This window comes from Zobellia alginiliquefaciens, assembly GCF_029323795.1.
In the GTDB taxonomy this organism is placed as follows: domain Bacteria; phylum Bacteroidota; class Bacteroidia; order Flavobacteriales; family Flavobacteriaceae; genus Zobellia; species Zobellia alginiliquefaciens.
The window spans coordinates 1-115,343 of the sequence record NZ_CP119758.1 but is presented as its reverse complement, the minus strand read 5'-3'; the positions used below and the strand labels follow the sequence as shown (position 1 = coordinate 115,343).

Below are 115,343 nucleotides of genomic sequence, written 5' to 3'. Positions count from 1 at the left end.
TCTACTTCAATAGGCACGATTTGATTTTGAAAACGGTCTTCAGCTTGTGCTTTTAAAGCTTTCATATGAGAATTATATGCAAACTCATCTTGGTCTTCTCTAGAGACTTTGTATTCATTTGCTACCGCTTCGGCAGTGTTTCCCATACCCCAATAGTAATCTTCGTGACCTTCGCTTACCAAATCATAATTCAATTCGGTTTTATATCCTGTCATAGGTACAGAGCTCATACTTTCTGCACCACCGGCAATGATACAGTCAGCCATTCCCGATTGTATTTTTGCCGTGGCAATACCAATGGTTTCAATACCTGAGGAGCAAAAACGGTTCACCGTAACGCCAGGTACATCAACGATATCCAATCCCATTAAAGAAATCAATCGTGCCATATTCAGGCCTTGCGATCCTTCTGGCATGGCGTTGCCTACGATGACATCATCAATCCGTTTTTTGTCAAAATCGGGTAATTCTTTCATCATGTACTCAATGGTTTCTGCGGCGAGTTCATCTGTTCGCTTAAACCTGAAAACACCTTTCGGAGCTTTTCCGACAGCTGTTCTGTATGCTTTAACTATATATGCAGTTTTCATTATAAAATTGTATTGAGTATTGAGTTAATTGTATTGAGATTCATAATGCTTTTTGAAACGAATAGTTCATTTTTTGAATTTCAACACAAACCTCAATTACGGGTTTTACTTTTTCTTTTTTTACTAAGTTTAATTCTATTAAAAGTATGAGTTGCGTGTGTAGTTCATATGCAGAACCATTAGCGATACTCAGAAAATATTTAAACTCTTTTTGAGAGTTTCTGCCAGCTCCCTTCGGCTATATTGGAGGGAATTGAAACAGAACATCTTTTAATTTGAGAAATTAGTCCGTATTTTTCTTCAGAAGGTAATTCAGCTGCCAGTAGATAAATGGACTTGGCTAACTCAATAGCCTTATTCCATATTTTTAAATTTTCTACTTTGTGCATTTCTCTAACTACTCAATACTAATATCTCAATACTAAACCCTAGTTTCTTAAAGGTTTACCTGTCTTTAACATATGTTGGATACGCTCTAGCGTCTTTCTCTCCGTACAAAGAGATAAAAAGGCCTCTCTTTCCAAATCCAATAGATATTGCTCATTTACCATGGTCGGTTCGGATAAATCTCCACCAGCCATAACGTAAGCCAATTTATTGGCGATTTTCTTATCGTGCTCGCTGATGTAGTGACTTGCTTCCATAGAATCCGTACCTACCAAGAACATACCTAACGCTTGTTTTCCGAGTACTTTTATATCACTTCGCTTTACAGGTTGTGTATATCCGGCCTCGGCCATTAATTTAGCGTGTGCCTTTGCGGTTGCAATCTGCCGATCTTTATTTACGACTGCGATATCTTTTCCGTGTTGAAGAATACCTAAATCATAAGCTTCGTAAGCAGATGTGGATACTTTGGCCATACCAATGGTCAAGAAATATTCTTGAAGTACGTTTAATTCAACATCGTTCTTTTTAAAGGTGTCCTGAGCTCGAACGGCAAACTCTTTAGAACCACCACCACCAGGGATAACCCCAACCCCGAATTCAACAAGACCGATGTAAGTTTCTGCAGCAGCAACCACTTTATCCGCATGTAGGGATAGCTCACAACCACCACCAAGGGTCATGCCGTGGGGTGCGGAAACGGTAGGAATAGCCGAGTAGCGCATACGCATCATCGTATCCTGAAACATTTTAATAGCCATATTAAGCTCATCATATTCCTGCTCAACGGCCATCATGAAAATCATACCAATATTGGCACCTACAGAGAAGTTTGCTGCTTGGTTACCAACCACCAAACCTTGAAAGTCTTTTTCAGCTAAATCAATAGCTTTGTTAAGGCCGGCAAGAACATCACCGCCAATAGTGTTCATCTTGGATTGGAACTCCACATTTAAAATGCCATCGCCCAAATCCTCAACTACAACACCACTATTTTTAAATACTTCTTTTGATTTTCTGATATTGTCCAAAATGATAAAAGCATCCTGACCTGGTATTTTTTCCATGGACTTCTTTGGAATGTCATAGAAATAGGTAGCCCCATCTTTTATAGAGTAGAAAGATTCATTTCCCGAAGTCTTCATGTCTGTTACCCAAGGGGCAGCTTCCAATCCTTCGGCTTTAATAAACTCCAATCCTTTGTCCAACCCAACGGCATCCCAAATTTGGAATGGTCCATGTTCCCAGCCAAAACCGGCTTTCATGGCGTCATCAATCTTATATAGTTCATCCGTTATTTCAGGAATCCTGTGTGATACGTAAGCGAATAGTTGTCCAAAACTTTTTCTGTAGAACTCTCCGGCTTTATCTTTTCCTCCAACCAGAACAGCAAAACGGTCTACTACCTTATCTATGGTTTTGGTAAGCTCCAGTGTGGCGAATTTGGCACTTTTCTTGGAACGATAGTCCATGGTGTCCAAATCCAACGTGAGTATTTCCGTTTTCCCTTCTTTGTTTTTTGTCTTCTTATAAAAACCTTGCCCAGTCTTGCTTCCCAGCCATTTGTTTTCCATCATGGTATTGATGAAATCAGGAAGCTCAAAAAGTGCTAATCGTTCATCATCCTTGCAATTTTCGTGGATACCATTAGCCACATGAACCAAAGTATCCAGGCCTACAACATCAACCGTTCTAAAAGTGGCGGATTTAGGTCTGCCAATTACAGGTCCGGTAAGCTTATCAACCTCTTCAACGGTCATGCCCATATCTTTTACGGTGTGAAAGAGGCTTTGAATACTGAAGATTCCGATTCGGTTTCCTATAAAAGCAGGAGTGTCTTTGGCTACAACGGAAGTCTTTCCTAAAAACTGTTCTCCGTAGCCATTTAAAAAGTCAAGTACTTCTTGCGATGTTTCCGGACCAGGAATAATTTCGAACAATTTTAAGTAACGCGCTGGGTTAAAGAAATGTGTTCCACAGAAATGCTTCTGAAAATCGTCACTTCTACCTTCTGACATAAACTTAATAGGAATACCAGAAGTGTTAGACGTGATTAAAGTACCTGGAGTACGGTGTTTTTCAAGATTTTCAAAAACCTTTTTCTTGATATCAAGACGTTCTACAACCACTTCAATAATCCAATCTACCTTGCTCACTTTTGCAATATCATCCTCAAGATTTCCAGTGGAGATACGCGAAGCGAATTTTTGATGATAGATAGGAGAAGGTTTAGATTTTAAGGCCGTAGTTAATGAGTCGTTTACCAACCGATTGCGCACCGCCTTGTCTTCTAGAGTTAATCCTTTTGCTTTTTCTTTATCGTTCAATTCTCTTGGAACGATATCTAGCAACAACACTTCTACTCCGATATTTGCGAAATGGCAAGCAATGCCGCTACCCATAATTCCGGATCCGATGACTGCTACTTTTTTAATATGCTTGTTCACGATGTAGTTATTGGGTTATTAATTAATCTGTTTCAGAATCAAGGGTATCTTGACCGTTAATCAGGTTATCATTAGTATATATGTTCTTTTCTGCTATGAGTTCATTTATAGTATCCATGACCTCAAAAAAGCTTTTTATTTTTTCTTCGGAAACATGGCTTCTTACGGAATCGTTGAACCTTAATACAACATTCTTTGAATCATTTCTCTTTTCGAGTCCAAATTCCGTCAAATAAATCAAAACGCCTCTTCCGTCTTTAGGGTTGGGTTTTCTCTCTATTAAACCCTGTTCTTCCATTCTTTTTAGAATACGGGACAGGCTTGTGGCTTCCATTCCCATTTTGGGCCCAAGGGCCGTAGAAGGGGTTCCGGTCTTAGGATCTACACTTAAAAGTGTAAAACCCACGGCCATGGTAGAGTCAAATTTTTTAGCCTCTTCGTTGTACATACGAGCTACGGCTTGCCATGTGGCTCGCAATGCGTAGTCTATAGTAATATCTTTCATACATAAGGTGGGTTGACGGTCACCAAATATACAAAAAATATATTATGCATGCATAATATATTTTTGAAATTTAAATCAGAAAAGCAATGCTATTATAAAGAAATAGCTTTATTCGTAGGTTGTGAGGACTTTTTTTAGGAAAATAATATTTTACGTTGAAATGTACGACAAATGTAAGCGGCATTATTAGCGCCCATAAATGTCGTTATAAAGATGCATATATTTTTCTTTTACAATCTTACGACGCAATTTAAGGGTAGGGGTAAGGTGTCCTTCACTTATACTCCAAACATCCGGAGTTAGACGGAACTGTTTTACCTTTTCCCATTTGGCAAATTTTTCATTGGCTTCATCAACTTCTTGTTGGTAGCGAGCCATTACCTGTTCGTTTTGAATAATATCAGAATTCTCGGGTACGGTAATGTTGTTCTTTGTTGCCCATTGGTGCAAGAAATCAAAATCTGGTTGAATTAAAGCGGCCGGCATCTTTTCACCTTCACCAACTACCATAATTTGCTCAATAAAGCGAGATTGCTTAAACCTGTTTTCCAATAACTGAGGCGCTACATATTTACCTCCAGAGGTTTTGAACATTTCTTTTTTGCGGTCCGTAATTTTTAGAAATCCGTCTGCATCTATTTCACCAATATCACCGGTAAGGAAATAGCCATCTTGCATAACTTCGCTGGTTTTGTCGGGGTCCTTATAATACCCCATCATGACCTGTGGGCCTTTTATACAGATTTCTCCGTCACTGGCAATTTTTACTTCGGTTCTATCAATAGGTTTGCCCACAGTGCCAATACGGAACCCTTCATCGCGCATGTCGTTAACTGATATTACCGGTGAGGTCTCTGAGAGACCATAACCTTCCATAAGACCGAATTCAGCGGCATTAAATATGCGTGAAAGTCGGGGTTGCAAGGCTGCACTACCAGAAGCAATAAGACTAAGGTTGCCACCTAGACCTTCTTTCCATTTGCTGAAAATAAGTTTTCTGGCTATGGATAATTGTGTTTCGTACCACCAACCGTTTTGTCCATAGGGCTCAAATTTAAGTCCAAGGTTTACGGCCCAAAAGAAAAGTTTTTTCTTTATACCGGAAAGCTCGGTGCCCTTGGCATATATTTTATCATAGACTTTTTCTAAAAGCCTTGGTACGGCTGTCATAACATGCGGACTGGTTTCTTTTAGGTTGTCACTAATTTTATCCAATGACTCGGCATAGTAAATGGTTACACCTCTGTATTGGTATAGATAAATTAACATACGCTCATATACATGGCACAAGGGTAGAAAACTAAGGGCTTTAGTATTGCCGTCTTCAATAGGGAAACGTTTGGAGCTTTCCAAAGCATTGCTAACCAAATTATTGTGAGATAACATTACACCTTTTGGTCTTCCCGTTGTTCCAGAAGTATATATTAAGGTAGCAAGGTCATCAGCCTTGACCGCATCTTTTAGTTTTTCAACTTCGTCTTGATTAGATTTATCAGCTCCTAATTCCAGTACCTTTTCCCAATTATCACAACTAGAAATATCATCAAAAGAATAAATGTGCTGCAAACTTGGTATCTGGTCTTCAACGGATTTTACTTTTTCATATACTTCAATACATGAAACAAAACAGAATTTTGCTTCAGAATGATTTAATACATACGCATAATCTTCTTCTGATATGGTAGGGTATACGGGAACGTTTTGTGCGCCTAATTGAAGAATACCAATATCCATAATGTTCCATTCCGTACGGTTGGTCAATGAAATAACGGCAATTTTATCGTTAGGCTGTACACCCAATCGTAAGAGACCTCTGCTTATAGTATTTGCTTTGTCAATATACTCTTTAGTAGAAGTGCTAACCCACTGGCCCTCATATTTTGAGACAAGAGATTTCTGTAGGTTATGTTTTTCCAGTTGATAATAGGGAAAATCAAATAGTCTGGTAACGTTCTGCATATGCGTTTATAAATGTCGTTGCAAAATAGTGAAAGAACACGGGATTTTAAAATTACATTAATAAATAATGTGTAGTCTGATCACAAATTTCATAACGAAATTTACCGAGATGTAGTATATCGATTTTAACCATTCATCTACAATAAATTGTAAACGAACAGGTTATGATAACATTCTAAATTAATGTAGGAAAATTCCTTTACCATTAGATGTTTAGCCCAAATCGAATAAATATGATGAAAAAATACACTATTAGTTCAACCACTAAGCTTTTTGTGGTCTCAATGTTACTTTTACTATGTAATGTAGGGGCAAAAGCCCAATCCACACCTTTTGAGTGTGATTACAACGCCTACTTGTTTCAGTATAATGATATTTATGCACTTGATCTTGCTTCGGGTAGTTCGTATTTAGTTGCCGAAAATATTACCCCTGGCAATGTGAATGCTGCAGCCTACAATTCGTCAGATGGGTATATTTGGGGTTATTTGTCAACTCCGTCCAGCTCCATTGTGCGTATTGGCAAGAATTTTGAAGTTGACCAATATGAAATTCCTGGATTACCTTCTGGGAACAAATATGTTGGCGATATTTCAATTGATGGTATATACTACTTCAAGGCCGGAGGAGCCTCTTTTTACAAAATTGATCTTAACCCGGAGTCTAATACCTACTTAGATTATTTAGGTGTTTTTTCTTTAAGTCAGAGCTTAAATATACATGATTGGGCGTTTAATGCTCAGGATGAAAAACTCTACTCTGTAGAAAAGAACACTAATATATTGTATAGGATTACTCCAGAGACCGGTATAGTAGAGGCATTAGGTGTAGTGCCTATTTTACAGGGGTTAAATTATACATTTGGTGCAGTATATTTTGATGTTGATGGAAATTTTTATGTATCGGCAAACCAGACCGGTTCTGTATATAAAATAGAAAGAGCTCAAGATATTTCACTAGGCATTATTAAATCTAATATTTTTGCATTTGGTCCTGCGGCGTCAAGTAACGATGGTGCGCGATGTCCTACTGCTCCTGTGCCTCAAGAAGATTGTATCAATGGTTTAGATGATGATGGAGATGGTCTTGTAGATTGTGATGACCCATCTTGTTCAGGTGTGGCAGCATGTCCTACAATAAACTTAACTTCAGGTGCCAATGATGGTGGTTTAGAAAGTAATGACCGTTTATCCTCTCTCATTGGGGAAAGAAACTATAACCGTGCGAAAACCAATTATAAATTCAACAAGCATACCGCCAAAAGGCTTATGAAGGGTGCTAGTTACGCTAAAGCGGGAAAGTCTACCCCTGATCAAATTCCTTTAACTCAGTTGGTGCCTTTAGATGTTGTAGGTGAGTCCAGTACCATAGAATCTTCTCCGGCAGATTTGTTGGACCTAACCAATGCTTCGGATATCTATTCTGTAGATTACTTAAAGAAGGATGATAATATTGGTGCGCTTATGGTAATTAAGACGGATAACAAAGTTTATGAGCACAGTAAATTTATTTGTGATAGATTCCTAGGCGCACAACTACTATCTGTATCTAACATACAATTACGAGAGAAGGATTTTATTAAATCGATTATCAAACAGCCAGATGGAAGTACGGAATTTGCATTGACTTTTTCAGCCAGGTTAAATGCCAGTAATGAATTTGTTGTGGAATCACACTGGAATATTGATGCTTACGCAGAAGATACGGCATTTTACAACTTTCAAATCTGGTCCAATACGGTAGATGACCTACTATTGCTTGCCGATGAAATTTTAAACCTGTTAGAGGTGCATAGCCCAATTGCTGAATATAAGGGTTCTACACCACCGCCAGTATTTGTAAAATCGGCTAAATATGTAAAAGGCGAAGTTATTCTGAACTTGGTGAATAGTAATAAAACCGAGCAAATTCAGTTAGAAGGCGGACTTAAAAAGACAGAGACAAGTTCAACGGAAACTATGAAATTGTCAGCACCAATAGACGGGTATTTAGATTCTGTAGCGTTAAGTACCGGAAATATTTTTGACTTCGGATTTAGGGTGAGTCATGCCAATGGTACTCCAGATGACCTTTTCGTAGCAGATGCCCCATGGGGTCTTGATAGTTCTGCAGAAGGAACTACGGTAGAAAATTACGAGGTAAAATCAGTGCAAGCACCTTATACGGGTGATGGGTACCCGGTAGAGCGAAATATTGAGCTTAGCGGAAAGACATCAAGTTATGTTGGAGTATATCGTGCAATGAGCCCCAGGTTTACAGCGGTTGATTTATCCGATTACGGAAAACTCTCTTTTGAAGCTAGCGGAACAGGAACTTTAGAAGTGAAGTTGCTTGATGGGAATGGGGTAACGTTTTCGCAAAATGTAAACCTATCGGCCGAAACCAAATCATTTAATTTGTTGGCTGGGAATTTTAAGAGTTCTACGAATTCTACTACCGACTTTTCAAGTTTAAAAGTGATTAATTTTAATTTGTTGGCCGAAGGTGGAACCTTGGAAGAAAAGCAAATGAGCCTTTCCAATGTGTCTTTTAACAATATTGAAGAAAAACGGGTTTTTATATCTGATGATACTTCAGAGTCTATAGTGTATCCTAACCCTATGCAAGCGGAGTCTAGCCTTTATTTTTACGAAGAGAATTCTGGTACATTTACTTTTGAATTGTTTAATATGGCGGGTAAAAAAATCGCATCACATGATATGAGCGGAGACTCCAAAGCAGGTCAGAATATGATTGTAGTGAAACGAAATAATTTAACTCCTGGACTATATTTCTATAAAATAACCAGTAGTAATGATAAAACTTGGAGTAGTAAATTAATGGTGAAATAAGTTTTTGAGTGAAGTCAGAGGTGTAATTTCATCCCTTCATGACTAGCTTTAAAACCTAAATTTTCATAAAATTTATAAGCTTCCGGACGTTTTTTGTCCGTGGTGAGCTGTACAACGTGTGCGCCTTTTTGCTTTGCACGTTGTATGGCCCATTTAAACAGTTGCTTACCAATGCCTTTACTTCTGTAATTTTCATGAACACGCACGGCTTCTATCTGGGCACGGATTCCACCTTGGTAAGTTAAATAGGGAATAAAGGTTAACTGAAGCGTTCCAATAACTTCCTGAGTATTGTCTTCAATAACTACCAACTCTTGGTTATGGTCTTGACTTATAGCATCAAAAGCTTCATAATATTTTTCGGGTAGCGGTTCTGCATAAGCTTCCCGCAGTTTGCCCAATTTATCATTGCTCAATAGTTGCACGATTCCAGGAATATCCTTTCGGTTTGCTCTTCGGATTTTCATGTTCAACTAAACTACAAAAAAAACGGCGTGTACTTTTGGGTACACGCCGTTTTAATTTACTATGTAGTTGGTTTAGTTTGTCTCCAAAATCCATTTTTTAGCATTCACAAAAGCCTCTAGCCATGGAGAAACCGCATCATTGGCTCCTTCTGGGTAATACGCCCAGTTCCAAGGGAAAATAGAGCGTTCAATATGTGGCATGGTTACCAAATGGCGACCAGTTACATCGCACAACATAGCGGTATTAAAGTGGCTTCCGTTGGGGTTGGCAGGGTAGCCTTCGTAACCGTATTTGGCAACGATTCCATATTCACTTTCGTCATGTGGTAGGCTAAATTTACCTTCTCCGTGAGAAATCCAAACACCTAGGGTACTTCCTGCTAAGCTTGAAAGCATTACAGAACTGTTCTCTTGAATCTTTACCGATGTAAAATTACTCTCATGTTTGTTGGAGTCATTATAGGTTAGCCTTCCGTGTGTTTCGTGCTCAGGGTTTATGAGGTCTAATTCCATAAATAATTGGCAACCGTTACAAATTCCGATAGATAGGGTATCAGGTCTAGCAAAGAAATTCTTAAGGGCGGCATTTGCTTTTTCGTTGTACTTAAAAGCACCGGCCCAACCTTTGGCACTGCCCAGAACGTCCGAGTTTGAAAACCCGCCTACGGCACCAATAAACTGAATGTCTTCAAGCGTTTCACGACCAGAAATCAAATCGGTCATATGCACGTCTTTTACATCAAAACCGGCCAAGTACATAGCGTTTGCCATTTCCCGTTCAGAATTACTACCTTTTTCACGTAGAATGGCAGCTTTGGGTCTGTTTCCGGTGTTTGATGGAATACTACTCAAATCAACGTTTTCAGGGAATTTGTACTGAAGCGGTTGATTTTTATAGTTGTCAAAACGGTCTTTGGCCAAATTATTGGCTGTTTGTTTACTATCCAGTAAATAAGAAGTCTTGAACCAAGTATCTCTTAAAGAATTAATGTTCAGACCCATTTCCATTCCACCGTTTTTGATTTTTAAAACGGTACCTGAAACCACATTTCCTATTTTCTTACAATCAATGTTGAGGTCCGCTAATTTTTGCTCAACAGATTCATCTTTTGATTGAAAAACGATTCCCGAATTTTCAGAGAAAAGTAATTTTATAGTATCTGCTTCACCAAGGTTCGATACATCCAATTCAGCGGACAGATTGGTATCGGCAAAACACATTTCCAATAAAGTCGTAATCAATCCACCGGAAGCCACATCGTGTCCAGCAACAATGTCATCCTCCTTTATCAAGTTTTGAATGGCGTTGAAAACATTTTTAAAATAGGCTGTATCTTTTATGCTTGGCGTTTCGCTACCAATAGTATTATGGATCTGGGCAAAGGAAGAACCACCTAATTTATAGCTATCTTTTGATAGGTTGATGTAGTAAACCGAACCGCCATTTTTGTTGAATACCGGTTCAACTACTTTAGTAATATCATCACAATTTCCTGCTGCGGAAATAACCACTGTACCGGGAGCGATAACATCTCCATCTTTATATTTTTGTTTCATGGAAAGGGAATCCTTTCCGGTAGGTACGTTGATACCTAATGCAATAGAAAAGTTGGAAACTGCTTCTACCGCTTCGTACAAACGGGCATCCTCCCCTTCGTTTTTACAAGGCCACATCCAGTTGGCAGAAAGCGAAACGGACTTCAAATTGTCTTTAAGCGGAGCCCAAATGATGTTGGTCAAAGATTCGGCAATACTGTTCAAACTACCTGCAGCTGGGTCAATAAGCCCGGAAATAGGAGAGTGGCCAATACTAGTAGCTATCCCTTCTTTTCCTTTAAAATCCAATGCCATAACACCACAATTGTTCAAAGGAAGCTGCAAAGGCCCAGCACATTGTTGTTTGGCAACACGGCCTCCCACACAACGGTCTACTTTGTTTGTTAACCAATCTTTAGAACCAACTGCTTCCAGTTGAAGTAGCTGTTCCAAGTAATCATGGAAAAACTCCAATGAATATTCGGGGTTTGTATAATTTCTTTGAACCGTAGCATCGGTCATTATGGTTTTAGGGGAACTTCCGAACATATCCTCTAAATTCAAATCCATTGGTTTTTCACCGGTTGTAGCGGATTCAAAAGTAAATTTAAGGTCACCCGTTACATCACCCACTTCATACATAGGAGAACGCTCACGATCGGCAATACGGTGTAACAGATCAACATCTTCTTTACCGATAACCAAGCCCATACGTTCTTGGGATTCGTTACCGATGATTTCCTTGGCCGATAGGGTAGGGTCTCCCACAGGAAGTTTATCCAAGTCTATTTTCCCACCGGTATCTTCTACCAATTCAGAAAGACAGTTAAGATGGCCACCCGCACCATGATCATGGATCGAAACAATAGGGTTTACATCATTTTCTACCATACCACGAATGGCATTGGACGCTCTTTTCTGCATTTCCGGATTGGAACGTTGTATGGCGTTCAGTTCTATGGCAGAACTAAATGCACCTGTATCCGCACTGGAAACGGCGGCACCACCCATACCAATACGGTAGTTGTCACCACCTAAGATTACAATTTTATCACCATCTTTAGGTGTGTCTTTTAAAGCTTGCTCTGCTTTTCCGTAACCGATACCACCGGCTTGCATGATTACTTTATCAAAACCTAATTTTCTGGTATTTGTATTATCACTGTCTTTAGATTCGTCATGCTCAAAAGTCAATACGGAACCTGCAATAAGAGGTTGTCCAAATTTATTTCCAAAATCCGATGCACCATTAGATGCTTTTATAAGGATGTCCATTGGCGTTTGGTACAACCATTCTCTTTCTGGAAAAGCTTTTTCCCAAGGTCTGTCTTCTTCCAAACGGGAGTATGCCGTCATGTAAACAGCGGTTCCTGCCAATGGTAATGAACCTTTTCCACCGGCTAAACGGTCACGAATTTCACCACCGGAACCTGTTGCAGCGCCATTAAAAGGTTCTACCGTTGTTGGAAAATTGTGTGTTTCCGCTTTTAAGGAAATTACCGAATTAAACTCCGTTTCTTGATAAAAATCGGGTTTATCGGCACTTTTTGGGGCAAATTGGGTCACTTTTGGCCCTTTTACGAAAGCTACGTTATCCTTATATGCAGATACAATATCGTTAGGAAACTCTTGTGACGTCTTCTTGATCAGTTTGAAAAGCGAAGACGGTTTTTCAACGCCATCGATTACAAAAGTACCGTTGAATATTTTATGGCGGCAATGTTCTGAATTCACTTGGCTAAAACCGAAAACCTCGGAATCGGTCAGTTTTCTACCCAATTTTGTAGCAAGGTTTTCTAAGTAAGTTACCTCTTCGTCGCTTAAGGCTAAACCTTCTTGTTTGTTGTACTCGCCTATATTTTCTATGCCTTGAACAGCGACAGGCTTTACATCAATTTTAAAGATGGATTGAGATAAACCATTGAATTTTTCAGAAAGCATAGGGTCAAAATCGGTAAAGTCTTCGCTTGATGCTTTGAACTCTTCTATTCTGATGATGCCCTCAATACCCATGTTTTGGGTGATTTCTGTGGCGTTGGTACTCCATGGCGTAATCATTGCCGCCCTAGGGCCAACAAAAAAGGCGTCTATAGACGCCGTATTTATTTTTGGTAGGTTGCCGAACAACCACGTTAATTTATTTATGTTTTCCTGTGAAAGTTCTTCAACCGTTTGAACGGCATAAACTTTATTGGCTGCATCCCCGAAGAAGTGAATCATCTAGCTTGTAAATTGATAGGTTTGAGAAAGCGCAAATTTAGCCTTTAAAAGGCTCTTTTTAAAGGAGTATTACAAATTTTTCAAACTAAAAGTTAACAGCCTGTTGATTACTCGATAATCGAGATTAAATTCTTCTCGGTTTAGTACTAAATGAAAGTGAATTCATTCAATACTATCAATGGAACAAAGTTTAAAAACCTATGTTATGCAAATTGAAAAACTAGCTTTTCTTTTCTAACAATGCCATATAAAACCCGTCAAAACCACTTTTTGAAGCGAAAATCTTCTTCTCTTTTACCAAACTGAAGTCCTTTCCTTCTTCAGATGCGAGAAATGAGGTCACTTGGTCATTGTTTTCCTGCGGAAGAATTGAGCAAGTCGCATAAACCATCTTTCCGCCTGGCTTTACTATTTTGCTATAACTGCGAATGATATCATGCTGCGTTTTCGTAATTTTTTCAAGAAACTCAGGTTGCATTTTCCATTTACTGTCCGGGTTTCTACGTAACACTCCAATACCTGTACAAGGAGCATCTATCAAAACACGGTCCGCACTACCGTATAACTTTTTGAATACTTTGGTAGAATCTATTTCACGGGTTTCAATATTATGGGCATTATTCCGTCTAGCACGTCTTTTTAACTCTTTTAACTTACTACTGTAGATGTCCATGGAAATAAGCTGACCCTTATTTTCCATAAGCGCAGCCAAGTGAAGTGATTTTCCGCCGGCTCCGGCACAGGTATCTACTACACGTTGTCCTGGTTTTACATCTAAATATTCCGCTACAAGCTGAGACGAGGCATCTTGAACTTCAAAATAACCCTTCTTAAATGATTCGGTAACAAAAACATTGGCACGTTCTGGTAACCTAAGTGCACTGGCGTACCCTTTGATCGGTTCAACAACTATACCCTCATCAAGCAAAGCTTTACGAAGGGCTTCTTTGTTTGTATTTAAGGTGTTGGTTCGTAGAATTACTTCTGCTTGCTCGTTAAGTGCAGCACTTTCTTCGTTCCACAGTTTTTCGCCCAAAGCCTCCAAACAAATCTCATCAATCCAATCCGGAAGTGATTCGCGGAATTTTCTAATATTGGAAAGTTCATCAAATCGTCCTTTAATACGGCGTTCCGGGGTAGGTTCTATCTGTTTCCAATCCGGAAGTTTTATTCCTTTTAAAACGGCCCATACCGCCCACATTCTAAAAAGGTCCGGTCTGCTGAAAGGCGCCTTTACTTCGGCAATTTCAGAATACAAACGCTTGTAACGCACCATTTCATAAGTAGTTTCGGCAATAAAACCACGGTCGCGAGAACCCCAGCGTTTATCGAATTTTAGTACTTTCTGTACTACCTTATCGGCATATTCTCCTTCGTTAAAAATCAAGTTCAAGGCATCGATTACTGCGAAAACCAAGTTTCTATGTAGCTTCATTACAAAAAATTAAGGCTGCAAAGGTATTGTTTTGCTGTTGGATTACCTTTATTTTTGAGAAACTTTGTACGTATGCGATTTCTATTCCCTCTTTTGACTGCCATTCTTTTTATTTCTTGTGCTGAAAAGCAAAAAAATCAACCATTTACTTCCGTTGAAATTGAAACTATTTATGAAGATTCCGTAAGTATCCGTGCGATAGAGATTATGGGAAACAGTTTAGGGTATGCCGGCAGTAACGGTATATTTGGAAGTGTGGATCTAGCTACGGGTAAGGTTAGGGAAAGTATACAAAAATATGATTCTATTACTCCGGAGTTTCGAGCTATTGCCCATACTTCCACGGATTTTTTTATGATATCTATTGCAAATCCGGCATTGTTATATAAAACAGGTGAAAACGGAAGCATGGAATTGGTGTACACGGAGGAAGATGACAGTGTTTTCTATGATGCTATGACTTTTTGGAACGATTCTGAGGGTATTGTGGTTGGAGATGCAATGAACGGTTGCTTAAGTATTCTGATAACCAGGGACGGGGGAAATACATGGAGTAAATTGCCCTGCGAACAACTTCCGAGGAGTGTAAGGGGAGAAGGGGCTTTTGCGGCTAGCAATACGAATATTAAAGTGCTGGGTGACAAAACTTGGATAGGGACAACTAAAAGTCGAGTTTATTTTTCGGGTGATAAAGGAAAAACATGGGAAGTTCAAAACACTCCGGTGAGCAGTGATGTAGAGACCCAGGGCATTTTTTCAATCGATTTTTATGATGAAAATATAGGATTTGCCATAGGAGGTGATTTTACCAAGCCCGAAGTCAATACGGCCAATAAGGCCGTAACTATTGATGGAGGAAATACTTGGCAACTGATAGCGGATGGTCAAAATCCGCAATACAAAAGTTGTGTTCAATTTGTTCCCGGCTCCGATGGCAAAGGTCTTCTAGCCATTGGGTTTACAGGCATATCGTACTCAAGCGATAGAGGAACTACCTGGAAACAACTGTCCGATGAGTCCTTTTATACAATTCGTTTTCAAGCTGAAAATGTGGCTTATGCCGCCGGGAAAAATAGAATAGCAAAACTGATTTTTAAATAGGTCCTTTATGCTTTAGGGCATGTTCCTGCCGCCTTCGTCCCGCTTTTGATGATATTTTCTAATGAGCTGGCGTTTAAATTCTTCCTCTGAACGCAATAGTAACAGCGTTTTCTTGGCCGTAATAACTCCTGCCGCTTTTTTAATGAAGTCCTTTCTAATATCTTCCTCTTCCTGTTCAATTTTAAGGAATAGTTCAATAATTGAATTCGCCTCTTTTTCCGACAGCTTTTCAGATTCCTTTACCTTGCTGCGTATCTGATTGTACTCTTTCTCTTTAAGCGCACCACGTTTATCTTCGTATTCGTTGTAGATAGGCCAGAAAGCCTGTGCTTCTTTGCTACTTAAGTTTAAGCGCTCTGTTAGATAAGCGATTTTTAGGGTCTTTATTTTGTCGTAATCATGGGATTTCTGCGCATAAAACTGCACAGAGGCTAATAAAAGCACCATGGTTACAACTATTTTCTTTAATCTATTCATTGTATACAAGATTTAATTCGTCAAAATAATCTATGTTCTCATCAAGATAATCTAGCACGTTTTCGTCACTAAAATTACTTTCGAACATATCCGTCATTTCAAGCTCACTAATAGGCATTACTTCCGCTAATTCATAGCTTGTAAGGTCCAATTCATTTTGGTCAAAATAGTTCTCTATATCTGATTGTGCCAAATCATCAAAACCAATTTCATTTGTTTTGTTCAAATTCAAGTTTAATGTCAAGGCAACTATCAATACTGCAGCCACGGCCGCTACTGCGTAGTAATATTTTTTAAAGGGTTTTAATGGAATGACCTTGCTTTCTTGTTCTTCTTTTAATTTATTTAGAAGTCTGTCATTAAAAGAATTAAAGTAACCGTCAGGAAGTTCAAAACCTTCCTTTTTAGGTATGGCTGCACCTTCGCTAGCGAGCTTTTCAAAAAGGTTTTTATTAAACTTTTCAAAATACCCTTCAGGGGCTTTAAACGGATTTTTTTTATCGAATGGCTTCATACGCTATACTGCTAAAGATATTCTTTCTGTTCTTTTAAATGTGCTTCAATCTTCTTGGTTGCCAGATGATAAGAGGCTTTTAAACCCCCGACCGATGTTTCAAGAATCTCTGAAATTTCTTCGTATTTAAGCTCTTGGAAGTATTTCATGTTGAAGACTAGTTTTTGCTTTTCTGGCAGGGTTGCTATGGCCTGCTGTAGCTTTAATTGTATTTCTTCACCTTCAAAATATACGTCCGCTTTAAGATTTTCGACTAAACGGTCTTGTAATTCTCCATCACTGACTCCCATCATCCTGGATTTGCTTTTCAAAAATGAAAGCGCCTCGTTGGTAGCTATCCTATAGATCCAAGAATAGAGTTTACTATCTCCCTTAAAATTTGAAATGTTTTTGTAAACCTTTATAAAAGTATTCTGTAGCACATCATCTGCATCATCATGGTTTAACACAATTCTACGAATATGCCAGTATAGACGCTCTTTATAAGTGTCTACCAATACCTCAAAAGCGCTGGCCTGCGTTTTTGTCTCTTGTAACTGATTTACTAAGGTTTCCTCTGCAATCAAATGGATTGGGCTTAAATTCTTATAGTTAAGACTATAAATTTAGCAAAAGGTTTAATTGCTTAGCCCAAAGATTGCATTTGCACTAGTTTTTTATAAGCGCCATCTTTAGCGATGAGTTCATCGTGAGAGCCTTGTTCCACTATTTCTCCTTTTTGAAGTACCACAATGGTATTGGCATTCTGGATGGTGGAAAGTCTATGGGCGATAACTATGGAAGTTCTATTGCGCATCATTTTCTCCAAAGCATCTTGTACCAGGCGTTCGCTCTCCGTATCTAGGGCAGAAGTGGCCTCGTCCAATATCATGATGGGAGGATTTTTTAATACCGCTCTTGCAATGGATAAACGTTGCTTTTGACCACCACTGAGTTTGTTGCCGCTGTCGCCAATATTGGTGTCATAGCCTTTAGGTAGGTCTACTATAAAATCGTGCGCATTGGCAATTTTTGCCGCTTCTATGATTTCTTCTCTACTTGCGTTTTCTTTGCCCAAGGAAATATTGCTAGTTACGGTGTCATTAAATAAGATGCTATCTTGTGTAACAAGGCCAAGAAGACCTCTTAAAGACTTTTTGGATATGTCTTTTATGTTGTGACCGTCTATGGTAATCTTACCTTCATTAACGTCATAAAAACGGGTCACCAGGTTCGCAATCGTACTTTTTCCACTACCAGATTGCCCAACAAGCGCTACGGTTTCTCCTTTAGGAACTTTTAAATTGAAGTTTTTTAATACATATTCATCTTCATATTTAAAAGATATATTTTGAATTTCTAACCCTTTATCAAAAGTTTCCTTGACCAAAGCATCTGGCTTGTCTACGATAGGGTTTTTGGTTTCAAGGATTTCTATGACCCTTTCTGCGGCGGCGTTTCCTTTTTTTACACTGTATGAAGCTTTGCTAATTGCTTTTGCAGGCGTTAAAATCTGATACGAAAGCGTCATGTAGGTAATGAATAGCCCAGGCTCCAATGTCTGTTCTACAAGCACCATTTGCCCACCGTACCACAGGATAACACCAATTGCGGCAATACCAAAGAACTCACTTGTAGGTGAAGCTAAGTTTTGTCTGTTGAGTAGGCTATTGGAGAAATTAAAAAATCTTTTGGTGGAGGCTTGAAATGTTTTTGAAAATCTAGATTCCGCATTAAAAGCTTTTATAACCCGTAAACCACCTAAGGTCTCCTCTAAAATAGATAAGAAAAAGCCTTGTTCTTTTTGAACCTTGGCGGATTTTCTTTTCAGTGATTTTCCTATTAATGAAATTAAAAAACCAGAAAGCGGAAGGAACAAAAATACAAATAGTGTTAGTTTTGGACTTATGGACAGCATGGCTATAATCGTAAAGATTATAGTCAATGGTTCCCTTACAATCAGTTCTAAAATAGATAGAAATGAATGTTGAATTTCTAAAACATCAGAAGTTATGCGGGCTATGGTGTCACCTTTTCTCTTTTCCGAATAGTATGAAATGGGCAATTCTACTGTTTTGTCATACAGTTCATTCCGTAAATCTTTAAGTACCCCGTTACGCAAAAAAGTAATAAAGTACATGGCGAGGTAATTAAATACGTTCTTCATGAAGAACATACTAATTATTAGAATTACCATTAGCATGAGGACATCGCCGGCATCGCCTTGCTGACTTCTTTCGGTAACGAAAAAATTTAGGTATTCCGTAATATAGTCCTTGGCACTAGACAGTCCTTTCCATTCCGGCTTTACGTAAAGCGGTTCAGTTTTATTGAAAAGGACCGTTAACATAGGGAACAACGAAATCATTGCCAGTGTTGAGAACAAGGCATAGAGAATGTTCGATATAATATTTAAAAATGCAAATAATTTATACGGCTTTGCAAACCGTAGGATTTTTTTGAAATACTCCATTAACCAAGATTAAGCTCCGTAAGAATATCCTGGATTTTATCATCCAGTTCTTTAGAGACTTTTTTGAAATCTTCTGCTTTATCCAGCTTTGTGTTCGTACTGATATAAAACTTAACTTTTGGTTCCGTTCCACTTGGCCTTGCCGCTATGCGGGTACCATCTTCAGTTTCGTATATTAAAACGTTGGATTTTGGAATATCGATAGCTTTTTCTTCACCGGTCAATACATTTTTGGCGATAGAGGTGTTGTAATCTTCAATCCATTTTACTTTAGAACCTGCTACGGAAGAAACAGGATTCTCTTTAAAGTCTTTTAGCATTTGCTTGATTTCTTCGGCACCGCTCATTCCTTTTTTGGTGATGGAAATCAGCTTCTCTTTATAGAAACCATAGTCAACATAACAGTCGATCAACTTTTTGTAAAAAGAACTACCATCCGCTTTAGCTTGAGCAGCAATTTCGCAAGCCAATAGGGTAGAGGTAACGGCATCTTTATCACGAACAAAATCGCCCACCATATAACCGAAACTTTCTTCGCCACCACCGATAAAGTTCGATTCAGGGAAGTCCTTTATCATCTTGCCAATCCATTTAAAACCGGTAAGTGCGGTCTTGAACTCAACACCGTATGATTTGGCCATAGCTTCCATCATGGGAGTGGAAACAATGGTAGTTGCTATAAATTCATTTCCTTTAAAACCTTTTGCTTTTTGCTTGTCCAGCAAAAATTTGGTCATTAGGACCATAGCCTGGTTTCCGTTCACAATTTCCATTTCCCCATCTAGGTTGCGAACGGCAATTCCCAAACGATCACTATCCGGGTCTGTTCCTACGACCATATCAGCTCCTATTTCCTCGGCTTTTGCAACTGCCATTGAAAGAGCTTCAGGCTCTTCAGGGTTTGGAGATTTCACCGTAGGGAAGTCACCATCAGGTTTGGCCTGCTCTTCAATAATGGTTACATTTCTGTAATCGGCTCTTTTTAATACTTCTGGAATAGCAGTTATGGATGTACCGTGAAGCGATGTAAAAACTATTTGAAAATCATCTTTACCTGCAGCGTTAAAGTTTCCATTAGCTACCGATTCAGTTATGAAAGCTTCATCAACTTCTTTGTCAATAGTTTCAATTAGACTATCATTGGCCTCGAACTTAATGTCCTCAAAAGAAAGCGAATTGATTTCTGATATAATCTCGCCATCCTGTGGAGGAACAATTTGTCCGCCGTCGGTCCAATATACTTTATAGCCATTATACTCTGGCGGGTTGTGAGAGGCTGTAAGGACTATACCAGCGTGGCAACCTAAATGTCTAACGGCAAAAGATAATTCTGGAGTGGTGCGTAATTCAGAAAAAAGAAAAACTTTGATTCCGTTTGCAGAAAGTACTTCAGCTACGGTTCTTGCCAAGGTGTCGCTATTGTGACGACAATCAAAAGCGATAACTACTTTTACATCCTTTGATCCGTATGTTTTTATAAGATAATTGCTTAGGCCTTGCGTACTTTTACCTAAAGTATATTTATTTATTCTATTGGTGCCAACACCCATTACACCTCGCATGCCACCGGTTCCAAATTCCATATTCTTGTAGAATCTGTCCTTTAACTCTTCAGTGTCGTTATCAATTAGATGTTGAACTTCTTTTTTTACTTCTGGGTCAAAAAAATCGGTCAACCAAGATTTGGCGGTATTTAGAATGGCATCCATAGTAGTGTCTGTATTATGTGTATTATTTAGCGCTTAAACTTACGAAGAATATTCCTTTGCTTTTGACTCTGGACCTATTTCTTCGGAAATGGTATAACGTGTTTCATTTTTTCGTGATCTTATCAAAATTTCACCTAAAAACCCTGCTAAAAATAACTGAGTACCAATAATCATTGCTGTAAGTGCAATGAAAAATTGCGGGCGATCGGTTATTAATCTTCCGTAAGGGTTTATAAAAAGCTTGTCCACACCCAAATAGATGGCAAAACCAAAGCCTATAATGAACATGAGAACGCCCAAAGCCCCAAATAAATGCATGGGCTGGCGACCAAATTTAGATACAAACCAAATGGTCAATAAATCTAGAAAACCGTTTATAAAACGTTCCATGCCAAATTTGGTGTGTCCGTATTTTCGTGCTTGGTGCTTTACAACCTTTTCTCCAATATTGCCATAACCGGCATTTTTGGCCAAAACGGGAATATATCTATGCATTTCGCCCGAAACCTCAATAGTTTTGATTACTTTTTTATCGAAAGCTTTGAGGCCACAATTAAAATCATGCAGTTTTACCCCCGAGGTTTTACGTGCCGCCCAATTGAACAATTTTGAAGGCATGTTTTTTGAAAGTACGGAATCGAATCTTTTTTTCTTCCAACCTGAAACCAAATCGTATTTGTCCTCTTTTATCAATCGGTACAGTTCTGGTATTTCTTCCGGGTCATCTTGTAGGTCCGCATCCATAGTAATAACTACATTGCCTTTTGCAGCTTTAAAGCCGGCATGTAGCGCTTGGGATTTACCAAAATTCTTTTTGAACCGTAGCCCTTCTACATTCGGGTTGGATTGCGCAAGTTCCGTGATTGTTTTCCAAGAATCATCAGTACTGCCATCATCTATAAAAATAATTTCATACTGGAAATTATTGGCACGCATGACCTTTAAAATCCAATCATGAAGTTCTTTTAAAGATTCTTCTTCGTTAAGTAAGGGTATAATTATGGACAGATCCATGCAAAGTTTCTATATATCTGACCAAAAATACAATTTTGATATTGAAGTTATTTAAACTTTTATCCTATAACACTTCTTTCTTTTAGTTTGATTTTTAGAAAATGCAATGTTCGTCGGTCATAAAGTATTGATAGTTAAAAAAATACAAAATCCTAAGCTAAAAAAGTCAAGTGAATATAGATAGGTAAATCTAATATGCAGGTTTATCTTTTTTAAGAATTAGACCTGTAATGACACCTACAACAAGACCAATAAGGATGTTCATGACTAAAATTATGGGGTAAGTCATCCAAGAGAACGACTTTTGCATTTCAATACCTTGATCAATTTGTTCTTCCGTAAGTTTAGGGTTATCTATTAAAGCCTGTTGTTTTCCTATTTCATACATATTATCCATGAAATCCGGTTCTATAAAGTTAGAGAAAATATAAAAATAGAGTATACCTAAAAGGCCTGCAATAAGAGCAACTCCTGCGCCAACTTTTAAAGCTTCCGAAATTGTTAAAAAGTTTGAATTGGCTTTTTTAAATTGATAAATACCCAATACAATACCGGCAACCAAAATTAAGGTTTGAGTTGCTTGTACGGCAAAACCCCGTTCATATTGCATATCCATTACGTATAACATAATACCAAAGGCTATGCCAACAGCACCAACTATTAGGCCGTAATTAAGCGAAAATTTTCCCGTTTGAGCTTGAGTATCTTCCATCTTTCTATAATGTTTTTGGTTGTTTTCAAAGTTAGTGCTTGTTTTTGTTACTTTGTTACAAGTAAAAATATCTTTTTTCTTTCTTTTTTTGTATTTAGATTGTGAATTCAGGAAAATTAACTAAATTTGCAGCCTTAAAATGAGTGCCTGTCGGAATGGGTGCGTTAAATTTTATTTATAATGAAGAAAGATATACATCCAGAGAATTATAGATTAGTTGCTTTTAAAGACATGTCTAATGACGAGGTTTTTTTAACTAAATCTACAGCAGTTACCAAAGAAACTATTGAAGTTGATGGTGTTGAATACCCAGTGGTAAAATTAGAAATTTCAAGAACATCTCACCCGTTCTATACTGGTAAGGCTAAACTTCTGGATACTGCCGGACGTATTGATAAGTTCAAAAGCAAATACGACAAGTTCAAGAAGAAACCTGCAGCAGCTAAAGCTGATAAAGAAGAAAAATAAATTCTTGTTTAAGATATTTAGAAAGCCTCCACAATTGTCGGAGGCTTTTTTAGTTTATAATCTTACCTATATTTCTATGGGTGAACGAATGGATTAAAAAAAGAGAATACCTACTTTAGCATAAAATTGCCAACCATGAACTATATTCTTTTTGACGGTACGGTACGGGATAACCTGCTGCCTTTCACTTTTACACGGCCTGTTGCGGATATCCGTGTGGGTATATTAACGATACGTGAAAAGTGGGAAAAGTATCTCGGAAACACTACTACGACGATAACGGAGGAGTATCTGTCCGAAAAATTTCCTATGGTTGAAATGGAAGAAAATGTATTGATCAATGCGTCTTTTTTGCCAAATCAAACATTAGTTGACCTTGTTCAGGACTTAAAAGAAAACGAGGCTATTTTTCAAGGTGATGAAGTCATTGCTTTTTTTACTCATGAGAGTCAAGAAGAGGTTGATTTTTCAACGTACGATCACATTGAATTTGATGAGGATATAATTAGAATTGAGCATACATGGGATATTTTTTCCAAAAATGGAGAAGCTATTCAGGCAGATTTTGATTTCATTACGGAAGGTAGAAAAAGTGCGCCCATACCTAAAACCAATACATTAATTCACCCTGAGCGAATTTTCATGGAAGAAGGCGCGCAAGTGGAACATAGTATTTTGAATGCTACGGATGGTCCTATTTATCTAGGTAAGGATTCTCAGGTTTGGGAAGGAAACCTTATACGTGGGGCTTTTGCTTTGTGTAATAACGCCGTAGTGAAAATGGGAGCCAAGATATACGGAGCCACAACTATAGGACCTTACGGAAAGGTGTGCGGTGAAATCAGTAATTCAGTAATTTTCGGTTATTCAAGTAAAGGTCATGAAGGGTATTTGGGTAATGCTGTTTTAGGGGAGTGGTGTAACATTGGTGCGGATTCTAATAACTCCAACCTTAAGAACAATTACGCAAAAGTACGTTTATGGAATTACGCTACGGAAAAATTTGAGCAAACGGGTTTACAGTTTTGTGGACTCATGATGGGAGACCATAGTAAGACGGCAATTAATACCATGTTCAATACAGGTACCGTAATTGGTGTGAACTGTAATATTTATGTTCCTGGTTTTCCACGTAATTTTGTGCCAAGTTTTAGTTGGGGCGGTGCTTCGGGTTTTTCTACGTACAGTACATCAAAGGCTTTTGATGCAGCCAAGGTAATGATGGCTAGGAGAAATGTGGAGTTTGATGATCAAGAAGCTCGGATTTTGGAACATGTTTTTGAGCTAACTAAAAAGTGGAGGAATTACTAAACATGTATTAGGAGGTTATAGGTACCTAACTTTTTGCATGTAATTCTGAAAAAATAAAACTTTTTTAAGTAGATAGGCGGCCTTTGTGAGTTGGTTTGGTTGTTAGAACCTGTAACATTCATAAATTCAAACACTTCTTGTTTGTAATGGGCTGGTAACAAGTTCGTATATTTGCATCCTCTAAAAATTATAGCATCAATTGAATACGAAAGCAAAGCGTAAGAATATGAAAAAGAAAGTTGCCTTCTATACATTGGGTTGTAAACTCAATTTTTCCGAAACATCCACCATTGCCAGAGGTTTTCAGGAGGATGGTTTTGACCGCGTAGATTTCTCTGAACATGCAGATATGTATGTAATTAATACGTGTTCTGTAACCGAGAATGCCGATAAAAGGTTTAAGACCATTGTGAAGCAAGCACAGAAAGTTAATCCAGAGGCTTTTGTGGCTGCCATTGGTTGTTACGCACAGTTGAAGCCTGAGGAACTGGCAGCTGTGGATGGTGTCGATTTGGTTTTGGGTGCTACGGAGAAATTCAAGATAACGGATTATATAAATGACCTGACTAAAAATGATTTTGGTGAAGTCCATTCATGTGAAATAGAGGATGCGGATTTTTATGTAGGCAGTTATGCAATTGGCGATCGTACACGGGCTTTTTTAAAGGTGCAGGATGGATGCGATTATAAATGTACGTATTGTACCATTCCGTTGGCTAGGGGCATTTCACGAAGTGATACGTTGCAGAATATGCTAAAGAACGCAGCCGAAATTTCTGAAAAGGGTATTAAGGAAATTGTTCTAACCGGAGTTAATATAGGTGATTACGGAAAAGGTGAGTTTGGTAATAAGAAGCATGAACACACATTTTTAGATTTGGTGAAAGCTCTGGATAAGGTAGAGGGCATTCATCGTCTTCGTATTTCTTCCATAGAACCTAATCTGTTAAAGAACGAAACGATAGATTTTGTTTCTCAAAGCAACTCGTTCGTGCCACATTTTCATATTCCTTTGCAAAGTGGTAGCGATGCTATTTTAAAGTTGATGCGCCGCCGGTACATGAGCAATTTGTATGTAGATAGGGTAAAAAGAATTAGGGAAACCATGCCTCATGCCTGTATTGGTGTAGATGTCATAGTTGGGTTTCCGGGAGAGACCGATGAACACTTTTTAGAGACGTATCATTTTTTAAATGAATTGGATATATCATATCTGCATGTTTTTACGTATTCGGAGCGCGATAATACCGCCGCGGCAGAAATGGAAGGTGTAGTGCCAAAACAGGTTAGAAATAAACGCAGCAAGATGTTACGTGGACTTTCCGTTAAAAAAAGAAGGGCTTTCTATGAAAGTCAATTAGGTAAAACGTATCAGGTGCTTTTTGAGGGGGAAAACAAAGAAGGCTATATTCATGGGTTTACGAGCAATTATGTGAAGGTAAAAGCACCTTGGAACCCGGAGTTGGTAAATACGCTGCATCATGTAGAATTAAAGGAAATAGATGAAGATGGGTTAGTTCGTTTTAATTTCCAGAAAGAGGTCGTAAAAGCATAGGACAAAAAAAATCCCGCTAGTTGCGGGATTCATCTTCAAAAAAACTCTGAAATTTCGTTAGATTCTAATGCCTACGGGCAACATCTCTTTGTACTGTCTGTTTTTGCGTAAAAAACCGGCAATTTGTGGACTCGTAGGGACTACTCTAAGATTCTGCTCCTGAATGTGGTTAAGAACGGACTTGATAAAATCTTCTTTGAAACCTTCTTTGGTGATTTCTTCAGGCACTACTAATTTTGTTAGAAATACTTTGCGTTCTTGCGAAGAATACTCGATCTTGGCTAAAATACCTTCAACCTTTGTTTCGAATTGACGCAAGAAACTGTTGTCAATAATTTCTACTTCATTCATATAGTTTGATTTTAGATGACGGCAAGAGGTAAGAAAATCACGGTGTTCTCAAATCGTAATTTTGTATACTTTTGCTCAGATTTGTATAAACAATGGAATTCCCCCAAAGTCGACAGCAAAAGTAGTGAAAATAATGTTAATTTCCTAACAATTCCTGTGTGTAGTAATTATGAGTGATTCTAGAATTCATATCTATTTTATGCCGGGAATGGCAGCTAACCCATCTATCTTTAGACATATTGCTCTACCTGAGGAAAAATTTGCACAACATCTTTTGGAGTGGTTCGTGCCGCGGAAGAATATGTCACTAGAGGAATATGCCAAAAAGATGAACGAAAATATTCATCATGAGAATGCGGTTTTAGTAGGGGTTTCCTTTGGAGGTATGCTAGTTCAGGAAATGGCTAGGTTTAAATCTTTTAGAAAAGTTATAGTAGTCTCCAGTGTTAAAGATGCTTCTGAGCTGCCTAAGCGTATGGTCTTTGCTAAGTATACCCGTATACATAAAATTTTGCCTACGGGTCTTGTTAATAATGTAGAGCTTCTGGCAAAGTATGCTTTTGGAGAGACCGTAAATAAACGCCTTGCACTTTATGAGGAATATTTGTCCATAAGGGATAAATACTATATAGATTGGTCCATTAACCAAATTGTTAATTGGAAACGAGTTGAAACAATCCCAGGATTGGTTCATATACATGGAGAGAAAGATGTTGTTTTTCCTATCGGTAATATTAAGGACTGTATTACTGTTAAAAACGGAACACATACCATGATAATCCATCGTGCTAGATGGTTTAACGAGCATTTGCCCACAATTATTTTGCAATAATTGAGTTGTAGTAAAGGGCTCGTTTATTCCTTTTACATGAATTGTGTGTTCAGTATCTATTTTTAATGCGGATATTTTTTTGTTAAGTTTTACTTATTTAAGTTAAAGCGACATTTGAGTGCATTTAGTGTAGAAAAATTAGGAAAGAGTTTACTAACTTTGAATAAACCGTACAATACCAAAAAATGAAGATTTTAAAGAATGTATTGATGCTTTTGGGCGTCTTTTTTGTTGTGAGCACTTTGATATTTGCCGTACAGAGTAATGTGGAACCTGCTAAGGGCGATGCTGATGTTACCGAAAACGAAAAGAGGGAAATAGATAAAAACGTTGCGGAAGGGTATCGCATTTCTGCAATAGAGATACCAGAGGATTTAAGTTTTGCCGGAGAGGCTGTGCCACAAGATGATCCAGAGGTTATGGAGCGTATTGATCGTGAGTTTTTAGTTAACACTTATTGGCAGTCAAATGCTGTATTGTTAATTAAAAGAGCAAATATGTATTTTCCTATTATAGAGCCAATTTTAGCAAAAAATGGTATCCCGGATGATTTTAAATATTTGGCCGTTGCTGAAAGCGGACTTCAAAATGTGGTTTCCCATGCCGGTGCCGCTGGGTTTTGGCAGATAATGAAAGCTACTGGGCAAGAGCATGGCTTAGAGGTAAACAGAAATGTAGATGAACGTTACAACTTGGAAAAAGCCACAGAAGTTGCTTGTGAGTATTTAAATAGAAATTATAAAAGATATGGAAGTTGGACGTTGACCGCTGCTTCGTATAACGCAGGAGCAGGCGCTATCAATAAATATTTAGGCATTCAGCAGGTAAGTGATTATTATGACCTTTTGCTAGGGCAGGAGACCGGAAGATATGTTTTCCGTATCATGGCTATAAAAGAAATTTTAAGTCACCCGGAAAAATATGGTTTTGATATCGATAAAAAAGATATGTACCAAGCTGTCCCTACTTTTAAAGTTGAGATTGATGAACCTGTATTGAGTTTTGCAGATTTTGCCCAACAGTATGAAATCAATTACAAAATATTAAAGAGACACAACCCTTGGCTTAGAGAAGCGCATTTAAACAACAGCTCTCGTAAAAAATATACAGTAGAGATCCCTAATAAGGGATATTACAGAATAGGCAAGTAAAAAATAACAATAGAGTAAAAGGATTCGGCCTCAATGCAGTTATGTAAAAACTGTATTGAGGTCATTTTTTTTCGCCTTATTTCTCATCTTTTGGTACCAACTTGAGATAGACTATCTTTAGGTCTGCTCAACAACCACAAAGATGGATACAGCAGTACATTTTTTCAATGACAACCTATGGTTAATTCTTTTATCCATTAACTATATACTGGTTGTTATACTCTCCTTTTTTATTCTTTTAAAAAATAAGAATCCGGTAAAGACACTTTCTTTTCTTTTTGCTCTTGCCATATTGCCATTTTTTGGTTTGGTGGTATATTATTTATTTGGACAGGATTACCGAAAATCTAAAATTTTCGAAAAAAAATATTTTCTGGACAATCAGACCATACAAGAATGGCGCTCTAATTTTAAATTAGACCATAGTGAAACTGAGGATTTTGAAGAAAAGTATGGTGAAGATATCTTTAAGATTTATAAGTTGTTGAAAAACAACGAGAAAGCCGTTCTTACTTTTGAAAATAACGTAGAAATACTAATAAACGGCGAAGAAAAATTTAAACGCTTGTTTGAAGATCTAAGCGGAGCAGAAAAGTATATTCACATGGAATATTTTGTTCTATTTGATGATGAGCTTGGTAGTAAGTTGATTAATATACTAAGGGAAAAGGCTGAAGCAGGTGTTAAGGTAAGATTGGTATATGATGATGTGGGTAGTAAGATTTCAAACTCGGTTAAACGCAAAATGACCAAATCCGGAATAGAACACTATGCTTTTATGCCCGTTCTTTTTTCAAACTCCACGGGTAAGCTGAATTATAGGGATCACAGAAAGATTGTTGTTGTTGATGGAGTAACCGGGTATGTGGGCGGAATAAACCTGGCACAACGCTATGACAATAGCTATAAAAACCCTCGTTATTGGCGTGACACGCATTTAAGAATTCAGGGTGGGGCAGTAGGATCTTTGCAGTCTTCGTTTTTATTGAACTGGAATTTTGCTTCTAATGATGAGATTAAAATAGAAGAATCGTTTTTTCCGGAGAACAAACCGGAAACGGAGAGACCTGTTGCCGTGCAGATTGCGGCCAGTGGTCCGGATACGGATTGGGCCAATATTATGGAGGCTATATTTTGCGCCATTAGCAGTGCTAATGAGCGTATTTATATTACCTCGCCTTATTTTATGCCTAATGATGCAATTTTAACGGCTCTAGCAACAGCTGCTAGAAGTGGGTTAGATGTTAGGATAATAATTCCATATGAATCGGATTCTTGGGCTGCACAATATGCAGGAGATTCATATATTGAATACTGCTTGGAATCCGGTATTAAAATTTACAGGTATTGTAAAGGTTTTATTCATGCTAAAACCATGGTTATCGATAATCAATTTTCAACCGTGGGTACGGCCAATTTAGACTATAGAAGCTTTTCCATAAACTTTGAGATAAACGCAATGCTATACAATAAAGCCGTCAATAATGAGCTTGCGGCAATCTTTCTTGATGACTTGAAAGAGTGCGAGGAAGTTGATTTGGAACGATGGAAAGATCGAGGAATAGTAAGAAAACTGAAAGAGTCCTTCAGTCGCCTGTGGGCGCCCTTGCTGTAAACTGTCAAAATGATTTTAGATGTAAGAGAATGTTTGGCTACTTCGCTAACCATTAATAACTAATGGTCTAGATTTTCTTCATCTGCTGCTGCATCATTTTTATTTGATCGGTAAGCATGTTGCTCTTATCCAGTTTTTTGGCTTCTTGTAGAAGGGTTGTAGCTTCTCTCTTTCTTCTTTTTTGCATGGCAATACCTGCTAGACTTAATTTAGCCATCGCAATGTCATAGTCCATGGTGAGACCTAATTTCAAAGCTTTTTTAAAATACTTCTCAGCTTGGGTAAGGTTCTTTTGAGAGTGAATGATACCATGTAGGTAATTGTAGTAACCTTGCTGCTTTGTGGTTAAGGCTGCTTCAGGGTTTTTAATTTTACTGAGCCATTTTTGGGTTCCCTCTAAATCTTGCTTTCTCATGCGAAGGAAAGCCAGTAGGATAATTTCATTTCTGAAATAAAGAAAAATAAAAATTAGGGATAAAAGAATTAAAAAGATTCCGTTACCAATATTACCTTCAATGAATTGATATATGGCGTAAGCTATAATTAGTCCTGCAATGACCAGTTTAAGATTTTTGTTGAACATGTGTATTAATTGTTGATCGGTTCGTTTAAATTAGAAATGAGTTCGTACGTAATGGAAGACTTTATGGTAGTAGGAATTTCTTGGTCTCCCATTTGAGTCATGGTAGATGATCCCTTAGAAACCCCTTTTACCGTCATTTTTTTGATAAAGCCGGTTGCGGCATTCGTAATGATATTTGTTTGTTGAGAGCCTTTGAGCTTCATAGTTGTTGCGGCTTCGGTTACATCCATAGTTACCTCCGCTGTTCCCGTAACATTTGCCGTATCCGCAGTAATTCCTTTTAAGGTCCAGGTATTGTTGGCTTGCAATTTTCCTGAATACGTGTTTTTCCAGGTATCCGCTACTTTTACTTTTTTAGTAGGGTAAATAAATGTCATTTGCTTGTAGCTATTGGATAGCGCTTCTGACCCAAATTCTTTCTGCAAGGATTTTTTCATCATATTTAAAGAAAACTCGTCTTCAAGACCGGATGCTTGTGCCATTTTTGCAACAAGACTATCGCCTCCTTTTACTTCTAGAATATCTCCGGTTTTTGCAAGGGTGATATTCACGGGTCTGTTCAGTAGACTATTGAAAATCTGGGATTGCATGTCGTTTTCGTTTACTTCTTGCGCATGCACATCCATCAATTCACCTTGTATACTAGACGTCATATTAAGGTTTAAGTCTTTAAATTTAAGAGCTATCATATACGTGGTATCTCTTACTTCTAGTACTTTAAACTCTAATACACCATCAATTTTATTGGTAAGTATGTGTGACGCTCCATCTAACTCTTGCGTAATGATTTGTTCAGCATTTTGCTTTACCGTGAAGATGGCATTTTTCTTCAATTTGTATTCAAGTTGCGTCTGAGCTAAAGAAACGGTACTTGATAGAACAATGAAAAGAATGCTCAAAAAGTTTCTCATAGATTGATTTTGTTGCTAAAATCCGATTTTGGCAAAAGTAATAAAAACCAATCGCTAGGCGGCAGGCATTCAATAAAAATATTTTTCAAAATGTATTTGTCAGAGAGAAAAGTCTTTGTATATTTGCGCCCAGTTTTAGCGAGCGGTTTCGCAAATTTGATCACACAAAGAAAAGGATAATACAATGCCCGGACAGAAAAGAACATATCAGCCTTCAAAAAGAAAGAGAAGAAATAAACATGGATTTAGGGAGCGTATGGCGTCCGTAAATGGAAGAAAAGTTTTAGCTCGTAGAAGAGCTAAAGGAAGAAAAAAACTTTCTGTATCCTCTGAACCGAGACATAAAAAATAATGATATTATTTTTTTAGAAATATATAGGTGTTGCTTTTTATAAGTAACACCTTTTTTTATGTCAGATTTGTACTGATATTTGTAACAATTTATAGCCAAAGATTTAAAGAATACAACGAATGCCAAAAAGAAAAGATTTAAAATCCATACTACTGATCGGCTCCGGTCCCATTGTTATAGGTCAAGCTTGTGAGTTTGATTATGCAGGTTCTCAATCTTTACGTTCATTACGTGAAGATGGTATTGAGACTATATTGATAAATAGTAATCCGGCTACTATAATGACGGATCCATCAATGGCTGATCACGTGTATTTAAAACCGTTGACTACCAAGTCAATTATTGAAATACTAAAAGAACATCCTCAAATTGATGCGGTATTGCCAACTATGGGTGGGCAGACTGCTCTTAACTTATGTATAGAGGCAGATGAAAAAGGAATTTGGAAAGATTTTGGGGTTGATCTAATAGGTGTTGATATTGATGCAATCAACATTACCGAGGATCGTGAGCAGTTCCGTGAGTTGATGCTTAAAATTGGTGTTGGGATGGCGCCACAGGCTACGGCTACATCATTCTTAAAAGGAAAAGAAATAGCTCAGGAGTTTGGCTTTCCATTGGTAATTAGAGCATCTTATACTTTAGGAGGTGCTGGTGCGGCAATAGTATATAAACCAGAGGACTTTGATGAATTGCTGAGTCGTGGGTTGGAGATTTCCCCAATTCATGAAGTAATGATAGATAAGGCCTTGATGGGTTGGAAGGAGTATGAGTTGGAATTGTTGCGTGATAATAACGATAACGTTGTTATTATTTGTGCTATAGAGAATATGGATCCAATGGGTATTCATACCGGAGATTCAATAACTGTGGCCCCAGCAATGACCTTGTCCGATAGAACGTATCAGAAAATGCGTGATATGGCCATTCATATGATGCGTAGTATTGGTGATTTTGCAGGAGGATGTAACGTTCAGTTCGCTGTGAGTCCGGATGATGATGAAGAAATCATTGCCATTGAGATTAACCCAAGAGTTTCACGTTCTTCGGCATTGGCATCAAAAGCAACCGGATACCCTATTGCTAAAGTTGCAACAAAATTGGCGATCGGCTACCGTTTGGATGAATTGGAAAATCAAATTACAAAGTCAACATCGGCATTGTTCGAACCAACTCTTGATTATGTAATTGTAAAAATACCTAGATGGAACTTTGATAAATTTGAAGGTTCTGACCGTACTTTAGGACTTCAGATGAAATCCGTGGGTGAGGTTATGGGTATTGGACGTTCGTTCCAAGAAGCGTTGCACAAGGCCACTCAATCTCTTGAGATAAAAAGAAATGGGTTAGGTGCAGATGGCAAAGGTTATAATAATTATGATCAGATTATTCAAAAACTGACGATACCGAGTTGGGATCGTGTTTTTGTTATTTATGACGCTATTCAATTAGGTATTCCGTTGAGTAGAATCCATGATATTACCAAAATTGATATGTGGTTCTTAAAACAGTACGAAGAGCTGCATTTATTGGAGAAAGAAATTTCTACCTATACAATAGCGACGCTTACCAAAGACTTAATGTTGGAAGCGAAGCAAAAAGGTTTTGCCGACAGACAAATTGCTCACATGCTAGATTGTTATGAGAGTGAGGTGCATAAGAAGCGAACCGAGGAAATGAATATCAACAGGGTTTACAAACTGGTTGATACCTGTGCTGCGGAGTTTAAAGCCATGACACCGTACTACTATTCTACTTTTGAAGCGGAGATAGAAAAGCCGGATGGCACACGTTACGTTGAGAACGACAGTATTGTTACGGATCGTAAAAAGATTGTAGTTCTTGGTTCCGGGCCAAATAGAATTGGACAAGGAATTGAGTTTGATTATTGTTGTGTGCACGGTGTACTTGCTGCTGCGGAATGTGGTTATGAAACCATTATGATCAACTGTAACCCAGAAACGGTTTCAACCGATTTTGATACGGCCGATAAATTATATTTTGAACCGGTTTTTTGGGAGCATATCTATGATATTATCCGTCATGAGAAACCAGAAGGTGTTATTGTTCAGTTGGGCGGACAGACCGCTTTAAAATTAGCTGAAAAACTATCTAAATACGGAATCAAAATTATAGGAACTAGTTTTGAAGCGTTGGATTTAGCTGAAGACAGGGGTAGTTTCTCTGAAATGCTGAAACAAAACGATATTCCTTTTCCAAAGTATGGTATTGCGGAAACCGCAGATGAGGCTTTAACACTTGCTGATGAATTGGACTTTCCGTTACTAGTAAGACCATCTTATGTTTTGGGAGGTCAGGGAATGAAGATTGTGATTAATAAGGAGGAATTGGAGTCGCATGTAGTGGACCTTCTTAGAAAAATACCGAATAACAAATTGTTGTTGGACCATTACTTAGATGGTGCAATTGAAGCAGAGGCCGATGCCATTTGTGATGGTGAAGATGTATACATTATTGGTATAATGGAACATATTGAACCTTGTGGAATTCACTCGGGAGATTCTAATGCAACCTTGCCACCGTTCAACCTAGGTGAGTTTGTAATGCAACAGATAAAAGACCACACCAAAAAAATTGCCTTGGCATTGAATACGGTAGGTCTTATTAATATTCAGTTTGCAATAAAAGATGATATGGTCTATATCATTGAAGCCAACCCTAGGGCGTCTAGAACAGTTCCGTTTATAGCTAAGGCTTATAAGGAACCTTATGTGAACTATGCAACTAAGGTTATGTTAGGTGATAAAAAAGTAAAAGATTTTGATTTTAAACCAGAGCTAAATGGTTTTGCAATAAAACAACCGGTCTTTTCTTTTAATAAGTTCCCGAACGTAAATAAGAATTTAGGACCTGAAATGAAGAGCACAGGAGAGAGTATTCTTTTTATTGATAGCTTAAAAGATGATGATTTCTATAATCTTTACGCTAGAAGAAAGATGTATCTGAGCAAATAATAGTTCAGGTTAAAATGTAAAAAAGCTCGTGACAATGAATTTGTTACGAGCTTTTTTTTATAATTTTCCAAGGGCATAAAGTCGTCGTATTTCTTTCTTGTCAAATTTGCCTACACTGGTGCGTGGTACTTGAGAAACACACACAAATTTGTCAGGAATTTGGTAGTTGGCAAATTCATTACTTAGGAAATTTTTAAGCTCTTCATCCGTGGGTGTTTCGTTTTTTATGTTTAAAACTAGGATAGCCAAAGGTCTTTCCGCCCATTTTTCATCGGGAATAGCAATTACGGCAGCTTCTTTTATTTTGGGATGGGCCATTAATGCAGATTCTAAGGCAACACTAGATATCCATTCACCTCCACTTTTTATCAGGTCTTTCGTTCGGTCCGTAATGTGCATGAAGCCGTCATTGTCAATTGTGCTTACATCTCCTGTTCTAAACCATCCATCATCGGTAAAATTATCTCTATTGTTGGTTTTAAAGTAGGATTTAATCACCCAAGCACCTTTCACTTGTAATTCTCCCATACTTTTTCCATCTCGCTCGGTTACGGAGCCATCATTCCCAATAACGCGCATTTGAATCCCTGGGAATTCAATACCTTGTTTAGCGCGTATTTTTAGTTTTTCTTCCCTAGAAAGGCTTTGGTGATGGGGTTGTAACCGGCTTACGGTACCCAAGGGTGAGGTTTCTGTCATTCCCCAAGCTTGTACGCCTTTTATACCAAAATCATCTTCCATGCCTTTTATTAAACTTGCAGGAAGAGCAGATCCGCCTACTAAGTATTCTTCTAGCTTTAACTTAGGTCTGGGAGGATTTTTCTTTAGCGCATCATAAACACCCATCCATATGGTAGGAACGCCATTGGCTTTTGTAACTTTCTCTTTCTGTAAAATTGAAATAATTACTTCTGGCTGTAGATTGGAAGAGGGTAAGACCATATCCGATCCGGTAATCAGACATAGGTAGGGATATCCCCAGGCCATAACGTGAAATTGGGGTACAATAAGCAGTACTATATCCGTGCTGCTGTAGTTGGCCGCATTTGGTGTGGATATGGTTAGTGCATGTAGATATGTAGATCGGTGAGTGTAAAGAACACCTTTTGGTAAACCTGTAGTACCACTAGTATAGCACATGCTGCAAGCATCATTTTCATTTAGTTCTGGCCACTCGAATTCTTCGGGTTCGTCCTCCAGTAAATCTTCATAGTGAATTGTATTTCTTAGGGTAGTACTGAAGAGTTCCGATCCATTTATAATAACATAGTGTTCTACGGTTTCTAGTTTATGTGCTATTTTTTCCATCAGTGGAACTAATGAGGCATCAATAAAAATTACCTTGTCTTCTGAGTGGTTGATTATAAATTCAATTTGTTGAGAAGAAAGCCTAATGTTTATAGTGTGGCAAATACCACCTATACTTGGGATACCGTAGTACAGCTCAACATGCTGGTAGTGGTTCCACGCAAAAGTACCCACCATATCACCTTTGGTAACGCCTAGTTTATTGGTAAGTGCGCTCGCTAATTTTTTACAACGTTTATAGAGGTCGCCAAAAGTATATTCGTGCCTAGTTCCGCTTGGTAAATGACTGATTATTTTTTTGTAATTAAAAGCACTGTTTCCATATTCAAGAATGGTGGTAGTGGTCAGTGGGTAATCCATTATCAATCCTTCCATAAGTTTTGGTTGAGATATTAAGCGTTGAGAAGTACTTCTCTAAAGTTACTAATTTTGAAATGAATCAGTAGAAAGGGTAATGGTACTTAGTTAAACCACACAGCATATCGCTTTCGGCGCAGTTCTAAAGCTAAAATTTCTTCCATCTTTAAAGCATCCGTTCTATTGTTTAGCGGTTTAATATGGTTGTATAGGCTCGGCCTTAAGTAGGAGCCATATTTTTTTACGATGCTGGAGGAAAGGTTGTGCCCTTTTTTATTTCTGTAACCTTTTTTATGTTGTTCAAAGCGCTCCTTTGGGGTTTTGCTGGTCATGCCAACGTACAGGCATTCCAAGACCCCATTAAATTGTGGGTTGGCTTCACGGAAACGCCTGTTTTCCGTAAAAACTTTTTTAGAAAGCTCTATAACGTAAATATGATATTCAACTTTGGCCATTTTGAAAAGGATATGTTAATGTGATAAATCCATTTCTTCTTTAGGGAGGTGTTTAAAAATGGTATTTAAAAATTCGGGAAGGTTGTAAGGTTTGTGGATAATATCATCCATACCGGAATTTAGTATTTCTTTTCTTCCTTCATCCAACTCAACCGCTGTTAGCGCAATAATGGGAATGTCTTTGTTGAATTGTCTAATCATCTTCGTCGCTTCCATTCCATTTATGTTTGGCATGTTTATATCCATAAGAATCAAATCGTAAGTATTGGATTTACAGAGTGCTACGGCTTGTGCGCCATCATCGGCCAAACTTGATTGAATGTGATGTTTTTCTAATGTTTTCTGAGTTACCTTTTGGTTTATCTTATTGTCATCAACAATGAGAACATGTCTAGCTTGTCCATTTTCAGAAGATTCGGAAGTATTTAAAATAGCGCTTTGCTGAGGTTCTTCTTCGCTTTTTTTGTTGTGTTCCTTTATGGTGAGTACAAAACTGAATTCCGCCCCTTTGTTAGGCTCGCTCTTCAGCTTTATTTCACTTCCATAAATATCAAGAATTTTTTTAACGATAGTAAGACCAAGGCCTGTTCCTGTGTAGCTGTAGTTTTTATTTTCAATTTGTGTAAACTCATTAAAGATTTCTTTCTGCATATTTTTAGGTATGCCAGGGCCATCATCTTTTATACTGAATTTTGTTCTGTAGGTTCCGTTTCCAACCGTCTCAATTAAGTTTAGCTCCAACCAAATATTTCCCTTCTCGGTAAATTTAATAGCGTTGCCCACTAAGTTGATAAGTATTTGAGATAGCCTTATAGGGTCACCAATAAGTTGATTGGGCAGTTTTTCATCTATATGTACATGTAACTTATTGCTGTTTTTTTGTAGTGTAAATTCAAAAGAACGAACAATGTTTTGGATGAGGGTATCCAATTCGTATGGCGTTTTTGATAAAGTAATGGCTTCTGCATCCATTTTGCTCAGCAAAAGAACATCGTTGATGAGAGCGAGTAAATAATCCGCAGAAAACTTTAAGGAATTGAGGTCGTCTGCATAACCCTTTAACTTTTCATCTTCTTTTAATAATGTAGAAATACCAATTACGCCGTAGAGAGGTGTTCTTAATTCGTGACTGACAGTTGAAAGGAATTTAGTTTTTACTTTGGATAGTTTTTCTGCCTTTTCGTTGGCGATACTAAGTTCCTTATTTTTTAATCTTAGATTTTTGATATACTGCCTTCTTGTTTTGAAGAAGACGATTATACCTATAAGGGTGAAAACAAGTATTACAATGGCTACAACAAGAGCTGTGGTGAGCGATTTTGATTTAGAAATTAATTCCTCTGAATAGGCTTGCTCTTTTAAAGCGGATTGGAGGTCCTTGTGGGCTTGTTCCAAATTAAATTTTGCCATGGCCTTTTCCGTCTCTTCCAGTTTTTTTAACGTATATGCCTTTTGTTTAAATTGGTTATGCTTGTCTAAATTGGCAAACGCTTTTCTAAAGTCATCGGTTTCACTGTAAAGTTTGGATAAATCCTCGTAAGCTTCAATGGCTAAATCCGTATTGTCGTTTTCATCTGCCGTGGAAGCAATTTTTTCTAATTTTTCAGCGGCGGCATCATATTTTTTCCTTGCTAGATAATATTTACCATATAGCAGATCCATATATAGTTTATCAATTGAATCTATCTTTTTCTCAGATAGAGCCTCTGCTTTTTTTAGAAAAGTATGGGCATCATCAATTTGGTTGTTTTCCAGATAGGTCCATATTAAGTTGATATAGGTTAGATAAACCTCGTCATAATCTTGGTTTTTTTCGTTTAGCTCTATACTTTCTTTAAAATATTTTATGGCTTTGGCATAGGTCTGCTCATTTTCGGAATAAAGAATCCCCAAATTTAAAGCTCCCCATGCTATAAGGCTATCGGATTCTGTGGACCTTGCTAATTCTAAGGCTTTCTTAGAATAAATTTTGCCTTTTACAGTGTCTTCGGTTTCGGAATATATTCCACCTAATATGTCATATCCTAAAAATTCATAATAATCATAATTATACTCATGACCTTTTTCTATGAGTATAGAGGCATATTTTATAGCTTCCTTATAATTGTATTGATCGTAAGCGTCGTTGGACCTGTTCACGTATGATTCTAACGTATCTCGCTGCCAATCCGTTGTGTTTTGTGCGAGGACAGTGGTTAGGTGGGAAAGAAATAAAACAAATACGAATGGTCTTAATATACTCATGAAAACATTATGGGCCAATATAAAATTGCGGGGAATGACCTTATTAACAGGCTAATATAAGAATTTACTTTACAATAGATTATGAAGTTGGCGATAGATCGATGGATGGCACTTGCTTGGCGTCCGTACCGAAATTTAAAGAGAGTAGGAGTGCCCCGAATATGCGCTTGATTAAAAGAACAAAGGCCGGCGTTATCCACGCCGACCTTTGTTAATCTTAGGTTATCAATTAATGAAAACCGATGTATTTAAAACTTGATGTCTATTCCCATTCCGTATGAAAAATACCTTCTTGGTCCAATCGTTCATAAGTGTGCGAACCAAAGAAATCTCTTTGCGCTTGGATCAAATTTAATGGCAACCTGCTAGAGGTGTAAGCATCAAAATAGGTAAGCGAATTTGAAAGTCCAGGTAACGGAATACCGTTTTTGGCAGCATGGGCGACTAATTTTCTTGCTGAGCCTACCGTGCTTTGAACCTTATCTATAAATTGATTTGAAAGTAAAAGGTTCGGTAAGTTTTGGTCTGCTTCAAAAGCTTCAGAAATATCGGCCAATAAACCAGCACGAATAATACAACCTTCACGCCAGATTTTAGCGATTGTAGCAATATTCAAGTTGTAATTGTATTCTTTGGATGCATCTGCCAATTGGTGAAGTCCTTGAGCATAAGTTATAATGAATGAGAAGTATAGCGCTTCTTCGGCCATTTTAGCCAACTCTTCCTTGTCAATTTTTTCAACTTCTGGGCGATCGTATAGTTTGTCCGCTTCTATTCTTTCATTTTTCAATGCAGATATCTCACGCATACTTACGGCAATATCAATAGAAGGAACAGGTATACCTAAGTCCATTGCATTTTGGCTAGTCCATTTTCCGGTACCCTTTTGTTTTGCCCTATCCGAGATTTGGTCTAACAAACCTAGTTTACTCAAATTTAGCTCATCTTTCTGAATGAAAATTTTAGAAGTAATTTCAACCAAGAAAGATTGTAAACGGCCTTCGTTCCACTTAGAATATGTGGTGTGAAGCTCGTCATTAGAGAAATCACCAGCTTTTTTAAGCAAGTCATAGATTTCAGACGTCAACTGCATTAAACCGTATTCAATGCCGTTGTGTACCATTTTTACGTAGTTTCCAGATGATTTTGGTCCTAAATAAGCAACACAAGGCTCACCTTTATACTTTGCGGAAACAGCTTCAAAAATAGGTTTTATATGCTGATAAGCAGTTTTTGATCCTCCAGGCATAATACTAGGTCCTAAACGGGCACCTTTAGCGCCACCGGAAACACCGGCTCCAAAAAAGTTAATGCCTTTATCGTGCAGGTATGATTCACGACGATCTGTATCTGTAAAAAATGAATTTCCTCCATCTATAATAATGTCACCTTTATCAATATGTGGCAAAAGACTCTCAATAACAGAATCGACAATTTTACCTGCAGGAACCAAAAGCATAATTTTTCTTGGTTGCGCCAAAGACTTGACAAAAGTTTTTATATTGGATGTAGCATTCACCTTGGCTTCATGGCCACCTTCTTCTTTTAAAGCAGCTACTTTTTCGGCATCTAAATCATAGCCATAAGCAGAAAAACCGTTATCCGCTACATTCAATATAAAGTTACGCCCCATTACACCGAGGCCTACCAATCCAAAATCATATTTTTCTTCCATGTTCTAATTTTAAAATTACTAGAATGACCAAAAAATCATTGCTTTTGATCAATAGGGTCAAAATTAAACCAATTTATTGAAATGTGAAGTTATCTTAGGGTAAACTCGTTGGTATTGCTGCATCTTTTCGATACTTTTGTTCCCTTAAATAGTATTAGGACACCATCTCATTATGAATAAAACAGAAAATCAGATTCTTGTTATATTTGGCGCTTCTGGCGACCTTACAGCAAGAAAACTTGTACCCGCACTTTTTAATCTTTACCAGGCAGATCAGCTCCCTGATAATTTTGTGGTACTTGGGGCAAGTAGGAGCGATATGACGGACAGCGCTTTCAGAAATAAAGTGGTTTTGGAAAGCAGCTACTTAAAAGATAAGTTGGAAAATCTAGAGGATGATCGTGTAAAGGATTTTGCAAGTAAGTTCTTCTATGAAGATTTAGGCGGGAGCTATGATACGGATTACGGCCGTTTGCGAAAGAGGGTAGAGGACCTGAAGAATAAATACCAAACATCTGGGAATATTATATATTACCTTTCTACACCTCCTACTTTGTATAAGACAATAGCTCAAAGATTATCGGATGCAGGTATGGGAACTCAAAACAATGGCTGGAAACGCTTGATCGTAGAAAAGCCATTTGGTTATAGCCTAGATACCGCTAAACAATTAAATAAAGGTATTCAGAAGTTTTTTGAAGAGCATCAGATTTATAGAATTGACCACTATTTAGGCAAGGAAACAGTTCAAAACCTTTTGATAACGCGTTTTGCGAACAGTATTTTTGAGCCGCTTTGGAACCGTAATTACATCCATCACGTAGAAATTACCAATGCGGAGAGTGTTGGAGTGGAAAAGAGAGGTGGTTATTATGATACTTCTGGTGCGCTACGGGATATGTTTCAGAACCACTTGTTACAAATTGTTTCTTTAATAGTTATGGAGCCGCCGATAAGCGATGCTCCAGAGGATATTAGAAACGAAAAAGTAAAAGCGTTAAAATCGCTTCGCGTGATGAAAACCGATCAAGAATTGTTTGATAACACCATTCGTGCGCAATACACTAAATCCGTAATTGACGGAAAAGAAGTAAAAGGGTATCGCGAAGAAGAAGGGGTAGATAAAGATTCAACTACGGAAACCTATGCAGCAATTAAGTTTTTTGTAGATAACTGGAGATGGAAAGATACGCCTTTCTATGTGCGTACCGCTAAGCGAATGCCTACCAAAGCAACGGAAGTGGTTATTCACTTTAAAACGCCACATCACCAGGTTTTTCAGGATACAGGACTGGATAGCAAGGATAATAAATTGGTTATCCGTATACAACCAGATGAAGGTATATTGATAAAATTTGGAGTAAAAGTACCTGGGCAAGGCTTTAAAGTGGAACGTGCCAATTTAGATTTTTACTATTCCAGTTTAGCGGAAACTCATGTTATGGAGGCTTATGAGCGTTTATTGTTAGATGCTATGCAAGGAGATGCTACGCTTTATGCAAGAGCGGATGAGGTTGAGGCAGCTTGGGAGTTTGTAGATCCAATTTTAAAGTATTGGGAAAAAGGAAAAGATGTTAGAATGTACGGATACGCCGCAGGTGTTTGGGGCCCTGAAAATTCTAATGAATTAATAGATGGTATTGGTGAATGGAGAAATCCTGGACCTAGCTTAACGGATGACCCAGGTTTCTGCGTTATTTGTTAGTATTTAATCAAGTGCCGTACCTAACAATGGGCGGCACTTTATATTTAAAGAAAATATGGAATTAAAGATATATCAAGATAAAAGTGAGGTTGCCCAAGAGTTTTCAAGCTATTTTGTGGAAAAAGCGAATGGAAACGGAGCTTTTCATGTTGCACTTTCTGGTGGAAGCACGCCAAAAATAGTTTTTGATGTGCTGGCAAAAGAGTTTGGGACACGAATAGATTGGAAACAGGTTCATTTTTATTGGGGAGACGAACGTTGTGTGCTTCCTACTGATGATGAGAGTAATTATAAAATGACCGTAGAACACCTATTGTCAAAAATTGATATTCCGGAAGAGAATATTCATAGAATCAAAGGAGAGGACAAGCCGGCAGAAGAAGCTGTACGTTACGCTGAAGTGCTAAAACAACAACTTCCATCCGAGAACGGTTTTCCTCAGTTTGATTTGGTTATTTTAGGAATGGGAGATGATGGCCATACCGCATCAATTTTTCCACATGAAATAGAATTGTGGGAATCTGAAAGTTTATGTTCAGTAGCGGTTCACCCAGAATCAGGCCAAAAGCGTATTACAATAACAGGTAATGTTATTAATCAATCTAAAACGGTAGCCTTTTTGGTAACAGGCGCTAGTAAAGAGGAAAAAGTTGGCGAAATAATCAATAGTGAAGGTGCGTACAATAGGTATCCCGCCAATTTAGTGGCTCCTGCATCAGGAGATTTACTTTGGTTTTTAGACAAGGCCGCAGCCGCAAAAATTACGGAAGGTCAAGTTTAACGTTTTCGTTGGTTAGACTTTCTAAATGCATTTCCATTTTAAACTGAGAAGAGTCAAACTGGGTATCTCTTGAAAATGCCTCTTCTTTGCGTTGCTTGCTTCTGGAAAAACGTCTCACACCTTGTTCGTTTTCTAGAAGCAGTCCGGGAATGGGTACCCCTTTTCCGTTTTCATCTTTGGCAACCATGGTAAAATAAGATGAGTTACAATGCCTTTTAGTACCCGAAGTAATGTTTTGCGACTCTACGCGAACCCCTACTACCATTGATGTTCTTCCGGTGTAATTGATAGAGGCGCGCAATGTCAATAGTTCACCTACTTCTACCGGGTGCAAAAAGTCTACACGGTTTACGGAAGCGGTTACGCAGTACATTTGCGAATGTTTTGAGGCACATGCAAAAGCAATTTGATCCATAAGGTTCAAAATATGTCCTCCGTGTACCTTACCGCCAAAATTGGAGTGGGAGGGCAACATTAGTTCTGTAATCGATACCCTAGATTCGCTAGCGCTCTTAAATTTTTCCATTAGTTTCTAAAATGAGGTGATTGTTCTTTCTCTACCTGGGTTACAAAATACTTGGTGTCACCCATCCAAAGGAATGTGGCAAAACGTTCAACGTAGTGTAATTTCACGTATTGCCCTTGGTACTCTTGTAGGTTTTCAATAACCTCTTTGTCCTTATCCAGCACAGAAAAGGAAAAAATTTGAGCACCTGAAATACCTTGGCTAATTTCACCTTCCCAGGTTTTTATGATAACTCCCTTATGACTTATTTTAATAAGCTCGCCAGAGCGTATACCATCACTATAGGGAACGAAATATATAAATGCGTAAACGATACCGAATAGGGCAACAATAAGGCCCAAGGTTATAAAAAGCGATTTTTTCATGGTTCTAAATTTAGTTCGCTTTCAAAATCATCATCTTGAGCGCGTTTTAATATGGGTTCTGGAATGGATTTTTTAGCTTTCGCACCCATTTTTTTCAATTTTTCTATACTGATTACTATGTTACCGCGACCTTCAACAAGCTTGTTCATGGCACCTTTATATTCAGATTTGGCTTCGTCCATTTTCTTGCCCACTTTAGTGAGGTCGTTTACAAAACCTTCAAACTTATCATAAAGGGCACCTGCTTGTCTTGCTATTTCAATGGCGTTACGTTGTTGCTTTTCATTGTTCCACATGCTATCTATAGTACGTAAAGTAGCTAATAAAGTTGAAGGAGTGACAATTACAATATTCTGTTCAAAAGCTTTGTTATATAGGGTGTTGTCATTGTTTATTGCAATGGCAAATGCAGGTTCTATGGGAACAAACATTAATACAAAATCTGGACTCTCCATAGCATAAAGGTCTTCGTATTTCTTTGCTGAAAGTTGATCTACGTGCCTTTTTAAGGAGTTGATGTGGTCTTTTAGGAATTTGTCTCGCAACTCGTCTTCCGCGTTTACAAACCGTTCATAATCGGTAAGCGAGACCTTGGAATCTACAACCATTTTCTTTCCATCCGGAAGGTTGATGATAACATCCGGGAGTACTCTAGAACCGTCTTCCCTCGTGAAACTTTGTTGAACGGTATACTCACGATCCTTTTCCAATCCTGATTTTTCAAGTACACGTTCCAATACCAATTCGCCCCAGTTCCCTTGCATTTTACTATCACCTTTTAAGGCTTTGGTAAGGTTTTCGGCTTCTTGGGTAATCTTAAGGTTTTGACTCTGTAAATTAAGGAGTTGTTCTTTTAAAGCGGAATGTATACTGATATTCTCTTTCTGACTTTCTTCTACTTTTTTCTCGAACAGCTGTATTTTTTCATTTAAGGGAGATAAAATATCCTTGATATTTTTTTCGTTACGCTCCGTGAATTTTAAGCTTTTTTCCTCTAAAATTTTATTGGCAAGATTTTCAAATTCTTTGGTGAATTTTTCCTGAAGCTTTTCAACCTCGTCTTTCTGTTCCCTGTTTTTAAGCTGAAGATTTTCTAAATCCGCCTGATAACGAACGATTTGATTACCTAATTGTTCTTTTTCGGACTGTAGCCCAATTTTTTGATCTTCACTATCCCGCAAGCGCTGCTCTAACAAAACCAGGTTGGAGTGCAATTGCTGTTCACGTTCTTCTAGCGCACTTTGACTGGATTTGGTTTTTAAATTTTGAATGTAATTCCCGAGGAAATAACCCACGGCAAGGCATATGAGCCCAATTAATAAATAGATGAGGTAAATGTTCATTTGTAAAGTAAAGTGTTCGGGGTAAAGATACAAGATTGGTGTTAAAACCAAACATCTCTTAGGGGTTACTTTTTTATTCGAAAAGAACCGGTTTTAGGCTCAAAGGAGACGGTATCGGAAGGAAATAATGACTCAAAAGCCTTTTGTTCAATAAGTTCACAGGGTTGTCCAAAGTTGTTTTCTTTCCCATCTAATAAAACCATTTTATCGCAAAGTTGAATGGCCATTTCAATTTCATGAGTAGTAAAAACTACCGTCTTTTTAGTGGTATGGGCAATGGAACGGAGGAGTTTTAATATCTGTATTTTGTGATAGAGGTCTAAATGAGTGGTAGGTTCGTCTAACAGGATAATAGAAGTATCTTGGGCCAAGGCTCTAGCGATCATTACCCGTTGTAATTGCCCATCACTCAATTCGTAACATTTTTTATGCTGCAAATCGTCCAACTCTAGGGAGCTGAGCGCATCTTTTATTTTCTGCTTATCAGCCGTAGTTAGCGTGCCTAGCCAATTGGTGTAGGGTTGTCTTCCCAAAGCCACCAACTCAATTACGGAGAGGTTTTTAGAAGCGATAGGCTCCGTGAGCACCAAGCTTATTTTAGATGATAAGTCCTGTGGTGAGTAGGCCTCAATAGGCTTACTTTTAATGGTTAAGCGACCGTCTAGCTTAGTTTGGGCGTTACCCAAGGTACGTAGTAAGGTAGACTTTCCTATTCCATTAATCCCAACTATGGCGGTAAGTTCACCAGGTTTTAAATCAAAATTAATATTTTGGGCGATGGTCGTTTCGCCATACCCAATAGATAGGTTGGCAACAGAAAGAGTACTATGTTTTTTATGAAGACCGACGACGATTTCTGATTAAAGTTGTTTCTTGATGTTTTTTGGTAATTTATTGATATTCTTTATTTTAATATTCTTGTAATACACTTCGCAAGCTTCTGATTGAAATTGAATTTTTCCTTTGGTCAGTGATTTAGCAATTCCCTCTTTTGTGTATTCCTTGGCATTTTCAAGCACCATAACTACTTTTCCGTTTACGATATGATAGGCTTTATCATTTATGCAAATAAGCTCTAAACGGCTCCATTCCCCATGTGGATTTTCAAAATTAGCAATTCTTCTACAGCGTCCGTCACCTCCGGTCTTAAAAGTTCTCATTTCTCCCTTTGGATCATAGAACCAAAAGTCTTTTCCGTTCTCGCTCTTTTTTGAAGCTTTGATATCCATGCTTACACCTGCCAATGGAAAAAAGTCGCCACAATCGGTTTCTTGTACTTGCATTTCAGGGGCACGCATCCAAACGTTCCAAAATTGTCCGTGAGGTTCTTGCGCATGATAAAGTACACCGCTGTCCCTTTTATCTTTTAGGCGTGGTTCGTATTTTTTGGTTCCCCACTTTATATCAAAGACTAAATGGTAGTTTTCATATTCTTTTTTGGTGCTTAATCCTCCATAAATCTCACCGCTTACATTTAAGATGGTTTCTCCGTTTTCTTGAGTAGTTGTAAAGATGTTTAAAGGGTCTTTGTTCAGGCCAATTGGCGTTCCGTGCATGCCATCTCCTTTTTCATATCCTTCTAGGTCCAAAGATGTGTGGGGAACACCAATAAAAATATCCCAATTAGTAAGGTCTTTGTCCAATAGGTTTTCCCATTCTTGGTCGTTTTTTTGGGCGTTTATGAAATTAGCTGTAAAAGCAAAAAGTAAAATCAGGTAGGTTAATTTAGTTCTCATCTTGGATGGTATGATTTATTAAAATGTAATTAGGAAAACGGTTTATCCGTTGGTAAAACTATAGAATTAGAACTATGGAAGCTATAACATATGGTCAGATATGTATAAATTAAAGCTTCTAAGAAAACGGATTTCATTAAAACACCATTTTTCTTTTTCTGATTAGTAGCCAAATTACCACGGGAGCTCCAAAAATACTGGTAATGGCATTTATGGGAAGAACTTCGGCGCTGTTGGGTAATTGTGCTATGGTATCACAGATGAGCATGAGAATAGCGCCATATATTAGAACTGCAGGAACCAATATGCGGTGTTCCGTTGTATTGAATATCTGGCGGGTTAAATGCGGAACGGCCAAGCCGATGAAAGCAATAGGACCGGCAAAGGCAGTAATACCTCCGGCTAATAGGCCTGTTGCAATTATAATTTGATAACGGGAACGAATAAGGTTCACTCCTAAGCTCTTTGCATAATTCTCTCCTAGTAAAAAGGCGTTCAAAGGTTTTATAGAAAATACGGCAAGAAGAATTCCCAAAAAAACAATAGCAAATAATAATCCTAATTGATGCCATGAAAGGTTCCCCACACTACCAAATGACCAGTATACAAACTGCTGAAGTTTTTCGGCATTAGTAAAATAAGAAAGAACACTTACCACTGCGGCACTAATACTGCCGAACATTAGTCCAATAATTAAAAGGGCCATAGTATCCTTTACTTTAGACGCAACAGTTATAACCGCCAGAAGTACCAAAAAGCTACCAATACTGGAGACTATGGCAAGAGAAACATCAGTTATAAAGCTAAATCCAAATAGTGCGGTGAGTGTTGATGAACCCATAATCAACAGAGCGGCTCCTAAACTAGCACCGGAACTTATGCCCAGTACAAATGGCCCGGCAAGTGGATTTCTGAACAAGGTCTGCATAAGGAGTCCACTTAAAGATAATCCAGCGCCTACCAACACCGCCGTGAAAGCTTTGGGGATTCTGTAATTCCAAATAATATATTCCCAAGCGCTATTTTCAATAGGAGTTCCAAAAACAGAGTGTAACGTTTGTGAAAAGGGTATTGAAACTGAGCCCAAACAGATATTAATGGCCAAAGCAAGTATTAAAATAGCAAGCAAGAGCAAAAAAGAATAACGGTATGTTTTAGGATTTCGCAATTATTCCAAAGGCTTAAAAAAGAAAAGTTGATGGTCAGGTAACAATTCAGGATGAAAAATATGAATAAGGTCTTTTAAAACTAAATCGGGCCGCATTGGGGCTAATTCATAATACAGTAGTCCACCGGTAGCTCCTTTTGAAATAGTATTGGAGAAAATCTTTTTGGTTTCATACGCATCAAATTGGGTGTAGTGTTTATTAGCTTCTTCAACCTCTTCGTAGGAAGTTAGCATAGAAGGGTTCAGCCAATAATCCGCATGTTGTGCCGTAGCAAGAACGGTCTCTAAACTTTGGCTAAGACCACCGGTTTCTTGCGTTTCTTTCCAGAGATAATCCGTTTTGGCATCCTTTAGGAATTGTGCCATCCAGCTTTTTCCTCCGGCCACATGCCACACGTCTTTGTATAGACCTCCGGTAAGTACGGTAGGTTTTTTAGTGACCTCTTTTACAATGGCTTTTGTTTGTACGTATGAGTTTTCAATAGACTTAAAAATACTGTCCGCTTTGGTCTCCAAACCGTAAAATGGAGCAAAGAACTTAATCCATTCGGCTTTGCCTAGCGGGGATTCTTCTGTCCAATCACCATTGTAAACCACAGGAATGTTAGAACGTACAAGCGTTTCGTACGCTTTATTTTGATTGTTGATACCAAAACCTACAACAACTTCAGGTCTTAGGCTTATAGCGATTTCCGTATTTAGATTTTCATTATTCCCTAGTTCTTCAATATCTCCATTATCAATTCTTTTTCGAGTATGCTCCGAAGAAATTAAAGAGGTCTTGGGGAAACCTACCAAACTATTGGTAACGCCTAAGGCCTCAAGAGACGGAATATGCGTTGTGGAGGTTACTATTAAACGTTCTATTGGTGTTGCAACAATAGCATCATATTCTTCTTTATTGAGCGTTATTGATGCCATTTTGTTTTTTGGAACCAGCGCGTATTTAAAGGAAGTAGTAGCACCGGGCCAGGCAGATGACACTTCAATAAGTGTTAGGCCGTTATTTGTTGTTTCTATTGAAAAGCCTTTAGCATGGTTAATTTCAATTTTTGTGGGAGGGGCGCTTTGTAAAGGGGAGTCATTTTTTTTATCGGTCTTGCAAGCGATGAATAGACAGAATACAAGTATTAAAATGCTGTTTTTCAAGTGTTTGTTTTTGTACTAGGTGTGTGGCCTCGTTTTGTTTCGGCAATAAAGGTAATGTCTTTATATCCTAAGAGGAAAGGGCTTGGGTAATTATTTTTTAGATTTTGTGCATATAACCCTTTGGTTATCACCGTCCTGTTAAATTAATAATTAGCTAGGGTTAAAATAGTTTAAGTCCAATTATTAGTTCATTATATTTGAGGCTTAAAAAATAATAGTAATGAAGAAAGTTTTATTTGTTTTAGCCTTGGTCGTATTCGTTTCTTGTGGAGATGATGATAAAAATGAACCTAAGGAGGTTATTGATTATACGGTTCAAAACGAAGAGGATATTAAGGCGTATGTTGAGGCAAACGGTTTGGATGCCACCAGAAGTGACTCTGGTTTGTATTACGTTATAGAAGAAGAAGGTACTGGCGAAAACCCCACAGCTACTTCAGATGTTACCGTAGCTTACAAGGGATATTACTTAGATGGTTCTGTTTTTGATGAAAGTAGTGCTGAGGGAATCACTTTTAATTTACAACAGGTTATTGCGGGTTGGACAGAAGGTATTACGTACTTCAAAGAAGGTGGAAACGGTATTCTTTTAGTTCCTGCGGCATTGGGTTATGGCAATTCGGACAATCGTGGTATTCCTGGTGGTTCTGTACTTGTTTTTGAGGTTAATCTTTTAGAAGTAAATTAAATTATAATGCTTTACGATAAAAATACCCTTCATATGAAGGGTGTTTTTTTTTAGGTTGTATTTGTCAATGAATTTATTACCTTCGCCGCGAATTTTGGTTTGATACGGCAGTATATTTCTGCTTTATCGATTAAAAGGGAATCCGGTTAAAATCCGGAACTGTTCCCGCAACTGTAAGTTCATGCCAAGTTGTAGTTGGCACCTCTTTTTGAGGATGTTGTTTTCTTCTAAACCACTGTCTATAAATAGATGGGAAGGTAAGACAGCTTTGAGCAAGTCAGGAGACCTGCCAATTTCATAACCTTAAATAAGACTTTCGGGTAAAAGGTCTTTAACGGTATGAGAGATTATAGACCATTTTTGATTATTCTTATTTTATTATGCACTTTGTTTGGCAATGCCCAACAGGATAGCATAACAGTTTTGGACGAAGTAATTCTTACTGATGTTCGGCTTTTACATTTTTCTAGTGGAAAGGTAAATGTTCTGAAAGATTCTTTAGTTGACCGTAATGGTAGCTCTTTGACTGATCTTTTACAATTTAACTCTAGTATTTATTTAAAAGAAAATGGATTAGGAATGATTTCTTCTCCATCTTTCCGTGGTACTAACGCCTCACAAACAGCTGTTATTTGGAATGGAATCAATATTAATTCACAACTGACGGGTCAGGTTGATTTTAATACCATTGTACCTAGGAATTACGGTTCCATTAGTATTCGTAGTGGTGGCGGTAGTGTACAATTTGGTAGTGGAGCTATTGGCGGTAGTATTCATTTAAATGATGTTTTTCGATTTAATAAGCATTCAGATCATGAGTTGTTATTGGGTTATGGAAGTTTTGATACTAAAAATATCAATTACCGTACTTCAGTTGGATCAGAAAAAACAACAATAGGTTTCGGTGTAAACTATCTGGTATCTAATAATGATTATAAATATTTAGATACCGATAAAAGAAATGAAAACGGGGCCTATGAAAACGTCAATATTAATGGAAATATAGGGCATCAACTTTCTGAGAAGCAATTACTGAAATTTTATCATAACACTTTTATAGGAGACCGTGATTTTTCAGGTACGATTACAGCCCCATCAAACTCAAACTACAAAGATATTAATGTTCGAAATCTATTGGAGTGGAGCCATTTTAACCAAAATAGAATTCACCGTGTTAAAGCGGGGTATCTTTATGAAAAGTATAAATATTTTGATAACAAAGACCGTGAAGATTTTTCTTTTGGAAATACCAATACGTTTTTAGTTAATTATGACTATAAAGTCCATTTTAAAAATATCCTATTAAATGGAATTGCCGATTACAGCCATATCACAGGAGACGGAACTTCTATTGAAAAAGTCAAAAGAAAAACACTGGCTACCACATTTTTGTTCAAGCAGAATTTAAGTGAAAAGATTAGTTATGGTGTCAATCTTCGAAAAGAGTTTGTTAACGATTATAACAGCCCTCTCGTATATGGGTTAGATGTTAAGTATGTGTTGAATTTGAGCCATTCAGTTCATCTCAACGCCTCAAAAAACTATAGAATTCCCACATTTAATGAGATTTATTGGGTATTAGGAGGTGGATCAGGGGGCAACCCGGATGTTAAGCCCGAATCTTCATTACAAGCCGAAATAGGGTATACCCTTAACAAGGAGAAATATACTTTTCATTGGGCCGCTTTCTATATTGCTTCCGAAGACCTGATTCAGTGGCGGCCAAATAATGATGGAATCTGGACTCCTACTAATATAAACGATGCATCTAATTATGGGCTAGAAGTTTCCTTGAAATTAGAAGAGAAATGGGGAGCGCATCATCTGAGTTGGAAAAACGGTTACGGGTTTACTAAAGCAATGAACAATGATACAGAAAATACTTTAATGTATGTGCCTGAACATAAGGCAAACTCAAACCTAAGTTACGCATTTGGAGATTGGCTATTGTTCTATCAACTATCCGTAAACGGAAGTGTCTTTATCACTTCGGACAATTCAGAATCATTACCCGGATATTCTATTTCAAACTTAGGTGTTGGTGGAAACATAAAAACGAAAGGGAAATTGATTGTTGAAACTATGTTGCAGGTCAATAATCTTTTCAATAAAAATTACCAGAATGTAGCTTATCGGCCTATGCCAAACAGAAATGTACAATTAAAACTAAAATTTAAAATTTAAAAAAGAGGGTAATGAAAATTAAACAAATATCAATTTTAGCTGCTTTGTCAGCCTTATTTACTGTTAGTTGTTCCAATGATGACGGTGGGGTTACGATGGAAGAAGAACAAGATGCTAAGGGAGCTTACGAAGACGGAATATTGATTACAAATGAAGGTCCGTTCAATAATGGTACGGGAACGGTAACTTATATATCCAACGATTCCTTACTTGTAGAAGATGAAATTTTTAATCTAGAGAATAATGAAGACCTTGGAAACATAGTACAGTCCATAGCGTTTGATGATGAACTAGCGTACATAGTTGTCAATAATTCACATAAGATTCATGTTGTAAACCGAAATACCTTTAAAAGTGAAGCGGTAATTGATGAAGGACTCTTAAACCCTAGGTATATGACTATTGCCAATGGAAAGGGTTATGTTACTAACTGGGGGGAAACGGCAGATGAAACTGATGATTTTGTCGCCATTATCGATTTAACTACGAATACTGTTTCAAAACCCATTCCTACCGAGTTAGGACCGGAAGCGATAACCTCTAATACGGATTTTGTATATGTTGCACATCAAGGGGCATTCGGTCAAAATAACAAAGTTTCAGTAATAGATACTTCTACGGACACCGTGTTATCTACACTTGTTGTTGGAGATTTTCCAAATTCAATGCAATGGGATACTGTTGGTAATTTATGGGTATTAAGTAGTGGAGCACCGGAATACACAGGAACAGAAACTAATGGGACACTCACAAAAATTAGTACATCTGATAATAGCATAGCACAAACTTTTGATTTTGAAACTACTCAACACCCCGGTGATTTGAGCGTTGAAGATGATATATTTTATTTTGGTATGTCTAATGCAGTTTATTCTTTTAGTTCCGATTCAGATGCTTTACCAACCGAAGCTTACATTAGTGATGTCTCTTTTTATAGTATGACTGTTAATGACGGAAAATTATATGGCACCGATGCAAAAGATTATGCCAGTAAAGGGGATCTGTACATTTATGATTTAACATCAAAAGAATTAACTAATACTATTCCTGTAGGAATTATTCCAGGAGGTATATATTTTAATTAAATCTGATGCTTAAAGTTTGCTCCTTTATGCCAGCGGTAACGCAAATGCTCTATGATATGGGTCTGGAAGACCATTTGTATGGTATTACGTTTGAGTGTCCGCCGCAGGCATTAGAAGAAAAAAGACCGGTGGTACGCTGCATTTTAGAGGGTAAGAACTATACAAGCAAAGAGATAGATGTATTTTTCTCAGAAAGTAAAAAGGAGGGTGAAAAACTTTATTATGTAGATGAAGAGGCTTTGGCACAGATTGCACCTGATGTTATCTTTACTCAAGACATGTGCGATGTTTGCCAGATCGATACAGAATGTACTGCAGCGGCAGTCGCAAATCTTGAAAAACAACCGGAACTTATATCGATCAGTCCTTCTGGTTTTAACGATGTCTTTGAAAACGCTATAACCATTGCTAAAGCATTAAACAAAGAAGAGGTGGCTTATACGTATTTGTCTAAGTTGAATGAGCGAATAGATTATGTAGTGGACCAACTAAGAGCAGCTAGAGTTCTTACAAAGAGAGTGCTGTTGTTGGAGTGGATAGAGCCTATTTATAATTGTGGCCATTGGATTCCTCATCAAATAGGATATGCAGGTGGTGTGGATATGCTCTCAAACCCATCAGGAAATAGTGGTGTTGTTTCTTGGGATAAAATAAGACAGTATAATCCAGAGGTTATTGTAATTGCTCCTTGTGGATTTAACCAACAAAGGACATTAAAAGAAATCTATTTACTGCTTACTAAAGAAGGCTGGACATCAATAAAGGCTGTAAGGGAGCAAAAAGTATTTATAGCAGATTTTGATTTGTTTACGCAATCATCTGCGGCTACATTGGTAGATGGGATAGAGTTGTTAGCCGGATTGTTTCATCCCGAAGCGGTAGCTATTCCTTCAAGATTACGACGTAAATATCAAAAATTTTACGAGTACTAGAAGGTTTTTGGATCGATAAACAAAAAGCTGCCGGTTCAATTCAGGCAGCTTTTTTGTTGTCAGTAGTTGGGTTACCAAATTATAGGAGGATCGGTAACGTACATATTATCTTTTAAGGGCGTAAACATTTTTGAGCTTGTCATGGTCTCTATAGGTAGTTCCGTTTTTTGTACACCCTTTGCGGAAGAACCGGTTATAAGCTCTATTGCCTTTGCAAGATATGGCTCATTAAGATCGCCTAATACGCCTAAATTGGCAAGGTCTTCTTGTAACGGTTCATTTGGAGCAATGCCGTCGGTGAAATCAGAAAACCCTTCTGCATTTTCATTTCTTCCCAATAGGGGCTGAATGGCCCACTTATTATTTTTGTTTATTTTACTTACTCTTTCTGCATTGTAGATATAGTTATTACCTCTATCGTCTACCATAGTTACAGAAAATTCATTTTTCCCACGTGTGGTTTCGCCTATTTGAATAACATCCATATACGGTTTTAATCCGTTTATCACCAATTCACTGGCAGAAGCCGTTCCTGAAGTAGTTAAAATATACACTTTCTTTAAATTCAATGAGTTGATAGCTGTTCCCTTTCCTGTCTTTTCGGCAAAAAACTGTCTTAGTTCAGTATCGTTATCATCTAATATTTTTTGATATTTATCGTTATAAAGAGCCTTTAGGAAAACATCTTTGGTATTGGTTCCGTATATCATACTGGACAAGAGAACCGCTGTATTAACTGAGCCACCGGGATTGTACCTAAGGTCTAGCACCAATTCGTTTATTCCACTTGCCTTAAATCTAGTAAATACATTGTTGAGTTCCTCGTCATATTCATTGGTAAACCCAGTATATACAAGGTAACCAATTTTGTCGTTTTGTATTTCTATAACCTCATTAAGAAAAATGGGGTCTTCTCTAAGCCCTACTTCTTTGGTTAATTGTATATCTATGCCGTTAGGTTCCACATTTCCGTCAGCAATGCTTGCCATATTTAGCGTATAGGTATCACTTTCTCCAAAGAGCAAGGATATGTAATTTTGATCGGTAAGCGTGGTTCCGTTTACACCTGTAAAAAGATCCCCTCTTTTTATATTTTTAGTGGTCGCGTTTGAGTTTGGAACTATGTACTGCACATATCCGTAAAGTTCACTATTGTTTTGTGCTTGCCGTGCTAGCCCAAACATAAGTCCGTTACTTTTAGAAATACCGGCTAAAGATTGCGTGAGTTCAACATAGTCATCCGAAAAAAAACTGAATCGGTCTTCTGAGAACAGTAGTTTTTCGTCAAAAAACTTCCCAGGGTCTGATTCGGAGGCAAGAAATTGAGTGTAGGCTACGGAGCCTTCTTCTGTATTAGGGAATTTTGCATCAGAAAGGTTTTCAACATCTGCCTGCCAGAAATACCAGAAATTCATGGCTTTCCACATAAAATCTTGTACATCAACACCTGCATCTGGATCAGGGTCTACCGTGTCAGGAATGGAGAAATCATCACTTTTGGAACACGAAAAAATTAAAAAAAGTGAAAGAAACAATCCTGCTGTTAGGCTTTTTTTCATAGCTGTTGATATAAGTTATAGTGGGATTTAGGGTAAGCCCTATTTGAATATCACAACGTAAAAATAGTGATCTTATTTTGAGGATTTTAGTTTTAACGGTTTTGTAAGTCCGTCCATAAGCATCTTGTTCGCACCAGGCTTGAAATCTTTTGAATTTGAGATGTAGTCAACACTTAAAATAGGCTCAAAATTTCTTTTTGATGTTTCTCCGGAAATCACAGACAGGGTCTTGGCTAAAAGTGGTTCGTTAGGGTCTCCTAATGTACCTAAAGTAGCGACATCTTCATCTAATGGGTAATCAGGCGTCAAACCATTGGTGTAGTCTGAAAAACCGTCAGCATTTTCATTACGACCTAACAAAGGTTGTAAACCCCATTTATTTTCAGTATTAATTTGATTTTCACGATTAGGATCATAGAAATAATTATTCTCACGGTCATCAACAAAAGTATTTGAGAACTCATTTTTTCCGACGGTAGCAGAACCTATATGTACAACATCAATATATGGTTCTAGTCCATTCATCACTAGTTCACTTGCTGAGGCGGTTGCACCAGTTGCAATTACGAAAACTCTTTTTAAATTGAGGCTGTTTAATGGTGTTTTGGAATCAAAAGTGGTATCGACAAAATTATCTTCTCCATCGCCGGGGTCAAAGGTCTCCATTATTTTATCATTATAACGTGCTTTTAAAAAAAGCTTGTCGGTCTCGGTACCATACACTGAACTGGCTATTTGTATGGCGGATGTAACGCGACCCCCACCATTATATCTAAAATCAAGAATGAGTTCATCTATATTTTGTGCTTTTAAATCTCCAAAAATAGTATTCAGTTCGTCATCATAAGTGGCCACAAAAGAGTTGTACATAATGTACCCCACTTTAAATCCATTATGTTCGATTACCTTAGAGAGAAGTATTGGGTTTTCTGCTAGGCCCTCTTCTTTGGTCAAAGTTACATTTCTGTCATTTGGAGTAATGGTCCGGTCAACAATATCCGCCATACCTAAAGTGTAGCTGTCGCTGGAAAATAAATCAAAATTGTTGTCTGTGGCCGAATTGTAAAAGAGTTGCACTCCATCTACGGTAGTAAAAATATCACCTCGTTCAATTCCTTGTTTTTCGGCGTCGGAATCATTTACGACGTATTCAACATAACCAAAAACATCATTGTTATCACCAAAATATGAAAGACCATACTCCATTCCATTGCTCTTGGAGATACCTTGTAGAGAGCTCACAAGGTCTTGATAGTCCTCTGTCAAAAAAGTAAACCTATCTTCTAAAAACAACAAATCATTAAAAAAGGTTGCAGGTTCGGACTCGGAAGCTAAAAAAGAAATATAATCAGGGTCGTCAAGACTTTCAAATTTACTATCATCCAAAGCAGGTACGTCCCCTTGCCAAAAATAAAAGTTGTTCATCACCTGATACATAAAATTTTGTACAGGGTAATCGTTTGCTGTTTTTGATTCCTCTTCAACAATTTCCTCCCGGTCATCAGGAAAAATATTATCATCGTTGGAACAACTGGTGAATATAAACGCAGAGAGTAAAAACAATAAGAGATACTTTTTCATAGTTTTTAGTTGTAGTACAAAACTACCAAATCAATTATCGTTCCAAAGAGAGGTGATAATATAACGGGGGAGTTTAATTAAACTTATAAATTAATATACGTAGGGAGTTAGTTAAAAGTTGTAGTAATAACTTACAAGTATAAAATTAAAAAAAAATATTGTAACATAATTAAGAGTGTCTCGTCTTCCTTATGTAGCGCCTTATAAAGGCATTCAAAAGTAACCTAACCAGATAATGCAACAGGCAGATTTTTTAAAAATTGTTGGTCCTTTTCAAGATAAGTTATTCCGTTTAGCCAAACGGTTGCTAACATCTAGAGAAGAAGCCGAGGATGCCACGCAGGAGGTCTTATTGAAGCTTTGGAACAAGAAAAAAAATATGGGCGAGTATAAGAACGTAGAGGCGTTTGCAATGACCATGACCAAAAATTTCTGTTTAGACCGGTTGAAATCCAAACAGGCAGGAAATTTAAAACTTGTTCATACTAATTATGAGGAGAAAGGGAGTTCGCTTCAGAAAAAAATTGAAGCAAACGATAGTGTTACGTGGGTACAAAGAATAATGGAAGATTTGCCCGAACAGCAAAAAATGGTTTTACAGTTACGGGACGTTGAAGAATATGACTATGATGAAATTGCCGATATGTTAGAAATGAAGCCTACGGCAGTTAGGGTAGCCTTATCTCGGGCTAGAAAAACGGTGAGAGATAAATTAATAAAAAAACACAGCTATGGAATTGGATAAAATAGAAAAATTGCTTGAAAAATACTTTGAAGCAGATACAACGGTTGCTGAAGAAAATCAGCTAAAGGACTATTTTTCTAAAGATGATATTCCTGAAAACTTACAACAATATGCGCCCATGTTCAGATTTATGGGTAGTGCTAAAAAAGAAAAGTTTGATCAAGAGGTTGTTTTAGAGCCTGAGGTTAAAGAGAGTTTTAAAGTTTCCTATAAGTGGATGTCGGTTGCAGCGGCAGTAGTAATGATGTTTGGCCTGTATTTTGGCAAGACGTATTACGATGAAAAAGAATTAGAGCAACAACAGGCTTTATATGCATACAATGAAACAATAAAAGCATTGGATATGTTAGCTCAGAATATGGAAAGAGGTACGGAGAAGATGGCGTATTTAAATGAGTTTGAAGAAGCAAAACAAAAGATTTACAATGAAAAATAAAACAAAAACCCGAAAAATGAAACAGATAGTATTAATCCTAATGGTTGCAGTGTTGCCGGTTATGGGCTTTTCGCAGTCTCTATTCGATAAATATGAAGACTTGGATAAGGTGAGTGCGGTAGTAGTAAACCGCAGCATGTTCAATTTGTTAAGCAAAATAGATGTTGAGGTAGATGATCCGGAGGCCAAGGATTTTATGGATATAGCCAAGAGTTTAAATAATCTAAAGGTTTTCATTACAGAGGACAAGGCTATTGCTGGCGATATGAAATTATCGGTAGACAAGTATCTTAAATCGGCCAAGTTAGAAGAGCTTATGCGGGTAAAGGATAAAGATGCCAATGTAAAGTTCTATATCCGTGCGGGGAAAGATGATGATCATGTTAGTGAACTTTTAATGTTCGTAACAGGCATTACCAATGATGTAAATGTAAACGGTAGAAAGGTGGAAACCGTGCTGTTATCCTTAACCGGTGATATAGACTTGAATAAAATTGGGTCGTTGACCAAAAAAATGAATTTGCCCGAAGAATTGAACGAAGCGGGTAAGAATAGATAGTAATTAATTATCATCAATCAATAATCAAAAAAGAATCATTAATCTTAAAACGAACAGTCATGAAAAAATTAAGTGTATTTCTAGTATTAGCGGTGTTACCCTTTCTTGGTATTTCTCAATCTATATTTGATAAATACGATAATATGAAGAACGTAGGTTCGGTAACGGTAAACAAAAGTATGATCAGACTAGCGGGCAACATTGCTGCTTTTGATGAGAGTGACCAAGATGCTCAAGATTTTGCAGACGTAGCTCAGGGACTAGACGGAATAAAAGTATTCATTACGGAAGATTCTAAAATATCTGAAGACATGGGGAGAACGGTAAAAAAATATCTTAAATCTTCTTCATTGGAAGAATTGATGAAAGTACGAGATAAAGATGCTACCGTAAAATTCTATATTAAGCAAGGTAGGGATGAAGACCATGTTAGTGAACTGCTCTTGTTCGTATCAGATATTAATAGTGATGAGTTCGGGATTGAGCATAGAAAATTTGAAAGTGTGCTTGTTTCTATGACCGGAGATATTGATTTAAATAAAATTGGTGCTCTGACCCGAAAAATGAATCTGCCTAATGAGCTAAATGAAGTAGGTGGTAGGTAAATAACGCATCAAGTCTAATTCTATAAAGAACATTCGTATGAAAAGAATAACAATAATTGCTGCTGTGCTGTTATTAGTAGTAGTGAGCGCCTGTAACTCTACACCTAGCTTGCAACAGTATTATGTTGCCAATTCTGAAAATCCAAATTTCCTAACTCTTGATTTGCCGGTAGGGTTATTAAATATAAAGGAAGCGCAGTTGTCCCATGAACAGAAGGAGAGTCTAGGGTCATTAAAGAAACTTAATGTTTTGGCTTTTAAAAAGACGGAAGACAATCAAGCGGATTTTCAAAAAGAAAAGACCGTTATAAAATCTATAATGGCGAATGAAGATTTTACCGAACTCATGAAAATGAATACGGATTTTGGTAAGGCAACCATTAAATATTTGGGTGATGATGATGCAATTGATGAGGTGGTTATTTATGGAGATAACGATGAAAAAGGCTTTTTGGTTGTACGGGTTTTAGGAAATAACATGAATCCGGCCAAAATGATTCAATTTATTCAAGCACTTGAAAAATCTAATATAGACGGAGGTGAACTATCTGAAGCATTGAGTTTTATGAAATAAAATAAAGTAGAATTTTAACTGAAAATAAGCAAGCCAGTATACTGGCTTGCTTTTTTTTTTGAATAAAAATGAAAGTTTTTGTGACCTTTTAATAAATCTAGTGTCTTACCTAGTATAACATTAACCAGAAAACTATTTAAGATTATGGAACAAGCAGAAGTATGGATGAACAAAGGCATTGATTTTGCGGTTGAATATGGACCTAAAGTAATTGGCGCAATCTTAATCTATATAATAGGTTCATGGATTATTAAGAAAATCATGAACGTGCTGGGTAAAGGCATGTCCAAAAAGAATTATGACGAATCTCTACAGAAGTTTTTGTTGAGTTTGGTAAAATGGGGACTTACCATTTTCTTGATTATAATGGTAATCTCAAAATTAGGGGTAGAAACTACTAGTTTTGCCGCTATCATTGCCGCTGCCGGTCTTGCTATTGGTCTTGCCTTGCAAGGTTCGTTATCAAACTTTGCAGGTGGAGTATTGCTAATAATATTCAAGCCATACAAAATAGGAGATTTGATTGAGGCTCAGGGAGTTCTAGGTGTTGTAAAAGAAATAGAGATTTTCACGACCAAACTGGTTACTCCAGATAGTAAATTAGCTATAGTTCCTAATGGAGCCATGGCTAACGGAAATATAGTGAACTATACTGCTGAAGGTAAGATGAGAGTGGATACTACTATAGGTGTAGGTTATGGAGAGGATATTAAAACAGCAAAAGAAGTGTTGCTAAATGTACTTACCTCTGATCCAAAAGTTTTACAAGATCCAGCGCCTTCAGTAAATGTTTCAGAATTGGCGGATAGTTCAGTAAATTTTGCAGTACGACCGTTCTGTAAGCCAGAGCACTATTGGGATGTATATTTTGGAACGTTGGAAAACTGTAAGCTGGCACTTGATAAAGCTGGAATTGAAATCCCTTACCCACATCAAGTGGAAATACAAAAGAAAGGATAATTTTTACATAAACACTAACCATTATCCCCCGAAGAAGGCCGCAATTGCGGCCTTTTTTTTATACTAGGGAAATTGTAATTTTTAGATACCAGTGTAGTTACTTGGCGTAATTACTTTTAACTCTTGTTTAATTGCATCTGAAACCTCAAGCGTATCAATAAACTCGGCAATTGAATTCTGGTTTATTTTTGTATTGGTGCGTGTAAGTCCTTTTAGAGCTTCGTACGGATTAGGGTAGCCTTCTCTTCTTAATATAGTCTGAATAGCTTCGGCCACTACCGCCCAGTTATTTTCTAAGTCTTGTTCAAATTTTTCTTTATTCAATAAAAGCTTGTTCAAACCTTTTAAAGTGGATTGAAAAGCGATAATAGTATGTGCAAATGGCATACCCGCGTTCCTAAGAACCGTACTATCTGTTAGATCACGTTGTAATCTTGATACAGGAAGTTTAGCTGAAAGGTGCTCAAACAATGCATTTGCAATACCTAAGTTTCCTTCCGAGTTTTCAAAATCTATAGGGTTTACTTTATGTGGCATTGCTGAAGAACCAACTTCACCTTTTTTAATTTTTTGCTTGAAATAATCCATGGAAACATACGTCCAGAAATCTCTATCCAAATCAAGAATAATGGTGTTTATTCTCTTTAAAGTATCGAACAATGCGGCCATATGGTCATAATGCTCAATCTGTGTAGTAGGGAAGGAGTGGTGAAGCCCTAATTTTTCTTGAACAAATTTAGTCCCAAAGGCTTTCCAGTCAATAGATGGGTAGGCTACTTTATGTGCATTGTAGTTTCCTGTGGCGCCACCAAATTTTGCAGCACTCGGAATATCGTTCAATAAGTTGAACTGTTCTTTTAGCCTAACTACAAAGACTTCTATCTCTTTTCCAAGACGGGTAGGAGAGGCAGGCTGACCATGTGTTCTGGCCAACATTGGTATTTCTGCCCATTCAGTTGCCAATTCTTGAATTTTGTTCAATAATGTGGTGTATTCGGGTACATATACTTCGTTCGTTGCCTCTTTAATGGAAAGGGGAATTGCCGTGTTATTGATATCTTGAGAAGTCAGACCAAAATGGATGAACTCTTTATGTGCAGAAAGTCCTAACTTATCAAATGCAGCCTTTATAAAATATTCAACAGCTTTTACATCGTGATTGGTCGTTTTCTCTATTTCTTTTATTTCTTGGGCATCTACCGTATCAAAATTGATGTAGATTTCTCTTAACGCTTCAAATTTTGAGTGGTCAAAACCGGAAAGTTGAGGTAACGGAATCTCACAAAGGGCGATAAAATATTCAATTTCTACCTGCACCCGATATTTTATAAGGGCTTCTTCCGAGAAAAACGGTGCCAATGGTTCAGTTTTACTTCTGTAGCGCCCGTCTATAGGCGAAATAGCGTTCAAAGCGTTTAGCGACATAACGTTGTATAAAGTTGATTTTTGAAAAAAAGCAAAGATACCTTAAGATGGCTAGTTTTAAAAGGTTTTTAAGATTCTAATGCTAAAAAGTTGTACCTAAAAAGTTAACAACTCGTATTTTAGATGGAAAGCTTCTTCAATTTTGCTAAAGCATGGCGAGCTCTTGCTTTGTATGCGGCACTGCCTGCGGCATAGTTTTGCTCTAAAATCATTTTTAATTCTGGGTGAACCCAATCGTATTTATGTCCTAGTTGGTATAAAGAAGTTATAGAATATGCTTTGGCAGCAACTTTGTATTCGCCTATCAACCAATCAAAACAAGCCGAGGTAATTCGCTCCAATTGGTTTTCTGTCATAATATTTTTAAGACCGATATCATTTTTTGAGAAATATACTTCGGTCAAAAATTCGCAAATCTTTGCTAAAGGGCGTATTGCAGAGTCATAGCGTACTCGGTGTAAATTAGTTGTAAATTCTTCTAAATGAGGGTATAAAAAAGATAGGTTTTCCTTCGCTGTAAATTCAAGAACCCAGCACGCTTTATTGGATATGGGGTCATCTACGGTAAAGGCTATTTCCATTAAAGGAACTACTATTTGCGGGTTTTGAGAAATTAAAGTAGCCATTTCCGAACGCTTTTCACGAGAATGATTAACATAGTCCAATGATTTATAAAGCTCTTCCTTGGTCATAAAATAACAACTTGTTAGTTTTCTTGAATGGTTGCAATTAGTTCAGTCACCAGTTTAGGTATGCCTTGTACGGCGGTTTTTGCTATCACAGTAAGGTTGTCATAATTGTTTCTGGACACGTTGGGTTTAGGGTCTACAAAATATATGGGAATTCCGCTTTGGGCATAATCAATAAGGCTGGCGGCAGGATATACCTGCATTGATGTTCCAATAATAATAACAATATCTGCATTTTGAGTAGCGATAGCTGCCTCTTCTAAAAGAGGAACCGCTTCGCCAAACCAAACAATGTGCGGCCGCAATTGGTGTCCTTCATTACAGCAATCACCTAAATTAAGGTCATTGGACCATGGTAAGACTACGTTTTCATTTTTGGTACTCCGTACTTTTAAAAGTTCGCCATGAATGTGTATTACATTAGAGCTTCCTGCTCTTTCGTGAAGGTCATCTACGTTTTGGGTAACAACAGTGACTTCATAAAAATCTTCGAGCTCTACCAATGCTCTATGGGCTTTATTAGGAGATACTTCATTTAATTGTTTCCTTCTTAGATTGTAAAAATTAAGAACTAATTCTGGGTTTCGGGCAAAACCTTCTGGGGAGGCAACTTCCATAACGTCATGTCCTTCCCACAATCCACCGGCATCTCTGAACGTATTAATACCGCTTTCGGCACTCACGCCGGCTCCCGTTAAAATGGTAATTCGCTTCTTCATCGTTATAAAAATAGAGTTTTTATTATATTCGGTATATGATAGATGAACAACTTCTTGAATATCTTGAAGATTTTATTTCCAAAGAAAGAAAACAACGTTTTTTAGAAATACTTGAAGAGCGAACAAAGTTGGTGACGGTGGCGATTGAAGATTTGTACCAAATGCATAATACAAGCGCTGTTATCCGCAGTTGCGATGTGTTCGGTATTCAAGATGCGCATGTAATTGAATCTCGTTATGGTAAAAAGTTAGATGACCAAATTGCCATGGGTGCCCAAAAATGGGTAGATGTGCATAGACATCAAAGTACCACGGATTGTATTCGCAAGTTAAAGGGAAAAGGTTATAAAATTATTGCAACTACACCACATAACGATTCTACTTTTTTGGAGGATTTTAAAATTGAAGGAAAGACTGCTTTGCTGTTCGGAACAGAACGCACGGGACTAAGTCAAGAAGCTATGGACTTGAGTGATGGATTTCTAAAAATCCCTATGCTGGGTTTTACGGAAAGTCTGAATATTTCAGTTTCTGCGGCCATCATACTGCAACACCTTTCGGATAAAATTAGAAAGACCGATTTAGAGTGGAGGTTGACCGATGAAGAAAAACTGGAAAAAAGATTGGACTGGACCAAAAAGTCGGTTAGGAGCATAGATGATGTGTTGATGCGTTATGAAGAGCAAATAAAAAAGTAGAGTTAGCGTATAGCTTAATTCACTTCTAAAATTTGTCTGGTTTCAATAAGATTATATTCTTTGTTTTTTTAGTATATTTCATTAATAACCAACCTATTAATGAGATATGTATACATTACTTTATGTTATTGTAAGTGTTGTAGTGTTAATTTTAATATTATCACTGATAGCGCCAAAAACCTACAATGTTTTTAGAACAGTAGAAGTTGCCAGACCAAGAAACGAGGTTTTTCAATATTTAAAATCTTTAAAAAAGATGGATGAGTGGTCACCTTGGGCAAAAAAAGATCCGAACATGAATAAAAAGTTCACAGGAACCGATGGAGAGGTGGGGAGCACTAGTTATTGGAACGGTAATAAAGAGGTTGGGGAAGGAGAGCAGGAAATTAAAAGGATTATTGAAGGGGAACGAATAGAATCTGAATTACGGTTTTTAAAACCTTTTAAATCTACTTCTGATTGTTATCTGCAAGTGGATGATGCTGAAGATGGCGGTACCAAGGTAACCTGGGGTTTTTCTGGAAAACATAAATTTCCAATGAATATTATGATGCTTTTTATGAGTATGGACAAGGCAGTTGGGAAAGACTTTGAAGCCGGTTTGGCGAGCTTAAAAGAGAACTTGGAGCGTTAGAAACAAGAAAGCCCTTCAGGATAAAGGGCTTTCTTAGTTATTCTTTTAATTCTAGCAGAGCAATATTAAAATCGTTCTCAAGAAGAACTTTGCCATTTTCCACGGTTACCTCCGTTTCTGAATAGGTATCATAAAGTTTGGTGCCATCACCAAAAAATCCTTTTACCCAAAGTGATTTTTTTCCTTTTGGCAAGTCTAGACCAATCACTACTTTGTCTTTGTAATCGCCTTCAACATAGGTTCTGCTAAAAACGTAAGGGCTTTTGCCAAGTCTTTTATGTCTCCCGGCACCAATGGCTAGATGATTTCTTCTAAAGGTTCCTAATTTTTTCCAATGGTGTAGGATTTCTTTTGTTCTTGGTAGACTGTCCAGTTCATCCCAATTCATGAAAGAACGTAATGTGGCATCACCTTGTACAGGGTTGTCCGCCGTTCCTTCAATGGTCAAATCACGGGCAGTTTCGTTGCCATAATAGATTTGGGAAGCGCCCGGGGTTAGTAGTAAAACGTTTGCAGCTTTGTAAGGGTCTTTTCTTTCGGCATCAAAAGGATTTGCGTCATCGTGTGAAGTCAAATAATTTACAACGCTTTTTCCTGTAAGCTCGGAGTGTAAGAGTTTATTATATTTTCTAAAAATAGATTCGTAGTCTTTCTTTGCGTCTTCCTTTAATTCAAAATTGATTAAGCTTTTAAATCCGTGAGCAAAATAATCTACTTTCTTGTCACTAAACTCAAATTCCCTTCCGTTCGAAATGCCATAGTTGTATACCTCGCCCACCATATAGAAGGGTTGTTGGTCCAGCATTTTTCCCGGATTCATTTTTTTCCAGTTTTCAAAAGCGAACGAAGCTTCTTTGTACAGTTCGGACCATGCATTTTCATTCACATGTTTTACCGTATCTACGCGAAAACCATCAATACCTAAATTGTTAACGTAATCGGTAAGCCATTTTATTATGTAATAGCGCGGAGCTCTTGGGTAGCCTGTACGTTCAAAGAAAAGTTGTAATTCGTCCAATTCTTGGCTTAGGCGGCCTTCTTCTTTCCACTTTGCCAATAGCGCATCTGGAAGCTCAACAGCTTCATCAGATTCCGTTCGTATATCGGGTAAATTCTCGACTAATGTGCATGCAACCGTAGTTTCATAACTCGTAAAATCACATATGGGTTGTGTTCTAATCCATTCTTCGGGCCATGCTTCATCAATGTCAGTAACCGGTCCGGTGTGGTTAAGAACTACATCCATTAAAACACGAATTCCGTGCTTATGGGCAGTTTTTACCATAATCTCTAAATCTTTTCGGGTGCCAAAATTTGGGTCTAATGCTGTCCAATCGTTGGTCCAATACCCATGATAACCATAGGTGTTTCCAGTACCTTCATCTGTACTACCGTGAATTTGCTCAACCACTGGAGTAAACCAAATGGCATTAATGCCAAGATTAGAAAAATAACCTTCCTCTATTTTTTGAGTTATGCCTTGAATATCACCCCCCATAAAACCTCTTAAGGGGCCAGTAGGTGCATTTCTGTTGAAATTAACATCGTTTTCAGTATTACCATTATTGAATCTATCGGTCAACAGAAAGTAAATGTTAGCCGCATCCCATGTAAAGGGATGTTTTTTTTGGGGTTCAATAATTTTTGGAATAGTATCGGTCTTAATCGATACTTCTTCTATTATATCTTTTCGCTTTTCTTTGCAAGCAATAAGAAGGGAGAAAATAACAACCGCGGAGAGCAGTCCTTTCATAAGTAGTCTATTTTCCTCTAAAGCTATAAAATGCTATGGAAAATAGAAAATTTATTTTTTACGATTTAATACTTTGAAGTCTTCGTAGCAACTACTTATCGCATCTAAAATTTGAAGGTCATTGGCAGTTTTTATAAAAGATTTAGAGTAATTACAATTGTTTAAAATGTCTTGAATGTCCAGCTTTTCTATCTGAAGTAGTTCCGTTAAGACTTCGCGGTCAAATTTTGATGCTAAAAGGTCCCGTATTTGGTCGTCTTCCTTTATTTTACGCAGTTTTTTCATCTGGTTGGGCTGTTTGCCAAATAGGTTTCGCAACAAATCCGCAGGATTTAATATGGCGCCCAAAACTTTTGTAACAGCACTTGGGTTTTTGCTCCCCCCTTCATATCCTACTGAAAGCCCAGATATACTGTACTGGTATGCATTGTTTATTGGAGCGTTTTTAACGTCTATCTCAAGATAACCGGTAAGTTGGTAAGGTTTTACAATTACTTCTTCTAATGCGTAGGCAAGTTCGGTTAAGGCAATCTTTGTATCCTTGAATTTGAACATGTCGTTGGTGACCCTAATTTTTTGTGACTTGAAACCTAAAAAAGAAAAGTAAAGAATGTCGTCTACGGATGCTAAAATTGAAAATTCCCCATCTTCTTTTGTAATGGTTCCTTTTACCTTATTTAAGTTTATAACGTGAACATCACCCATAACCGCATCGGTTTGGGCATTTACAACTATGGCCTTTATTTCTTTTTCCTCTAAAACTTCTTCCTCTTGAGCAAAAGAAAAGGTTGAAATAAATAGTAGAATAATTACTAAGAGTGGTTTCATTACTTTAAGCATACAGGTTTAAAAGTACTAAACAAAACAAAAAAATACGCCGAAGCGTATTTTTTAATATACAATTAACTTTAAATGTAAGTTTTTCAGGGTCTAAAAGAAATCGCTTCTACTTTTTGAGCTTCTTCTCTTTCCGGAATGACTAGATTTCCCTTTTGAGGAGTTTCTATTGTTGTCTCTACTTCTTGAACGACCGCCTCTATCATTGTCACGAACTCGTTTTCCGCGACCGCCACCGCTTCTTCCACGGCTACCACCACTGCTTCCGCCAGGGTTTTTAGAAACTTCAACGTTTATGAATCTTCCTTCTAGTTTAAAGTCGGTGAAAAACGAAAGAATTTTATCCGTGTGTTCTGCTTCGGTATTAAAGAATGAAAAAGAATCTTTAGTATCAACCTTGTAAACGTCCTCTTTTCCTAAACTTAACGTATCACGCAAGAAGTCTTTTAGTGACATCCAATCGTAACCATCCTTTTCCCCAACATTAATAAAGTAACGCACGGACCCGTTTGAAGGTGCATGTGAATTTCTTTCGCCTCTATCACGACCACGATCGTCAGACGTATTCATGTCTTTGGTTTTGTTATAGTAATTAGAGAAACGCGTGAATTCTACGGATACTATTTTTTTAATAAGTTCCTCACGATCTAAACCTTCTAAAACATCATTAATAGCAGGAAGATAGCTTTCTACGTCCGTATTAATTTCGGTCTCTTTAATTTTGTTCGCCAAATGATATAACTGGATCTCACAAATTTCTATTCCGGTTGGAATTTTCTTTGATAAGAAATCTTGTTGAATCTTTTTCTCAATAGCGTGTATCTTGCGCATTTCACTTCTGGTTACGATAACCATTGAAATTCCAGATTTTCCAGCTCTACCGGTACGACCACTTCTGTGGGTGTATGTTTCAATTTCATCTGGCAATTGATAGTTGATAACGTGCGTAACATCATCTACGTCAATACCACGAGCCGCTACATCTGTAGCAACCAACATCTGAATTTGTTTCTTACGAAATGAGTTCATTACCAAATCACGTTGGTTTTGGCTCAAGTCGCCATGTAATGCACCTGCATTGTACCCATCTTCGATTAGCTTTTCGGCAACACGCTGGGTATCTCTTTTAGTTCTACAGAAAACTACAGAGAAAATATCCGGATTAGCGTCTGCTAATCTTTTAAGAGCAGGGTATCTATCTCTTCCGCCAACTACGTAATACTCGTGTTGTACGTTAGAGGTTCCCGCATTTTTAGCACCTACCGTAATTTCAGTAGGGCTGTGCATGAACTTTTTGGCTATAGTGGCTACCTCTCTTGGCATAGTAGCTGAAAACAACCAAGTAGATTTTTCTTTTGGTGTGTTCGAAAGAATGTCCTTTATATCTTCAAAAAAGCCCATGTTGAGCATTTCATCCGCTTCATCAAGAACACAGTAATCTATTTTAGTAATATCTACTAGACCACGGCTGATCATATCTTTCATTCGCCCGGGAGTTGCCACAACTATCTGTGCCCCACGTTTGATTTGTCTAGCTTGGTCCGTTATACTTGCTCCACCATAAATGGCAACGGTATTTAGGCCTTTTACATATTTTGAATAGGCTTGCATCTCCTTTGTAATCTGTAAACATAGTTCACGGGTAGGGGAGAGTACCAATCCTTGTGTAGTTCTGCTATTACTATCTATTTTCTGAATTAACGGAAAACCAAAAGCAGCCGTTTTTCCGGTTCCTGTTTGCGCTAGCGCAACAAGATCCGTTTCACTTTCCAATAAAATAGGGATTGCTTTTTCTTGTACTTCAGATGGGCTTTCAAATCCCATGTCGTTGACAGCGTCCAATATGGACTTGTCTAGCCCTAAGGCTTCAAATTTTGTCATAAAAAAGGTATACTTAAATCGCTAATAGGTGCGTTGCATAGAGCGATTATCGTATATAACCTTAGTACTCAGAGCAACACCTGCCATACCGGCGGCGTTAAAATTAAGGTGCAAAGGTACGTTTAATTTTTGAGATAGCGATTATTGTAGAAAATCTATCAGTTTTTTTATAGCTCGGCCTCTGTGACCTATGTTATTTTTAGTCTCTAATGGAAGCTCGGCAAAGGTTTTTTCGTAACCATGAGGCTTAAAAATAGGGTCGTAGCCAAAACCTTGGTTGCCTGTTTTTTCTTTTGTTATTTGACCTTGAACTATTCCGTCAAAAGTATGTGTTTCTTCATTTATGTTCAAAGCGATTACGGTTTTGAAGTGGGCAGTACGACTATTTTTGCTTTTTAGGTTATGCAGAAGTTTATTCATATTATCATCCGAATTTTTTGAATCCCCTGCGTATCTAGCTGAATATACGCCGGGTTCACCGTTAAGCGCTTCAACTATAAGACCTGTGTCATCTGCAAAACAGGACAGGTTGTAGTTTTGGGTTACATAATCGGCTTTTATATGAGCGTTCTCTTCTAAGGTTGTGCCGGTTTCGGGTATTTCATCAAAGCAGCCAATATCTGTTAGTGAAACCAATTCTATATGTGAGGGAACTAATTTCTTCACCTCGTTAAATTTGTTTTTGTTGTGTGTTGCGAAAACAAGTTTCATGTATATAGATTTAGGATTGTTTTTTTGACTTGTGCTAATAACAGTTCAAAAATAGTAATTTTGAAACGCTATAAATATACTGTTATGGGGTTAAGGATACCTCCCGCTATTGTTTTTGTGATTTTTGCTGGTTTGATGTATTTGCTTGCTACATTTTCACCTGTTGGTTACTTCGATTTTTTTGGAAGAATTTATTTAACAGGGGCGTTACTGGTATTTGCGGCTATTATTGCTGTGGCAGCTCTTTTTCAATTTTTCCGTTTACGGACTACTATTGATCCTACTCATCCTTCCAAAGCAAGTAAGTTGGTTGAAAATGGAATTTTTGCTTTCTCTAGAAACCCAATGTATTTGGCTTTACTGGTACTACTATTGGCCTGGGGTATATGGTTGGGCAATGCTTTTAATACTTTGTTGGCTGCTGGTTTTGTTGGGTATATGAATAGGTTTCAGATTATTCCTGAAGAATTGGCTCTTTTAAAACTCTTTGGTAAACGTTACAAACAATATTGTTTGAATGTAAGAAGGTGGTTTTAAATTATAAGCAATAAAGCTTATAATATAAAATATTAGCGTTTTGACTTATATTTTTATATATTAGCGTTTTAGCTTATATAATTATGGTAGCAATAATCACAGGAGATATTATTAACTCTGAGAACCACAACTCATCTGAATGGTTGGGTATTCTTAAGGATTACTTATCCAAATTAGGTAATTCGCCAATAGATTGGGAGGTTTATAGAGGAGATGAGTTTCAATTAAAAATAGCAAAAGAAGATGCGTTAGAGGCAGCAATACACATTAAGGCTTTGATAAAGACGGTAAAGGGTTTAGATGTTCGTATGGGTATTGGCCTGGGTAATGAAACTTTTAAAGGTGTTGGGGTGAGTGAATCTAACGGCCCAGCGTATCACAGGTCTGGCAGAACCTTTGAATCGCTTAAAGAAGATAAGCTTAATCTAACTATTGCTACGGGCAATGGTTTCTTTGATGATACTTTAAATCTTATGCTAAAGCTGGCACTTCACTTTATGGATGACTGGAGCACGGTATCGGCAGAAATAATTGTATTGGCGCTAGATAACCCTAGTGCATCACAACGTGAAATTGCCGAAACACTTAATATTCAACAGTCTGCTGTTAGTCAGCGTCAAAAAAGGGCCCGTCTAGATTTGGTTCTAGAATTGCTTGAGTACTATACAAAAACTTTAAAAGAATTAAACTAGATGATTCTGTTTACAAAACTTTTATTGGCACATTTAATTGGTGATTTTTTATTACAACCCATTCGTTGGGTCGTTCATAAGGAGGCCAATAAAGAAAGGTCAAAATATCTTTATGCGCACGTATTACTTCATTTTGCACTAACAATGCTTTTGCTTTGGGACCTAAAGTATTGGAAGGTAGCATTGATCATAATGGTTTCGCATTATATTATTGATTTAATTAAATTGTATGTTACACCAATGTTTAGGCTGCAAAGTGTTCCTTTTTTTATTGATCAGGTGCTTCATATTGTGGTGTTGTATTGCTGCGTGTATTATGGTAACCTTATGGAGCATACCATAGCTCTTTTTCAGAATTTAGATTGGCCATTGGTTACTGCAATTGTGTTTGTGAGTTCTCCCGCAGCAATTATTATGGGCAAACTGTTGGAGGCTATGTCCGATAAAATTGAATTGGACCATAAGTCTCTACCCAATGCCGGTAAGTATATAGGTATAATAGAGCGCCTATTTGTTCTTATGTTCATTATTATGGGCAGATGGGAAGCGATTGGATTGTTGATTGGAGCTAAATCCGTTTTTCGATTTAATGATTTAAAGGAAAGTAACAACAGGAAACTTACCGAATACATCTTGATAGGAACGTTGTTGAGTTTTGGGCTTGCCGTAATTACAGGAATTATCTATGTTAATGTATAAAACTACTATAAGCGCTATTTTCACAATGGTTATGTGTACCACTCCTATTTGTGCACAAACCGAATTTTTCAATTCTTTTGATGATACTAAAATTGCCTACACGGATGAGGGTGAGGGAGATGTAGTACTCCTAATTCATGGTTTTATAAATACAAAGGAGTCTTGGGACAAGACAAGTGTAAAGGAAGACTTGTTGGCAGAAGGTTTCAGGGTCGTGGCATTGGATCTTAGGGGTAATGGGGAGTCGGATAAGCCGCAAACAGAAGATGCCTATACTTTTGATGCCGAGGTGATGGATATCTTGTTCCTCATGCAGCATTTACGATTAAAGAAATACATGGCGGTAGGCTACTCGCGCGGTAGTATCGTTTTGGCTAAGTTATTGTTAAAGGATAGGCGTGTTAAAAAGGCGGTTTTGGGTGGAATGGGAATCGATTTTACAAATTACCGATGGTCTCGAAAAATCAAATTCATGAATGCTTTTAATGGAAGGGTAACCGAAGAGACCAAAGAAGCGGTGGATTATGCCAAATCGGTCAATGCAGATTTCAGAAGTCTCTATTTGCAGCAACGCTTTCAGCCGTTTACAAAAAAGAGCCATTTGGCCTATGTGGAAGCTAAAGTTTTGGTCATAGCGGGTAATGAGGATCTAAATAATGGCAGTCCTGAAGCGCTGCATAAAGCTATACCAAAAAGTGAGTTTGTTCTAGTGGACGGTAATCATAACGAAACCTATAAAACCCCTGCTTTTTCAAAATCTGTAGTTTCTTTTTTAGATTAGAAAAGTCTTATTTCTAACTATAGTCATGATGATTCTTGGCTTCTTGAAAATTAAATTACCTATCAAAAAGAACTAGATTAGTTATAAGGGTAACTTTTAGCAATATTAGTCCGGTTTGGACAGAAATAATCTTTATTTTTGTTCCTTAATTTGTTAGCAAAGACATGGTAGAAACAGGTAGAAAATACGTATTCGATTTTGATAGTACCTTAACAAGGGTTGAAGCTTTAGATGTACTGGCCGAAAGAACCTTGAAAGGCAATTCTAACCGAGACGAAATCATTAGTCAAATACAAGAGATTACAAATCTGGGGATTGATGGAGAGATATCCTTTACTGAATCACTTGAAAAACGCATAAAACTATTACACGCTCATAAAGATGATCTAGGGCCGTTAGTAGAAGAATTGCGTCAGAAAATATCCAAGTCTATTGCTTCCAACAAAGAATTCTTTGAGAAATTCTCAGATGATATTTATGTTATTTCATGTGGGTTTAAAGAATTTATTGATCCTATTGTAGAAGAATATAACATTCCCTCGGACAGAGTTTACGCCAACACTTTTGAATTTGATGAGGAAGGCAATATAGTAGGTTTTGATGCTGAAAACGTACTTTCTCAGCACAACGGTAAAATTGAGTGTCTTAAGAATATGAATCTTGAGGGCGAAGTTCAGGTCATTGGAGACGGTTATAGTGATTATGTAATGCGCGAAGCTGGTATTGCCGATAAATTTTTCGCTTACACAGAGAATGTACACCGGGAGAAGGCTGCGAAAAACGCGGATTATATCACTCCAAATATGGATGAATTTCTTTTTGTAAACGATTTACCTCGTAATATCTCTTATCCGAAGAACAGAATAAAAATATTGCTTTTAGAGAATGTTCATCCGGATGCCTTTAAGAATTTATCTGACGATGGGTTTTCAGTTGAATTGGTAAAGCATAGTATTGGTGAGGACGAGTTAATAGAGAAAATAAAAGGAGTTCACGTATTGGGTATACGTTCTAAGACCCAAGTGACCCAGAAAGTTTTAGATGCTGCGGATAAGCTATTAGTGGTTGGGGCTTTTTGTATTGGAACTACTCAAATAGATTTGCTTCACGCAAAGAAAAACGGGGTGGTAGTTTTTAATGCGCCATATAGCAATACGCGTTCTGTAGTAGAACTGGCTATCGGTCAGATTATAATGCTAATGCGTAGTGTGTTCTCTAGAAGTAGTGAAATTCACAGCGGACAATGGCAAAAAACCGCCGAAGGCTCAAGAGAAGTTCGTGGTAAGAACCTTGGTATTGTGGGTTACGGTAATATTGGTAAACAGCTTTCCATATTGGCGGAAGCTTTGGGTATGCGTGTTTATTATTATGATGTAGAGGATAAACTTTCTTTGGGTAATGCAAAAAAATGCAATACGCTAGAAGATCTATTGAGTGTTTCAGATGTAGTAACATTGCATATAGATGATAATAAAGCCAATAAGAACTTCATTGGTGAGCGGGAAATTAGCCAAATGAGAAATGGGGCTATGCTTATTAACCTTTCAAGAGGTTTTGTCGTAGATATTGAAGCTTTGGCAGAGGGTTTAAAGTCTGGTAAAGTTGCCGGTGCAGCTATTGATGTGTATCCGGAAGAGCCACGCAGTAACGGTGAATTTTATACACCATTACAAGGATTGAACAATGTTATTCTTACACCGCACGTTGGTGGTAGTACAGAAGAAGCTCAACGGGATATTGCAGATTTTGTACCTAATAAAATTATGGATTACATCAACTCTGGTAACACTGTAGATGCTGTAAACTTCCCTAATATTCGTTTGCCAAAACAACAGAATGCACACCGTTTCTTGCATATTCATAAGAACGTACCGGGCATCATGGCCAAGATTAATGAAGTTCTTGCCAAATACGGATTAAATATTTCAGGTCAATTCTTATCTACCGATAGTGAGGTAGGATATGTAATTACTGATTTGGATAAGGAGTATAATAAAGACGTTATCAAAGCCCTTAAAAAGGTGGAGAATACCATAAAATTTAGAGTGTTGTACTAAAAAGTACGCTTGTTAAATTCAGAAAAGCCCTTGTAAAAGGGCTTTTTTATTGTCTTTATTTTTTAATCTCCTTTTTTGAAGGAGGTTTACATAAGTATGCCTTTTTCAGCTTTAACAGGAGGTGGGAGTTCTGTTTCGCCCAACATCTCTCTAAGGTCTATTTCAATAGTTCTGCAAAGAGAAAGCATGGGAATATCATTTGCCATTCTAGAAAATGGATTTTCAGAATAGTCACCAATTATTTCCATCATAACATATACCCAACCTAATAGCACGCAAATTGGTACGGCCAGCCAAAAGTTGGCACTTCCGGAATCCAATACTTCGGGCATCATACTAAAAGGTAGCAGAAAGATGAATATACCTACAAAATAGTAGCTCATATTGGCATATTGACGTGGCAATGGAAACTTTTTTATTCGCTCGTTCTTTCCTTGTAATTCATAAAAGGTGCGCAAAATGTCCTGCATCTTAATATGTCTAAAATCATCAATTAACCCTTTTTTACGTAATTCCCGTAAATCTTTGGATTGTTCATTTATAATTTGTGTAGCGGTATTGGCTTTGGACACCAATCGGTCGTATTCTTCTTTGGAAAGGAAATTTTTTAATTGACGATATTCTATGCTATCACTAATAATCCCAACGCCAAAGTTTTCTTCAAGTCTTTCGGCATGTTTGGAGGTCAGTCCGCCTTGCGTAGCATGTTCCCATGAGGTGGACACCAATAATTGCTCTCTATGGGTGTACAGCCATCCAATTTGTCTGTAAATCAGTCTTTTTTTAATAGCGTGTAGCTCTTCGTCACTTAGTTTTTCTATAGAATTCATATTGGTGATATACCCATCAACCAACATTCCCCATGAGCGACTGTCATTGACTATTCCTCCCCAAATTTTTCTTGCCTCCCACATCCTGTCATAAGACTGGTTGTTCTTAAAACCTACATAAAAAGCAACTGCGGTACCAATTACTGAAACGGGTAACCAAGGTATTTCGTAAGAAATTATATCAAATCGGTATAGAACGGCAATACCACCCATATATAGAGATAGCCAAATAATATGGTGAAAAGACAGGTCAAATAACTTTTTTAACGATATTCCTTTGGAGACAATCATGGGCTTTAACTTAGGGTTAGGCCACTAATGTAAAAAAGTTGATTTGTTAAAACGGATTGTAGGAAGGTTTTTTTGTGATGAAATCTAAAAAAGTTTGAGTAGTGTTATCTATGGTGATAAGGTTCATTTCGTAAAATGGTGAATGCACGGTACACTTGCTCAACAACAAATAAACGCACCATTTGGTGTGAAAATGTCATTTTTGATAAACTGATTTTACCCTGTGCCTTATTGTAAACATCGGAGCTAAATCCATAGGGGCCTCCAATTACAAACACCAATTGTTTGAGGCCGGCATTCATTTTTTTCTGTAAATAGGCAGAGAAGTCTACAGATGAAAATTGTTTTCCGTTTTCATCTAAAAGTATCAGCACATCAGCGTTGGATAGATTCTTTAAAATAAGTTCACCTTCTTTTTCTTTTTGCTGTGCTTCAGAAAGATTTTTGGTGTTTTTAATATCGGGTATGATTTCCAATTCAAACTTTACATAATGTTTCAATCGGTTCTCGTATTCGGCAATAAGCTGTAATAGGGCTTTGCTATCCGTTTTTCCTATTGCGATAAGTTTTATGGTCATGCCGCAAATATAATTTGAAATAACAAATATTAATAGGTTCTGTCTAAACCTATGCTAAATAAGCCTTGCGTTATGGTCAATAAACCCCTAACAATTTACTAATTTAGCTTTTAAGTAAAACTCCGTACATGATTTCCAAAGAACAATTTCAAGAAGAAATAGATTATATTATAAAAAATGCCATTCGGGAGGATGTAGGTGATGGGGACCATAGCTCACTATCATGTATTCCTGCAACGGCCCAAGGTAAGGCTAAATTATTGGTGAAGGATAATGGAATTATTGCTGGCGTAGAATTCGCCAAACAAGTTTTTAAATATGTGGATTCCAATATGGGGGTAGAGACATTAATGGCGGATGGTTCTCCCGTAAAACATGGGGATATTGTTTTTTATGTTTCGGGAAGTTCACAAAGTATTTTAAAAGCGGAACGGTTGGTTTTAAATGCCATGCAGCGTATGAGTGCTATTGCTACAAAGACAAATTCTTTTGTTAAGTTGTTGGATGGTACGGGAACCAAAATTTTGGATACAAGAAAAACTACTCCCGGTATTCGTGCCCTGGAGAAATGGGCCGTTAAGATAGGAGGTGGTGAAAATCATAGATTTGCACTCTATGATATGATTATGCTAAAAGATAACCATATAGACTTTGCAGGTGGAATAGATAAGGCTATTCAGAAAACCAAAGACTATTTGAAAGAGACCGGTCGTGATTTGAAAATAATTGTAGAAGCACGGGATTTAGGTGAGATAAAGCAAATACTGGATGCAGGTGGGGTGTACCGCATTCTAATTGACAACTTCAATTATGAAGATACTCGTAAAGCGGTAAAGCTGATTGGCGATACCTGTTTAACCGAGTCTTCAGGTGGAATCAATGAAAACACCCTTCGTAAATATGCTGAGTGTGGTGTGGATTACATTTCTTCTGGAGCACTGACGCATTCGGTCTATAATATGGATTTAAGTCTAAAAGCGGTGTAAATGTCGCAAGAGATAGAAGAGAAAATTGATAAAATCCCTGTAATTAATTGGCTGGCGCGTCTTTTAAAAGGCATAAAGTTACCAGCTTTTGAGGGACTATCTCTTTATGATTTAATGGAAATGTATGTACTGGGTATATTCCGTGGGGCTATTTCTACCCGTGCCAGTGCCATTGCTTTCAGTTTGTTTTTGGCACTGTTCCCCTTACTTATATTTCTTATTACTTTAATTCCTTTTATTCTGCCGTATGTAAGTGTTGGCAATGAAAATTTTGATTCTCAGTTTTTGGTGTTTTTAGAATCTTTTTTGCCATCGGCTACCAGTGACTATTTTGGGGATATCTATCAGCAGATAAAAGACCAAAAAAGGGGCGGGTTGTTGTCTTCGGCATTTTTGTTTTCCATTTTTTTGATGGCCAATGGGGTGAATGCCATTTTTGGTGGATTTGAAAATTCGTATCATGTAGAGCTTACCCGTAATTTTTTTCGTCAATATTTGTATGCCCTAATGGTTGGGCTTATTCTGTCCATATTGTTAATCGTTGGTGCTGTGGCTTATGGTTATTTTGAATTTTATATTACGGATTACCTGAGCGTATGGGCCGCCAAAACAAGAGGCTATGATTTAACGGAAAACGATATTGTAGGCGCTCAAATGGGCAAAGTATTGTTCTTTGTTCTATTGTCCTACTTTACGACCGCAATATTGTATTATTTTGGCACGACAGAAGGTAGGCATGCTCGTTTTTTTTCGGTTGGCGCTTTAATGACTACCTTATTATTTATGCTTACTTCATACCTTTTTGGGGTATATGTGGAAAAATTTGCCCGATATAATGAATTATACGGAGCTTTAGGAGGTTTGTTGATACTTATGGTATATATCTGGTTAAATTCTAATATATTGTTGCTGGGGTTTGAGCTAAATGCTTCTTTGAACTCTTTAAGAAAAACATATCATAAAAGATGAGCGTAACCAATATAGTAAGTTTAATTTTTCTTTATTTGACCCTTATTCCTGTGGGGCAGTCTCAAAGTGTTTTCGGAAAATGGAAAACTATTGATGATCGTACGGGCAAACCAAAAGCTATTATAGATATCTATGAGGAAGATGGTAAAATGCACGGTAAAGTAATTGAGATAGTAGAGGAGGGTAAAGAGAATTTCATTTGCAGTAAGTGTGATGGGGATATGAAGGATAAGCCTGTTTTGGGTATGACTATAATTGAGGATGCGGAACATCATGGAGATGGGGTCTATAAGGGTGATACACTGTTTGATCCTCAGCAGGCCATGACCTTTAGATGTAAAATTTGGCTAAACCCCGATAATCCTGATGAGCTTAAAGTAAGGGGGTATTTGGCCTTTATTTATCGTACCCAGACTTGGGTGCGTGTAGACGGATAGAATTCCAACCGAAGTATGCAGTATTTTATTGACGTAATATTACCGATTCCTTTAGAGAAACTTTTTACCTATGCTATCTCCCAAACGGAAGCTGAGTTTTTGCGTCCGGGTATGCGTGTAGGCGTTCCTTTTGGAAAGTCTAAAATTTATACGGGTTTGGTGCATCAAGTGCATACCAATGCCCCAGTGGTTTATGAGGCAAAGGAGATAGACCGTATCTTAGATGAAGATCCTATTATCAACTCTATTCAGTTAAAACATTGGCAGTGGATTGCAGATTATTATATGTGCACCATTGGTGAGGTGTTCAGAAGTGCGGTTCCTGGAGCTTTTTTGTTAGAGAGTGAAACTCTTATTCTTAGGAATGATAGTAGTAAAGTGGATGAGTCCATTTTAGAGGATGACGAGTTTTTGGTTTTTGAGGCTCTACAACATCAGCCGTTGTTGAAAGTACAAGAAGTCAGTGCTATTATAGACCGAAAGAATATCCTACCTGTTTTAAATCGACTTATAGAAAAAGGTGTTATTCTCTTAAAGGAGGAGATGTACGACCAGTACAAACCTAAATTGGTTCGTTATGTGAAACTTGGGGAAGAATATCTCAAGGAAGAGAAATTGGAAGCTTTATTGAACGATTTATCCAGAGCGCCCAAGCAGAGCCAAGTTGTACTCTCTTTATTTCAATTGCAAGCAACCCATAAAAAACCCATAAAAATATCGGAATTAGAGCAGGCTAGCGGAGGTTCTAAAGCGGTTATTAAGTCGTTAATCGATAAGGATATTTTAGAAGAATATTTTATACGAACGGATCGTGTAAACTATGAAGGCGAGGAAGATAACTATGCTCTAAAAGCTTTGAACGAATACCAGCAAAAAGCTTTTGAGGACATCTCAAAGAGTTTTCAGGAAGAAAGGGTAACATTGCTTCATGGGGTCACATCTTCGGGTAAGACGGAAGTATATGTACGTTTAATTGAGGAATGTATCCAAAAAGGGAAGCAGGCGTTGTATTTACTTCCTGAAATAGCCTTAACAACACAACTTATTTCTCGTCTACAGGGGTATTTTGGCGAAAAGGTATCAGTATATCATTCAAAATATAGCGTTCAGGAGCGGGTGGAAGTTTGGAACAATGTTCTGGCCAAAAAGGATAAAGCGCAAATTGTAATAGGAGCTCGTTCGGCCTTGTTTTTACCATACTCGGATTTAGGCCTTATAGTGGTTGATGAAGAACATGAGAGTTCTTTCAAACAATTTGATCCAGCACCTAGGTATCATGCTCGGGACGCTGCAATAGTATTGGCCAAACTACACAATAGCAATATTCTTTTAGGTTCTGCTACGCCAAGTATTGAAAGTTTTAATAATGCTAGAATAGGTAAATACGGGTATGCAACTATTACAAGGCGTTTTGGTAATGTTCTTATGCCGGATATAGAATTGGTAGATTTAAAAGAACAGAGCAGGAAGCGTAGAATGAAAGGTCATTTCTCCGAACGTTTATTTCTAGCGATTCAAGAAGCATTGGAAGAAGGGGAGCAGGTTATTTTATTCCAAAATAGAAGAGGGTATGCCCCTATAGTAGAATGCACCACTTGTGGACATTCTCCACAATGCCCTAATTGTGATGTGAGTTTAACGTATCATCAATATAAAAAACAATTGCGTTGTCATTACTGTGGTTATCATATGGCGCTGCCAGAAAGTTGTCAAGCCTGCGGAAGCCCAACGTTGGACACCAAAGGTTTTGGAACCGAACAGGTGGAAAAGGAATTGGAAACCTTGTTCCCGGATGCGAAGACCTGGAGAATGGATTTGGACACAACGCGTGGTAAACATGGTTATGAGAAAATAATTACGGCATTTGAACAGCAAGAAATGGATATTCTTGTAGGGACTCAGATGCTGACCAAAGGACTCGATTTTAGAAACGTGAGCTTGGTGGGTATTATGAATGCCGATTCTTTATTGAATTTTCCAGACTATAGGGCACATGAACGTTGCTTCCAGTTGTTAACGCAAGTGGCCGGGCGGGCAGGACGGACAAAAAAAAGAGGTAAAGTTTTAATTCAGAGTTATAATCCATATCACCAGATATTGCAACAAGTATCTACGCATGATTATGATACCATGTTTAGGGAACAATTGTATGAGCGGGAGCAATACAAGTATCCTCCCCGCAACCGGATTATAAAAATTACGTTTAAGCATAAAGAATACAATCGTTTAAATGAAGCAACGGAATGGTTTGCGAAAGCTTTGAGAACAACTTTAGGGGGTAATGTGCTGGGGCCTGAATATCCACCAGTGGCCAGGGTGCGAAACCAGTACCTAAAAAATATCTTGATTAAGATTCCGCATTCGCAATCTGTGGTAAAAACGAAACTCGCCATTAAGAAAATAGAAAAGTCTTTTAATTCCGTAGCTCAATACCGTAGTGTACGGGTAATATATAATGTAGATCATATTTAAAGGTAAAGTAAACTAGCTAGGGCAAGTCTAGGAGGTATTAAAAGGAATACACTTTTATTTCGAGGCAAGCCTAAGCGCATTTAGTCTCGATTATCGAGTAAAAAAAATCCCGAACATTTTAAAATGTTCGGGATTTATATTTTAAAGTAGAAGTGCTAGACATTGGCAAGTGCTTCTGCCAATTCGGTCTTTTTATTCCTGCTGAGAGGAATAGACCTTCCGCTAACTTCAACATTTTTACTGTTGAATTTTTCTATCTTCTCTAGATTCACAATGTAGGATTTGTGAATACGCAAGAATTTATCTTCCGGTAATTGCTGCTCAAATGATTTCATGGTAGACAGGATAACGATGTTCGCTTCGTCCGTAACTAATTTAATATAGTCACCAAGGGCTTCTATCCATTTAATATCGTTTAAGATTACCTTACGTTTTTTAAGGTTGCTCTTTACGAATATATGCTCTTCGTCTTCCTGTACTTTATGCAGTTGCTCATATTTGGCTACCGCTCTTTTTACGGATGCGTCAAATCTGGCAAGTGTAATTGGTTTGTGCAAATAATCCGTTACATCGTAATCAAATGCTTTAAGGGCATAATCTGGTTTACCTGTAATCAAAATTACTTGAGGACTGTTTTCTAAGGATTCGAGTAGGTCAAATCCACTGATGATAGGCATTTCAACATCAAGAAAAATAAGATCGATCTCGTTGTTCTTGATGCCGTTTTTAGCTTCGATCGCATTGCTGTACTCGGCCACCATAGCAAGGTTGGGGTGACTGTTTACAAGCTTCGCGACTGCCATTCGTTGCATGGACGAATCGTCTACGATAATACTTCTTAATTTCATAAATGGGTCGATTTGTGGGGTTAAATCATCGACAAAATACTAAAAAAAGCCGTTTTAATACAATAATGTTGTAAAGTAGGTGTGCTTTTTTGTGTAATTTGCAATGACATAGGTTAAGATTTGGTTATGTAAGATTTTAGGATTATCAAAGTATAACGAAGAAATTTCCATTTTCTTGTGAAGTCTCATAAAAATTCTTACTTTTGCGCTCCTAAAAAATATATATTTATGAACCATTACGAAACTGTTTTCATTTTGAATCCCGTGCTTTCTGATGATCAGATAGCGGAAACAGTTAAGAAATTTGAGGATTTCTTAATTAAGAATGGCGCCAAGATGGTCTCCAAAGAAAACTGGGGACTTAAGAAATTGGCCTATGCCATCCAACACAAGAAAAGTGGATTTTACCACTTGTTCGAATTTACTAACACTGGTGAAGTCATCACTCCTTATGAGCAAGAGTTCAAAAGAGATGAGCGTGTTATGCGTTTTTTAACAGTGAAGTTAGACAAGCACGCAATTGAGTGGGCTGAGAAAAGAAGAACAAGGTTAAAAGCTAAAGCTTAAGGAATTATGGCAACATTACAACAACAAGCAAAAGGAAAAAAAGACGGTGAAATCCGTTATTTGACTCCATTGAACATTGAGACCAATACTAAAAAGAAGTATTGCCGTTTCAAGAAATCAGGTATTAAGTATATCGATTACAAAGACGCAGACTTTTTAATGAAGTTGGTAAACGAGCAAGGTAAATTGTTACCTAGAAGACTTACCGGTACTTCTTTAAAATATCAGCGTAAAGTGGCTCAAGCGGTCAAAAGAGCACGTCACTTGGCTTTGATGCCATACGTAGGAGATTTATTAAAATAAATTTAAGGCAAGATGGAACTTATACTAAAACAAGACGTAGAGCATTTAGGCTTTAAAGATGATGTCGTAAACGTAAAGAACGGTTACGGTAGAAACTACCTTATTCCAAGAAACTTAGCTACTATGGCTACTGCTTCTGCAAAAAAGGTATTGGCAGAGAACTTAAAACAAAGAGCTCATAAAGAGAAAAAAGTGGTTGATGCAGCAAACAAAACTGCTGAAGCACTTAAAGCTTTAGAGTTGAAAATTTCTGCAAAAACAGGTGCGGCGGACAAATTGTTCGGATCTGTTACTACAATTGATCTTGCTGCCGCTCTTGAAAAAGAAGGTCACAGTATCGATAAAAAGTTTATCAATATCCAAGGTGGTGCCGTTAAACGTACAGGTCCTTATAATGCGCAGATAAGATTACATAGGGAAGTAATAGTAGATTTCCCATTTGAGGTTGTTGCAGATAAAAAATAACGTTAATAGAACGTTAATAACCTAATGATAACTTAGAAGAGCTATGCTTGCATAGCTCTTTTTTTTTGCTCTATTTTTGTAAGACTAACTCAAACAGATGATTATGTCTTACAAAGTTCATTTAAGTCTTGTGCTATTTTTCACCTTCTTTAGCGCAATTTCGCAAGTCACAACCTCCAACATGAGCGGTTCGGTGGTGGACGATCAAAACCTACCGCTATTAGGAGCCAACGTAGTTGCTGTTCATACCCCAACGGGTACCAAGTACGGTGCTATTACCAACGAAGATGGTCTTTTTAGAATACTCAACCTAAGGGTAGGCGGACCTTATACCGTGACAGTTTCTTATGTTGGTTTTAAGCCACATACGCTTACCAATGTATTTTTGTCTTTAGGGGAGACGTTTAATGTTAATATAGACTTAACAAGTGAAAGCCAGGCACTGGACGAAGTTGTTGTGGTGTCAGATAGGTCTGGGACCTTTAACGGTGATCGTACTGGTGCTGAAACAAGTGTAGGAAGAAGAGAATTAACGCGCTTGCCAACCATTTCTCGTTCTGCACAAGATTTTACTAGATTAGAGCCCACAGCCAGTGGAAATTCTTTTGGTGGGCGTAATGACCAGTTTAATAACTTCTCTTTGGATGGAGCGGTTTTTAATAACCCTTTTGGTTTAGACGCGGCAACTCCTGGTGGGCAGACCGGTTCTCAACCTATTTCTTTAGATGCTATTGAACAAATACAAGTTTCTACGGCTCCTTATGATGTAACTCAATCCGGTTTTACCGGTGCAGCGGTTAACGCAGTAACCAAAAGTGGAACAAACGAATTCCACGGAACTGTGTACGGTTTTACCAGAAATGAAAGCTTAACCGGCGGAAAAATTAAAGGGGAAGACGTAACAAAACCGGATTTGAACCAAAATCAATACGGGGTTAGTATTGGCGGGCCTATAGTTAAAGATAAATTGTTCTTTTTTGCAAACTTTGAAAAGGATGAAAGAGATGATTTGGGAACAAATGGCTGGGTCCCAAATAGTGGATCGGGTGCCATTAATGAATCTAGAGTTTTAGAGAGCGATTTAATGTCTGTTCAGTCTGCTCTTGCAAGTGCTGGTTATGATACGGGTTCATATGACGGCTTTACGCATGCTTCGGAATCAACTAAAGGTATTTTTAAGTTAGACTGGAACATAAACGATGATCATCGTTTAGCGGTTATTTATAATTTTTTAAGAGCTTCTAAAGAAAAACCGGCGCACCCAACTGCAATTAATACAAGAGGACCAAATGCAAATACATTGCAGTTTCAAAATTCGGGTTATGAGATTAACAACAACTTAAATTCTTTTCAGTTGGAGTTAAACTCAACTTTTTCCTCAACAACCACCAACAAATTACAAGTAGGATATACTCATTTTGATGATTTTAGAGACCCTTTTTCAACCCCGGCTCCCGTTATAAACATTACAAAGGGTGGCTCACCTTATATCATTGCTGGGCATGAACCATTTTCAATTAATAACAAACTGGATCAAAAAGTATTTCAGGTTACAAATAACATGAATTTCTTTAAAGGCAATCATACCTATACAGTTGGTTTTTCTTTTGAAAAATTTCAGTTTGACAATTCCTTTAACTTAAAAGGTTACGGGTTTGATGTGTTTGGTAGTGTAGCTATTGACCAGGAAACTGATTTAGATGGCGATGGTACGTTTGATACTGATTATATTAATGATCAAACCGGTGCAACCAACTTACAGGCTTTTCAAGACTTTTTAGTAAGTAGATATGGCCAATCATTTACGGATGCACAAAACACTTTTAATACCAAAAACGCTTTAGGCGATGGAGTAGATGGTGGATGGTTATTGGCTGAAACAAATGTAGGGCAACTGGCTTTCTATTTACAAGATGAGTGGAATATATCTGAAAAATTTAGATTGACTTATGGAGTACGTCTTGATAAACCACTATTTTTTGATACTGCTGATAAAGCTCAGGAATTTATTGATACGGATAATGGAGAGATATATTTACCTGATACAGAATACTTCGATCCAGAAACTGGAGAGGCTTTGTTGATTGATTCTACGGAAATGCCTAACAATGATTGGTTAATTTCTCCTCGAGTTGGTTTTAACTACGATATTAAAGGAGATAATTCATTTAAGTTGCGTGGGGGTACGGGTGTGTTTACCGGTCGTTTTCCTTTTGTTTGGGTAGGTAACCAAGTAAGTGGTGTGGATGCTTTTTTCTACCAAGCTGTAGATCCAGACTTTAAGTTTCCTCAAGTTTGGAGAACAAATATAGGGGTAGATAAAAGATTGGAAAACGGTATTGTTTTAACTGCAGATGTTTCTTATACCCAAGATATTAATGGTGTACATGTTCAAAACTGGGGATTAAACAAACCTACAGGCCAATTACAAGGCGTAGATAGCAGAGCAACTTACTTAGATGGGGATTATGCAAAAGCAACCCTGCCATGGGGCGAAGTTACCAATGGAAACGCTTACGTGATGACAAATTCTAACAAAGGAAGAATCTGGAACGCTTCTTTAAAAGCTGAAAAATCTTTTGCCAATGGACTGTATACAATGTTAGCGTACAGTTTCTTGGATTCTAGAGATGTAAATTCAATTGAAGCTGAAATTACAGGAGATGCATTTGCCGGAAATCCTGCTTTAGGTAATGTGAATAACGATGTTTTAGCTCATTCTAAATATGGAGATAAGCATCGTTTTATTGGAGTTGCTAGTAAAAAGTGGGATTATGGGAATGATAAATGGTCAACAACACTATCTACATTCTTTGAGTATGCGCAAGGTGCACGTTTTAACTACACTTATGGTGGAGATATTAATGGAGATGGTTCCGGTATCAATGACTTAATCTATATTCCTACTACAAGTGAAATTGGCTCAATGCAATTTACTGGTACTGGTGATGCTGCTAGTTTAGAAAACTACATTTCTCAGGATGATTATTTAAATGAACGAAGAGGTGAGTATGCTGAAAGATATGGGGCGATATCTCCTTGGAGAGGAAAATGGGATGTAAAGCTGTTGCAAGATTATAGAATCAAATGTAGCAACGGTAGAACAAATACAATTCAATTAAGTTTTGATGTGTTGAATATAGGAAACATGATAAACTCAGATTGGGGGCTTATCCAACAGCCAAATAGCGAACAACTTTTAGGAGTAGCTTTTGATGATGCTGGAGTTCCTGTATATACCTTTAATGGAGATCAACAAAGTACAACATTTGGTTATGATTCAAGCTTGGCATCCAGATGGCAAGCCCAGGTTGGTTTACGTTATATTTTCTAAAAACTAAATCATATTTTTTGAAACAAAGGCCGTACTTATCGTACGGTCTTTTTATTTTTGCAGAATGAAATATACGAGGCTTACAAAGCAGCAACTAGAAGAACTGCATCAAGAGTTTATAAACTTTTTGGCTACACAGTCCATTACAGGAGATGAATGGGAGGAAATCAAAACCAATAAGCCAGAAGTGGCCGAAGATGAAATTGATGTTTTCAGTGATTTGGTTTGGGAAGGTGTGCTTGCCAAAGTGGAGTATTTAGAAAATATTTCCGAGAAACAAATGCATCTTTTTCATTTAGCGGAAAAGGAAATGAAATTGATTTCTGTTAAGATCATGAATCCAGAAATCGATTTGAATACTAGTATCGGTTTTTCTTGGTTTAAAAAGAACTGGCAGTCAGATTTTGTTGAGTACCTCACCGCCGCCAAAGCGTATACGGAAGATAAAAATCTAGATAAGTTTCAGCTTATTCAGCAAGGGGCCGTTATCACCAAAGGAGACCTGTACCAATGGTTCGATAACGTCATTGAATCATAATACGTAAATCTACTTTACTTTATTGAAAATAGGCTGTTTGTTTATCTAGTAAACAAAGAGCGCCTCTTTCTAAAATTTTATATTTGCACCACAATTATATCTAATGGCACAAAAACCAAGCATACCAAAGGGAACAAGAGATTTTACTCCTTCCGAAGTCATAAAGCGGAATTATATTTTTGATATCGTAAAAAAGCATTTTCAGACCTTTGGATTTCAGCCTATTGAAACCCCTTCTTTTGAAAACTCGGATACCTTAATGGGTAAATACGGTGATGAAGGTGATCGCTTGATTTTTAAGATTTTGAATTCTGGGGATTACCTCAGTAAGGTGGATGAAACAACATATAGTTCAAAGAACTCTAATGTTTTGACTTCCAAAATTTCCGAAAAAGCGCTACGCTATGACCTAACAGTGCCTTTTGCCAGATATGTTGTAATGCACCAAAACGAGATTGACTTTCCGTTTAAGCGCTATCAAATTCAACCGGTTTGGCGTGCGGATAGACCTCAAAAAGGGCGTTTCCGTGAGTTTTTTCAGTGTGATGCGGATGTAGTCGGTTCCGATTCTTTATTACAGGAAATAGAATTTGTGCAGTTGTACGATGCGGTTTTTACTGATTTAAAGTTGAACGGTGTCAACATTAAAATGAATAACCGAAAAATTCTTTCGGGTATTGCAGAAGTTATAGGTGCACAAGACCTCCTCATAGATTTTACCGTTGCTTTGGATAAGTTGGATAAAATTGGTGAAGAAGGGGTAAAGAAAGAAATGGCGGAAAGGGGACTTACTCCTGAGGCAATAGCCAAGGTGGAACCACTTTTCTCACTTTCAGGAACCAACCTAGAACAGCTTGAAGCTTTGAAAGAGCTTTTAAAAGATTCGGAAACCGGAAGTAAAGGGGTAGAGGAACTGACTTTTATTATAAGTACTATAGAACAATTGGGCTTACAGTCCGCTAAACTTTCTATTGATGTTACTTTGGCCCGTGGACTCAATTATTATACGGGCGCTATTTTTGAAGTAGCGGCGCCAGAGGGTGTAAAAATGGGCTCTATAGGTGGCGGTGGTCGTTATGATGACTTAACGGGAGTTTTTGGCTTAAAGGATGTTAGTGGAGTGGGTATTTCATTCGGTTTAGATCGTGCGTATTTAGTGTTAGAAGAATTAGGTCTCTTCCCAGAAAGTATTGATCAGTCTTTAGACTTGCTCTGTTTAAATTTTGGAGATAAGGAGGCTTTGGCAGCGTTGAAACTTGTGTCCGAATTACGAAAGAATGGAGTGAAAGCAGATGTATACCCTTCAAGCGCCAAAATTCAGAAACAATTTAAATATGCCAATAACAGAAAGGTTCCTTATGTGGTTTTAATTGGTGAGCAAGAGTTAGAAAACAACTTGTTTGTAGTTAAAAATATGGCAGAAGGTTCTCAAAAAGAATATAGTTTGAATGAGGTAGAGGCTTTTGTAAAGAGCCTGGTATAATTAGGTCTTAAAATAGAGGTAAGGAGTACTGTATCATTTTTATTTATCTTTGGTTCATTCGTGTCTATTAAAAGGTTAGGATTTCCACTATAGATATGAGATGTTTAGATGAAATAGCAATCAACCTAGTAATTTTAGAATACCATGACGAATAACGATAAGTTAACAGGAAAAAACGTTCTCATTACCGCCGGCGCACAAGGAATTGGCGAATCAATTACAAAGCATTTTATTGACAGTGGTGCTAACGTTGCTATTCACTATTTTTCCAGTGCGGATACTGCGAATGAATTGGTAGCCTATGCAACAGGCAAAGGTCAGAAAGCGATTGCCATAAGTGGCGATTTGACCAAAGAGACCGATGCTAATGCAATGGTAGAAAAAACCGTAGAAGTACTTGGTGGCCTTAATATATTGATCAACAACGCGGGTTCTCTTGTTGCTCGCAAAATGCTTGGTGAGATGGAGACTGAATTCTGGCATAAGGTGATGGATATTAATATGACGTCCATGATGTTTGTAACACGTGCCGCAGCTCCTTTTTTGGCTAAAAATGAAAACAGTAGTATCGTAAATTTGGCATCGCTTGCTGGGCGTAAAGGGGGGCATCCAGGGTCATTGGTTTACTCCACGAGTAAAGGTGCTATCTTAACCTTTACACGAGCACTCTCTACAGAATTGGGCGCGCAAGGTACTAGGGTCAACGCTGTTGCTCCAGGTCTTATTCTAGGTACCTCATTTCATAATACACATACCACAAAAGAATCTGCAGCAGAAACAACAGCTGGTATTCCAATTCAAAGAGCAGGTAGTGCGGCAGATGTAGCTCGTGCAGTATTATTTCTTGCTTCTGAATACGATGGTTTTATTACCGGTGCTACATTGGATATCAATGGAGGTGTTTACAACATGTAATCGCCTTTACTGTTCTATAGGATTTGGGACTAAATTGAATGCGCTAAGAAGGCTTATGGAAAACCCGTACTCACTGTGATAATCTATGTTTTATGGTTTTGATTATGGTCTTGTAATACGCAGTGCTATGTGGAACATACTTTTGTGTATGGGCTAGACCCCAAGTTTCTTGAGAAAATTGAATAAGCGAAATTAAAGCGAGGTTTTCTACTTCGCTTTCTTGTTTCTTGAGCTCCTGAAACGGAACTTTTAGTTCACATAAAAATGTGTGGTGATATTCGCAATCCAGTAAATTTTCGGAATGTTGGTGAACCGATTTAAAAACACCTATTTTTTCTAGTGTTTCAGGGGTAATGGTCAGCCCTATTTCTTCCTCAATTTCTCTAACTGCAGAAATTTCAATATCCTCACCGGCACCAATATGTCCGGCAACAGAGACATCCCAGAGAAGAGGGAAGACATCTTTTGTTTTGGACCTTTGTTGAATTAGAACTCGGCCATCCATCGTGTAGAACCAAACATGGACGGTAGGGTGAAACCATCCTTTACGATGTGCTTCGGATTTCATTGCCGTTTTGGTCGTGTAATTTCCGTCGGAATCTAGTATATCAATTAGCTCGTCCATAATAAAAAAGAAACCCTCCTTTTTAGGGAGGGTTATAATTGGTTTTAATCGAAATAACTGAAAGTTTCTCCTTCTTTTATGGTCAAGAGTGTTTCGTAAATCAATTTAATTACATTTTCTACATCATCTCTGTGAACCGTTTCAACTGTGGTGTGCATATAACGCAACGGTAAAGAAATAAGTGCAGAAGCTACACCACCGTTACTATAGGCAAAAGCATCGGTGTCAGTACCCGTAGCTCTGGAAGCCGCCATGCGCTGAAAAGGTATTTTTTTGGCTTCTGCCGTATCAAGGATACGCTCACGTAGTTTATTTTGGACTGCCGGAGCATAAGAGATTACTGGTCCCGAACCTATTTCCGTATGGCCTTGGGTTTTTTGGTCGATCATTGGAGTCGTCGTATCATGGCATACATCTGTTATGATGGCTACGTTCGGTTTTATAGTCTGCGTTATCATCTCTGCACCGCGTAGGCCAATTTCTTCTTGAACGGAGTTGGTAATGTATAGTCCAAAAGGTAACTCCTTTTTGTTTTCGTGAAGCAAACGTGCTACTTCCGCAATCATAAAACCACCGGCACGGTTGTCAATAGCACGACAAACAAATTTATCGTCATTAAGCACTTGGAATTCATCTGGGTAGGTAATAACACATCCTACATGAACACCCATTTTTTCTACTTCTTCTTTGTCCTTAGCGCCTATATCAATAAAAATATTATCTAATTTAGGAGGTGTTTCTTTTCCTTTATCACGTGTGTGAATGGCAGGCCATCCAAAAATACCTTTAACTATTCCGTTCTTAGTATGAATATTGACCCATTTTGAGGGTGCTACTTGGTGATCGCTACCTCCGTTTCTAATTACGTAAAGAAGTCCGTTGTCACTAACATAGTTCACGTACCAAGAAATTTCATCTGAGTGGCCTTCTATTACCACCTTGAATTTGGCGTCTGGGTTAATGACTCCAACAGCTGTGCCGTAAGTATCAGTAATAAAGGTGTCTACATATGGTTTTAGGTAATCCATCCATATTTTTTGACCTTCCCATTCATAGCCCGTTGGAGCCGCATTGTTTAAATATTTTTCGAAAAAATCCAGTGATTTTTTGGTAAGAATTTTCTTTGTAGCCATTAAGTTTATATTTGAATACGAATTTACTAATATTCACTTTTATTTAATAATAAGCAGACCTATTTATCGTTAATTTGGCAAGGCTTTTGTATAATGGCGGTTATGAAAAAAACACTCTTGTTTTTATTTTTTGTCCACTTTGTATTTTTGGGGTATACCCAGGTAGAAGAACAACCATTGGATTCGGTAACGGAAAAAATGATTATTGTTGAAGGTGATTCTATTTTTAGAAATTCTATAGACCTCGATGAAGTATATCTTTTTGGAAAACTAAAGTTCAGTTCTTATAGGGATAAATTGCGATATTATATTCTGCGCAGAAAGACCTTAAAAGTATATCCGTATGCCAAGTTGGCCGCTGAACGTCTTGAAGAGTTAAATGATAGCATTACCAAAATAAAGAAAAGAAGACACCAGAAAAAGTACACCAAGGAAATTCAGAAATTTATTGAAGAAGAGTTTTCCGAAGAGTTAAAAAAATTAACCCGTACCGAAGGTCAAATTTTGGTAAAACTAATCTACAGACAGACCGGAGAAACTGCATTTGAGTTGGTAAAGGAGCTGCGTAGCGGTTGGCGTGCTTTTTGGTACAATACTACGGCCAGTATGTTTAAAATAAGCTTAAAGGAGCGGTTTCAGCCGGATCAGGTGCATGAGGATTATCTCATAGAGGATATCCTGCAAAGGGCGTTTGCCGAGTTTAAATTGGAACGTCAAGAATCGGTTTTGGATTATGACTACACGCAGCTAAAGAATAAGTGGGGCAACGCCGGTAAAGAGAATTAAGGGCGAGTTATTTGATACTCTTCTTCCCGAACAGGGATTCCATAATCAGCTTTAAGCTATAGAAAGCCATACCAATAGCTGCAATGGCAAAAATAAATCCCAAAATAAGAACAGGCCAGTATAAAGGGTGACCCTCATTTTTAAATGCCTGGTAAATAACACCTGGGGCCAAAAACATGAGAGCAATGGTATAGGCAATATGTTTAAGGCCTTTTACGAGTAAGTTTTTATCGGTTCTCTTCTGAGACATTTTGGGTGCTCTTTTAAAAGTTTTGAGGGATAAAGTTATTCAATTGTGATGGATTTGTCGAAAGTTTGGCAGACCGCAAAATACCCTAACGCAAAATTTTCCTGGTCCACAACGTCCGCTAAGTTGTCTAAGTCTGACAAGTCTTCAACATCGGTTACATTAAAGATGTTTCCTTGCACTGTGGCCGATGGGGTTTGAAAAGGGCCTTGGTCACCACCGGATTGAACAATAAGTTGATTCATATAATTGTAAAAAGACCTATCCACACCAATAATGCTTATGTCTATTTCCATTCCGTCTTTGACATCGTCATCATAAAAATAGGAGAATTCAAAGGTGCTTCCTGGGTAAAAAGTATCTTCGGTAACTAGATATTCATTAAAATCAAAATCGAATAGATAAAAATCTGTTCGGTTGGGTTGGTCGTCAAACGCTACAATTATTTCAGTTTCTTCTCCCGAAAAAAGAGTAGCATCGCCCTGTACCAGTTTTCTAATGGGAACAGATGGTACATAAGTGGTTCTGGCCGCATATTTAGAGTCTTCATATTCCATATAAAGAACTAATTCGCCAGAGGTCATAAAATCTATAGTGGTTTGACTTTGATATACGCCGCTACCAATAAAAGTCTCAAAGAGTGCTATGGTCTCCTCAGTTTCAAGATTGGTTATGCTAATTTGTTCAAGTTCCGCAGGCTCTATGGATTCAAAAAAGTTACTTGAAGCGCTTACCTTCACCTCGGCATAATAGGTAGAAGAAGCCTGAGTGGTGTCTATTCGCATTAACGCATCTACGGTAAGCCTAGACTTATCCGTAGGAACGTCTACATCTATAACATCTTCACAAGCTGTAAAAATAAGGAACATACAGAGTATATATATCAATTTTTTCATAGCCTTAAAATTTAAAATTATAGGTTACCGCAGGTACAACACCAAAAATAGAGGTACGGACCGCTTCATTGACCCCAGTATCTTCGTTACGACTAAAACTTATGGAAGCCGCATTCCTGCGGTTGTATACATTGTAGATACTAAAGACCCATTCGGTCTGCCATTTTCTATTTCTATTCTTTTTTGGGGTTAGCGTGGCAGAAATGTCCATGCGGTGGTAAGCGGGCAATCGCTCTTCATTTCTTAGGCCGTAATAAGGAACGGTCAATCCTTGAAAGTTGAATTGACCAATAGGGTAATTAGTGGGTTGTCCGGTCTGGAAAACAAAATTGGTATTGAAATTCCATTTTTCATTAAGGTCATAGCTGCCGTAAAGAGATACATCATGGGTTTTATCATAAGGTGTGTTATACCATCCTCCTGCGTTAATTCCACTTTCTTTAAATGTAGTACCGTCATTTAGCTCAACGGTTCTTCCAGGTGTTCTTTGTTCGGATTTTGATAGGGTGTACGCCAGCCATCCCTGAAATTTTCCTTCGTTTTTTCTAAATAGAAATTCTAGCCCGTACGCCCGTGCTTCTCCATTTAAGATAACCTGTTCAATAGCATCATTGGCTATTAAGTTAGCGCCATCTATATAATCAATCCGATTTTCAACGTTCTTATAAAAAGCTTCTGTTTCAATGGAATACTCACCTTCTTTGAAATTTTTAAAATACCCTATAGCATACTGGTTCAAAAGTTGGGGTTTAATGAACGGTCCGCTAGGTGTCCAAACATCCAGTGGAGTAGGGGAACTTGTATTGGATAATAAATGTAAGTATTGTGCCAAGCGGGTGTAGCTAGCTTTTACTGAACTTGTGTTGTTAATGGTGTAGGCTAGGGAAATACGGGGTTCTAAATTATTGAAAGTTGCCAAGCTGCCACTTTTCTTTACACTATAGGTATCGATAACGAGTCCTTCTTGGTACACATTTAAAACCGGGTCAAAATTAACGGGACTGTCATTGAAATACACATTTACTTCATCTTGACCTAAACGAACAAAATTACTAAAACGAAGTCCGTAATTAAGGCTCAGGTTTTTTGTAATATCATGCTCAACATCAATGTAAGCGGCAAACTCATTTGCATATTTTTGGGTTAATTGCTCTTCAACAATGCCTGAATCTTCATTACTGGGCTCTATTTTACCAGGGTTAAAGCGATAATAAATATTGTTGAGGCCATAATTGATTTGAAACTTGTCGTTCACATAGTGTTTCAAGTCGTACTTAATATTGAAATTTTCAATGCCTGAGTTCCAATCGAAACCTACAAAGTCTAATTTTAGACCGTAATAATAATTCGAATAAATTAAAGAAAGGTTGGAAAAGAGTTTGTCCGAAAACAAGTGATTCCATCTGAAATTTCCAACGGCATTTCCATAGGTGTTCACAAAACTATCGCTAATACTAAAAACATCACGACCAAAATACCCCGATAAGAAAATACTGTTGTTATCATTTAGATTGTAGCTTAGTTTGGTGTTCAGGTCGTAGAAGTATGCCGTATTGTCCACGTCAAAAAGAGGTAGGAACAAATGGGCATATGAGGCACGACCACCAACTAGAAAGGCTGCTTTATCTTTTTTAATGGGACCTTCAACCAACAAACGGCTGGCCACGGCACCAATACCACCGTTTACCTTAATTTTTTTACTATTGCCCTCTTTCTGAAAAATATCAAGAACGGAAGAAACTCTTCCGCCATACCGTGCAGGGATACCTCCTTTGTATAATTTGATGTCTTTTATAGCATCTGGATTAAAAACCGAGAAAAATCCGAATAAATGCGAAGAGTTAAAAATTGTAGCTTCATCTAAGAGAATTAAATTCTGGTCTACCGCTCCGCCACGAACATTAAAGCCAGAGGAGCCTTCGCCGGCATTGGTTACGCCCGGTAGCAAAAGAATGGATTTGATAACGTCTGCCTCTCCTAAAATAACGGGAATTTTTTTGATTGTACCCACGGAAAGAGAGTTCACGCTCATCTGAGGTTTGCGCACATCCATTTTCTCAACATCTTTGGTAACTATAACTTCTTGCAATTGTTCCGCGGACTCTTGTAACGAAAAATTCATTTTTTGGTCCGAATCCAAAGTTATGGTCTGGACAATATCTTGAAAACCCAAGTAGGATACTTGTAGTTGGTATTCGCCCTTTGGAATAGTTATGGAATAAAACCCATATTCATTTGTGGTAACACCCGTTTGTAGTTCGGGAAACGCAATAGTAACCCCAATAAGGGTTTCGTTACTGGAGGCCTCGGAAATGGTTCCGCTTAAAGTATATCGCTCTTGGGCGTATGTAAATATGGAAAAAAGAAGGAAACCTGATAAAATGACCTTTTTGAGTGGGTTCATCTAAGAGAGCAATTTTTGATAAATGTAATTAGAAAAACGCCCATAGGGAAAACGTTAACAGTATTTTAGAATGAAAAAGCCCCTACATCTGTAGAGGCTTTTTTTCTATCTTGAAAATATAGGAATTAGAGTGTGTCTAAAATAGAATTGAAAGTTTGGCTCGGTCGCATTGCCTTGGCTGCCAGCTCTTGGTTCGGCTTATAGTAACCACCAATTTCCTGAGCCTGCCCCTGAGCCTTTATCAACTCATCTATAATTGTTGACTCTTGACTTTCAATAGCTTCATAAACCTTTTTGAAAGTTGCTTGTAGCTCTGCATCTTTTGATTGGTTGGCTAAGGCTTCTGCCCAGTACATTGCCAAGTAAAAATGACTTCCTCTGGTATCTATTTCCTTTACCTTTCTTGAAGGTGATTTATCATTGATCAAGAATTTTTCGGTTGCGCTATCCAAAGCATCACCTAAAATTCTAGCTTTTTCGTTTTCGTTCTTTTCTCCATAAAAATCCAATGAAACGCCAAGGGCAAGGAACTCTCCTAAAGAATCCCATCGTAAATGGCCTTCCTCTAAGAATTGCTCCACATGTTTTGGCGCTGAACCACCCGCACCAGTTTCAAATAGACCTCCTCCGTTCATTAAAGGAACGATAGAAAGCATCTTAGCACTGGTTCCAACTTCAAGAATCGGAAAAAGGTCGGTTAGGTAATCTCTAAGAACATTTCCTGAAACAGAAATAGTGTCTTTCCCTTCTTTCATTCTAGCAAGTGTAAACTCGGTAGCTTTCTTAGGAGAAAGAATACGAATGTCTAACCCGGCCGTATCGAAGTTGGGTAAATAAGCATTCACTTTTTTAATAAGCTCGGCATCATGTGCACGGTCTTCATCTAACCAAAAGACTGCAGGATCATTGGTGGCTCTAGCTCTTGAAACGGCTAGTTTGATCCAATCCTGAATAGGAGCATCTTTTACTTGGCACATACGCCAGATATCGCCCGCTTCAACAGTATGTTCTTTTAATGTTTCCCCAGAATTGGTATCAACCACCTTTACGGTTCCGGCTGTACTAATTTCAAAAGTTTTATCATGAGAACCGTATTCTTCCGCTTTTTGGGCCATTAGACCTACATTGGGGACCGTTCCCATAGTTGTTGGATCAAAAGCACCATGTTCTTTACAGAAATCAATGGTTGCGGAATAGATTTCAGCATAACTGCTATCCGGTATAACCGCTTTTGTATCTTGAGGTTTACCTTCTGCGTTCCACATTTGACCCGAGTTACGGATCATTGCGGGCATAGAAGCATCAATAATAATATCGGAAGGTACATGAAGGTTGGTAATACCTTTATCGGAATTTACCATGGCCAAATCAGGCCCTTCGTTTATAGCTTTTTGAATATCCGTTTCAATTGCTTCTTTCTGGTCGGCAGGTAAATCATTAAGCTTGGCGAACAGATTTTCCAGCCCGTCGTTAGCACGGATACCGGCCTTTTTAAAAGTATCTGCATATTTGTTGAACACGTCCGCAAAGAAAACTTCAACTGCATGTCCAAAAATAATGGGGTCAGAAACTTTCATCATTGTAGCTTTCATGTGAAGCGAGAACAATACGCCCTGATCTTTGGCATCCTTAACCTGTTCTTTAAGAAATGCAACAAGAGCATTTTTGCTTAAAACGGTAGCATCTATAATTTCACCTTCTAAAAGAGATATCTTTTCTTTAAGAACAACGGTATCACCATTATCCTTTGCCAATTCTATTCTTACATCTGTTGCAGAAGGCAATGTCAACGATTTTTCGTTGGCTTTAAAATCACCATGGTCCATGGTGGCCACATGAGTTTTGGAATCGGAACTCCAAGCTCCCATTGAATGTGGGTTTTGTTTTGCGTAGTTTTTTACGGCTCTAGGTGCTCTACGGTCGGAGTTTCCTTCTCGTAACACTGGGTTTACCGCACTACCTTTAACTTTGTGATATCTGTTTTTTATGGCCTCTTCCGTTTCGTTGGTGGGCTCGTCCGGATAATTAGGTAAATCATAACCTTTATCCTGAAGTTCTTTAATGGCTTCTTTAAGTTGAGGAACTGAAGCACTAATATTGGGAAGCTTAATAATATTAGCTTCTGGTTTTTTAGCCAAAGCACCTAACTCTTCCAAGTCATCTGCTATTTTTTGGTCTTCTTTAAGAAAATCGGGGAAAGCGGCTATAATTCTTCCTGCCAAAGAAATGTCTTTGGTCTCTATAGTAATGTTGGCAGTTTTAGTAAATGCCTTAACAATTGGTAAAAATGATTGCGTAGCTAAAGCCGGAGCTTCATCTGTTTTCGTATAAAATATTTTGGACATGTAAGGAAAGGTTTAATTTAAGCGGAGCTAATATACGATTTTATGTATTCTTGTGAGCATAAGATAGGAGGTTGTTCTTCGCTGTTTTGCATAGATAGGTTTTTTAACAAAAACATTGCGAATAAAGAAAAAAAAAGGCAAAACAAAAGCCATATCATTGTACATGTACATTGATATGGCTTTTTAGAAACTGATATAGCAAACTTTCTTCCCTGTTCTTCCGACAGATCGGCAACCATTGATTGCATTCGCATCACAATTTCCGCGTTTGAGATGAATTGTACTTAATTATCGAACCAAGCTACAATTGATATCTCTTCTCATTGTTTACACAATCTTTGTGCATATTTCGTCGACTTGCGTCTGTTGAATATTTACAAATATGTTCACATAATCATTTCTCAAAAAGCGACAGCCTTTTGTTGATATGTTCGTTTTGCTAAATGGCGTACTTTGAAATACATCTTTAAACATTTATAAAACCTAAACAATAATATAAAGAACGCTAACTCTATAACAATTTTCAAATCTATCTTCGACAGATATTTTCTTCTATTGTTTTATAAATGTAGGAAAAATGATTCATGTCACCAAAATATTTAACATATTAGTAATCAACATGTTGTAAACTTTGGTTGTTAACAATTGTTTATAACGCAAAAATCCCGCTATTGCGGGATTTTTTAATATGATGTATGTGCGGCTTAAGAACGAACCTCTTTGATACGTGCTTTTTTACCGGTAAGGCCTCTAAAGTAGAAGATACGAGCTCTACGTACTTTACCTTTCTTATTAACTTCAACCTTCTGTAGGGCTGGCATGTTTATTGGGAAAATACGCTCTACACCAACTGTACCTGACATTTTACGGATTGTAAAAGTCTCGGTAGAACCAGAACCTCTTCTTTGGATAACAACACCTCTAAAGAACTGAGTACGTGTTTTTTCACCTTCCTTAATTTCATAGTACACAGTAATAGTGTCACCAGCTGAAAATTTTGGAAATTCTTTTTTTGGAACAAACTCGTCTTCTACGAATTTTAATAATTCTTCCATAATATTTTATTAATGAAAAATGATTACGTTATGGTCAACATTCACGATTTTCGTCAGAGGTTGATTTAACAGGGTGCAAAAATAGTGTTTAATTTATAATAGACAACCTATTTTGTTGAATTTTTGCAGTATAGCGTGTAGGTAATTTTATTTTAATAGATCCGGTCTACGTTCTTCTGTTCTTTTTTGCGCTTGATCTTCCCTCCATTTTTCAATTTTAGGAAAGTTGCCGCTCAAAAGTATATCCGGTACTTTCATTCCTTTATATTCTGATGGCCTAGTGTATACGGGAGGAGCCAATAGGTCATCTTGAAAGGTATCTGTAAGAGCGGATGTCTCATTGTTGAGAACACCAGGGATTAACCTAATAACAGCATCGCAAAGAATTGCCGCACCTAATTCCCCTCCGGAAAGGACATAATCTCCAATTGAAATCTCACGCGTAATATAGGCATCCCTTATTCTTTGATCAACTCCTTTGTAATGACCACAAAGGATAATGACATTATTAAGTAAAGACATGCTGTTGGCTATTCTTTGGTTTAAAGTTTCACCGTCCGGTGTCATATAGATGACTTCGTCATAGTCCCTTTCCGCTTTTAAAGCTGAAATACACTTGTCAATAGGCTCTATCATAAGAACCATACCGGCTCCGCCACCAAATTGGTAATCGTCTACTTGGTTGTAGCTTTTGTCCGTATAGTCTCTTATGTTGTGCATATGCACCTCAACAAGACCCTTGTCAATAGCTCTTTTTAAAATAGATGCTCCAAACGGACTTTCTAGCAATTCGGGCAAAACGGTTATAATATCAATGCGCATTTTAAACTTGGACTATAAATTGGTGGGCCAAAAGTAGTGAAAAGCGTGCGAATCTTTTTGCCAACCTAGCTTTTCGTAAAGCTTTTGTGCGGGATTATCAACTGCGGTTTCCAAAGCTAGACCTTTATACCCTTTTTTAATACAGAATTCCTGTGCTCTGGTCAATAAAGCGGCACCAATTCCTTTCTCCCGGCTGGATTCATTTACATAGAGGTCATTCAATATGTAATAGCTTTTCATGGAAACCGAAGAAAACGTAGTGTACAACTGCGTGAAGCCTACAGGTTGTGCATCTGCAAAAGCAATGAAAACAATAGATTCAGATTTAGAAATCCGTTCTTTTAAAAATAAACGGGCGGCATCTATATCGGAACTTTGGTTATAAAATACTCTATACTTATCAAACAGTGGTGCTAAGACAGGAATATGAGATTCGTCAGCTTGTATTATTTTCATAATGACCTATAAAAAAAAGCTCCGTGAGGAGCTTTTTAAGTTATTTCTGTTTCTTGTATTTGTTTATCTCATCTTGTAGCTGCCTACTAATTTTTTGCTCTCTTTCTAAAGCCCTTCTGCGGTGGTCTTCATACTCGGTTTCAAGTTCGGATAAATTAGTCTTGGCTTCTTGCGTTAATATATTACTGTTTCTAAATCTATAGATAAAGAAAAGTAATAATGCTAAAAGAGAAAAGATAACCGTCCAAAGGATACCATTATAGGTGCTTTTTGCAACCATAATACCTAAGAAAGACATACTATCTTTCTCTTCGGTTACACCTGCAAGGTTATTGGTGGTTTCTTCTAGCTTTTTGTTTAACGAACCTATGGTAGATTCATGACCTCCAATAGTAGCCTTCAGTTCGCCGACCCTTTTATTGTATCCTTTTAAGGAGTCAAGAACGTTTTGACGAAGTTTTTCTAAAGATATCGTGCGAACAACTTCATACTTCTTTCCATCTGAACGGTAATTACCGGATTTGGTGAAAATAAATTCAAATTGACTATCTATGGCCCCTTTATCAAGAGATAACTCATCTTGAGTTTCGTCCTCTTGGGCAAATTGTAGGTTATATGCTAATAAAGCCGTTATAAGTAACAGGATTCTAAAGCCTTTCATGTTAGAGTGATTCTTTGAATTAATGAATTAGAGCCGACTAAAGTAATTCAATAATATCAATTAATAAAAGAAATCAAGGAGAAGGTTGCTATTAGGTAGGAAATACCTTCAAAAAAGTAACAAACTTATCCTTGTAACCCTTTGAAAATTAATAATATGTATACCGTCTTACTTTTGCCATGTATTTAGCTAAACGAATAACTTGGTGTGAATAACCGTATTCATTATCATACCAAATGTAAAGTACAACATTCTTTCCGTTTCCACTAACAATGGTGGCATTACTATCATATATAGAAGGTGCATTTGTACCCACAATATCCGAAGATACCATTTCCTTGCTTAGGGAATATTTTATTTGCTCCACCAAATCTCCTTCCAAAGCATATTTTTTAATGATGGTGTTGATACCGTCCAAGGAGGTTTTATTTTTTATCTCTAGGTTTAAAATGGCCAGGGAGCCATTTGGAACGGGAACCCTAATTGCATTAGAAGTAAGTTTGTCCTTTAGCTCTGGCAGAGCTTTGGCAACGGCAGCGCCTGCCCCGGTTTCTGTTATTACCATATTTAAGGCTGCAGCTCTTCCGCGTCTGTGTTTACTATGCATATTGTCTACCAAATTTTGGTCGTTGGTATACGCATGAATAGTTTCCAAGTGTCCTTTAACGATACCTAGTGAATCTTCAATAACGCTAAGAATTGGCGTAATGGCATTGGTTGTACATGAGGCTGCAGAAAATATTCTGATGGCGTCAGGATCATACGTTTTATGATTGACACCATGAACAATATTAGGTACTTCCTTGCCTGGAGCAGTTAACAAAACGCTGGAGGCACCTTCTGCTTCTAAGTGTCTTTCTAGCTCTGTTTTGGTTCTGAAAGCGCCCGTGTTGTCAATGATAAGGGCGTCACTAATTCCATATTGACTATAATCTATTTTTTCCGGACGGTCTGCGCTGATCATATGAACGGTAGTTCCGTTTATAATTAGAGCATTATTCTTAATATCCGTTTCTACGGTGCCTGAAAATTTGCCGTGAACGGAATCTATACGTAATAGATTTGCCCTTTTCTCCAAGATTTCACTGTTTCCGGCATTTCTGGTTACAATGGCTCTTAAGCGCAACTGGTTACCTTGTCCGGTTTTGGCCATAAGTTCCCTTGCTAAAAGTCTGCCTATTCTTCCAAATCCGTAAAGAACAATGTCTTTTGGTTTCAGGGGGGCGGACTCGTTAGCGTCCTTAAGTTTGTCAAACACAAAGGTTTTTATATCCGTCTGGTGATTGTCTTCTGAGTGGTACTCGTAGGTAAGTTTACCAATGTCCAATTTAGCAGGAGGCAATTGAATGTCGTTAATGGCCCTTAAAATTTCCGTCGAGTCGAAAATGGAAATCGGTTTTTGGACAAATTCACCTGCATACTCGTGCAGGTTTATAATGTCACTTACATTCTTGTCTATCACTTGATTTTTAAAAAGTACAATTTCGATAGTCTTATCGTACCAAAGATCGCTTACCAGTTTAATGAATTCGGTGGTAGCTTTTCTTCTGTCAGCTTGGAAGGCTAACTCTTTTTCGTAAGAAGCGTTGGATTTCATGTATACAAGTTGAGTTATATTTTGATATAAAAGTAGCCATTTAGTGTTGTTTGAAACTATTTAAAGCAAAAAAACACCCCAATTGGGGTGTTTGTATTAAAAAACTTGCACTAATTATTGAAAAATAAGACGCTCTCTTTCTCCTTTTTCGTTAATCATGGTGATGCTCGTTTTTCCATATCTAGAAATACTTCCAAAAAGATTTCTTGCTTCTTCAATATCGTTAATTTCTTTGTTGTCTACAGACAACAAAACCTTTCCTTCCAATCCGTATCCACGGTAGGTTTCGGGTACACCAACTATTTTTACACCTTGTTTGGTCTTGAATTTCTTTTTGTCGTCTTTACTTAGATTTTTTACTTCAAGGCCCATTACCGGAACAATAACAGTCTGTCTCTTCTTTAACAATACAGGCACCGTAAACTCTTCGCCATCTCTAGCTATGGTTACCTCTACAGTATCATCAGGTCTTTTGGCGGAAAGATACCCCGTAAGATCCGCAAATTTCCTTACTTTAATATTATCCACTTTTTTGATAACATCTCCTTCTTGTAATTCTGCTTCTTCCGCACCTGTTCCTTCTTCAACGCCTGAGATGTAAACACCGTCAATCTCGTTCAATCCCTTTTCAATGGCGTATGGCGTATTGGTATTTAAGGTTTTAATCCCTAATATTCCTTTTTGAACATTTCCATACTCAAGAATATCGTCTACCACTTTTTTGGCAATGTTACTAGGTACTGCAAATGAATAACCCACATAACTACCGGTTTGTGAGGTGATTGCAGTATTGATACCTACAAGATCTCCATTGGTATTCACTAATGCACCACCACTGTTCCCAGGGTTTACTGCGGCATCAGTCTGTATAAAAGATTGGTTTTTACCCAAATCACGTGCTTTAGCACTTACAATACCCGCTGTTACGGTAGAAGTTAGGTTAAACGGATTACCAACGGCCAATACCCATTCTCCAATTTTTACGTCATCAGAATCGCCAAAAGCTAAATATGGAAGATTACTTTCGGCATCTATTTTTATAAGGGCAATATCAGAATTTGGGTCCGTACCAATAAGTTCTGCATCATAGGTCTTATTGTTATTAAGTGTTACCTGTAACTGATTGGCCTTGCTAATAACGTGGTTGTTCGTTACAATGTACCCGTCCTGTGAAATAATAACTCCAGAGCCTGTTCCTACTTGGGGCCTTTCATTTCCGCCGCTTCCATAGAAAAAATCCATAAGGCTATGTGGCGTTCTATTAATGGTAACATTTTTAACGTGCACCACTGCGTTTACCGTATTCTCTGCGGCAACCGTAAAATCAACTTCATTAATTCCGGCTCCTTTGGCAGAAGTAGGCGTTAAGCTCGTATTGAAAACCGAGTGTCCTTCGTCCTGTGAAATAACCGCATAGTTCGTATTTTCAAAAAATAATTTGTAGCTGCCCAATGTGATTGCTCCAGCAAAGAGGGCGATTAAAAAGGTACTGGCAATTTTTTTCATGTTATTGTTTTGTTTAATTCTTTTGATATGTTAAAATTAGTCGTTTTTTAGGCGCCTTATATTTGCTTTAACTACTCTTTAACTGCTAAATATATCTTAATCCCTACTATTTCAGGTTGCTAAGTTGCAGACCGAACGCGTTATTTCCGATAGGGATAAAAGCCTATATTTGTGTCTTTAAATAATAGTATGACACTTAGTTTTTACAAATACCAAGGCACCGGAAACGATTTTGTTCTTATCGATAATCGACAATTACAGTTTCCCAAAAATGATACCAAACTAGTAGCGTCCCTGTGCGACCGAAAGTTTGGCATAGGTGCGGATGGCCTTATACTTTTAGAAAATGACGAACTGTCAGATTTTAAAATGGTCTATTACAACGCTGACGGCCGTGAGGGCAGTTTGTGCGGTAATGGTGGCCGGTGTACCGTGGCATTTGCCAATTTTTTAGGTGTTATAGATAAAGATACCGTTTTTAATGCTGCAGATGGCAAACACCACGCTACCATTAATGATGGTATCGTAAGCCTACAAATGCAGGATGTATCTGAGATTAAAGAAAAACCCGGGTATGTTTTCCTAGACACAGGTTCGCCACACCACGTGCAAATGGTGAAAGGTATACAGGATTTTGGTGTTTACAAAGAAGGTAAGAAACTGCGCTACGGACTTTATGGGGAAACAGGAAGCAATGTTAACTTTGTTGAAGTTTTGGATGATGATACTTTTGCCGTCCGAACGTATGAAAGAGGGGTAGAAGATGAAACCTTGTCTTGTGGAACTGGAGTTACGGCGGTGGCCATTGCCATGCACAACTCCGGAAAAACGACTGCAAATTTAATTAAGATAAATACCCAAGGTGGTGAACTGCAGGTGGAGCTAACTAAAAAAGAGGGCGTTTATAGTCAAATTCATTTAATTGGACCTGCGAAACAAGTTTTCAAAGGGGAGATAGAATGCTAAACTTAAAAGGTAAACATATATATCTTAGGGCTCTGGAACCAAATGATTTGGACTTCCTTTATGAGCTGGAGAATAGAACTGAAATTTGGGAAATAAGCGGAACCACGGCACCGTACTCCAAACATGTGCTAAATCTCTATTTGGAGAATGCGCACAGAGATATTTATGATGTTAAGCAATTGCGACTGTGTATTTGTAACACCGAAGGTTCTACGGTAGGACTTATTGATTTATTCGATTTTGACCCCAAGAATTTAAGAGCGGGAATAGGAATTGTTATCCTGAATACCGAAAATAGAAATAAAGGAGTAGGAGCGGAGGCTATTTCATTGGTGTCCGACTATGCGTTTAAAGTATTGAATCTTCATCAGCTCTATGCAAATGTTATGGAGGGGAACGACCCCAGTATTCATTTGTTCAAAAAGATGGGATTTAAAGAGGTAGGCATAAAAAAGGACTGGATTTTTACCGAGGGAAAGTATAAGAATGAAATTTTGTTTCAAAAAATAAATACCTAATGTATATAAAACGTATTCTATTAATTATTGTGATTGCCGGTCTTATCGGAGGTGGAATTTTTGCCTATACCGTCTATAACGCCATTTTTGCGCCTAACACCAGTTTTGAAAACAATGAGGCCTATCTGTATATACCCTCAGATGCGGATTTTTCGGAAGTACGTGAGTTGGTAGCTCCTCTTCTTGAAAATATGGAATCTTTTGAACAAGTGGCCCAGCGTAAGGGGTATATCTCAAACATAAGAGGAGGGAAGTACGCTATTAAAAAAGGTGCGAATAATAATGATATCATAAACTCCCTACGTAGTCAGAACATTCCGGTTAAGGTTGCTTTTAACAATCAAGAGACCATAGCAGACCTTGCAGGGAGGATTTCCATGCAAATAGAACCGGATAGTTTAGCACTGTTAGAAGCTTTTACCAGTGAGGAATTTTTAAAAGTGAATGGTTTTAATAAAAATACGCAACTGGCAATGTACATTCCCAATAGCTATGAATTCTTTTGGAATACATCTGCCGACGAATTTAGGGAACGAATGTTGAAAGAGTACAATCGTTTTTGGACCGATGCCCGCCTAGAAAAGGCAAAAGCTTTGAATCTTACCCCGGCCGAAGTAATCACTTTAGCTTCTGTAGTGCATAAAGAAACGGCAAAAGTAGATGAAAGACCCAGGGTTGCAGGTGTATATCTGAATCGTTTGCGAAGAGGAATTTTGCTGCAGGCAGACCCTACGGTAATCTATGCGATTAAAAAACACACAAATAATTTTAATGCAATAATTAAGCGGGTGCTGTATAAAGATTTAGAATTGGACTCTCCATATAACACCTATAAGTATGCAGGTCTCCCCCCGGGACCGATAGCCATGCCGGATATTACTGCTATAGACGCCGTTTTGAACCCAGAGAAGCACGATTATCTTTACTTTGTAGCCAACGTAGAAAATTTCGGATATCACAAATTTGCCAAGACTCTGGCCCAGCACAACCGTAATAAAGCACAGTATGTCCAGTGGATAAATGCCCAAAAAATCAAGAGATAGGCATTTTATCCCATCTTTAGTACTTGTTAACTAAAACGGTATACTTTTAACAAAGTCTTCTAATTTACAACATTAAAACGGACTTATCTTTGCCCCTCGAAATCTAAGCAGGTTAAATTTTCGTAAGTCTTAGGTAAATATAATGTATGAGAAAGTGGCTAAGTTTATCAAGCCCCCTGATCATTACCTTTATTTTATTGAGTTACGGTTTTGAATCTAAACAGGTGAAGGTGCCGGAAACTCTTAAAGTAAAACAACCTACTGAAGTTTTGTTTCCCAAAAACAAAACTATGCATGCAACGATATTGTTGGCTCCGCCTTTTTTAGGGAGCTCCTATATCGGTTTTAAAGAAGCTCTAGCGTTTAAAGAATCGCAGGGTAACTATTTTACAACAAATACGCTCGGGTATTTGGGAAAATACCAGTTTGGTATCGGTACCTTACAGCTTATGGGTGTTTATAATGCAACTCGTTTCTTAAACGACCCTGTGTTACAAGAAAGGGCTTTTCACACGAATATTGCCCGTAACAAATGGATTCTACGTAGAGACATTGCCCGTTTCGTTGGAAAGCGAATAGGTGGTATTGAGGTTACGGAATCTGGAATATTGGCCGCGGCCCATTTGGCCGGTGCAGGTAACGTAAAGAAATATTTACGTTCTTGGGGAGCTTTCGATGTATCGGATAGCTACGGAACCAACATTGCAAAATACATGAAAAAGTTCTCGGGATATGATATATCATATGTTTTGCCAAAGCGAAATCCTAAAGTATAAATAGGACCTGATTAAGATTTAATTTACATATGAAAGTGGACAAGCCCCAATAGAAATATTGGGGTTTGTTTTTTATTCGTAGGCGGTTTCAGAGCGAGTTTTAAGATTGAGAGAGATCCTGTTCTGTTGTAAGCTTATATTGAATGAAGTTGTAAAAAATCCTTTAAAATTATATCAATCCGTTTTTTCCCGAATCCATACGTTGTTTGATGAATACCCTTCTTTGATGTTTTTTTTATAGAAACCTTACCGGCAATCATCGTTAATTTCAATCCAGTATCCATTTGGGTCTTGAAAATAAACCTGCTTTATTCCGTCTTGCCGAACGTAATCTCTATTAGGGCTATCGATCCAATCAGTGTAGTTAATATTAGATGATTGTAGGTACGCTACAAATGAGGTAAAGTCGGCCGTTGTTAAAGCAAAATGAACAGCTTTATTTACTTTTATTTGAAAATCCGGACGTGGAATAAGGTGAAGTTGATTTTTTCCTCCAATAGATAGCCACCTTGTTTTTGAATTAGAAGCTGTATTCTTGATTTCTTTAAGTTGAAGTACTTTTTGGTAGAACTCAAGAGATTCGTTAACATCCTTTACAGAAAGAGCAATGTGATCGAATGAAAAAGTAACCATTTATAAAATTGAATTTTGCTTAAATATATGATTTTTTATATTGTATTATAGGTGCTTTTTAATGGATAATTGAGATTAAATGCCTGAAGGCCAGTTTCAAAATTAAATACGGTTTCTTTTGGAGTCTCGTTGGCTTGCCTGGGGTTACATCTTCATTTCTATTGGATACTTGAGTTAAGAATAATTTTACAGTTACTTGTGAAACAGCACTTGATTCTAAGACAATAGCAGTGTTAGGTTTTATTTTAGCTAGGTTTTGTTTCCGTTTCACTGGAATATCTTTCAGAATAGATATCAAATTCAATCCGTTCTGATCGGTATATAGGGTTGCCAACTCCGTGAACCGCCCCATTTTTAATTTAGACAGCTTCTTCTCCAGAAGGTGAAGGAAGGATTAAAAATTGAACTTCTGGGTAATCGGACATTCCGTTCATAAGCACTTTTGTAATCTGGGAATAATATTCAAGTCTAAAACTGAATTCATCAAATATGCTTCCTACCGGTTCAAGGTTGTCATTTTGAGAATAGATATTTGGAACAGAGGATAAAAGCCCAAATATTAATATTAGCAGTCTGTTTTTCATAGTTTAAGGCAACTGGCTACTTTTATTTTTTGGAACTAATGAACCCTTTGAGGAGTAATTCCATACCCCATTTCATGAGTTCGGTGGATTCACTATTGTTTAGACCGCAGACATCTTTGGTAACTATCAGGGGTTCTATTCCCATTAAAACCGTAAGTAGGTTAGAAAGGTCCTTTTTTTCTTTCTGCGTGTATTCTGTTCCTTCAAAGACTAGTTGTAAAGTTTTTTTTCTTCGTGCACCTCTTTTTGGGGTGGGAGTACTTGAGTCCAAAACTGTGCTAATGTATTTTCGAAATAACTTTTCATGCGCTATTGCCAGGGTGTTGTAGTAGTCCTGGATTTCAAGAATCTTGTTTTCTAGAGTTTTTCCCTTAAGATTTTCAAAAATTGTTTCGGAGCTTTTTGTGTTGACATCCAGTCCGGCCTCTGCTGCTAATATGTCTACATTGGAGAAATATCTATAAATTGTTGCCCTAGAAATACCAGACCGTTTAGCAATATCTTCAAGATTAAATTCTAATCCGTTGTTTAAAAAATATTGGGCACTGATTAAGATCTTACTTCTGGTTTCAATTTTTTGATTTGTCCTTCCGGTTTTGATGTAATCATTTTTCATAAGACAAATATCTCATAAAATTTGGACGAAAAAAAATTAAAACCTATGTTTGTGAGACTAAAATCTCATAAAATGAAAAAAAATAAAACGAAATGGGTACTTGGGCATAAGGTAACACCTCATGAAACTACGGGAGACTATGATCTTATGGTAGGGGAAACACCAGCTAAAGTACAGGGTCCGCCACCACATCTACACAACTCTTTTAAAGAATCTTTTCTGATTATTGCGGGGGAAATGGAATTTATGGTAAATGGTCATATAGCAATTGTAAGGGAAGGAGAGTCAATGGACATTCCTCCAAATACTTTGCATACGTTCGCAAACAATAGTGAAAACCCGTGCAAGTGGGTAAACATTCATAGTCCTAAAGGGTTTAGGAGTTTTTTTGAGAAAATGGGGGTTTGTGAAAATGAAGAAAATGCAATGAACAAATCACTTACTCCGGAAATCATTAATAAAGTGATGGCAACCGCCGCGGAATATGATATGATAATAAAGGTTTAAGTACAGCTTGTTGCTAACGCTGCCTTTGTTTTATGGTTTTTGTTTATTGTTAATCTTTCAAAACGCTCTTTATTTGATTTATATCGCCATCAATTGATTTTCGAATTTCTAATCCTAAAATCTCACACATTAATGGATAGATATAAATGTTTTTTATCGCAGGTATTTCATAGCCGTCTTTAAAGGCTGGGCCATTGGCATAAAATATTCCATGCATTTCTTTGTATTTGCTATCATAACCATGAACTCCAAATGTTGCAACACCCTCTTCGGAAAGAGCGTTTTTACGTTTTTGATTCCAAAAATGATAACCGTAATCTGGTATTAATTGGATTGCACCCCAATTTTTATTTGTTGGAATGTATTCAAAACCTGGTGTGTTTTCGGTTCTATAAGCTTTGAAGTTATTTTCCTTTTGTCTTAAATAGAGTAGTGCCGAATCTATTTCAACCTCTTTTTTTGGATGAATATATACTATGGTACCATTTTCAATTGTCATGAATAAGTCATCGTTTTCGATAGAATCTATAGGTATTATTTTATTGGTGGACTGATTTCCCATGCCATGATCAGAAACGATGATAATATTTACTGGAAGATTAGTTTCTGATACTCTATTAAACAGATCGCCTAAATTTTTATCTAATTCAAACAATGCCGTTTTTAGTTTTTCGTCATCATTAGTACCATAATCGTGTCCAACAATATCCATATCACCAAAATATAAAGTGATTAAATGCGGTCTACTTTTCTTATTCAAGTTCAACCAATGTATGGTTTGATTAACGCGTTCCTCATTTTTAACTCTATGGTCAAATGTATAAAAGTATGTGGGGCTGATTCCCTGAATATTGGCCTCGGTTCCCACGAAAAAATAACTGGCGGTTACGATATTTACTTTATTTGCCTCAACCCAAATAGGTGAACCTCCATAAAAACTGCCGTCTTCGGCCATTTTAGGATTTCTCTTATTGAATAGTATGTCTTTTTTATAGTCATAAAATATATTTCCTATTATTCCATGTTTGTCAGGATAAAGTCCTGTAGCAATTGTATAATGGTTCGGAAAAGTTTTATTTGGGAATGAAGGTATTAATGATGCAGACTTAACACCATTTTTAATGAATGAACTCAAATTGGGTGGGTTGTATTTTTCAACATAATCCCAGCGAAAACCATCGAGCGAAATTAATATTAAGTAAGGTTTTTTTTCGGCAACGCTTGAATTTGTTTTCGTAATAGAAAGAGGTGAACGTATTATTCTTCTATTACAGGAAAACAATAATACCATTCCTATGATAAAAACAGTTATTATTATGTTCCGTTGTTTCATTTGTGTAAGAAGCTCTTATTGTTTTGCTTTTTATTTTTTTGTTCCAAAGCTAAATCCCAAAGATTTTGCGGACTTCATAAAAATACACAAACCTTTCGATGAAGCTCGAAGCCCGTATTGTTTATAGGTTGTGTTGTGCATAGGCTTTTCCCACATTGTATGTCCATTTCATAGTATTCTGATTCCAAAAAACTGGTCGGACAAAATTAAAATCGAACTTACCACCATCGTAATTATTGTTGTCCAAAAATTGAATTTCCAATTCAGTTCGTATTTCTTAGATATTTTAAAAACCATAAAAAATAAAAGCCCAGAAACGATGATTGATAATGTAAAAAGTCCAATTCCTAAAACTTCGCCAATTCGCCCTTCGTCATTTGGCTTGATAAAATTCATTAGTCCGGCTAATAACCGCATATATAATGGGACGAATAATGCGGGGTAGATATATTTATGCCAGCCTTTTGTTCTGAGAATTATAAATATTAGTATTGCTTGAAAAATGGTAACTATTGGTCCAGATGCGGAAATTAAAATTTTATGCCATTCCATCCGTTCCTGACCGTCTATTGCAGATACAGAATTTAGTCTCATTATAGATTCATAACCTAAAGATTCGCTGGTAAACCAATGCGTAAACTCGTGAATAACCCAGGTAAATATTACCGCCAGTATTCCAGCCAGAATGTATTTTAGGGTTATTTTTTGGTTAGTCATCTGATAAAACTATTTTTTTTGAGCTTATGCACAACAGCTATATAGAGCAACTAGTTGCTTTATATGGCTTATAAGTATACCAAAATACTCCTTTTTAAGTACCGTTTTGAATATGAGGTCGTAAAAGAGAAAAATTGACTTAAAGTCTATGAAAAAAGAATACTAATATAGGCTGCTGCCCAAAAAAATGAGGGTTACCCTTGTATAATAAAAATGGCCGGTCTTTTGTGAAGTGACTCTACTTTGGTGCGCTTCCAGTCGGCAATGGTTTTGGTCAGAATATATTCCGTTGGTAGTGTTACATCGCAGGCTACACATACTCTGGTGTTGGGGTGTAGGGTTTTGAGCAACTCTGCAAAAAGCTTATCGTTTCTATAGGGTGTTTCAATGAACAGTTGAGATTGTCCGTAATCTTTACTTAGTTTTTCCAATCTTTTAATGGCACTTTTACGCTCAGGGCCGTCAATAGGCAGGTAGCCGTTAAAAGCAAAGCTCTGGCCGTTCATTCCGCTTGCCATAAGGGCCAGTACAATAGAGGAGGGCCCTACTAGTGGCACCACCTGAATATTTTTATCGTGAGCAATTTTTACCACGTCCGCACCGGGGTCAGCAATACCGGGGCAACCGGCCTCAGATAAAATGCCTGTATTGAAACCGTCTAAACAGGATTGTAAAAAAGTGGGTATTTCTTCAGGTTCGGTATACTTGTTCAGTACGGATAAATGAAGATTGGGTTGTGATTTTCTAGGGCTTATCTTTTTTATAAACCGCCTTGCCGTTTTTTCATTTTCAACAATGTAATGGTCAATTTGCTCAACGGCCTGTTTTATAGAAATGGGTAAAACTTCTAGGGGTTCGTTATCACCTAGTGTAGTAGGTATTAAATATAACTTTCCCTGGTTTTCCATTCTGTTGGCCATAATAATCGAATTAGAGTTTTTTGGCAATTGATGTACATGCGGTATCTATTAGCTGATATACCTTTTCAAAGCCATTATCGTCCCAATAGGGATCTGGCACTTCAATAACAGTCAAATCAACCTCCGTAAGTAATAATTTTACTTTGTTAGTGTCCTCTGGAGTCTCGGCCAATTTTAAGATGTTATTAAAATTACTGAGGTCCATAGTATAAATTACATCAAATTTTTGAAAATCCGATTTTTGAAATTGTCTACATTGCTGGTTTTCGATGTGTAGCCCATATTTGCGAGCAACGGCAATGGATCTAGGGTCTGGCGGATTGCCAATATGGTAGCCTCCGGTTCCTGCAGAATCTACAAAAACCTTTTTTGGGTCCACTTTACTTTGTAAAATGCCTTCCGCCAATGGTGATCGGCAAATATTGCCCAAGCATACCATTAGAACGTTAGTTTTCATATGTGTTTAAGAAAATTTCTTGGTAAGGTCTTCAATGTATTTTCTGAACTGCTTATCCGTTTCTGCCAAGTTGTCTACCGTTTTGCAAGCGTGTAGTACCGTAGCATGGTCTCTCTTTCCTATTTGAGAGCCAATGCTGGCCAATGAGGCTTTGGTAAATTTTTTGGCAAAGAACATAGCCAATTGTCTGGCTTGTACAATGTGGCGCTTTCGTGTTTTGGACTGAAGCGTCGCTACATCCATTTCAAAGTAATCGGAAACTACTTTCTGAATATAATCTATAGAAACTTCACGTTTGGTATTCTTCACAAACTTCTCAACTACTTGCTGAGCCAGTTCTATGGTAACTTCCTTTTTGTTGAAAGAAGATTGCGCTATTAAAGAGATAATGGCACCTTCTAGTTCACGAATATTACTTTTAATATGCTTTGCTACATATTCTATAATATCTTCGGGCATTTCAACGCCGTCTCTATATAATTTGTTCTTAAGAATAGAGATCCGTGTTTCGTAATCAGGATTTTGAAGCTCTGCCGATAGTCCCCATTTAAAACGAGATAACAACCGCTGCTCAATATCCTGCATGTCTACGGGAGCTTTGTCCGAGGTTAAAATAACCTGCTTGCCGTTTTGGTGCAAATGATTGAAAATATGGAAGAAAACATCTTGTGTTCCGGACTTTCCGCTTAAGAACTGAACATCGTCAATAATAAGCACATCTATCAATTGGTAGAAATGAATAAAATCGTTTCTGGTGTTTTTCTTTACGGACTCTATGTATTGTTGTGTAAATTTTTCAGCTGAAATATAAAGAACGGTACGCTCTGGATATTTGTCTTTGATCTCAACACCAATGGCATGGGCCAAATGCGTTTTTCCTAAACCAACACCTCCAAAAACCAATAACGGATTAAAGGATGTACCTCCAGGTTTGTTAGCTACGGCCATACCCGCCGATCTTGCCAAACGGTTGGAGTCTCCTTCTAGGAAATTATCAAAATTATAGTTGGGATTAAGCTGAGATTCTATTTTTATGTTTCTGATACCCGGAATCACAAAAGGATTCTTTAGCTCAGGGTTTTTAGATTTAATAGGCACATCCATTTCTTGCGGACTCATTGTAGCTCTGTTGGAGCTAGGAATCTTTTCCGTAAATGGTTCTTTGTTGCCGTAGGTGTTTTCCATTCTAATGATGTACACCAGTTTTGCGGTCTCACCCAATTCTTTGGTAAGAGCAACTTTTAGTAACTTTACATAGTGCTCTTCTAGCCATTCATAAAAGAATTTACTGGGCACCTGAATACTCAAAGCATTATCGGATAACTTAATTGGTTTGATCGGTTCAAACCAAGTTTTGAATGCCTGCGGTTGAATATTGTCTTTAATAAAAGTTAAACAATTGTTCCATACGGAAATAGCAGTAACACCCAT

The 115,343-nt window shown here is 37.6% G+C and carries 106 protein-coding genes, 1 pseudogene and 1 riboswitch (1 of these 108 running past the window's edge); of the genes and pseudogenes, 46 read left to right on the top strand and 61 right to left on the bottom strand.

Going from position 1 to position 115,343, the window contains the following annotated elements:
* The 5 genes and pseudogenes from P0077_RS00535 to P0077_RS00515 all read right to left on the bottom strand — a co-directional run.
* On the bottom strand, positions 1 to 590 hold the start of the coding sequence (locus P0077_RS00535) for an acetyl-CoA C-acyltransferase (protein WP_276167230.1). Its footprint begins 601 nt before the window's first position; 590 of the gene's 1,191 nt are visible here — the first part of the coding sequence; its start codon is at positions 588 to 590; its stop codon lies off the left edge, out of view.
* Between the two features lie 40 nt (positions 591 to 630).
* A pseudogene (locus tag P0077_RS00530) lies at positions 631 to 979 on the bottom strand (four helix bundle protein).
* A gap of 39 nt (positions 980 to 1,018) precedes the next feature.
* Complete coding sequence (locus P0077_RS00525) at positions 1,019 to 3,424, bottom strand: 3-hydroxyacyl-CoA dehydrogenase/enoyl-CoA hydratase family protein (protein ID WP_276167229.1); 2,406 nt, start codon at positions 3,422 to 3,424, stop codon at positions 1,019 to 1,021.
* A gap of 22 nt (positions 3,425 to 3,446) precedes the next feature.
* Entirely contained in the window at positions 3,447 to 3,929 is a 483-nt protein-coding gene (locus P0077_RS00520) for a MarR family winged helix-turn-helix transcriptional regulator (protein ID WP_276167228.1), read from the bottom strand.
* Between the two features lie 186 nt (positions 3,930 to 4,115).
* Positions 4,116 to 5,888: an AMP-dependent synthetase/ligase gene (locus tag P0077_RS00515; RefSeq protein ID WP_276167227.1), complete on the bottom strand. Its 1,773-nt coding sequence runs from the start codon at positions 5,886 to 5,888 to the stop codon at positions 4,116 to 4,118.
* Between the two features lie 233 nt (positions 5,889 to 6,121).
* Between P0077_RS00515 and P0077_RS00510 the strand changes: the two genes are divergently transcribed.
* Complete coding sequence (locus tag P0077_RS00510) at positions 6,122 to 8,719, top strand: T9SS type A sorting domain-containing protein (RefSeq protein WP_276167226.1); 2,598 nt, start codon at positions 6,122 to 6,124, stop codon at positions 8,717 to 8,719.
* Positions 8,720 to 8,733: 14 nt separating this feature from the next.
* Here P0077_RS00510 and P0077_RS00505 read toward each other — a convergent pair whose 3' ends face one another.
* The 3 genes from P0077_RS00505 to P0077_RS00495 all read right to left on the bottom strand — a co-directional run bounded on the left by P0077_RS00505 (position 8,734) and on the right by P0077_RS00495 (position 14,377).
* Entirely contained in the window at positions 8,734 to 9,186 is a 453-nt protein-coding gene (locus tag P0077_RS00505) for a GNAT family N-acetyltransferase (protein WP_276167225.1), read from the bottom strand.
* Positions 9,187 to 9,258: 72 nt separating this feature from the next.
* Complete coding sequence (gene purL, locus P0077_RS00500) at positions 9,259 to 12,942, bottom strand: phosphoribosylformylglycinamidine synthase (protein WP_276167224.1); 3,684 nt, start codon at positions 12,940 to 12,942, stop codon at positions 9,259 to 9,261.
* Between the two features lie 220 nt (positions 12,943 to 13,162).
* Positions 13,163 to 14,377 carry an RsmB/NOP family class I SAM-dependent RNA methyltransferase gene (locus P0077_RS00495; protein WP_276167223.1) on the bottom strand — a complete coding sequence of 405 codons (1,215 nt, stop codon included), beginning with the start codon at positions 14,375 to 14,377 and terminating at the stop codon, positions 13,163 to 13,165.
* Between the two features lie 72 nt (positions 14,378 to 14,449).
* On the opposite strand from P0077_RS00495, the gene P0077_RS00490 reads away from it, so the two are divergent.
* Positions 14,450 to 15,478, top strand: a complete 1,029-nt coding sequence (locus tag P0077_RS00490) for a WD40/YVTN/BNR-like repeat-containing protein (protein WP_276167222.1) — start codon at positions 14,450 to 14,452, stop codon at positions 15,476 to 15,478.
* A gap of 12 nt (positions 15,479 to 15,490) precedes the next feature.
* Here P0077_RS00490 and P0077_RS00485 read toward each other — a convergent pair whose 3' ends face one another.
* From P0077_RS00485 to P0077_RS00455, 7 genes are all read right to left on the bottom strand, one after another.
* Complete coding sequence (locus P0077_RS00485; RefSeq protein WP_276167221.1) at positions 15,491 to 15,955, bottom strand: hypothetical protein; 465 nt, start codon at positions 15,953 to 15,955, stop codon at positions 15,491 to 15,493.
* Entirely contained in the window at positions 15,948 to 16,469 is a 522-nt protein-coding gene (locus P0077_RS00480) for a hypothetical protein (protein WP_276167220.1), read from the bottom strand. Before P0077_RS00480 ends, P0077_RS00485 begins: the two co-directional genes overlap by 8 nt.
* Before the next feature lie 11 nt (positions 16,470 to 16,480).
* Positions 16,481 to 17,035 (bottom strand): RNA polymerase sigma factor, encoded by a 555-nt coding sequence (locus tag P0077_RS00475; RefSeq protein ID WP_276167219.1) that lies wholly within the window; start codon positions 17,033 to 17,035, stop codon positions 16,481 to 16,483.
* A gap of 59 nt (positions 17,036 to 17,094) precedes the next feature.
* The gene (locus P0077_RS00470; RefSeq protein ID WP_276167218.1) at positions 17,095 to 18,921 is read right to left on the bottom strand and encodes an ABC transporter ATP-binding protein; all 1,827 of its coding nucleotides are present in this window, start codon (positions 18,919 to 18,921) and stop codon (positions 17,095 to 17,097) included.
* Entirely contained in the window at positions 18,921 to 20,630 is a 1,710-nt protein-coding gene (locus P0077_RS00465; protein WP_276167217.1) for a phospho-sugar mutase, read from the bottom strand. The genes P0077_RS00470 and P0077_RS00465 overlap by 1 nt, the downstream gene beginning before the upstream one ends.
* Before the next feature lie 39 nt (positions 20,631 to 20,669).
* Positions 20,670 to 21,644, bottom strand: coding sequence for a glycosyltransferase family 2 protein (locus tag P0077_RS00460; RefSeq protein ID WP_276167216.1), 975 nt, complete (start codon positions 21,642 to 21,644; stop codon positions 20,670 to 20,672).
* A gap of 190 nt (positions 21,645 to 21,834) precedes the next feature.
* On the bottom strand, positions 21,835 to 22,356 hold the full coding sequence (locus P0077_RS00455; RefSeq protein WP_276167215.1) for a DUF4199 domain-containing protein: 522 nt from the start codon (positions 22,354 to 22,356) through the stop codon (positions 21,835 to 21,837).
* A 180-nt stretch (positions 22,357 to 22,536) separates the two neighbouring features.
* Between P0077_RS00455 and P0077_RS00450 the strand changes: the two genes are divergently transcribed.
* The 3 genes from P0077_RS00450 to mtaB all read left to right on the top strand — a co-directional run bounded on the left by P0077_RS00450 (position 22,537) and on the right by mtaB (position 25,690).
* Positions 22,537 to 22,824: a type B 50S ribosomal protein L31 gene (locus P0077_RS00450; RefSeq protein WP_215438956.1), complete on the top strand. Its 288-nt coding sequence runs from the start codon at positions 22,537 to 22,539 to the stop codon at positions 22,822 to 22,824.
* A 135-nt stretch (positions 22,825 to 22,959) separates the two neighbouring features.
* Entirely contained in the window at positions 22,960 to 24,135 is a 1,176-nt protein-coding gene (locus P0077_RS00445; RefSeq protein WP_276167214.1) for a GlmU family protein, read from the top strand.
* Positions 24,136 to 24,361: 226 nt separating this feature from the next.
* Positions 24,362 to 25,690, top strand: a complete 1,329-nt coding sequence (gene mtaB / locus P0077_RS00440; protein ID WP_276167213.1) for a tRNA (N(6)-L-threonylcarbamoyladenosine(37)-C(2))-methylthiotransferase MtaB — start codon at positions 24,362 to 24,364, stop codon at positions 25,688 to 25,690.
* Between the two features lie 57 nt (positions 25,691 to 25,747).
* Here mtaB and P0077_RS00435 read toward each other — a convergent pair whose 3' ends face one another.
* The gene (locus tag P0077_RS00435; RefSeq protein ID WP_276167212.1) at positions 25,748 to 26,041 is read right to left on the bottom strand and encodes a GNAT family N-acetyltransferase; all 294 of its coding nucleotides are present in this window, start codon (positions 26,039 to 26,041) and stop codon (positions 25,748 to 25,750) included.
* Positions 26,042 to 26,210: 169 nt separating this feature from the next.
* On the opposite strand from P0077_RS00435, the gene P0077_RS00430 reads away from it, so the two are divergent.
* The 3 genes from P0077_RS00430 (at position 26,211) to cls (ending at position 29,639) form a co-directional block, all read left to right on the top strand.
* A complete protein-coding gene (locus P0077_RS00430) occupies positions 26,211 to 26,873 on the top strand; it encodes an alpha/beta fold hydrolase (RefSeq protein WP_276167211.1) in 663 nt (220 codons plus the stop codon).
* 185 nt (positions 26,874 to 27,058) lie between these two features.
* Complete coding sequence (locus P0077_RS00425) at positions 27,059 to 28,024, top strand: lytic transglycosylase domain-containing protein (RefSeq protein ID WP_276167210.1); 966 nt, start codon at positions 27,059 to 27,061, stop codon at positions 28,022 to 28,024.
* A gap of 142 nt (positions 28,025 to 28,166) precedes the next feature.
* On the top strand, positions 28,167 to 29,639 hold the full coding sequence (gene cls, locus P0077_RS00420; RefSeq protein WP_276167209.1) for a cardiolipin synthase: 1,473 nt from the start codon (positions 28,167 to 28,169) through the stop codon (positions 29,637 to 29,639).
* Positions 29,640 to 29,706: 67 nt separating this feature from the next.
* Here the strand turns inward: cls and P0077_RS00415 are convergent, their stop codons facing one another.
* On the bottom strand, positions 29,707 to 30,222 hold the full coding sequence (locus P0077_RS00415; protein WP_276167208.1) for a DUF2892 domain-containing protein: 516 nt from the start codon (positions 30,220 to 30,222) through the stop codon (positions 29,707 to 29,709).
* A 5-nt stretch (positions 30,223 to 30,227) separates the two neighbouring features.
* Positions 30,228 to 31,133: a DUF6263 family protein gene (locus tag P0077_RS00410; RefSeq protein ID WP_276167207.1), complete on the bottom strand. Its 906-nt coding sequence runs from the start codon at positions 31,131 to 31,133 to the stop codon at positions 30,228 to 30,230.
* Positions 31,134 to 31,317: 184 nt separating this feature from the next.
* On the opposite strand from P0077_RS00410, the gene rpmH reads away from it, so the two are divergent.
* Entirely contained in the window at positions 31,318 to 31,485 is a 168-nt protein-coding gene (gene rpmH / locus P0077_RS00405; protein ID WP_072991142.1) for a 50S ribosomal protein L34, read from the top strand.
* 119 nt (positions 31,486 to 31,604) lie between these two features.
* Positions 31,605 to 34,460, top strand: a complete 2,856-nt coding sequence (gene carB, locus P0077_RS00400; protein WP_276167206.1) for a carbamoyl-phosphate synthase large subunit — start codon at positions 31,605 to 31,607, stop codon at positions 34,458 to 34,460.
* 57 nt (positions 34,461 to 34,517) lie between these two features.
* Here the strand turns inward: carB and P0077_RS00395 are convergent, their stop codons facing one another.
* The 4 genes from P0077_RS00395 to gndA form a co-directional block, all read right to left on the bottom strand.
* The gene (locus P0077_RS00395; protein WP_276167205.1) at positions 34,518 to 36,143 is read right to left on the bottom strand and encodes a long-chain fatty acid--CoA ligase; all 1,626 of its coding nucleotides are present in this window, start codon (positions 36,141 to 36,143) and stop codon (positions 34,518 to 34,520) included.
* Positions 36,144 to 36,229: 86 nt separating this feature from the next.
* Entirely contained in the window at positions 36,230 to 36,580 is a 351-nt protein-coding gene (locus tag P0077_RS00390) for a GIY-YIG nuclease family protein (protein ID WP_276167204.1), read from the bottom strand.
* 15 nt (positions 36,581 to 36,595) lie between these two features.
* On the bottom strand, positions 36,596 to 38,824 hold the full coding sequence (locus tag P0077_RS00385) for a tetratricopeptide repeat-containing hybrid sensor histidine kinase/response regulator (RefSeq protein WP_276167203.1): 2,229 nt from the start codon (positions 38,822 to 38,824) through the stop codon (positions 36,596 to 36,598).
* Between the two features lie 262 nt (positions 38,825 to 39,086).
* A complete protein-coding gene (gene gndA, locus P0077_RS00380) occupies positions 39,087 to 40,499 on the bottom strand; it encodes an NADP-dependent phosphogluconate dehydrogenase (RefSeq protein WP_276167202.1) in 1,413 nt (470 codons plus the stop codon).
* A 172-nt stretch (positions 40,500 to 40,671) separates the two neighbouring features.
* Between gndA and zwf the strand changes: the two genes are divergently transcribed.
* Both zwf and pgl read left to right on the top strand, forming a co-directional pair.
* Positions 40,672 to 42,204, top strand: a complete 1,533-nt coding sequence (gene zwf, locus P0077_RS00375) for a glucose-6-phosphate dehydrogenase (protein WP_276167201.1) — start codon at positions 40,672 to 40,674, stop codon at positions 42,202 to 42,204.
* A gap of 55 nt (positions 42,205 to 42,259) precedes the next feature.
* Positions 42,260 to 42,985 carry a 6-phosphogluconolactonase gene (gene pgl / locus P0077_RS00370; protein ID WP_276167200.1) on the top strand — a complete coding sequence of 242 codons (726 nt, stop codon included), beginning with the start codon at positions 42,260 to 42,262 and terminating at the stop codon, positions 42,983 to 42,985.
* On the opposite strand, the gene P0077_RS00365 is transcribed toward pgl, so the two are convergent.
* The 7 genes from P0077_RS00365 to P0077_RS00335 all read right to left on the bottom strand — a co-directional run bounded on the left by P0077_RS00365 (position 42,966) and on the right by P0077_RS00335 (position 49,272).
* Positions 42,966 to 43,511, bottom strand: a complete 546-nt coding sequence (locus tag P0077_RS00365; RefSeq protein WP_276167199.1) for an acyl-CoA thioesterase — start codon at positions 43,509 to 43,511, stop codon at positions 42,966 to 42,968. The two genes, pgl and P0077_RS00365, sit on opposite strands and share 20 nt — an antisense overlap.
* Positions 43,511 to 43,876 (bottom strand): DUF8785 domain-containing protein, encoded by a 366-nt coding sequence (locus P0077_RS00360; protein WP_276167198.1) that lies wholly within the window; start codon positions 43,874 to 43,876, stop codon positions 43,511 to 43,513. The genes P0077_RS00365 and P0077_RS00360 overlap by 1 nt, the downstream gene beginning before the upstream one ends.
* Positions 43,873 to 45,219, bottom strand: coding sequence for a DNA recombination protein RmuC (locus P0077_RS00355; RefSeq protein ID WP_276167197.1), 1,347 nt, complete (start codon positions 45,217 to 45,219; stop codon positions 43,873 to 43,875). Before P0077_RS00355 ends, P0077_RS00360 begins: the two co-directional genes overlap by 4 nt.
* Positions 45,220 to 45,284: 65 nt before the next feature.
* Positions 45,285 to 45,986, bottom strand: a complete 702-nt coding sequence (locus P0077_RS00350; RefSeq protein ID WP_349292999.1) for an ABC transporter ATP-binding protein — start codon at positions 45,984 to 45,986, stop codon at positions 45,285 to 45,287.
* A 93-nt stretch (positions 45,987 to 46,079) separates the two neighbouring features.
* Complete coding sequence (locus tag P0077_RS00345; protein WP_276167196.1) at positions 46,080 to 46,955, bottom strand: 3-keto-disaccharide hydrolase; 876 nt, start codon at positions 46,953 to 46,955, stop codon at positions 46,080 to 46,082.
* Positions 46,956 to 47,091: 136 nt separating this feature from the next.
* The gene (locus P0077_RS00340; RefSeq protein WP_349292966.1) at positions 47,092 to 48,123 is read right to left on the bottom strand and encodes a FecCD family ABC transporter permease; all 1,032 of its coding nucleotides are present in this window, start codon (positions 48,121 to 48,123) and stop codon (positions 47,092 to 47,094) included.
* Complete coding sequence (locus P0077_RS00335; protein ID WP_276167194.1) at positions 48,124 to 49,272, bottom strand: ABC transporter substrate-binding protein; 1,149 nt, start codon at positions 49,270 to 49,272, stop codon at positions 48,124 to 48,126. It lies immediately after the preceding gene.
* A gap of 220 nt (positions 49,273 to 49,492) precedes the next feature.
* On the opposite strand from P0077_RS00335, the gene P0077_RS00330 reads away from it, so the two are divergent.
* The 4 genes from P0077_RS00330 to P0077_RS00315 all read left to right on the top strand — a co-directional run bounded on the left by P0077_RS00330 (position 49,493) and on the right by P0077_RS00315 (position 54,161).
* Positions 49,493 to 49,960: an FKBP-type peptidyl-prolyl cis-trans isomerase gene (locus tag P0077_RS00330; protein ID WP_276167193.1), complete on the top strand. Its 468-nt coding sequence runs from the start codon at positions 49,493 to 49,495 to the stop codon at positions 49,958 to 49,960.
* A gap of 78 nt (positions 49,961 to 50,038) precedes the next feature.
* Positions 50,039 to 50,268, top strand: a riboswitch (cobalamin riboswitch).
* Between the two features lie 31 nt (positions 50,269 to 50,299).
* Positions 50,300 to 52,144: a TonB-dependent receptor plug domain-containing protein gene (locus P0077_RS00325; protein ID WP_276167192.1), complete on the top strand. Its 1,845-nt coding sequence runs from the start codon at positions 50,300 to 50,302 to the stop codon at positions 52,142 to 52,144.
* Between the two features lie 11 nt (positions 52,145 to 52,155).
* The gene (locus P0077_RS00320; protein ID WP_276167191.1) at positions 52,156 to 53,229 is read left to right on the top strand and encodes a YncE family protein; all 1,074 of its coding nucleotides are present in this window, start codon (positions 52,156 to 52,158) and stop codon (positions 53,227 to 53,229) included.
* Positions 53,230 to 53,255: 26 nt separating this feature from the next.
* The gene (locus P0077_RS00315; RefSeq protein WP_276167190.1) at positions 53,256 to 54,161 is read left to right on the top strand and encodes an ABC transporter substrate-binding protein; all 906 of its coding nucleotides are present in this window, start codon (positions 53,256 to 53,258) and stop codon (positions 54,159 to 54,161) included.
* A 71-nt stretch (positions 54,162 to 54,232) separates the two neighbouring features.
* On the opposite strand, the gene P0077_RS00310 is transcribed toward P0077_RS00315, so the two are convergent.
* Both P0077_RS00310 and P0077_RS00305 read right to left on the bottom strand, forming a co-directional pair.
* Entirely contained in the window at positions 54,233 to 55,720 is a 1,488-nt protein-coding gene (locus P0077_RS00310) for a GFO_1087 family putative carboxy terminal peptidase (protein WP_276167189.1), read from the bottom strand.
* A 72-nt stretch (positions 55,721 to 55,792) separates the two neighbouring features.
* The gene (locus P0077_RS00305; RefSeq protein WP_276167188.1) at positions 55,793 to 57,301 is read right to left on the bottom strand and encodes a GFO_1087 family putative carboxy terminal peptidase; all 1,509 of its coding nucleotides are present in this window, start codon (positions 57,299 to 57,301) and stop codon (positions 55,793 to 55,795) included.
* 235 nt (positions 57,302 to 57,536) lie between these two features.
* Here P0077_RS00305 and P0077_RS00300 point away from each other — a divergent pair, with 235 nt between their 5' ends.
* From P0077_RS00300 to P0077_RS00275, 6 genes are all read left to right on the top strand, one after another.
* Positions 57,537 to 58,046 carry an RNA polymerase sigma factor gene (locus tag P0077_RS00300; protein ID WP_276167187.1) on the top strand — a complete coding sequence of 170 codons (510 nt, stop codon included), beginning with the start codon at positions 57,537 to 57,539 and terminating at the stop codon, positions 58,044 to 58,046.
* Entirely contained in the window at positions 58,033 to 58,482 is a 450-nt protein-coding gene (locus P0077_RS00295; protein ID WP_276167186.1) for a PG0215 family putative anti-sigma factor, read from the top strand. Before P0077_RS00300 ends, P0077_RS00295 begins: the two co-directional genes overlap by 14 nt.
* A gap of 16 nt (positions 58,483 to 58,498) precedes the next feature.
* A complete protein-coding gene (locus P0077_RS00290; RefSeq protein WP_276167185.1) occupies positions 58,499 to 59,041 on the top strand; it encodes a DUF4252 domain-containing protein in 543 nt (180 codons plus the stop codon).
* 59 nt (positions 59,042 to 59,100) lie between these two features.
* Positions 59,101 to 59,646 carry a DUF4252 domain-containing protein gene (locus tag P0077_RS00285; protein ID WP_276167184.1) on the top strand — a complete coding sequence of 182 codons (546 nt, stop codon included), beginning with the start codon at positions 59,101 to 59,103 and terminating at the stop codon, positions 59,644 to 59,646.
* Between the two features lie 37 nt (positions 59,647 to 59,683).
* Entirely contained in the window at positions 59,684 to 60,220 is a 537-nt protein-coding gene (locus tag P0077_RS00280; protein WP_276167183.1) for a GFO_1091 family lipoprotein, read from the top strand.
* Positions 60,221 to 60,364: 144 nt separating this feature from the next.
* On the top strand, positions 60,365 to 61,180 hold the full coding sequence (locus P0077_RS00275) for a mechanosensitive ion channel family protein (protein WP_276167182.1): 816 nt from the start codon (positions 60,365 to 60,367) through the stop codon (positions 61,178 to 61,180).
* A gap of 81 nt (positions 61,181 to 61,261) precedes the next feature.
* On the opposite strand, the gene purB is transcribed toward P0077_RS00275, so the two are convergent.
* The 3 genes from purB to P0077_RS00260 form a co-directional block, all read right to left on the bottom strand.
* Entirely contained in the window at positions 61,262 to 62,605 is a 1,344-nt protein-coding gene (gene purB, locus P0077_RS00270; RefSeq protein ID WP_276167181.1) for an adenylosuccinate lyase, read from the bottom strand.
* A gap of 119 nt (positions 62,606 to 62,724) precedes the next feature.
* Entirely contained in the window at positions 62,725 to 63,297 is a 573-nt protein-coding gene (locus tag P0077_RS00265) for an adenylosuccinate lyase (RefSeq protein ID WP_276167180.1), read from the bottom strand.
* Between the two features lie 14 nt (positions 63,298 to 63,311).
* Positions 63,312 to 64,013, bottom strand: a complete 702-nt coding sequence (locus P0077_RS00260; protein WP_276167179.1) for an SIR2 family NAD-dependent protein deacylase — start codon at positions 64,011 to 64,013, stop codon at positions 63,312 to 63,314.
* A 35-nt stretch (positions 64,014 to 64,048) separates the two neighbouring features.
* Here P0077_RS00260 and P0077_RS00255 point away from each other — a divergent pair, with 35 nt between their 5' ends.
* Positions 64,049 to 64,711 (top strand): TrmH family RNA methyltransferase, encoded by a 663-nt coding sequence (locus tag P0077_RS00255; RefSeq protein ID WP_276167178.1) that lies wholly within the window; start codon positions 64,049 to 64,051, stop codon positions 64,709 to 64,711.
* A 106-nt stretch (positions 64,712 to 64,817) separates the two neighbouring features.
* The gene (locus tag P0077_RS00250; RefSeq protein ID WP_276167177.1) at positions 64,818 to 65,345 is read left to right on the top strand and encodes an SRPBCC family protein; all 528 of its coding nucleotides are present in this window, start codon (positions 64,818 to 64,820) and stop codon (positions 65,343 to 65,345) included.
* A 37-nt stretch (positions 65,346 to 65,382) separates the two neighbouring features.
* Here the strand turns inward: P0077_RS00250 and P0077_RS00245 are convergent, their stop codons facing one another.
* The 4 genes from P0077_RS00245 to P0077_RS00230 form a co-directional block, all read right to left on the bottom strand.
* Positions 65,383 to 67,098 carry an alpha-amylase family glycosyl hydrolase gene (locus P0077_RS00245; RefSeq protein WP_276167176.1) on the bottom strand — a complete coding sequence of 572 codons (1,716 nt, stop codon included), beginning with the start codon at positions 67,096 to 67,098 and terminating at the stop codon, positions 65,383 to 65,385.
* 51 nt (positions 67,099 to 67,149) lie between these two features.
* Complete coding sequence (locus P0077_RS00240; RefSeq protein WP_276167175.1) at positions 67,150 to 67,926, bottom strand: carboxypeptidase-like regulatory domain-containing protein; 777 nt, start codon at positions 67,924 to 67,926, stop codon at positions 67,150 to 67,152.
* A 102-nt stretch (positions 67,927 to 68,028) separates the two neighbouring features.
* The gene (locus P0077_RS00235; RefSeq protein ID WP_276167174.1) at positions 68,029 to 69,816 is read right to left on the bottom strand and encodes a DEAD/DEAH box helicase; all 1,788 of its coding nucleotides are present in this window, start codon (positions 69,814 to 69,816) and stop codon (positions 68,029 to 68,031) included.
* Positions 69,817 to 69,957: 141 nt separating this feature from the next.
* A complete protein-coding gene (locus P0077_RS00230) occupies positions 69,958 to 70,527 on the bottom strand; it encodes a non-canonical purine NTP diphosphatase (protein ID WP_276167173.1) in 570 nt (189 codons plus the stop codon).
* Positions 70,528 to 70,611: 84 nt separating this feature from the next.
* Between P0077_RS00230 and P0077_RS00225 the strand changes: the two genes are divergently transcribed.
* From P0077_RS00225 to serA, 5 genes are all read left to right on the top strand, one after another.
* Entirely contained in the window at positions 70,612 to 71,064 is a 453-nt protein-coding gene (locus tag P0077_RS00225) for a methyltransferase family protein (protein ID WP_276167172.1), read from the top strand.
* Between the two features lie 83 nt (positions 71,065 to 71,147).
* The gene (locus P0077_RS00220; RefSeq protein WP_276167171.1) at positions 71,148 to 71,756 is read left to right on the top strand and encodes a SatD family protein; all 609 of its coding nucleotides are present in this window, start codon (positions 71,148 to 71,150) and stop codon (positions 71,754 to 71,756) included.
* On the top strand, positions 71,757 to 72,455 hold the full coding sequence (locus P0077_RS00215) for a DUF3307 domain-containing protein (protein WP_276167170.1): 699 nt from the start codon (positions 71,757 to 71,759) through the stop codon (positions 72,453 to 72,455).
* Positions 72,448 to 73,236: an alpha/beta fold hydrolase gene (locus tag P0077_RS00210; RefSeq protein WP_276167169.1), complete on the top strand. Its 789-nt coding sequence runs from the start codon at positions 72,448 to 72,450 to the stop codon at positions 73,234 to 73,236. Before P0077_RS00215 ends, P0077_RS00210 begins: the two co-directional genes overlap by 8 nt.
* A gap of 164 nt (positions 73,237 to 73,400) precedes the next feature.
* Positions 73,401 to 75,293, top strand: a complete 1,893-nt coding sequence (gene serA / locus P0077_RS00205; RefSeq protein ID WP_276167168.1) for a phosphoglycerate dehydrogenase — start codon at positions 73,401 to 73,403, stop codon at positions 75,291 to 75,293.
* A gap of 86 nt (positions 75,294 to 75,379) precedes the next feature.
* On the opposite strand, the gene P0077_RS00200 is transcribed toward serA, so the two are convergent.
* Both P0077_RS00200 and rlmH read right to left on the bottom strand, forming a co-directional pair.
* Positions 75,380 to 76,414, bottom strand: a complete 1,035-nt coding sequence (locus tag P0077_RS00200; protein WP_194527739.1) for a bestrophin family protein — start codon at positions 76,412 to 76,414, stop codon at positions 75,380 to 75,382.
* A gap of 104 nt (positions 76,415 to 76,518) precedes the next feature.
* The gene (gene rlmH, locus P0077_RS00195) at positions 76,519 to 76,992 is read right to left on the bottom strand and encodes a 23S rRNA (pseudouridine(1915)-N(3))-methyltransferase RlmH (RefSeq protein ID WP_276167167.1); all 474 of its coding nucleotides are present in this window, start codon (positions 76,990 to 76,992) and stop codon (positions 76,519 to 76,521) included.
* 128 nt (positions 76,993 to 77,120) lie between these two features.
* Between rlmH and nadC the strand changes: the two genes are divergently transcribed.
* The 4 genes from nadC to priA are packed head-to-tail and all read left to right on the top strand — an operon-like array spanning position 77,121 to position 81,856.
* Positions 77,121 to 77,978, top strand: coding sequence for a carboxylating nicotinate-nucleotide diphosphorylase (gene nadC / locus P0077_RS00190; RefSeq protein ID WP_276167166.1), 858 nt, complete (start codon positions 77,121 to 77,123; stop codon positions 77,976 to 77,978).
* Complete coding sequence (locus P0077_RS00185; RefSeq protein ID WP_276167165.1) at positions 77,979 to 78,947, top strand: YihY/virulence factor BrkB family protein; 969 nt, start codon at positions 77,979 to 77,981, stop codon at positions 78,945 to 78,947.
* Entirely contained in the window at positions 78,944 to 79,384 is a 441-nt protein-coding gene (locus P0077_RS00180) for a DUF2147 domain-containing protein (RefSeq protein ID WP_194530867.1), read from the top strand. The genes P0077_RS00185 and P0077_RS00180 overlap by 4 nt, the downstream gene beginning before the upstream one ends.
* Before the next feature lie 15 nt (positions 79,385 to 79,399).
* A complete protein-coding gene (priA, locus tag P0077_RS00175) occupies positions 79,400 to 81,856 on the top strand; it encodes a replication restart helicase PriA (protein ID WP_276167164.1) in 2,457 nt (818 codons plus the stop codon).
* A 155-nt stretch (positions 81,857 to 82,011) separates the two neighbouring features.
* Here the strand turns inward: priA and P0077_RS00170 are convergent, their stop codons facing one another.
* The gene (locus P0077_RS00170) at positions 82,012 to 82,704 is read right to left on the bottom strand and encodes a LytR/AlgR family response regulator transcription factor (RefSeq protein ID WP_194527733.1); all 693 of its coding nucleotides are present in this window, start codon (positions 82,702 to 82,704) and stop codon (positions 82,012 to 82,014) included.
* Between the two features lie 228 nt (positions 82,705 to 82,932).
* On the opposite strand from P0077_RS00170, the gene rpsF reads away from it, so the two are divergent.
* From rpsF to P0077_RS00135, 7 genes are all read left to right on the top strand, one after another.
* On the top strand, positions 82,933 to 83,271 hold the full coding sequence (rpsF, locus tag P0077_RS00165; protein ID WP_194527732.1) for a 30S ribosomal protein S6: 339 nt from the start codon (positions 82,933 to 82,935) through the stop codon (positions 83,269 to 83,271).
* A 6-nt stretch (positions 83,272 to 83,277) separates the two neighbouring features.
* A complete protein-coding gene (gene rpsR, locus P0077_RS00160; protein ID WP_013991412.1) occupies positions 83,278 to 83,574 on the top strand; it encodes a 30S ribosomal protein S18 in 297 nt (98 codons plus the stop codon).
* A gap of 12 nt (positions 83,575 to 83,586) precedes the next feature.
* The gene (gene rplI, locus P0077_RS00155) at positions 83,587 to 84,039 is read left to right on the top strand and encodes a 50S ribosomal protein L9 (RefSeq protein ID WP_276167163.1); all 453 of its coding nucleotides are present in this window, start codon (positions 83,587 to 83,589) and stop codon (positions 84,037 to 84,039) included.
* A gap of 103 nt (positions 84,040 to 84,142) precedes the next feature.
* Complete coding sequence (locus P0077_RS00150; RefSeq protein WP_276167162.1) at positions 84,143 to 87,373, top strand: TonB-dependent receptor; 3,231 nt, start codon at positions 84,143 to 84,145, stop codon at positions 87,371 to 87,373.
* 64 nt (positions 87,374 to 87,437) lie between these two features.
* Entirely contained in the window at positions 87,438 to 87,911 is a 474-nt protein-coding gene (locus P0077_RS00145) for a DUF6495 family protein (RefSeq protein WP_276167161.1), read from the top strand.
* A gap of 103 nt (positions 87,912 to 88,014) precedes the next feature.
* Positions 88,015 to 89,394 carry a histidine--tRNA ligase gene (gene hisS, locus P0077_RS00140; protein ID WP_276167160.1) on the top strand — a complete coding sequence of 460 codons (1,380 nt, stop codon included), beginning with the start codon at positions 88,015 to 88,017 and terminating at the stop codon, positions 89,392 to 89,394.
* A 144-nt stretch (positions 89,395 to 89,538) separates the two neighbouring features.
* Positions 89,539 to 90,309 carry an SDR family NAD(P)-dependent oxidoreductase gene (locus tag P0077_RS00135; protein WP_276167159.1) on the top strand — a complete coding sequence of 257 codons (771 nt, stop codon included), beginning with the start codon at positions 89,539 to 89,541 and terminating at the stop codon, positions 90,307 to 90,309.
* A gap of 70 nt (positions 90,310 to 90,379) precedes the next feature.
* Here P0077_RS00135 and P0077_RS00130 read toward each other — a convergent pair whose 3' ends face one another.
* Positions 90,380 to 90,934, bottom strand: a complete 555-nt coding sequence (locus P0077_RS00130) for an NUDIX hydrolase (protein WP_276167158.1) — start codon at positions 90,932 to 90,934, stop codon at positions 90,380 to 90,382.
* Between the two features lie 44 nt (positions 90,935 to 90,978).
* On the bottom strand, positions 90,979 to 92,067 hold the full coding sequence (locus tag P0077_RS00125) for a M42 family metallopeptidase (protein WP_276167157.1): 1,089 nt from the start codon (positions 92,065 to 92,067) through the stop codon (positions 90,979 to 90,981).
* A 102-nt stretch (positions 92,068 to 92,169) separates the two neighbouring features.
* On the opposite strand from P0077_RS00125, the gene P0077_RS00120 reads away from it, so the two are divergent.
* Positions 92,170 to 92,853 carry a DUF4294 domain-containing protein gene (locus P0077_RS00120; protein WP_276167156.1) on the top strand — a complete coding sequence of 228 codons (684 nt, stop codon included), beginning with the start codon at positions 92,170 to 92,172 and terminating at the stop codon, positions 92,851 to 92,853.
* 7 nt (positions 92,854 to 92,860) lie between these two features.
* On the opposite strand, the gene P0077_RS00115 is transcribed toward P0077_RS00120, so the two are convergent.
* The 10 genes from P0077_RS00115 to P0077_RS00070 all read right to left on the bottom strand — a co-directional run bounded on the left by P0077_RS00115 (position 92,861) and on the right by P0077_RS00070 (position 104,842).
* Positions 92,861 to 93,103, bottom strand: a complete 243-nt coding sequence (locus P0077_RS00115) for a DUF6095 family protein (RefSeq protein ID WP_276167155.1) — start codon at positions 93,101 to 93,103, stop codon at positions 92,861 to 92,863.
* Between the two features lie 35 nt (positions 93,104 to 93,138).
* Positions 93,139 to 93,996, bottom strand: coding sequence for a DUF4249 domain-containing protein (locus P0077_RS00110; protein ID WP_276167154.1), 858 nt, complete (start codon positions 93,994 to 93,996; stop codon positions 93,139 to 93,141).
* Between the two features lie 4 nt (positions 93,997 to 94,000).
* Entirely contained in the window at positions 94,001 to 96,400 is a 2,400-nt protein-coding gene (locus P0077_RS00105; protein ID WP_276167153.1) for a TonB-dependent receptor, read from the bottom strand.
* A gap of 125 nt (positions 96,401 to 96,525) precedes the next feature.
* Entirely contained in the window at positions 96,526 to 98,745 is a 2,220-nt protein-coding gene (locus P0077_RS00100) for an NADP-dependent isocitrate dehydrogenase (RefSeq protein WP_276167152.1), read from the bottom strand.
* A gap of 704 nt (positions 98,746 to 99,449) precedes the next feature.
* Entirely contained in the window at positions 99,450 to 99,800 is a 351-nt protein-coding gene (gene rplS, locus P0077_RS00095; RefSeq protein WP_194527718.1) for a 50S ribosomal protein L19, read from the bottom strand.
* A 147-nt stretch (positions 99,801 to 99,947) separates the two neighbouring features.
* Positions 99,948 to 100,622: a tRNA (guanosine(37)-N1)-methyltransferase TrmD gene (trmD, locus tag P0077_RS00090; RefSeq protein ID WP_276167151.1), complete on the bottom strand. Its 675-nt coding sequence runs from the start codon at positions 100,620 to 100,622 to the stop codon at positions 99,948 to 99,950.
* Positions 100,623 to 100,634: 12 nt separating this feature from the next.
* Positions 100,635 to 101,078, bottom strand: coding sequence for a GNAT family N-acetyltransferase (locus P0077_RS00085; protein ID WP_276167150.1), 444 nt, complete (start codon positions 101,076 to 101,078; stop codon positions 100,635 to 100,637).
* Positions 101,079 to 101,118: 40 nt separating this feature from the next.
* On the bottom strand, positions 101,119 to 101,739 hold the full coding sequence (locus P0077_RS00080; protein WP_276167149.1) for a tRNA (guanine-N1)-methyltransferase: 621 nt from the start codon (positions 101,737 to 101,739) through the stop codon (positions 101,119 to 101,121).
* 148 nt (positions 101,740 to 101,887) lie between these two features.
* A complete protein-coding gene (locus P0077_RS00075; protein ID WP_276167148.1) occupies positions 101,888 to 103,336 on the bottom strand; it encodes a glyceraldehyde-3-phosphate dehydrogenase in 1,449 nt (482 codons plus the stop codon).
* A gap of 114 nt (positions 103,337 to 103,450) precedes the next feature.
* On the bottom strand, positions 103,451 to 104,842 hold the full coding sequence (locus tag P0077_RS00070) for a S1C family serine protease (RefSeq protein WP_276167147.1): 1,392 nt from the start codon (positions 104,840 to 104,842) through the stop codon (positions 103,451 to 103,453).
* Between the two features lie 189 nt (positions 104,843 to 105,031).
* On the opposite strand from P0077_RS00070, the gene dapF reads away from it, so the two are divergent.
* The 4 genes from dapF (at position 105,032) to P0077_RS00050 (ending at position 108,145) form a co-directional block, all read left to right on the top strand.
* A complete protein-coding gene (dapF, locus tag P0077_RS00065) occupies positions 105,032 to 105,808 on the top strand; it encodes a diaminopimelate epimerase (protein ID WP_276167146.1) in 777 nt (258 codons plus the stop codon).
* Positions 105,802 to 106,326, top strand: a complete 525-nt coding sequence (locus tag P0077_RS00060) for a GNAT family N-acetyltransferase (RefSeq protein WP_276167145.1) — start codon at positions 105,802 to 105,804, stop codon at positions 106,324 to 106,326. Before dapF ends, P0077_RS00060 begins: the two co-directional genes overlap by 7 nt.
* Positions 106,326 to 107,369 carry an endolytic transglycosylase MltG gene (gene mltG / locus P0077_RS00055; RefSeq protein WP_276167144.1) on the top strand — a complete coding sequence of 348 codons (1,044 nt, stop codon included), beginning with the start codon at positions 106,326 to 106,328 and terminating at the stop codon, positions 107,367 to 107,369. The genes P0077_RS00060 and mltG overlap by 1 nt, the downstream gene beginning before the upstream one ends.
* A gap of 146 nt (positions 107,370 to 107,515) precedes the next feature.
* A complete protein-coding gene (locus P0077_RS00050; protein ID WP_194527709.1) occupies positions 107,516 to 108,145 on the top strand; it encodes a hypothetical protein in 630 nt (209 codons plus the stop codon).
* 246 nt (positions 108,146 to 108,391) lie between these two features.
* Here P0077_RS00050 and P0077_RS00045 read toward each other — a convergent pair whose 3' ends face one another.
* From P0077_RS00045 to P0077_RS00035, 3 genes are all read right to left on the bottom strand, one after another.
* The gene (locus P0077_RS00045; protein WP_276167143.1) at positions 108,392 to 108,778 is read right to left on the bottom strand and encodes a VOC family protein; all 387 of its coding nucleotides are present in this window, start codon (positions 108,776 to 108,778) and stop codon (positions 108,392 to 108,394) included.
* 359 nt (positions 108,779 to 109,137) lie between these two features.
* Positions 109,138 to 109,362: a hypothetical protein gene (locus tag P0077_RS00040; RefSeq protein ID WP_276167142.1), complete on the bottom strand. Its 225-nt coding sequence runs from the start codon at positions 109,360 to 109,362 to the stop codon at positions 109,138 to 109,140.
* Positions 109,363 to 109,384: 22 nt separating this feature from the next.
* Positions 109,385 to 109,978 (bottom strand): TetR/AcrR family transcriptional regulator, encoded by a 594-nt coding sequence (locus tag P0077_RS00035; RefSeq protein ID WP_276167141.1) that lies wholly within the window; start codon positions 109,976 to 109,978, stop codon positions 109,385 to 109,387.
* 72 nt (positions 109,979 to 110,050) lie between these two features.
* On the opposite strand from P0077_RS00035, the gene P0077_RS00030 reads away from it, so the two are divergent.
* Positions 110,051 to 110,485, top strand: coding sequence for a cupin domain-containing protein (locus tag P0077_RS00030; protein ID WP_276167140.1), 435 nt, complete (start codon positions 110,051 to 110,053; stop codon positions 110,483 to 110,485).
* 49 nt (positions 110,486 to 110,534) lie between these two features.
* Here the strand turns inward: P0077_RS00030 and P0077_RS00025 are convergent, their stop codons facing one another.
* The 5 genes from P0077_RS00025 to dnaA all read right to left on the bottom strand — a co-directional run bounded on the left by P0077_RS00025 (position 110,535) and on the right by dnaA (position 115,343).
* Entirely contained in the window at positions 110,535 to 111,818 is a 1,284-nt protein-coding gene (locus P0077_RS00025) for an alkaline phosphatase family protein (protein ID WP_276167139.1), read from the bottom strand.
* A gap of 168 nt (positions 111,819 to 111,986) precedes the next feature.
* The gene (locus tag P0077_RS00020; protein WP_276167138.1) at positions 111,987 to 112,535 is read right to left on the bottom strand and encodes a hypothetical protein; all 549 of its coding nucleotides are present in this window, start codon (positions 112,533 to 112,535) and stop codon (positions 111,987 to 111,989) included.
* 194 nt (positions 112,536 to 112,729) lie between these two features.
* Complete coding sequence (locus P0077_RS00015; RefSeq protein ID WP_276167137.1) at positions 112,730 to 113,455, bottom strand: SAM-dependent methyltransferase; 726 nt, start codon at positions 113,453 to 113,455, stop codon at positions 112,730 to 112,732.
* 10 nt (positions 113,456 to 113,465) lie between these two features.
* Entirely contained in the window at positions 113,466 to 113,912 is a 447-nt protein-coding gene (locus tag P0077_RS00010) for a low molecular weight protein-tyrosine-phosphatase (RefSeq protein WP_276167136.1), read from the bottom strand.
* A gap of 6 nt (positions 113,913 to 113,918) precedes the next feature.
* Positions 113,919 to 115,343 (bottom strand): chromosomal replication initiator protein DnaA, encoded by a 1,425-nt coding sequence (dnaA, locus tag P0077_RS00005; RefSeq protein ID WP_276167135.1) that lies wholly within the window; start codon positions 115,341 to 115,343, stop codon positions 113,919 to 113,921.

Coding starts and splice junctions, on each gene's coding strand:
- P0077_RS00520 (WP_276167228.1), bottom strand. CDS start 3,929: ATGAAAGATATTACTATAGACTACGCATTGCGAGCCACATGGCAAGCC.
- P0077_RS00515 (WP_276167227.1), bottom strand. CDS start 5,888: ATGCAGAACGTTACCAGACTATTTGATTTTCCCTATTATCAACTGGAA.
- P0077_RS00510 (WP_276167226.1), top strand. CDS start 6,122: ATGATGAAAAAATACACTATTAGTTCAACCACTAAGCTTTTTGTGGTC.
- P0077_RS00505 (WP_276167225.1), bottom strand. CDS start 9,186: ATGAAAATCCGAAGAGCAAACCGAAAGGATATTCCTGGAATCGTGCAA.
- purL (WP_276167224.1), bottom strand. CDS start 12,942: ATGATTCACTTCTTCGGGGATGCAGCCAATAAAGTTTATGCCGTTCAA.
- P0077_RS00495 (WP_276167223.1), bottom strand. CDS start 14,377: ATGAAGCTACATAGAAACTTGGTTTTCGCAGTAATCGATGCCTTGAAC.
- P0077_RS00490 (WP_276167222.1), top strand. CDS start 14,450: ATGCGATTTCTATTCCCTCTTTTGACTGCCATTCTTTTTATTTCTTGT.
- P0077_RS00485 (WP_276167221.1), bottom strand. CDS start 15,955: ATGAATAGATTAAAGAAAATAGTTGTAACCATGGTGCTTTTATTAGCC.
- P0077_RS00480 (WP_276167220.1), bottom strand. CDS start 16,469: ATGAAGCCATTCGATAAAAAAAATCCGTTTAAAGCCCCTGAAGGGTAT.
- P0077_RS00470 (WP_276167218.1), bottom strand. CDS start 18,921: ATGGAGTATTTCAAAAAAATCCTACGGTTTGCAAAGCCGTATAAATTA.
- P0077_RS00465 (WP_276167217.1), bottom strand. CDS start 20,630: ATGGATGCCATTCTAAATACCGCCAAATCTTGGTTGACCGATTTTTTT.
- P0077_RS00460 (WP_276167216.1), bottom strand. CDS start 21,644: ATGGATCTGTCCATAATTATACCCTTACTTAACGAAGAAGAATCTTTA.
- P0077_RS00455 (WP_276167215.1), bottom strand. CDS start 22,356: ATGGAAGATACTCAAGCTCAAACGGGAAAATTTTCGCTTAATTACGGC.
- P0077_RS00450 (WP_215438956.1), top strand. CDS start 22,537: ATGAAGAAAGATATACATCCAGAGAATTATAGATTAGTTGCTTTTAAA.
- P0077_RS00445 (WP_276167214.1), top strand. CDS start 22,960: ATGAACTATATTCTTTTTGACGGTACGGTACGGGATAACCTGCTGCCT.
- mtaB (WP_276167213.1), top strand. CDS start 24,362: ATGAAAAAGAAAGTTGCCTTCTATACATTGGGTTGTAAACTCAATTTT.
- P0077_RS00435 (WP_276167212.1), bottom strand. CDS start 26,041: ATGAATGAAGTAGAAATTATTGACAACAGTTTCTTGCGTCAATTCGAA.
- P0077_RS00430 (WP_276167211.1), top strand. CDS start 26,211: ATGAGTGATTCTAGAATTCATATCTATTTTATGCCGGGAATGGCAGCT.
- P0077_RS00425 (WP_276167210.1), top strand. CDS start 27,059: ATGAAGATTTTAAAGAATGTATTGATGCTTTTGGGCGTCTTTTTTGTT.
- cls (WP_276167209.1), top strand. CDS start 28,167: ATGGATACAGCAGTACATTTTTTCAATGACAACCTATGGTTAATTCTT.
- P0077_RS00415 (WP_276167208.1), bottom strand. CDS start 30,222: ATGTTCAACAAAAATCTTAAACTGGTCATTGCAGGACTAATTATAGCT.
- P0077_RS00410 (WP_276167207.1), bottom strand. CDS start 31,133: ATGAGAAACTTTTTGAGCATTCTTTTCATTGTTCTATCAAGTACCGTT.
- rpmH (WP_072991142.1), top strand. CDS start 31,318: ATGCCCGGACAGAAAAGAACATATCAGCCTTCAAAAAGAAAGAGAAGA.
- carB (WP_276167206.1), top strand. CDS start 31,605: ATGCCAAAAAGAAAAGATTTAAAATCCATACTACTGATCGGCTCCGGT.
- P0077_RS00395 (WP_276167205.1), bottom strand. CDS start 36,143: ATGGAAGGATTGATAATGGATTACCCACTGACCACTACCACCATTCTT.
- P0077_RS00390 (WP_276167204.1), bottom strand. CDS start 36,580: ATGGCCAAAGTTGAATATCATATTTACGTTATAGAGCTTTCTAAAAAA.
- P0077_RS00385 (WP_276167203.1), bottom strand. CDS start 38,824: ATGAGTATATTAAGACCATTCGTATTTGTTTTATTTCTTTCCCACCTA.
- gndA (WP_276167202.1), bottom strand. CDS start 40,499: ATGGAAGAAAAATATGATTTTGGATTGGTAGGCCTCGGTGTAATGGGG.
- zwf (WP_276167201.1), top strand. CDS start 40,672: ATGAATAAAACAGAAAATCAGATTCTTGTTATATTTGGCGCTTCTGGC.
- pgl (WP_276167200.1), top strand. CDS start 42,260: ATGGAATTAAAGATATATCAAGATAAAAGTGAGGTTGCCCAAGAGTTT.
- P0077_RS00365 (WP_276167199.1), bottom strand. CDS start 43,511: ATGGAAAAATTTAAGAGCGCTAGCGAATCTAGGGTATCGATTACAGAA.
- P0077_RS00360 (WP_276167198.1), bottom strand. CDS start 43,876: ATGAAAAAATCGCTTTTTATAACCTTGGGCCTTATTGTTGCCCTATTC.
- P0077_RS00355 (WP_276167197.1), bottom strand. CDS start 45,219: ATGAACATTTACCTCATCTATTTATTAATTGGGCTCATATGCCTTGCC.
- P0077_RS00345 (WP_276167196.1), bottom strand. CDS start 46,955: ATGAGAACTAAATTAACCTACCTGATTTTACTTTTTGCTTTTACAGCT.
- P0077_RS00330 (WP_276167193.1), top strand. CDS start 49,493: ATGAAGAAAGTTTTATTTGTTTTAGCCTTGGTCGTATTCGTTTCTTGT.
- P0077_RS00325 (WP_276167192.1), top strand. CDS start 50,300: ATGAGAGATTATAGACCATTTTTGATTATTCTTATTTTATTATGCACT.
- P0077_RS00320 (WP_276167191.1), top strand. CDS start 52,156: ATGAAAATTAAACAAATATCAATTTTAGCTGCTTTGTCAGCCTTATTT.
- P0077_RS00315 (WP_276167190.1), top strand. CDS start 53,256: ATGCCAGCGGTAACGCAAATGCTCTATGATATGGGTCTGGAAGACCAT.
- P0077_RS00310 (WP_276167189.1), bottom strand. CDS start 55,720: ATGAAAAAAAGCCTAACAGCAGGATTGTTTCTTTCACTTTTTTTAATT.
- P0077_RS00305 (WP_276167188.1), bottom strand. CDS start 57,301: ATGAAAAAGTATCTCTTATTGTTTTTACTCTCTGCGTTTATATTCACC.
- P0077_RS00300 (WP_276167187.1), top strand. CDS start 57,537: ATGCAACAGGCAGATTTTTTAAAAATTGTTGGTCCTTTTCAAGATAAG.
- P0077_RS00295 (WP_276167186.1), top strand. CDS start 58,033: ATGGAATTGGATAAAATAGAAAAATTGCTTGAAAAATACTTTGAAGCA.
- P0077_RS00290 (WP_276167185.1), top strand. CDS start 58,499: ATGAAACAGATAGTATTAATCCTAATGGTTGCAGTGTTGCCGGTTATG.
- P0077_RS00285 (WP_276167184.1), top strand. CDS start 59,101: ATGAAAAAATTAAGTGTATTTCTAGTATTAGCGGTGTTACCCTTTCTT.
- P0077_RS00280 (WP_276167183.1), top strand. CDS start 59,684: ATGAAAAGAATAACAATAATTGCTGCTGTGCTGTTATTAGTAGTAGTG.
- P0077_RS00275 (WP_276167182.1), top strand. CDS start 60,365: ATGGAACAAGCAGAAGTATGGATGAACAAAGGCATTGATTTTGCGGTT.
- purB (WP_276167181.1), bottom strand. CDS start 62,605: ATGTCGCTAAACGCTTTGAACGCTATTTCGCCTATAGACGGGCGCTAC.
- P0077_RS00265 (WP_276167180.1), bottom strand. CDS start 63,297: ATGACCAAGGAAGAGCTTTATAAATCATTGGACTATGTTAATCATTCT.
- P0077_RS00260 (WP_276167179.1), bottom strand. CDS start 64,013: ATGAAGAAGCGAATTACCATTTTAACGGGAGCCGGCGTGAGTGCCGAA.
- P0077_RS00255 (WP_276167178.1), top strand. CDS start 64,049: ATGATAGATGAACAACTTCTTGAATATCTTGAAGATTTTATTTCCAAA.
- P0077_RS00250 (WP_276167177.1), top strand. CDS start 64,818: ATGTATACATTACTTTATGTTATTGTAAGTGTTGTAGTGTTAATTTTA.
- P0077_RS00245 (WP_276167176.1), bottom strand. CDS start 67,098: ATGAAAGGACTGCTCTCCGCGGTTGTTATTTTCTCCCTTCTTATTGCT.
- P0077_RS00240 (WP_276167175.1), bottom strand. CDS start 67,926: ATGAAACCACTCTTAGTAATTATTCTACTATTTATTTCAACCTTTTCT.
- P0077_RS00235 (WP_276167174.1), bottom strand. CDS start 69,816: ATGACAAAATTTGAAGCCTTAGGGCTAGACAAGTCCATATTGGACGCT.
- P0077_RS00230 (WP_276167173.1), bottom strand. CDS start 70,527: ATGAAACTTGTTTTCGCAACACACAACAAAAACAAATTTAACGAGGTG.
- P0077_RS00225 (WP_276167172.1), top strand. CDS start 70,612: ATGGGGTTAAGGATACCTCCCGCTATTGTTTTTGTGATTTTTGCTGGT.
- P0077_RS00220 (WP_276167171.1), top strand. CDS start 71,148: ATGGTAGCAATAATCACAGGAGATATTATTAACTCTGAGAACCACAAC.
- P0077_RS00215 (WP_276167170.1), top strand. CDS start 71,757: ATGATTCTGTTTACAAAACTTTTATTGGCACATTTAATTGGTGATTTT.
- P0077_RS00210 (WP_276167169.1), top strand. CDS start 72,448: ATGTATAAAACTACTATAAGCGCTATTTTCACAATGGTTATGTGTACC.
- serA (WP_276167168.1), top strand. CDS start 73,401: ATGGTAGAAACAGGTAGAAAATACGTATTCGATTTTGATAGTACCTTA.
- P0077_RS00200 (WP_194527739.1), bottom strand. CDS start 76,414: ATGATTGTCTCCAAAGGAATATCGTTAAAAAAGTTATTTGACCTGTCT.
- rlmH (WP_276167167.1), bottom strand. CDS start 76,992: ATGACCATAAAACTTATCGCAATAGGAAAAACGGATAGCAAAGCCCTA.
- nadC (WP_276167166.1), top strand. CDS start 77,121: ATGATTTCCAAAGAACAATTTCAAGAAGAAATAGATTATATTATAAAA.
- P0077_RS00185 (WP_276167165.1), top strand. CDS start 77,979: ATGTCGCAAGAGATAGAAGAGAAAATTGATAAAATCCCTGTAATTAAT.
- P0077_RS00180 (WP_194530867.1), top strand. CDS start 78,944: ATGAGCGTAACCAATATAGTAAGTTTAATTTTTCTTTATTTGACCCTT.
- priA (WP_276167164.1), top strand. CDS start 79,400: ATGCAGTATTTTATTGACGTAATATTACCGATTCCTTTAGAGAAACTT.
- P0077_RS00170 (WP_194527733.1), bottom strand. CDS start 82,704: ATGAAATTAAGAAGTATTATCGTAGACGATTCGTCCATGCAACGAATG.
- rpsF (WP_194527732.1), top strand. CDS start 82,933: ATGAACCATTACGAAACTGTTTTCATTTTGAATCCCGTGCTTTCTGAT.
- rpsR (WP_013991412.1), top strand. CDS start 83,278: ATGGCAACATTACAACAACAAGCAAAAGGAAAAAAAGACGGTGAAATC.
- rplI (WP_276167163.1), top strand. CDS start 83,587: ATGGAACTTATACTAAAACAAGACGTAGAGCATTTAGGCTTTAAAGAT.
- P0077_RS00150 (WP_276167162.1), top strand. CDS start 84,143: ATGTCTTACAAAGTTCATTTAAGTCTTGTGCTATTTTTCACCTTCTTT.
- P0077_RS00145 (WP_276167161.1), top strand. CDS start 87,438: ATGAAATATACGAGGCTTACAAAGCAGCAACTAGAAGAACTGCATCAA.
- hisS (WP_276167160.1), top strand. CDS start 88,015: ATGGCACAAAAACCAAGCATACCAAAGGGAACAAGAGATTTTACTCCT.
- P0077_RS00135 (WP_276167159.1), top strand. CDS start 89,539: ATGACGAATAACGATAAGTTAACAGGAAAAAACGTTCTCATTACCGCC.
- P0077_RS00130 (WP_276167158.1), bottom strand. CDS start 90,934: ATGGACGAGCTAATTGATATACTAGATTCCGACGGAAATTACACGACC.
- P0077_RS00125 (WP_276167157.1), bottom strand. CDS start 92,067: ATGGCTACAAAGAAAATTCTTACCAAAAAATCACTGGATTTTTTCGAA.
- P0077_RS00120 (WP_276167156.1), top strand. CDS start 92,170: ATGAAAAAAACACTCTTGTTTTTATTTTTTGTCCACTTTGTATTTTTG.
- P0077_RS00115 (WP_276167155.1), bottom strand. CDS start 93,103: ATGTCTCAGAAGAGAACCGATAAAAACTTACTCGTAAAAGGCCTTAAA.
- P0077_RS00110 (WP_276167154.1), bottom strand. CDS start 93,996: ATGAAAAAATTGATATATATACTCTGTATGTTCCTTATTTTTACAGCT.
- P0077_RS00105 (WP_276167153.1), bottom strand. CDS start 96,400: ATGAACCCACTCAAAAAGGTCATTTTATCAGGTTTCCTTCTTTTTTCC.
- P0077_RS00100 (WP_276167152.1), bottom strand. CDS start 98,745: ATGTCCAAAATATTTTATACGAAAACAGATGAAGCTCCGGCTTTAGCT.
- rplS (WP_194527718.1), bottom strand. CDS start 99,800: ATGGAAGAATTATTAAAATTCGTAGAAGACGAGTTTGTTCCAAAAAAA.
- trmD (WP_276167151.1), bottom strand. CDS start 100,622: ATGCGCATTGATATTATAACCGTTTTGCCCGAATTGCTAGAAAGTCCG.
- P0077_RS00085 (WP_276167150.1), bottom strand. CDS start 101,078: ATGAAAATAATACAAGCTGACGAATCTCATATTCCTGTCTTAGCACCA.
- P0077_RS00080 (WP_276167149.1), bottom strand. CDS start 101,739: ATGAAAGGCTTTAGAATCCTGTTACTTATAACGGCTTTATTAGCATAT.
- P0077_RS00075 (WP_276167148.1), bottom strand. CDS start 103,336: ATGAAATCCAACGCTTCTTACGAAAAAGAGTTAGCCTTCCAAGCTGAC.
- P0077_RS00070 (WP_276167147.1), bottom strand. CDS start 104,842: ATGAAAAAAATTGCCAGTACCTTTTTAATCGCCCTCTTTGCTGGAGCA.
- dapF (WP_276167146.1), top strand. CDS start 105,032: ATGACACTTAGTTTTTACAAATACCAAGGCACCGGAAACGATTTTGTT.
- P0077_RS00060 (WP_276167145.1), top strand. CDS start 105,802: ATGCTAAACTTAAAAGGTAAACATATATATCTTAGGGCTCTGGAACCA.
- mltG (WP_276167144.1), top strand. CDS start 106,326: ATGTATATAAAACGTATTCTATTAATTATTGTGATTGCCGGTCTTATC.
- P0077_RS00050 (WP_194527709.1), top strand. CDS start 107,516: ATGAGAAAGTGGCTAAGTTTATCAAGCCCCCTGATCATTACCTTTATT.
- P0077_RS00045 (WP_276167143.1), bottom strand. CDS start 108,778: ATGGTTACTTTTTCATTCGATCACATTGCTCTTTCTGTAAAGGATGTT.
- P0077_RS00040 (WP_276167142.1), bottom strand. CDS start 109,362: ATGAAAAACAGACTGCTAATATTAATATTTGGGCTTTTATCCTCTGTT.
- P0077_RS00035 (WP_276167141.1), bottom strand. CDS start 109,978: ATGAAAAATGATTACATCAAAACCGGAAGGACAAATCAAAAAATTGAA.
- P0077_RS00030 (WP_276167140.1), top strand. CDS start 110,051: ATGAAAAAAAATAAAACGAAATGGGTACTTGGGCATAAGGTAACACCT.
- P0077_RS00025 (WP_276167139.1), bottom strand. CDS start 111,818: ATGAAACAACGGAACATAATAATAACTGTTTTTATCATAGGAATGGTA.
- P0077_RS00020 (WP_276167138.1), bottom strand. CDS start 112,535: ATGACTAACCAAAAAATAACCCTAAAATACATTCTGGCTGGAATACTG.
- P0077_RS00015 (WP_276167137.1), bottom strand. CDS start 113,455: ATGGCCAACAGAATGGAAAACCAGGGAAAGTTATATTTAATACCTACT.
- P0077_RS00010 (WP_276167136.1), bottom strand. CDS start 113,912: ATGAAAACTAACGTTCTAATGGTATGCTTGGGCAATATTTGCCGATCA.
- dnaA (WP_276167135.1), bottom strand. CDS start 115,343: ATGGGTGTTACTGCTATTTCCGTATGGAACAATTGTTTAACTTTTATT.